This window comes from Sinorhizobium terangae (assembly GCF_029714365.1).
Classification (GTDB): Bacteria; Pseudomonadota; Alphaproteobacteria; order Rhizobiales; family Rhizobiaceae; genus Sinorhizobium; species Sinorhizobium terangae.
Genome location: NZ_CP121660.1, coordinates 915,918 through 1,029,697, shown reverse-complemented (window position 1 = coordinate 1,029,697; position 113,780 = coordinate 915,918). Strand labels below are relative to the sequence as shown.

Genomic DNA, 113,780 nt, shown 5'->3' with positions numbered 1-113,780 from the left:
CACTGGTTCGTGTCGAAGAAGGTGCGGATGTCGAAGGATGTCTTCAGCCGATCCGTGCCCGGATAGCTGAGCTCGCCGAGCATCGAACCGGAGGCGGAGTCATAGACGCGCCCGTCGCCATTTTCCTCCACGTTCATGTCGAAGTGCAGGAACTCGTCCTGGATCACGTACTGGGGGCGCGAGTCTTCGGGCGCCAGAGCATGGGCATCGACAATCGTATCGTGATTGGCGCCGAGATAGCCGGAGAAAATCGTCCGCGCCTTGCCGACCTTCACATGCGGCAGCTTCTTCAGCGACGCGCGCATGTTGTGCGGCATGAAATAGACGGAGGGGCAGCCCGTCGGCTGGACGTAGGTAAAGCCCTGGTCCTTGAGGAAGCCTGCCGTCTCGAATCCGCGCGTGAGGAAATAGTGCTCCCGCTCTTTCAGAACGTTCAGGAGCCGCTTCGTGCCCTCGGGCAGGCTGTTCTCGAGATCCCTGCGGTTCTGTAGACCGATGCCGAGCATAACGATCGGCATCTTGAGCTTGCTCAGCACCTCGGCTTCCGCGTCGGCGGAGAGGCCCTTGCGCAGAAGGTTCGCGCAGGTGAACACGCATATGTCGAAATTGGCGTTGAACTCCTCCAGACCAACACCGTTCTTGCTGTAATTGTAGAGATGCCAGAACGGCACCTGCTTCGCATGCGGCGCGATCGCGCGGAGCGCCCCTTCGCCGATCAGGTAGTTTCCGGTGTTGCTGATGTTGCGAAGCTCCTGAAGAAACTCCTCCTTCGTCTCCGGCTGTTTCTGCCGCTCCGAATAGGACACCGACAGGCCGTGAGCGCCGTTGGCAAGGCGCGTGTAGTGGCCAGGAATTCCCGTCACGAGGATTCTTGGACGCATGCAATAGACCCTTCTTCTTGAAACCGGCGCGGGCTTGTCAGCCCACCGCCGCAACCTCGGGATTAGATGTCTCGCGCTGACGTATGACCGTCGAGCGCGAAAGCGATGAATTGTTCACTGAGCGGTCGCACCAGCCGAGGAACTCGGAAAAGGAGGATGCCCATGAGCGGCGTGCAGCGGTTCTCAGGCACCCCTCCATGAGAGGCGCGAGTTTCTCGCGATTGTGGGCCACTTCCGCGATGACCTTCGCCATGTCGCGCACCACCTGTGGATCGGCGGCAGCGTCGATCAGGATGCCGTCCTCGCCATCGATTATGAGCTCGTCGACGGCGCCGACGGCGGTCGCGATCGGGACGCAACCGAGTTGCTGCGCCTCGGCGATCATCAATGGCGCCCCTTCCCAACGCGATGGCATCAGAAGAACATCCGCCCACCCCAGTGCTTTGACGAGATCCTTGCTCGCAAACACCGGCGGGCGCACGTCAACGCCAAGATCCTTCAGTCGATCCGTCCACGATATGGTGGCGTCCGCGAGGATCTCGCCGCCAATCGCCCGGGCGTCGAAAGGTACGCGCGAGGCCCTGAGCTCCGCGATCGCAGCAGCCAGGCGGTCGATCCCTTTCTGTTGGTCGAGCCGGCCCATGTAGAGGACCCGGAGCCGATCGTCCTTGCGCTCGATCCGCCTGACCGACAGAACCTCTGCCAGGACCTTGGGCGGCACGGAGAAGCTCGCGCCGTTGGGGACAGCAAAGGTCTTCTCGTGCGGGACGCCGAAGCTGTGCAGATAAATTTTGAGCTGCTCCGAGCAGGTCAGGAACGCGTCATAGCAATGCTCATGCGCAATTGCCGCGAACGGCTGTCCGGCGGGCCTCTTGAAGCCCGTATTGTCGACGACGTGAAGATAGCAGGCGGTGCGGGTACCTTCGGAGCGCAGGCGCGCGATGAGCGGGTGCACCGCCATGACATGATTGTTGATTAGGAGGTCGAATCCGGAAAGCTGACCCTTGAGTGCCGACCAATCGACCTCATGCCCCTCGGCTATGAAGTCCTGCCCCAGAAAAGAGCCCGAGCCGCCCCAGGCGGGAATGCCCTGGTCCCAGAAGTGTATGTAATCAAAGCTCGCGTCGAACTCGTCGATTACGTCCATCCTGGACGTGCCCAACACAAACAGATGGGTCTCGTAGCCATTCGCCTTCAATTCACGCGCCGCAGCATAGACGACCTTCTCGGCGCCACCGAATGACGCGTTCGGAACGAGCAGTGCCGCGGTTCGTTTGCCTCCTTCGCTATGCCCGAGTGGCAGCACCGGCGAGCCGCCGAGCTCGTGGCGAAGTGCCTTGTGGAGTTCTGCGTAGGGCACGAGCCGCGCCGGGCGCCAGGTCCAGCGCCGGCCGGCCGTCCGACGTAGCGGACTGGTCGCGATGGCGTTGACACAATTGATCATCACCTGCTGCGGCGTGATCAGCGAGCGGCGCGGCAGGGTTCTCGGGAAGGGAAAGCGCACCTTCAGCACCGCCGATGTGGGCCATACCTGCTGGTTGCCGATCGACGCGAACCAGTCGAGCGCATTGTTCTGGATCACGTCGCGCACGAGCGAGGTCGGCAAGAAGATGAGATCGGCATGCCCTACATGCGCCCCGGCCTCATGGAAGACCGGCTCGATCTTGCGTTGCGCGGCATCGTTGCCGAGTTGGACGAAGACGACATTGGCCTTCTCGCCCAAGCGCTCCAGATGCGAAAGCACGTTCGGCAGCATGCGCGAGCGGAGGAGAAGATCGAGGGTGGCGCCGCTTCCGGCAATCAGGAACGGCGGGAAATGGACGTTGTCCGGCTCGCCGATACTTGCCCAAAAGGACGGGATGATATCGTCGAGACGAAGCTTCTGCGGCGGCTTGGTTGGATCAGTGAAGAAGGAGATCGCCGCGTCTTCCGTCCGCGCAAAGAGATAGCGCGGGCATTCCTCATGTTCGAAATCAACGAGCATCGGACGCTGGAAAAGTGCCCTGTGGCGTTTTCTCAGGAAGCTCACCGAGGCGGCACGATCCCGGTTGGCTTCCTTGAAGCGGCTTTCCGCGCGGAGCCGGTATTCGAACGTCGTATCGTGGCACGGCGTGCCGACGAAGCCGTGTTCGATACAGGACAGCCAGAACTCCCAGTCTTCGAAACCGTTCTGCCTGTCATCATTGAAGCGCACGCCGGCACGGAACACGTCGATCGAGATCATCGAGCCCGTGTCGCAGATGTTGTCGGTGATGCAGTGGACAAGCCGCGAGTAGCGGTTGCCGTAGTGCGCCCGCCAGCTCACTGAGAAGGTGTCAATATTGGTGTAGACCCAGCCGCAGCCGCTTGAGGCAAGCTGGCGGTAGAGGGTTTCGATCGTGCCCGGCAGGACGCGGTTGTCGGCATCGAGGAAGTAGACGGCTCGCGCTTCCGGCAGGTTTTCGAGCACATAATCGATCGCGCGGTTGCGCGCTCCGCCCGGCCCGGCATTCGCTCCGAAAAGCACATGGACCGTCGGATGGGCAGCCGCATAGAGGAGCAACTGGTCGAAGGTCTCCTGCCGCGGGTCGCCGTCGACCGACACGACCACCGCAATCCTGCATTCGGAGACGGCCGATGCGAGCACCGATTCGATCGCCTCCAGCACAAGGGCCGCGTGACCGTAGAGCGGCATGGCGACCGCGATCAGGTCCGAAACGTCCTTATTGCCGGACATGTGACGCCCCTGCGGATTGCTTGACCAACCGGAAGCCGGACACCTTGAGCCACGAAAAATCGACCGTGTCCGTTATAGCGCGGCTGAGAATCATCAGATCCATGGGCTCGCGCACGGGTTTATCCAGTTGAAAGTTGATGTTGATCGCCTGCTGGGCCGTGACTTCGCGCCAGCCGCTGAAGAATGCCGAAGGCTTGGCCGCTCCCTTGCGCGCGAGCTCCGCCACCTCGGATCGCGCATTGGAATTGGCGGGCGCGAGCAGAAAGCTCACGGCCGCGGGCGCGCCCTGCGGATGGTCGATAACGGCGCTTGCCGAGAAGGAAATCGTGCCAGGCTCGACGGCGCGACCGATGGTGCCGGCCGAAATTCCGCTCGGCAGCGGGTGACAAACCACGGCGTGCTCGTGCTCAAGAAAGCGGACGGTTTGGAACTCAGGAACCACAGGCGTGACGGACACGTCGACAATCTGGCTCAAGAGCTCGACCGCCAGACGATAGTCTTCGATGAAATGCCCTTCGAGCAAGGCGGTCGGCGCGATCATGTTGGGCATGCGCGCCGGTCGGACGCCGGCAAGGCCCGTAAACACTCGGAATGCAAGCGGCCGGAGGTCGAGATCGGCATGAGCGGCGTCTGACCGGGCCGTATAACGCTCGCTTGCGATCGGATAGCCGAGCGAGAGCCCCACCATCTCCGTACCGGTTGTGGAGACCCTGAGCCGCAGCGTCCTTGCTCCGCCTCCGCAAGCCCGCGGCAGTGCGAAGAAATTCCAGCCGGCGGTGACTTGTGCGTAGGGCACGGTCCACTCGGCCACGCCCTCCCCGCTCTCGACATAGCCGAGCATCACGACCAGCTCGCCACCATCCTTCGGGACGGAGTGGAGATGTAGCGCGACGCCCGCCACGCCAAGACTGGAGACCGGCAGGAGTTGTTCGACATACCCGGTCGCGAGAAGCTGCCCGATGCCCTCGTCCTTCGGATCGACATAAGGATCGTGCGCGAAGATCTCGGTGACCGGCTCCCAGTTGCGAGCCTGGAACGCGTCCTCGAGCGCGCGGTAGTTCTCAAGCAGCGCCTCGCGCTCGCGCCGGAGGATGGCGAGCTCGGACGTTACCGAGGCGGCGAAGCCGGCAAGCCGCCCCACCCCGCCTTCGACCAGCGCACGAACGAGCGCCAGGCTCTCCGTCTTTCTCCTCGCATCGAGCCGCTGAAGCGGTATCTCGGGGATCGTTCCCAGGGCGCGCAGGGACGCGAGTCCCTCGGTCAGGTCCGCCTCCGCCTCGTCAGAAAAAGCGAGCGCAATCAGCGGGAACGCGTTCTGTAGGGGAATGCGGGAGTCTGTTTCCGGCTTGAGAAAGTGGACCAGATGCTCGATGTCGCTTCCTTCGACATCTGCCCGATCCCGATCGGATGCTACAACCAGCCTACGCTTCGCCGGCGATTGCCTCACGCTAGAAGACGACAATTCTTGCACGCAGCGGCCCCAGAATAAATCGATTGTGTCGAGGATGAAGCTCGCCCGGCGAATGAATAAATTCGCCCCCGAAACTCATCGCTCAACACCTATCGAGGCATGCCGCACTGCACAATAGTAAAATCTTGGGGTTTCTCTTCGATTTTATACTTCAAAACTTGAAGCAATATTCACGCAAATTGCGTCTCTGCCGAAAAAACCGTTGTCTTTCCGGTAGTATTACCGATCAACGTCAACTGCCGCGCGAGGCAAGCCTCCAGCCTGAACCTTTGTTCGACCGTCCTGCGTGCGGCAGCGCGCAGCGCACGGAAATCGTCCGGACGTTCGAGCACTCCGAGTATCGCTTCGGCGAGTGCATCCGTGTCGAAGAATGGGACAAGAAGGCCGTTGCGGCCCGACCGAATGACCTCCTGAACCGGGGCCGTGTCCGATCCGATAACGAGCGCGCCGCACGCCATCGCCTCGAGCACCGACCAGGACAGGACAAAGGGATAGGTCAGGTAAAGGTGGGCCGCGGAAATTTGAAAAAGCTGACGAAGCACGGAATGTGTCACGACGCCCGGGAAAATGACCCTCTCGCGCGGGAGATCCGGTGACGCAAGGAGGTGGTCCTTCCACGATCCTCCACCGGGAGGCGGCGCTCCATAGCTCACGCCGTCGCCGCCGACGAAAACAAACAGCGCATCCGGATGCCGCCGGACGACCTTTGCGGCCGCCTCTAGTGCCTGTGGGAAACCCCGATAAGGCTCGAGGTCGCGCGCGACGAAGGTGATAACGGGGTCGCCGGCCTTGAGCACGCGCCCATCGGGAAGTCTCAGCGAAGCCGCGGGATCCGGTCGGAAGCGTCGTGTGTCGATGCCTTCATGGCACACCGCAATGCGCTGTTGCGCGTCGGCCGGATAGAGGCTTCTCTGCCAATTGGTCGGGCTGATACCCCCCTCGATCGCCTCTAGCGACAGGAGCTGTGCGATGTTGCGCAGACGCAATCTCTTGCGGGTCTCCGAATCGGGCTCGTCATCCGGCGCGAAGCCGACATCCGCCCCTTCGGCACGATAAAAGAACTCGCAATATCCAAGTGCGGGTACGTGCGGCAGCACATCCTTCACAAACATCATGCTGCCCCATCCTATGTGGCCGACGATGACATCGGGGACCTGGCCGAGGCGTGCCATCGCGTCGAAGGTCTCTGCGACCCGATGGCCAATCCTCACATGGTGGTCGGGCGCGCCGAGATGTCGCGCCATTTGCGGATGGGCCCGCGGACCCGGTTCCGCCCGGTGCCGGACCACCCGGACCGAAGGGATCCGTTGATCCACAGTCTCGGTCACGAGGGTCACCTCGTTGCCCGCCTCTGTCAGATGGCGAGCGAGGGCCGCGAACTGGCCGAAACCGCGCCGGTGCACAAATGCTACATGCATGTTCTCAAACCCGCCGGAAAACAGGAACCGTTGCTCGAAGACGCATCAAATGCCGTAACGAGCGGCATTGCCCCAGACCAGTTCGAGACGGTGCAGTGTTTGGAAGGCGGTCTCGAGATTTCGCCTGTCCTGCTCCCCATGGGTAAGGGCGCGCTCATAGGACTTCGCCGCTTCGCGCAGGCTGGCGCAAAGCTTTCTGCCTTTCTCCGAAAGCCGGATGCGGGCTGATCGCTTGTCGCGCTGCGAAGCGATTCGGTCGATGTAATCGCCGTCGCCGAGCTGCTTCAGGTAATAGGAGATGTTGGATCCCATGTAGTAGCCGCGGTCCAGGAGCTCGCCCACCGAGAGCTCCGCCTCTCCAATCGCCAGAAGTACCATCGCCTGCGCCGGCCCGATGTCGTCGACGCCGATCTTGGAAAGTTCCGTGCGCAGCAGGCCGGAAAAGCGTCGGCTGGCGCGCTCCATGACCCGAGCCAACTCGAAATAGCTGATCAGCGGACCGTCTGCGTCGCGATCGCTTTCAGGGTTGTCGGGTATCTTCCTCTTCGTGTCACTGGCAGGCAGGACTGCCACCGTGTCTGCGAAGTTTGCGAACGGATAGTGAATCCTATGATTCATCCCTCTCTCCATTGGGAACTTACTTCAAAAATTCGGAAATTTACTTCAAAACTTGAAGCAAATTCATGATGCCCCTGCCCCCCGAATTTCCTGAACTTGAGCAAGCGATCTTTATTGTGCCACACTGATCGCAGCAATACTGTGATTTGAGTGAATCTGACCCAGATCGCGCCCTCGCTTACACCCCTTATCCGGAAAAATCGCCAATGCGTAATACTGTTCCGAATCAAATGATTAGCAAGGGCCAAATCGGGCCAAAGCCGTCGCAAAACGGGACGATCAACCCAAGGATGTTAGTCTTGCGTGCCCGTCGCGTCTTTGTTGTGACACTTCTTTATGCAGCTTTGCTCAGCGCCTGTATCAACCTCCTGCAACTCACCATGCCGCTCTACATGATGCAGGTACATGACAGGGTGTTGAATAGCCAGAGCATGGACTCGCTCGTGATGCTGACGATCCTGGCACTCGGCGCGCTTGTCGTTCTCGGCATACTCGATTTCATCCGCGCCCTTACCTTTCAGGCGATGGGCAGTGCCGTGGTGCGCTGGTTGAACCTGCCGGTTCTCACCGCTGCAGTGCAAGCCTCGGCCGATCAAGGGCTTGCCCGCGCGACGCAGTCGTTGAGGGACCTGACCGAGCTGCGCGGTTTTCTGACCTCATCGGCGGTCAGCGCTCCGCTGGACGCTGCCTGGTCACCTATTTTTCTGGGCGTGCTTTTTCTGCTGCACCCACTCTTCGGGATGATTGGGGCGATTTCCGTGGCGGTGCTTGTCTGCTGCGGCCTCCTCAACGACCTTTTGACCCGACAGCTCATGAAAGAGGCAAGCCAGGCTAATATTGAGGCAGTCTCGAAAATAGGTGCGACATTACGCCACGCCGAGGCAATAGAGGCGATGGGAATGCTGCCGGCTCTCGCGAATAAGTGGCGCGCCGCGCAGTTGCACGCCCTCAGCGTGCTGGAGGCCAGCGGAATCAGAAGCAGGGCGATGGCCTCGATTACCCGCAGCCTGCGCTTTGCCATTCAGATGATATCGCTCGGCGCGGGCGCCCTGCTCGTGATGAAACAGGAGATCTCCCCCGGCGCGATGATGGCGACGACCATTCTCGTCGGGCGCCTGCTGCTGCCCTTCGATTCCGTCATCGAGAATTGGCGGCAATGGATACTGGCTATAGCCGGCTGGCGCCGGATCCAGACAGCGCTCGGCGAAGACCTTGCGGTCCGCCAGACCATGCCGACTCCGCGCTCCGAGGGCGACCTGGTCGTGGACAAGCTGGTCTACGCCGCTCCCGGCGTCGACGTGCCGATCATTAAGGGCATCTCCTTCTCGCTGTCACCCGGGGAGGTCCTGGGTATCGTCGGCCCCTCGGCCGCCGGCAAGTCCACCCTGGCGCGGCTGCTTGTCGGCATCCTCAAGCCCAGGGCTGGTGGCGTCTTCCTTGACGGCAACAATGTCTATCTCTGGGAGCGCAGTTCATTCGGAAAGGTGGCAGGCTACCTCCCCCAGTCTGTTTCCCTCCTCGAGGGAACGATCCGCGAAAACATCTCCCGCATGGAAGAAAGCGATCCCCACATGGTGCTCGAAGCGGCACGGCTCGCCGACGTCCACGACATGATCGGGCGCCTGCCGCTCGGCTACGATACGCCGGTGGGCGAAGGGCAGCTGACGCTTTCCGGCGGGCAGAGGCAGCGCATCGCGCTCGCCCGCTGCCTTTACGGCCGCCCGCGTCTCATTGTCCTCGATGAACCCAACGCCAATCTTGATGCGATCGGCGAGCGAGCCCTCATCCGCGCGGTCGAAGACGCACGCCGCGACGGAGCCATTGTCATCCTCATCGCCCACAGGCCGGCCATCATGCAGGTCGCCGACAAATTGCTCGTGCTCGAAGGCGGCCGCGTCACCCAGTTCGGCCCGCGCACGGACGTTGTCGCATCCATGATCCCGGGTGAAACACGTCGCGAAGGTACCGCCTCATGATGAAAGAACCGATCCTGCCCGTTCGCGTGGATGCTCAGCCCCTCGTCAAGGCCGACAATCCGGAACGCCGCCTGCCGGTCCGTGCAGGTGCGCCGCTTTCCGCGGCCGCGCCTGAACACGACCTCCCGGAGGACCATACCCGTTCACCCATCCGGCGCCTCGTCATTGCGGGGCTGACGACGATCCTGGTTGCTTTCGGAGGATTCTTCGGCTGGGCCTTCTCGACGGAGCTCAGCAGCGCCTCGGTCAGCAGCGGCACCGTCGTCGTCGACTCCAAGCGCAAGACGATCAGCCATTTCGAAGGCGGTGTCCTGAGCCGCGTCCTGGTTCAGGAGGGCGATCACGTCGTGGCCGGGCAGCCGGTCATCAAGCTCGAGGACACGCGTGCCCGCTCCGACCTCCAGGCACTGCAAAGCCGGCGTGTCGGTCTGATCGCAAAGCTTGCGCGTCTCAGGTCCGAGCAGGCAGGAGCGGCGGAGATAGACTTTCCCGTCGATCTCGCCGGCACGGACGACACGGCCGCTCACGATGCCGTCATGGCTGAGACAGCGTTCTTCGAGAAACGCCGCGAAGCCAAGAGGGGCAAGGTAGAGATCCAGCGCAAGACCATCGAGGAATATTCCGAGAAGGCCAAGTCTCTCGCCGCGCAGCTTCAGGCGACCGAGCGCCAGATCGAGCTCATGAACGAGCAGCGGAGCGCAATCGCAACCTTGGTCGACAAGGCATTTGCCCAGCGCTCGAAGCTCATCGAGATCGATGGCAGGCTCAGCGAACTTGCCGCAACGCGCGGTGAAGTCGCCGGTGACAAGGCCCAGGCGGAAAAAGCCATGGCCGGCGCCGAGCTCGCGCTGACCGGAATAGAAAGCGACTTCCAGTCGGAGATCGCCGGAGAGATCACCACCGCGCGGCTCGAGCTCGCGGATGTCGAGGAGCGAATGATCGCCGCGGAGGACGTCCTGCGCCGCCTCGAGATCCGCTCTCCCCAGGCCGGCGTCATTGCCAACATACAGCTGCGGACGCCCGGCAGCGCGGTCACCCCCGGCCAGCCTCTGCTCGACATCGTCCCCGAGGACGAGCCGCTGCTTGTCGAAATGCATGTCAGCACGCGCGACATCGACAGCATAACAATCGGCTCCAAGACGCAGATCCGCCTGACCGCCTATAATCAGCGCACCCATCTGCCACTCGACGGCAAGATCACCTATATCGCGGCCGACCAATCGGTGGATGAGAAATCCAACGTCTCCTACTTCGTGGCACGTGCCGAGGTCGCCCCGGAATCCCTCGCCGCCAATCCCGATATCCGCCTCTATCCCGGCATGCCCGCCGAGGTGCTGATCGTGCACAAGGCCCGTTCGGCAATCGATTATCTCGTTTCCCCGGTCACCGACAGCTTCAACCGGGCATTCCGGGAAGATTGACGGAAAATGCCACTGCAGCGCCGCGCGTCCAATCGGACGCGCAAAGGCCGCTGTAGCACTTTGAATCGCTGCATGTTCTTATTCTTAAATCGGGATCCGATTTAAGGAAGCATGCGGTAGACGACGATCGCATCGCACAAATTACTTTGAATTTTGAAGCGATTTACGGGCATTGCGATAATAATAACTCCTAAAAATATATTGTACCAATATTGGCACATGTTCACACTCTTCGTGAAAATACGAAAATAATGTCGAAACTACACGAGTTTATTCCTGTTCTGGATGTTGCCTTCCCATTTTTTGCGATGCACACTCCGGCACGCAATCTCGGCTCCCTGCCGATGATGCATGCATCAAACGACGAAGAGGAGTAAGCAGATGGCCACTTTGGAAGGCGGCGCATACGACGACGCCCTGTTTGGCTCTCGCTTTGACGATTTCATTCGCGCCCACGGAGGTGATGATTTCGTCAACGGAGGCAAGGGGCACGACATCATCTTCGGAGACGGAGGTGACGACTTACTGTTCGGCGGCGACGGAAACGACACAGTTTTCGGCGGCGAAGGCACAGATCTTCTCTATGGTGAAAAGGGTAACGACAACCTGGTCGGCGGAGCGGGCGACGACCTGCTCGACGGCGACAAGGGTAACGACATCCTTCTTGGCGGCGAAGGCAACGACTTCCTCGTCGGCGGCAAGGGCAGCGACCTGCTCTACGGTGGCGCCGGTAACGACATCATCAATGGCGGCGAAGGCAACGATCTCCTGGTCGGCGGCCACGGCAGCGATGTCTTCGTGTTCGATGGCGGTGGCGGCAACGACGTTATCCTCGACTTCACCCCCGGCGAGGACGTTCTGCAGATCGCAAAGGGCATCAACGGCCTGGACGTCACGGCGCCCGAGGATCTCGCTTCACGCATCACCCAGGTCGGCGGCAATGTCGTGATCGACCTCGGCCATGGCGACACCCTGACGCTGGTGAACGCGGACGCCGAAGATATTCAGGCTCATCCCGAGAACTATTTCACCGTCCACTAAGTTTGAACGGGCGCGCCCTGCCTCCTCCCGTGGGGCGTGCCATCTCTTGCAAACCGTCCAGAGGAGTGGCGTGTGACGTTCGACGACCGTACGAGGGGCGCCAGCGTTGTTTTCGGCGATGCGAAGGCCTTTCGGCTCGGCTCCGATGTAGCCGTATTGATCCTTGATGTTCCCGCCAGGCTGCCCTCCGCAGCCAAGTGTACACTCGTCATGCAAGACCAACCGGTCCCGCTTGTCAGCACCACGCTTTCACTCACCACCGGCAGCCAGCGCATCCTCTGGGCCATGCGTCCCGGCGAGCAACCGGCCTGCGGGCAGATTTCGACCGAGAGCGGCAACCTTCAAACGGTTACCCTTCGGCCCGTCGGTGAACTGCCCCCCTTCGATGTCGAGGCCCTGTTTGCCAACCTTGCGCCGGAGGGCTGCATCAAATTTCTCAGCAATCTGCTGACCGCCTGGCGAAGCGCGTTCCGAATGTCCAGGGATCCGCTTTTTGTCGGCGTTGTCGAGGACGCGCTTCACGCACTCACCTCGCGGTCGAGGCCCGCCAAGGTCGCCTGCCCCGTCGCTGAAGGACGATACCTTGTCGAGACCGCCATCAGTGCTGATTTCGGCGAGATCAGCGCCGTCTACGCCCTCAGCGCGAACGTCCTTATGCCGCTCGCTTCACAGTCTCGCATTGGCATCCACGGGGAGAAGAACCTGAGGCCGTGCCATTTGATCGTCGAATGTTCGAGGCTGCCTCAGTCCTTGGTGCTGCAGGGGAAAAGGGGCATTGCGGTCCGGGAGTTGGTTCCCGGCAATCCGCGTTACCCGAGCCTTCAAGCCTGGTGGACCGAACGTGGCCGCGCACCGGAACTGCGCGAGTTTGTCGTGCGCTCACTGTCGGGTGTGCCGGGAGGCGGCGCGGCAATGGCCGCCGACCTGCAGCTTCGCACCCCGCTTCCTGCACGCCAGATCGGCAAATCGCCGATGCATCCCGCCGCCGAGGTCGACCTTGCTCTCGCCCTTTCGGGCGGTCTGCTCGCCGGCGGCTGGTCGCACGACCCCACGGGCATTCTCGCCGGGATCGACTACCTGAAAGAGGATGGCACGGCGGTGCCACTCGATGGCAACTGGTATGAGTTTCCCGCCTGGGCGCGCGGAGCAAAAGAGGACTCCAGAACGGACGTTACCGGCTTTGTTGCCTGGCTGCCGCTCAATGAGCCATTGGGCACCCTCCTCCAGCCGCGCTTCCAGATGCGGCTCGCCTCCGGCGCAGTGAAGCCCCTCGTGCCGAAGCCGCAGCCCTTCGAGCCCACGGCACAGCGCAACCGCATCCTGCGTGCAGTCCCGCCGCAGCACGCCATCGACCAGGCCTTCCGCACGATACTTGCCCCGGCGCTGCAGGATGTGGAACGGCGCCTGGGCAGGACGATAGAGGTCGACTACACGAAGGACTACGGCCTGCCGCAGGAGGCGCCGATCGTCTCTATCGTCGTGCCGTTGTACCGGGTTCTCGATTTCCTGCGCTTCCAGCTCTCCGGCATGGCGACGGACCCTTGGCTCGCGAAGAACGCGGAGATCATCTATGTGCTGGATTCTCCCGAAATCCAGGACGAGACGGAACACCTGCTTGGCGGCTTCCATCTGCTCCACGGCCTGCCGATGAAGCTCGTGGTCATGAACCGCAATGGCGGCTATGCCCGGGCCTGCAACGCCGGTGCGCGCTTTGCAAGAGGCACCGTGCTGGTGATGCTCAATTCCGACGTCGTGCCCACATCAACCGGTTGGTTGCAGGCGCTCATGCGGCCGCTCATGGAACAGAAAGGGCTCGGCGCCATTGGTCCGAAGCTCATCTTCGAGGACGGTTCACTGCAGCATGCCGGGCTTTACTTCGCGCGCGACCGGCACGGCGTGTGGCTCAACCACCACTTCCACAAGGGCATGCCGGGTGACTATGCGCCAGCGCAGGTCGCTCGCTCCGTTCCGGGCGTTACCGGCGCATGCCTGGTCACGCGGCGGGATATCTACGAACGCGTTGGCGGATACACCGAGGACTATGTCATCGGCGATTACGAGGACAGTGATTTGTGCCTCAAGATCCGCAGGTGCGGCTACGACATTGGCTATGAGCCATCGGCCTGCCTTTATCATTTCGAGCGCCGGTCGATCCGCCGCAGCCAGGACTACATGCGCGGTGTCGCCAGCCAATACAATTCCTGGCTGCACTCCGAGCGCTGGAACGACGACATCGCCGACCTGATGGCTGCCGGCAGCGGCAGTGAAGGAATCGCCTCCTTCGGCGGCGAAGCAGAAGCAAGGAGTGCCGCATGAGCGAGATCGCGCTGCGTCAAGAGAGCACGCCGGCCTCGGCGCCTGCCCGTGAGGATCGGGTTCAGTGGTTACAGGACGCCGTCCTGCGCAACCGCTTTCTGCCGCAACCGGCCCCCGATAGCGTTTTCGTCGGCGATGGCGACTTCAAGGCGGTCGGTGCCGAATTCCTCGGCCATTTCATACGGATGGGCGGATTGCTGCCGGAAAGCCGCGTGCTCGACATCGGTTGCGGTATCGGCCGGATGGCGGTTCCGCTCACCCAGTATCTGGACTTCGAGAAGGGGCGCTACAGTGGCATCGACCCCGTCGAAGGCGGCATCGCCTGGTGCCGGCGCTTTGTCACCCCCGCCTACCCGAACTTCGCGTTCCAGCGGGTCGACATCGCGCACGACCTCTACAATCCGCAGGGCAAGATCAGCGGCAAGGCATTGAAACTGCCCTATGCCGACCGTCACTTCGATTTCGTCATCATGACATCGATCGTGACTCACCTGCCGCCGGACGAGGTCCTCGTCTATCTGAGCGAGATCGGCCGGCTCCTTCGTCCGGGCGGACGCCTGTTCATGACCGCCTTCGTTGTCGACTCCGTTGCAGCAGCAAATGAAACGGGCAGGCGCGATCCGCGCCTGGCGTTCCAGCGCGATGGCGACGGGCCCTGCTGGTTCGTCCCCGAGCTGCCCCGGCTTGCCGCGGTTGGCTTCGACGACGGTTTCCTCGACGGTGCTCTTGGCCGGGCCGGTCTCACAGCGATCACAAAGTCGCTCGGCTCCTGGCGCGGGCAGGCCGCGGATCACTATCAGGATGTCTTTGTTGCCGAGCAGCGGGGGAGCGGCGCTTGAGCATGCGCATTCTCGTTGCCGCCCACAACCATCCGGCACTCCATCCCGGAGGCACCGAGATCTTCGCGCACGACCTGTTCCGAGCCTACCGGCGGGCCGGCTGCGAAACGCTCTTCCTCGGCGCCGTAAACCAGATCCATCGCCAGGCGCGGCCTGGCACGAGCTTTCAGGGGATCGGCCCCGCAGGCGATGAAGTTTTGTTGTGGTCCGGTCACTTCGACCGCTTCTTCATGAGCCAGATCGATCTCTACGGCGTCGTTGCGGACCTCGCGGAACTGTTGCGCGAGTTCCGGCCAGACGTGGTGCACATCCACCATCTGCTCCTGCTCGGCGCGGAGTTCCCGCATATCGTCCGCCGCACATTACCGGAGTGCCGGATCGTCATGACGCTGCATGACTACTATCTTATCTGCCATCACGACGGGCTGATGGTGCGCACAACCGGCAAGGAACTTTGCCACAAAGCAAGCCCCGACCGCTGCCACGCCTGCTTCAAGGACATAGCCCTCGACCGCTTCGTATTGCGCGAAAGTCATCTGAAGGCCCTGCTTCGCGACGTGGACCGTTTCGTTGCACCGAGCCGATTCCTCCGGCAGCGCTTCATAGAATGGGGGCTAGAGGAAGATGCAATCAGCGTCATTCCGAACGGACTGCCACGGAAAGACGCCCCCGCCGCCCCGCCTCGGATCAATGCAGACCGACCCGTATTCGGCTATTTCGGCAATCTCAATCCGTGGAAGGGCGTACCGGTGCTGCTGGAGGCGGCGAGACAGCTCATTGCCGACGGCGTACCGTTCGAGCTGCGCGTCCATGGCGGTGCCCCTTTCCAGAGCGAAAGTTTCAGGGAAGAGATCACGCGGCTGTTTGGCGAAACGGCTCCCGTGGTGCAACAGCGCGGCCCGTATCGCCGCGAGGATGTCGCCGACCTCATCGCCGCGGTCGACTGCACGATCGTTCCCTCGATCTGGTGGGAGAACGCGCCACTGGTCATCCAGGAGGCGCAGGCCCTCGGCCGGCCAGTCATCGTCAGCAACATCGGCGGCATGGCCGAGATGATCGCCGACGGTGTCAATGGACTTACCGTCGCGCCCAACGATCCGCGTGCGCTGGCATCCGCCATGCGCCGCTTCGTGGAAGATCCGGCTTTGGGCCAGCGCCTTTCCACAAACGCCCGCGAGCCCGACGACATTGATACGACCGCACGACGCTATCTCGACCTGATCGATGCGATCGAGCCGGCACGTATCGAAGCGGCATAGAGGAAAAACGATGTCTGTTGTTGCCGAAAAATCAACCGCCGCCCCGGAACAGGACAATGCGAGGCCCATGAACGGCCGGGTGGACGCGATCGATCAGGGCCGCGTCTTCGGTTGGGCATTCGATCCGGCCACGCCCGACAAGCGGCTCACCATCCGCGTGATCCTCGATGGCAGCGTGATCGCCGAGGCCGTCGCCGACCGCAATCGTCCCGACCTCAAGCGTAACGGCATCGGCGATGGCAGCCACGCCTTCGAGATCGCTCTGCCGGAGGCGGCAGCCACGCGCACGTCCGAACTCATCGTGACGGCCCTGGATGGACGAGGCACGGAGCGGAGGCTTCGTGTCCCCCGCCCCGACGAGCAGGCGGCCGAAGCCCTCATTGCCGCGCCGCTGACGAAGGTTCTCGACAAGCTCGATGTCCTGATGGCAGCGCAGCGACAATTGCAGGTGTCGCAGCGCTCTCTCCTGCGCACGCAGAACGACGAGAGCGGCGAAACAGAGACACAAGGTTTGACCGCGATCGGCGATGCCGTTGCAAGCCTCCGCTCCGAAGTCGCGCAACGGCTGGACGATCTCGATGTCCACCTCATGCGGCTCGATGGCGTCGTGGCGGCAATGGAGAAGAACCTTGGCGGCTTGCAGAAGCGCTCGAACGCGGAGTTGAAGCCCTTGCTGCTCTTGCTTTTCGTTCTCGTGGGCTTTGCCGCCGGCGCCGGCCTCGCGCTTTTCACGGGCGCGTGAGGGGCTCGACATGGTCGCTGTAGAACAAGCCCTTCCTTTTCCCTCCCAGCTTGCCGCCAGGATCATGAGGGGTGGGCGAGTGCTCGCCTCCCCCATCGACGAAGGACTTCTACTCGTCATCGGCACCGGCGAACCGATGGCCGGAACCTTTTCGGCGGAGATCAACGACGACGTAGCCACCCGGGTGACGGCCTCCATCACCGGCTGGCGCTTGGCCTTGCCTTCTACTGCGGCCACACATGGGTTCGCGGCGTTGCTGCCGATAAAGGAAACCGATCGCCCGCTCGCGACCCTTCGCTTCGGCGAGGAGGAGTCCGGCAAGCGATTGATCTTTACGCCGCGGTCAGTCCCGGTGAGTGATGCCTCCGCGATCCTGGCCGAACTTGCCGGGGATCAACTCGGCAGTGTGCTGGATTCGCTGGTCGACGGGCTGATGCAAGAGTCCATCGGCCCGCGAAGGCTCTCGGCGATAATCGTTCTGCTGCAGTCCCGAAAGGGAAGCGACGGCTTCGTAGAACTCCTTGGCGAAACTCACGATGGAGTAATCTTCGTCAAGGGATGGGGCCACAACATCGAACCCGGCGTTTGCCGCGTGTTGGTGAACAGCGGCAAGCCCGTGGTTTGCGACTGTGGGATTGCCGCCTTTCTCCGTCCGGACGTTCCGGCGGGAGGCTCGGGTTTCGTCGGGCTGCTTTCAACAAAAGAGCCGCTCCGTGTTCGTGACATCGAGGGGCTCGTCTATCGCGGGCGCGGAGGTTGGCGATATGCGCCGGTCCATGAACACCGGCAGATTGCCGGCCCTTCGGAGACCCCCGGCCATCTTCGCTCCGTGCTGCTTCAGACCCGCAGCTCGCCGCAGGTTCTTTTGGAACTGCGCGCCGCCGCAAACAGCTTCGAGGGCCGCGAGACCGTCTCCACGCTCCCCGTTCCCGTGCGGATGGGAATCGACCTCGCCTTTCAGGCAAACGGCGGCGCTCTCCTGATCTCGGGCTGGCTGCTCGACCCCGAAGCCCACGTCAAGAGCGTCAAGCTCTGTGCCGAGCGGACAGCAGCGCGGATCGACGATCGTTGGACCCGGATCGAGCGCTCCGACGTGACGGAAGCATTCACCGACGAGCCGGCGTTCCGGAGCGCATTCGGCCATGGAAACCATTCTCACGGTTTCATCGCCTTTGCGAGCGGCCTCGGTTGGGATTCGGCTGCACCCCTCCATCTGGAGCTGACGCTCACGGATTCCCGTCGCGCCTTCATACCCCTCATACCGGTGCGCGTTCCGCCTCGCATGGCCGCCCTTCGCCAGATCAGTTCCATCGATCCGGAACACTGGGGGCTCGCGGAAATCGTCGATCGCCAGATCGTTCCCTTCCTGTGCGCATCGGAGAGGAATTCTCCATGGATTGGGGCCACCGTCGACGCTGGTCCTTTCGAGCAGGCAGGCGGTCCGCCGATCATCATCGCAGCTGAGGACTCCGAAGACGGAGATATTGCCCCCCTCCTAGGACTCTTGGCGCTCGATCCAGAGACCCGCGTGGCGCCTATCGTGCTCGTCATGCCCGCGGAACGCTTTCGGCGGCAGGCCGGCCGCATCAAGGAACTCGCGCAATTCTACCGGCTGTCGCTCAAGCTCATGGCCGCTGAGGAGACCGGTGATCTCTACGACCTTCTGGAAGCGGGGGTACGGGCACTGTCACAAGAGACAGTGATTCTGCTTGCCGGCACGCTGTTGCCGCTCCGAGGCGGCTGGTACGGCAAGCTCGTGGCCGCCCATGAAGCACAAGGGGGAGTCATTTCCCCCACGCTTGCCTATGAGGACCATTCGGTCCGTTGGGCCGGAAGCTGGCCGGCCGGCCAATCGGAGTATCCGGCATCGAGTCGGTATGCGGGCTATCCGCTGAGCGCCGTAACCGGCCTCAAATTGACCCAGGTCGCGGCAGCGTCGTTGGAGTGCTGCATCATGCCGCGCGAAGCCTTCCTCGCCGCCGGAGGTTTTTCCGGCGGCTATCTCGGCTCCCAGCAAAAAGGGCTGGACCTTGGCCTCAGGTTCAACCGCGCGGGAATACCCTCCTACTGGCTACCATCGGTGCAGATGCTGGGGGCCGATGAAACGTCCAGCGCAGCGACGGCGACACTCGCTCCCCTCGTTGAGCGGATCGACCGAAGAATATTCGCTGCGCGTTGGGCTTCGGCCTCGGAAAGTGCAGGCAATTGGCTCGAAGAGGTCTCCGCATGAGCGACCGGCTCCGCGTTCTCGTTGTTTCACATGGCCACCCGGCGATGTCGCTCGGGGGCGCGGAGATAGCGTCCCATAGCCTTCACAAGGGCCTGAACGCCTTGCCGGGTGTCGAATCGATCTATCTGGCCCGCGTAGGCCATCCCGTCCCACGCCATGGTGCGTCGGCGCTCATGAGCCACCGTCTCGCACCTGACGAAGTCCTCTTCCACCTCGACGACTACGATCACTTCTTCCTCTCTAACGGTGATACCGAAGCGATCCGTCGCGACCTCCTGCGCTTTGTCGGCGACGTCACACCTCATGTGGTCCACTTCCATCACCTGATCGGCATGGGGGTGGAGGCACTCTACGCCCTTCGCGAGGCACTACCGGAAGCGATTATCCTGGTGACCTTCCACGAATATCTGTCCATCTGCCATAATCACGGGCAAATGGTGAAGCGACCGTCAGGTCAACTCTGCAGCAAGGCTTCTCCAATCAGTTGCCACGGATGTTTTCCCGAAATCCCCGTCCCCCGTTTCCTGAAGCGCGAACAGTTCTTGCGCGGCATGCTCGGCCTTGCCGACGCCTTCGTCTCTCCAAGCATGTTCCTCGCCACGCGGTATGTCGAATGGGGAATCGACGCGGAGAAACTCTCTGTGATCGACAATGGAATAGTGCCTGGCGAGATCGCGCCGCTGCGAGACCTGCCGGCTCAGACCGGCCGGCGAAACCGCTTCGCCTATTTCGGGCAGATGACGCCGTTTAAAGGCATTGATGTGTTGATCGATGCTGTTTCACGCGTGCCGCAGGAGATATGGGGCGAGGACTCCTGCCTGATGATCTTCGGCGGCAACCTTGAACGCCAGCCAACGGAATTCCAGGACAGGATCAAGAAGCTTATCGATGAAGCCGGCCGCAGGGTGCGCTTCTACGGTGCCTATCAAAATGGGGACATGCCGCGGTTGATGCGTTCCGTCGACTGGGTGGTCCTGCCGTCCATCTGGTGGGAAAACTCGCCCGTCGTTATCCAGGAGGCCTTGCATCACCGTCGGCCGATCATCTGCTCCGACATCGGCGGCATGGCCGAGCAGGTTCGGGACGGAAGGGACGGGCTGCATTTTCGTGCCGGCAGCGCCCAGGACCTGGCCGATCGGCTCATCGAAGTGCTTGGCGAGCCGAAGGTTTGGGATCGGCTGCATGCAATCCTGCGGCCGCCGATCAGCCATGTCGATGCCGCTCGCGCCCATGCAGACCTCTATCGCCGGCTGCTCGAGGAAAAGCGGAGCGCGATGGCTGGTGGACATTACGATCCGGTCCCGCTGCCCGCCTGAACCGCATTGGGAGGAAACGCGTCATATTTCCCGAAGAGTGAAGTGATATCGAGGCCCGGAGTTCCACATGCTCATCTATTCCGACGAAAACCTCGAGGTGATACATCGCCCCGGATCGTCGGCGTACCTTCTCGTCACCTTCAATGAAATGGAAATGCAGGCGAACGGCCACCGCTTCTGGGGTCAGCGGCTCTGCGAGAAAGCGGACATTGCCGCGCTCGGTTTCATCAGCAGGCGGCCGAACTGGTTTCCCGCAGCAAGCGTCGTGAAGGCGGTGAGCGCGGCGGTGCCGATACTTCGCGCAGCGTCGGAGCGCATCCTCTACGGCCATTCGCAAGGCGGCTACGCGGCGCTGCGCTACCGGCGCCGCTTCGACGCCACCGTCGCCATCGCCTTTTGCCCGCAACTCTCGATAGACCCCAAGGCCGTGCCTTTCGACGGCCGCTTCACGCGTCATTTCGTGCCCGATCTCCATGCCAATATGGGGATTGCAGCCGACCACGCTGCCGGCAGCGCCTATATTTTCTACGACCCCTTCCATGCCGTCGATCGTCGCCACGCCGAGAGGATTGCGACGCTACAATCGGATACGCGCCTCATCCCGGTGCACATGACGGGGCACGGCACGGTCCGGGCATTCACCGGAACCGCGCGCGCCCTTTCGCTTATCGAGGCCTGCCGAGCAGACGACGGCCGGAGCCTGCACACCCTGGCCCACGCAGCCCGGGTCGACGCACCCATGCGTCCCTATCAGATCGCGATCGCGGCAATCGCCCGCCATCCCGCCTGGGCCGACCGGGTTCATCGGCGCTTTGGCGGCGGCTTTTCGGCCATCGAACGGGTCAACTTCCTCTATCACCGCGCCAACCGCCATATCCGCGACGGGGAACTTGCGGTTGCTCGCGACAAGCTAGCCGAGGTCGTGGCGCTGCGACCGGGCGATCCAGGCTTCGCGCGCCGGCTACAAGAGCTTGATAGCCGCATGGCTTCGCACAATCTAGAGCGCCGCGCGTTCAAATGAATGCGCAAAGGACGCTCTCGAACTTTGAATCTAGAGCATCTTTTCTGCTTTCAGTGATTCCACTTGAAAGCAGGATGCTCTAGGCACGGGACCCTCAAGTCACCTTGGGGGAGCTCCGTAGCGGCGAAAGAGAACTTCAGGTCCTGCGGACTGCAAGCCCCCTCCACTATCCGACGTCCTTCGAACAACTCGCGCTTGCAGGGCATGCAACGCTCCAGCCGCGGCGCAGCGCGGCGCCGGCACGGCGGCCAGATCGCATGTAGCCGTGTGGCGATCCTTTATGGCAGCGTGTTTTGCGCCACATCGTTGCGACTATGCGAAGAGGAGACGTGAGCAATCTCGCCTGTCGCCGGCGAATCCGGGAGCCCTGCGGCACGCGCTCGATCAACGAGGCTCGCGGTTATCGCTGCATCCTCGAAAAGCTCCTGCATGCGCAAATACTCGACCGAGAGCGTCGGGTCGAGCGCAATAGCCTGCGAGACAAGCTGCCTGGCGCGGTCGAGGTCGGAACAGGCCATGCGCGCTGCGATCCGATAAATGTAAGTGCGTCGCGTCTGGAATGGCAGTTTGTGCGAGACATCGAACATCTCCTGGTAACGTCCGAGCGTGTACAGCGACGCGACGCGCTCCTCTGTTATCCAAACCGGTAGGAACGGATCGAGCGTTTCCGCGCGGTCAAGAAGCTGGAGCGCTCGTTCGGGCTCGCCTGCAAAGAGATAAAACGCGGCGCATCGCCCGATCGTGTAAGCGTCGTTCGGCGCCATCTCGATGGCTTTCTCATGATGGAAGCGCGAGGCGGCGAAATCGCCCCTTTTCATCTTGAGCGAGCCCATGACACGGTGCGCCTCCGGGTCTGTCGGGTCGAGTTCCAGCGCATGCGCTGTCTGCAGCTCGCCGAGACGGAGATCGAAACTCGGCAGCGAACTCCAGGAGCAGATATGCATGGCGAAGGGCCGGCCGAAGCTCGGATCTGCCTTCATCGCCTTCTCGAACCAGTGCATCGCCTCGTGAAGGTGAAAGTCGGCCACCCCAGCCAGCCGATGATGGTCGAGGCCGCGGAGATAATGTTCGTAGGCGGACATGCTTTCTGGCCGCTTCAGACGCGCTGCGGCGAGTTCGGACTGTTCGATCCGACCGGAAACGGTTGCCGCGACGCGGGCGGTGATCTCGTCCATGACGTCGAGAATTTCCTCGAAGGGACGTTGAATGCGATCCGACCACACCAGGTGCCCCCGCTCCGTCCCTGCGAGCGAGATGTTCAGCCGGACATAGCTGCCGGCCTTGCGGATGGAGCCTGCAACGACATAGTGCACGCCGAGCGACTTACCGATCTCAACCGGATCGGTCGTTCGCAACACCATCGAGGCTGAGCGCGAGGTGACGAAAAGGCTCTTCAGGCGGCTGAGTTCGAGCGTCAGGTCGTCGGTCATCCCCTCTGCAAGAAACGTTTGGTCCTGATCCGCGACCGACGCCGTCGTGAACGGAGCGACAGCCACGGAGTTCGGCCTGATTGATGAAGGCGGTGGCGCCCGCGTCGGCGCGACCTGGAAGCGGTGGCGGTCCATGGCGGCGCCGACGCGGTAGATTTTGACCGGCTCCGACACGCCCTTCAGGTGCCGTTCGCCGATCGCTTCAAAGGCGCAGGGCGATACGCGCCGGACCTGATCGTAGAGCGCCTCCGAGACCTCGATCTCCCCCGGTTCGGCGGAGGCTTCGATACGTGAGGCAATGTTCACGCCATCGCCGCGCAGGTCGTCGCCGACGACCGCGACGTCGGCGAGATGCAGGCCAAAGCGCATGTCATGCGTGCACGTGCGCGGCACGGATCCGATGGCCAGTCGCGCCTCCATCGCCGCCCTCAGCGCATTCACCGGGCTCGAGAATTCGGCAAGGATCGCGTCTCCTGCCGTGTTGAACACCCTACCGCCAAAACTCGCCACGACCTCGCCGATGAGGCTCATGCAATCGACGACGCGCGCGATCGTCTGCTCCTCGTCGAGCTCCATCGCCGACGTCGAAGCCACGAAGTCCCCAACCAGAATTGCAGCCAGCTTCCGATGCATGCGCCGCCCAGCTCGATGAAACGCCGAATGGTATCACACGGTCTCGCCGAAGGCATTATCGACCGCAAACAGGCGTAGCGCGCGTCGAGCCGGAACGGCGAGGCCGGCGTGGGCTCGCCGAGCGATAGCCTCAACCGATGCGCAGTGTTGAACAAGGCGGTGCCAAGCGCGTATAAATATCATGGACATCGGTTGGACGAGCGCCTCGTTTCGCGAAGGCCTGTGTTTCGGGAACGTCCATGCGCCCGGAACGTTTCGGATATGCAGTATCCGCCGAGGCGCCGCCGAGTCGAACACCCCGGAACAGCCTGGAGTGAGGGCCATGGAACGAACAAACGCTTGCAAATTGGCAGAAGAATACCTGCGCCTCGGCGGTCATCGCCGGGTGGTGATCGACGATAACCAGACCTCGGTCAGAAACTGGGAGCCGGAGCCTGTGGCGGCCGAGGCGTTCTGGAGGAAAAACGTCGAGATACTGGGACCGGAAAGACAGCGCGAGGTACAACTCCTGCTGCCTACGATCAATCGCGCATGAGGCGGAAGCCCGACTGATTTCGCATGAGGGCCAGACTGTGCCGCGCGACGCGGCTCATCTTTTGCGCCCATGCGCGGAACCGAAAAGTTCATTTCTGAATTGTAGCTGTGTCACCGATACGCGGAATACGGCTGCGAAAGCGTTGAGATGAATAGACCGGATTGCCCGAGCAAGGTGTTGACGGAGTGTCTCGACGACGAATGGTGGACACAGCATCGTGGTGACTCTCCGATCCTCGCCACGGCCATTCACAATGGCCACGCAGTGCGCGGCGCGGTCGAACGTCTCATTACTCTATCGGCCGCGGAGCGGCTGCGCGAGGAAGATCCCTTCACCGAGTTCATCATCCGCGATTTCCCGAACCGGATTGTTGTTCATCGGTCGAGATTTGAGGTCGATATCAATCGCCCCCGCGACGGTGCGATATATGTGAGGCCGGAGCAGGCCTGGGGTCTCAAAGTCTGGACCCGTCAGCCCCCGCACGATTTGGTCGAGGCATCGCTGGCGATGCATGACGAATATTATGCGATGCTCGAAGCGATGCTGGCGGGCATCGAGCGGCGCCATGGGCGTTTCGTCGTTCTCGACGTCCACAGCTACAACCACCGGCGCAGCGGCCCCGAAGCGGAAGCGACGCGAGCGGAAGCCGCACCGGAGGTCAATATCGGCACGTTTTCGATGGATCGCGTCAAATGGGCAAGAGTGGTGGATGCTTTCGTCAAGGCCTTGCGCTCCACCGACTTCCACGGGCGGCGGCTCGACGTCCGCGAAAACATCGCATTTCAGGGCAGAGGTGAACAGACGCGATTTATCCATGAGCGCTTCCCCGACACGGGCTGCGCCATTGCCGTCGAATTCAAGAAATTCTTCATGGACGAGTGGACGGGCGAGCCGAACATGGAGGCGCTTGTAGCGCTGAGGAAGCTCGTCTCGTCGACGCTGCCGTCGCTTGTCAACGCTTTGGGAGCGGACCAATGAAACGTTCCGCCGCGCCCGCCCCTCGGGACACTCCAGATACGCCCGAGTGGCTCGCCGAGATCCTGGTATGCCTCAAGGCCGGCAAGGCCGTGCGAAAGGACCTTCCTGACGGCGGAAGGCTGCATATCGACCGCGCGCTTCCCTTTCTTTGCCTGCACATCTCCGGCGACGAAGACGGTCCGGTCGCCCGCGAGATCGCCCAAGCGAATGCATCCTACCTCATTGCGCCCGATGCCAAGGTTGCCGCCTCGGTCGTCGAAGCCGTCGGCGCGCTGCTCAAGAGGCGTCTCGGTGCCTTCATGGTTCTGGAAATGGGCGAACTCGCCCGCGACGAACTGTTGACCGACGACGCGCCATACCTTCCGCCATTCAAGATCGAGGTTACGGCAAGCCCGGAAGGGCCCGCCCGGATTGCCGCCAAAGCATTCGCCAATGCGGCCGAGGCAACCGAAGCGAAGTTCCGGACGCCGCGTGTGGAACTTCGTGAAGCCGACGGAGTGGACCTGCCGTTTCCCTGTCTTCGGGTGCGGTTTGCACCGATCTATCGGCAACGTGAGTCCGGCAACATCTATCCGCAGCTTCGTGAACGGTTGATCGCCAGTATCTTCGATGCGGGCCTGCAAGCCTTCGCGGCTTTCGTCAGGGCCACCAAAAGCATGAACATCTCGACGCATCGGGCGCTCGGCAGGAAGGCCTTCATCGACGCCGTGGTACGCGCCGACCGGCATATCGACGAGGTCGCCTCGACGTTCGATTTCCTACTCGCGGTGACCCCGATCAATGCCGACGCGGCATGGAGCGACTTTGCCGCGAGCGAGTACCGGCGAGCCCCGCGCTTTCTCTATCGTCCGCTGACGCTGGAGGTCGAGGCGGCAAAGAGGAAACTCTTCTCTATCGCCTTCGACCACCTCGAAGACCCGGTGCTGTACCAGCTCTACCGCGAAAAACAGCAGGAACTGGATCTTCAGCTTTCGTTGCTTTCCGTTCGGGAAACCGCAAAGTTCGTTGAATTCGGGCGGGCGCTCTATGGCCCCGTCGAACCGGAGCTCCTGCGGGCTGCGCGGGATATTCTTGCCCGGGCCGGCGATGGAAACGCCAATGCTGGGGGCCAGGCGCGAATCGCGGAGCGCCACGCCGATTGCTATTTCGTCGAGCAACAGGCGCGCGCGATGATCGCCGAGTATCGGCGGCGTTATGCCGGCTTTGACGCCACCGTTGAAGTGCGTGATGACCTTCCCTCGGGCCTCATGGTTTCCGGCCACCGCCTGCTCATTGCACGCAGCACGGCGATGGAAGTCGAACGTGTCGAGCCGATCTTGAGCCACGAGATCGGCGTCCACCTGCTGACCTATTTCAACGGCTCGGCGCAGGGCTTGCGCCTTTTCCGCTCAGGCCTCGCCGGATACGAAGGCATGCAGGAGGGGCTGGCGGTCTTCGCGGAGTTTCTGACGGGTGGCTTGAGCAGCGAGCGGCTGCGCCTTATCGCCGCCCGTGTCATCGCCTGCGCCGCGATGCTTGATGGCGCATCGCTGCCGGAAGCTTATCGACTGCTTATAGAGGACCACGGGTTCTTGAAAGCCGATGCCTTCAACATCGTCCTGCGCGTTTATCGCAGCGGGGGTCTCGCCAAGGATGCGATCTATCTGCGCGGCCTTCTGCAACTCCTCGCCCATCTGGCGGCCGACGGCGCCTTGGAGCCCTTCTGGATGGGAAAGATCGCCGCTTCGCATTTTGGCGTCATGCAGGAACTGAGTGCCCGTGGGCTGCTTGGTGTGCCGGCCGTGCACCCTATATTTCTTGATAATCCGGAAGCACCTTCGCGCCTGGCCAGAGCACGCGCCGGTATGTCGCCGCTCGACATGGTCGAACATTAGGAGCCGGACATGCGCATCGCCTTTTTCGTCAATTCCATCGAAGGCGAGGCCACCTATTACGCCACGACCTGGCTTGCGCTCGCTGCGCTCGCCCGTGGCCACGATGTTTGCTACGTCATGCCGGGGGATTTCGTGCTGCGTTCCGACGACAGCCTGATAGTCCGCGCCACGACCCTGCATGGCCCGAAACCGAAAAAGCCGGAGACGTTGCTCAATGCGCTCAAGGACGAGCGGGCAAAGATCAAGACGATCGACGCCAATGACATCGACGTGCTTTTTCTGCGCAACGATCCTTCGGAAGATGCCGAAAAGCGTTCTTGGGCGGCCTATGCCGGCGTGAATTTCGGACATCTGGCAGCCGATCGCGGCGTGATCGTCGTCAACGATCCGGCTGGCTTGGCGAGTGCCCAGAACAAGCTCTATTTGCAAGGTTTTCCGGAAGTTGTTCGCCCCGTCTCAATGATCTCCCGGAGCATCGAGGAAATCCGCGACTTCATCGATGCGCATCCTGATGGCGTGATCCTGAAGCCACTGCAGGGATCAGGCGGCAAGAACGTTTTCAAGATCAGTTCCAGGGAAGAAGCCAACCTCAATCAGATATTCGAGGTTGCCAGCGGCGAAGGGTACCTGATCGCCCAGACCTACCTGCCCGAAGCGACTGCCGGTGACGTCCGCCTTTTTCTCATGAACGGACGGCCATTGGAGCGCGATGGCGTTCATGCCGCGCTCCGCCGGGTGCCGGCCAAGGGTGATGTGCGCTCGAATATGCACGCCAGCGGAACGCCCGAAGCGGCAACGGTCACGCCGGAAATCCTCGCCCTGGCGGAAAAGCTCCGACCAAAACTCGTGGAAGACGGAATGTTCCTGGTCGGCCTCGACATCGTCGGCGACAAGATACTGGAGATCAATGTCTACAGTCCCGGAGCCCTCCCGGAGATCGCCGCGCTTTACGGCGTGGACTTCAGCGAGGACATCATCATCGCGCTGGAAAACAAGCTGAGCATCCGACAACTCTATTCGGGGACATTATCGAACCGCACGCTGGCGACGCTTTGACTCGTCAAGTGGCCGCCCGATTTCTGGCGCGAATATGCGGGATGATTTCAAACGTGAGTTTACAAAAGTAATATTATATGATTTTTTCTCGGCAGCTGCATGGAGAGCAGCTTTCATTGGGAGGAAATCATGAAATTTGCGAAGGCACTCGCGAGTGCAACGATTCTTGCTGCCTGCACTTTTGGCAGCGCATCGGCCGCGGAACTCGTCGTCGGCTTTTCCCAGATCGGATCGGAGTCCGGCTGGCGCGCCGCTGAAACGACGCTGACGAAGCAGCAGGCCGAGCAGCGCGGAATCGATCTCAAATTCGCCGATGCGCAGCAGAAGCAGGAAAACCAGATCAAGGCCATTCGTTCCTTCATCGCGCAAGGCGTGAACGCTATCCTTGTCGCTCCCGTGGTCGCGACCGGCTGGGACGAAGTCCTGCAAGAGGCGAAGGATGCGGAAATTCCTGTCATCCTGCTCGACCGCACGGTCGACGCATCCGACGATCTTTATTTGACCGCTGTGACCTCCGATCTCGTCCACGAAGGCAACGTCGCCGGCAAGTGGCTTGCCGATACCGTTGCCGGCAAGCCCTGCAACGTCGTCGAGCTTCAGGGCACGACTGGTTCGTCGCCGGCGATCGACCGCAAGAAGGGCTTCGAACAGGCCCTCTCTGGCCACGACAACCTGAAGATCATCCGCAGCCAGACCGGCGACTTCACCCGCACCAAGGGCAAGGAAGTCATGGAAAGCTTCCTGAAGGCGGAAGGCGGCGGCAAGAACATCTGCGCGCTCTACGCCCATAACGACGACATGGCCGTCGGCGCGATCCAGGCCATCAAGGAAGCCGGCCTGAAGCCGGGCAAGGACATTCTCGTCGTCTCAATCGATGCCGTTCCGGATATCTTCCAGGCCATGGCCGCGGGCGAAGCCAACGCGACGGTCGAACTGACCCCGAACATGGCCGGTCCCGCCTTCGACGCCCTCGCCGCCTACCTCAAGGATGGCAAGGCGCCGGCAAAATGGATCCAGACGGAATCGAAGCTTTATACACAAGCCGATGATCCGATGAAGGTCTACGAGGAGAAGAAGGGCCTCGGCTACTGATCTCGTTTGCGACCCGCCCGGCAGATCCGGTGCGGGTCGCTTCTGCCCTTCTGCAAAGAGAGTCCGACCAGAAACGAGCAGACGTCGCCGCGATGCGGCACTGTTGTCTCCATCCGGTCTCGACTTTCCTGAGACGGTATCCATGCAAGCCAGCAGCGACAACATTCTTACGGCGGTCCGGATCGACAAGGGCTTTCCCGGAACCAAGGCCTTGGACAAGGTCGACTTCCATCTCCAGCGAGGCGAAGTTCACGCGCTTCTCGGCGAAAACGGCGCCGGCAAATCGACGCTCATCAAATGCCTGACCGGCGCCTACCGCCGGGATGGCGGCAGCATCCTGCTCGACGGGGTCGAAGTCGACCCGCGCGACACCTTCGATGCCCAGCGGCTGGGGATAGGAACAGTCTATCAGGAGGTGAACCTGTTGCCGAACCTCAGCGTCGCCGAGAACCTGTTTCTTGGACGGCAGCCGCGCCGCTTCGGCATGGTCGACATCCGGGCGATGAACCGCATGGCACGCGAGCTTCTGTCCGAATACGAGCTCGAGCTCGACGTCACCCGCGCGCTCGCGAGCTATTCGGTCGCCATCCAGCAGGTCGTCGCCATCGCCCGCGCCGTCGACCTTTCGGGCAAGGTGCTGATCCTCGACGAGCCGACGGCGAGTCTCGATGCGCATGAGGTCGCGATGCTCTTTCGCATCGTCCGGCGCCTCAAGGCACGCGGCCTCGGCATCATATTCATCACCCACTTCCTCGAGCAGGTCTACGAAATTTCGGACCGCATTACGGTGCTCAGGAATGGGCGGCTTGTCGGAACGCGCAACACCGCCGACCTCGACCGCCGCGATCTGATCGCAATGATGATCGGCCGCGAACTCGCAGCGGAGATTCACGCAGCCGAGGCTCACGCAGCGCAAGGCGAGCCGCGCTACCGGTTCAGGAATTACGGCCGGCGAGGACGCATCGATCCTTTCGATCTCGACGTCAGGGCGGGTGAGGTCGTCGGCATAGCCGGTCTGCTCGGTTCGGGCCGTACCGAAACGGCAGAGGTACTCTTCGGTGCCCATCGAGCCGACAGCGGCACAGCGGAAATCGACGGCCGCCGCGTCGAGCTGTCGTCGCCTCGGGCCGCCATTCGCCGAAAATTCGGCTTTTGCCCGGAGGACCGCAAGACCGACGGCATCGTCGGCGATCTCTCGGTGCGCGAGAACATCGTTCTTGCTCTGCAGGCGAGACGGGGCTGGACGCGGCCGATCTCGCGCGCGGAGCAGAACCGGCTGGCCGACCTCTATATCCGGGCACTGGATATCCGAACGGCCGACAGGGAAAAGCCGATCAAGCTGCTTTCCGGCGGCAACCAGCAGAAAGCCATCCTCGCCCGCTGGCTGGCCACCGAACCCGAATTCCTGATTCTCGACGAACCGACGCGCGGCATCGATGTTGGCGCACATGCCGAGATCGTCAGGCTGATCGAATCGCTGCGTGAGAAGGGGATGTCACTGATCGTCATTTCATCGGAACTCGAAGAGCTGGTCGCCTACAGCACTCGGATCATTGTTCTTCGCGACCGCGCCCACGTCGCCGAACTCGACGGAGAGCGCATTACTGCGCATCAGATCGTCGAGGCGATTGCCGCGGCCAACGAGCGGAGGGCATCGTGATACCGATCCTCCGGACCTATCTCGCCCGATTGCTGCCGCAACTGATTGCCCTTTCGGCTATTCTCATCGCGATTTCAATGACATTTCCCGGTTTTCTCAACCTGGAAATTCAAAACGGCCGCCTCTACGGCAGTCTGATCGACATCCTCAACCGGGGCGCTCCTGTCGTGCTGCTGGCGATCGGCATGACCGTAGTCATCGCAACCAAGGGCATCGACCTTTCCGTTGGCGCGGTCATGGCGATTTGCGGTGCCGTAGCCGCGTCCTTTATCACGGCCGGCCATTCGCTCTTTGAAACGCTCCTCATCACGATTGCGGTCGGCATCCTCTGCGGTATGTGGAATGGCGTTCTCGTCGCCGTCCTCGACATTCAGCCGATCATTGCGACGCTTGTGCTGATGGTCGCCGGGCGAGGCATCGCCCAGTTGGTGACCGAAGGCGCGATTCTGACTTTCAATGATCCCGGCCTCATCTTCATCGGCAGCGGTTCCTTCGCCGGGCTACCGATGCCGGTCGTGGTCTGGCTGGTTTTCGGAGTTCTCGTCGCACTGCTCGTCAGGCAAAGCGCGCTCGGCATGCTGATCGAGGCGATCGGCGTCAATCGCCGGGCGAGCACGCTGTCGGGGGTTCTCACACCGGTGCTTCTGATTGCCGCCTATATGCTTTCCGGCCTCAGCGCCGCGATCGCCGGGATCATCGCCGCTGCCGATATCAGGGGGGCCGACGCCAACAATGCGGGCCTCTGGCTGGAGCTCGACGCCATTCTGGCGGTCGTCGTCGGCGGCACGTCCCTTCTCGGCGGCCGCTTCAGCATCGCCGCGTCAGTGCTCGGGGCGATTATCATCCAGGCGATCAATACCGGCATCCTGCTTTCCGGTTTCCCGCCGGAGTTCAACCTCATCATCAAGGCGGCAATCATCGTCTTCATCCTGGTGCTTCAGTCGCCGCGCTTCCGCACCGCCTTTGCCTTCCTCGCTGTCCCACGGCGAGCGGCCAAAACGACCGAGCAGGAGGCGAAATGAAGCAGAAATATCTGCCGCTTACGGCAACGATCTTAATCTTCGTCTTAAGCTATGCGCTCTGCGCCGCCCAATATCCGAACATTCTCTCCACCCGCGTCATCGGCAATCTGTTAACCGACAGTGCCTTCCTCGGCATCGCGGCCGTCGGCATGACATTCGTCATTCTTTCGGGAGGCATCGACCTCTCGGTCGGATCGGTCATCGCCTTCACCGGGGTCTTTCTGGCGGTCGTGCTGGAACATACGAGCATGCACCCGCTCATGGCCTTCGCGCTGGTCCTCGCGATAACCACGCTTTTCGGCGCGCTGATGGGAATGATCATCCATTATCTCGAAATGCCGGCCTTCATCGTGACGCTGGCCGGAATGTTCCTCGCTCGCGGCATGGCCTTCGTGCTGTCGATCGATTCCATTCCGATCAAGCATCCGTTCTACGCAATATTGAAAGGGCTCTATTACAAACTGCCAGGCGGCGGGCGCATCACCGTCATCGGCGGGCTGATGCTGCTCGTCTTCGCCGTCGGCATCCTCATCGCTCACAGGACCCGGTTCGGCACGAACGTCTATGCGCTTGGCGGCGGCACCGCGACGGCGAAGCTCATGGGCGTCCCGGTCGCAAGCACAACGGTCAAGATCTATGCCCTCTCGGGGCTGCTCGCGGGCCTCTCCGGCATTGTTTTTTCGCTTTACACGTCGGCTGGCTATTCGCTTGCCGCGGTCGGCGTCGAGCTTGATGCGATCACCGCCGTCGTCATCGGAGGCACGCTCTTGACCGGTGGATCGGGCTTTGTTGCCGGAACGCTTGTCGGCATCTTCATCCAGGGCCTCATTCAGACCTACATAACCTTCGACGGATCGCTCTCCAGCTGGTGGACAAAGATCCTGATCGGCGCGCTTCTCTTTGCCTTTATCCTTCTGCAGAAGGGGATCATCCACCTGTCGCGCGATGCCCGACAACGCGCCTGAGCGAGCGGAGAACCGTGTGAATGCCGCCGGAAACCTTCGCCAAACGACCGGGGAAGCGCACAAGTCACCAGCTCGTCGTCGATGAGTTGGGCCAGGCAGTGGTCGGCGGCGAATTTGCCGTTGGCGACATACTGCCTGGCGACGCGGAGCTTGCGGCGCGCTTCAGAGTCTCGCGCACGGTCCTGCGCGAAGCGATGAAGACGCTCGCGGCCAAGGGGCTCGTTTTTCCGCGTGCGCGCATCGGGACGCGCGTCATGCCGCGGACGAATTGGAACCTGTTCGACGGCGATGTCCTCTCCTGGCATTTCAATGCAGGCGTCGACCGGGATTTCCTGCATCACCTGAGCGAGGTGAGACTGGCCCTCGAACCCTATGCCGCGGGGCTGGCGGCACGGCGGGCATCCGAAGCGGACATCAGCCAGATGATGCGGCTTGCCGTTGCCATGGGCGACGCCGGGCACAGCGCCCAGACGCTGGCGCACGCCGACCTCGAATTCCATCTCCACTTGCTCGAAGCCTCCCTCAATCCCTTCATGCGGACGGTGGGCAGCCTTATCGAAGCGGCGCTGATCGGCGTTTTCAAACTTACGAGTCCAAGCCCCGAGGAGGCGGACATCGACCGTGTCGCGATGGCGCACATCCGCATCGTCGAGGAGATCCAACGCCGCGATGAGGACGGTGCCCGAAGTGCTATGGAGAACGTGATCCGGGTGGGCCAGGAACGACTTATGCTTGACCTAAGGGTAGGCACGATCCCTCTTCAGGGTGGATCGTGAAACGCCGAACGCCTGGACGCACAAAAACAAAGCGTTATGGCGATTTTCTCAGATGAGGCAACCGCCTGAATTGGCGATTGCCTAGCTCGCATGACCCGCAACGTGGAGGTGCCGAGGCGGCTCGATTCCGACGCGGCCACTTTGCAGTTCGATCCGCCGGCCCGTTGCGATGTCGAAGAGATGCAGCTGCGCCAAGTCTATCCCAAGGCCGATGATGTCGCCGCTTTTCGCGTCGCCGCGCCCGGTCTCGACGATCGTCAACTCTGGCGTGGTCGCCGACGTGATGAACGTGGCCGAGCCGGTCGACTCGACGATGCCGACCGGGACGTCGAAAGCACCCTGTCCTTCAGCAACGATCTTGATGTGCTCCGGGCGGATCCCCGCAGTAAGGGACGTGCCCGGTGAAAGGCGGCTTCCAATCGCGAGTTTCGCCTGCGTCTTGCCGAAGTCGAGAACGATGTGCGCACCATCTTCCCCGACGATCGCCTGTATGAAGTTCATTGCGGGCGAGCCTATGAAGCCGGCCACGAATTTGTTAGCGGGGCGATCATAGAGATCGAGCGGTCGACCCTGCTGCTCGATGATGCCGTCGCGCATGACGACGACATGGTCTGCCATGGTCATCGCCTCAATCTGGTCGTGCGTTACATAAACCGAGGTTGCCTTGAGCCGGTCGTGCAGGGCGCGGATTTCCTTGCGCATATGCACGCGAAGCGCCGCGTCGAGATTCGAAAGCGGTTCGTCGAACAAGAAAGCCTTGGGATGGCGGATGATGGCGCGGCTCATCGCGACGCGCTGGCGCTGGCCGCCCGAGAGCTCGCGGGGATAACGCTGCATCAGATGCGACAGGCCCGTGGTCAACGCCACCTCTTCCGCCGCCTTGCGGGCTTCCGCCTTCTTCACGCCGCGAATGCGCAGGCTGTAGGTCAGGTTCTCCTCGACGGTCATATGCGGATAGAGCGCATAGGACTGGAAGACCATCGCAACGTCGCGCTTGCGCGGCGGTACATCGTTCATCAGTTGACCGGCGATCTTCATCTCGCCGGTCGAAATCTTCTCAAGCCCGGCGAGCGAGCGCAGCAGTGTGGACTTGCCGCAGCCGGACGGACCGACGAGGGCGACGAAGGTCCCCTCCTCTATCGCGAGATTGATGTCCTTCAGCGCGTGGAAGGCACCGTAATACTTGTTGACGCCGTTGAGCTCGATCTGAAGAGTCATTTGAGGGCTCCCGAGGTGAGGCCGGAAACGATACGGCGCTGCAAGAGGATGAAGGCGGCAAGGATGGGGGTCACATAGATCGTGGCATAAGCCATGATGTTGTTCCATTCATTGGTGTTCGGTCCCATGAAGGAATTGAGCCCGACGCTCGCAGGCTGCAGTTCGACGGCCTGGATCATCGACTTCGAATAGACGAACTCACCGAAGGCCTGCATGAAGATCAGGACGGCGCTGACGAGGATGCCGTTCCTGGCAAGCGACAACACGATGTTGAAGAAGGCGCCGAAACGCGAATTGCCGTCGACGAGAGCCGCCTCCTCAAGCTCCATCGGCACGCTCATGAAGGTTGCCCGGACGAGGACTACGAAGAACGGCATGCTCTTGGCCGCTATCGCCAGGATGACGGCAAGCCGCGGCGTTTCGAGCAGGCCGATCTGCGAGAAACCGACGAAGATCGGCGTCACCATCAGCGAGGCCGGCAACACTTGCAGCATCAGGATGAGGAACAGCCCGATATCCACCCAGACATTGCGGTAGCGCGCCAGCACATAGGCGCAACCGACGCCGAGCACCGAGATGATCGACACGGCCCCTACTGCGATGACCAGCGAGTTCCAGAGGTAGCGGCCCATGTTGCGGCTTTCCCAGACATAGGAGTAGATGCTCCATTGCGGCTCGCTGGGCAGAAATTTGGGTGGGGTCGCGAACATCGCCGAGCCGGTCTTCAGCGCCGTGATATACATCCAGTAAAGCGGGAAGAGGTAGATGGCCGCGAGCAACAATGCGACGGCGAGCATTACCCGATTGCGCAATTGATCACTCATCCTCGGACCTCATGGCGGGTGGAGCGCACATAGACGACGGAAGCGAGCATCACGAAGACGATCATGATCACCGAGATCGTCGCACCCTTGGCGAAGTCGTATTGCCGGAACGAAAGGTCCCAGGCCCAATATTGCGTCACGTTGGACGAGTTGTTCGGTCCGCCCGAGGTGATGCCGGCGAAGAGGTCGAACTGCTGCAGGGTGAAGATCAGGCCGAGCGCGACGATCGCCCCAATCGTCGAACGCATCATCGGTAGGGTGATCGTGAAGAACCGCTGGAGCGCGTTGGCTCCATCGAGTTCGGCTGCCTCATAGAGGTCCTTCGGTATGCCCGATAACCCGACCGAAAGCAGGATCATGTTGAAGGACGTGCCTAGCCAGATGTTGGCGATGATGACGGCCCAGAGGGAATAGTTCGGATCGGAGCGCCAGAAGATGTTGCCTTCGATGACACCCGTCTCCCGCAGGAAGAAGTTGAGCACGCCGAAATCGCCAGAGAGAATCCAGTTCCAGATGGCGCCGACGACCAGGCCGGGCATGACCCAGGAAACCAGAAAGAGCCCGCGCAGCCACGACGCTCCCGGAAAATTCATCCAGAAGAACAGAGCGAGGCCGAAGCCGATGAGGAACTGACCGGCGATCGAGGCGCTGACGAAGAGCGCGGTGTTGAGGAGAATGGGCCGGGTTTCGGGCTGCGCGAACAGGTCGACATAGTTCTTGAGGCCGACGAAAGGCCGGACGATGCTGCCGAGGCTGAACATGTCGACCTCCTGAAAACTCATCACGACGTTATAGACGAGCGGCAGCCCGGACATCGCGAACAGGAAGGCGAGCGGTAACAGGACGAGGCCGATGTCGAAGCCTTTTCCGTCCGTCACGCTGGCTAGGATTCTCTTCATTGGCTACCTCTGCCCCTTACATCGCCGCGCGTCTGTTCAGACGCGCAAAGGCCGCTGTAACGCTTTGAGATTTCCTGCATAGTCCCTTAAATCTGAGCCGATTTAAGGGACTATGCAGTGGCGATCCCGGCCGAAGCCGGAGATCGCCTCTCTCGGGAGGAAACTCGTGCGGACCTCATGATCCGCCGGTGACTGCCGCCGCTACCGAAGCGGCGGCTCTTCTCAGCCCAGAACCGCCTTGATTTTTTCGGCTGCCTGGTCAAGCGCTTCCTTGGAGCTCATCTGACCCGTCAGCGCCGCCTGAATCGCGTCCTGGATGGCCTTGGAAATTTTCGGCCATTCCGGGTGCGGGCCACGCGGCTTGGCATATTTCAACTGTTCGAGGAAAACCTTGAGCGCCGCATCTTTCAGCGGCTGGCCGGTCGGCGGGATAGCGACATCTGAGCGGGCCGGCAGTTGGCCGAAATCCTTGAACATCCTGTCGTCCTGCGAAACGAAGTATTCGAGCACCTTGAAGGCTTCTTCGGGATGGTCGGTGCTGGAAAAAATCGCCCAGTTGAAGTCACCCATCGCCGAGGAGCGTTCGGCGCCGATGTCGGGCACCGGCAGCAGCGCTACGCCCCAGTCGAATTTCGCCTCCTGGATCATCCGGTCGAGTTCCCACGGGCCGGAAATCGCCATCGCCGCATTGCCGGAATTGAACGTTCCGGTCGAATCCCATTGGCCGCGTGTCAGACTATCCGGAGAGGCGAGTTTCTCGTCGATAATCGTCTTCCAGGTGTCGAGCGCCTTGACCGCGCCTTCCGTATTGATGTTGTCATAGCCGCCGCCGGCCATCTGCGCCCAGGGAAGGAACTGGAATGTCCCCTCCTCGTTCGCCTTGGCGGAGAATGCGAGGCCGTAGACATTCGCGGCCGGGTCCGTCAGCTTGCGCGCGGCCTCCACCAGTTCGTCCCAGGTCTGCGGCGGTTTGTTCGGGTCAAGGCCTTTCGCCTTGAACATGTCCTTGTTGTAGTAGAGCGCGATCGTGTTGGTCGCCTTGGGAATCCCGTAATATTTCCCTTCCCAGGTCACCGACGCGAGCGGTCCCGGAAAGTAATTCTCGGCCTTAACGACCGACGATTTTGCAATCATGTCGGTGAGATCGAGGAACGCGCCGCGCGACGAAAAGAGCGCGTGCTCCGGATTGTCGACCGCTATGATGTCCGGTGCCTGTCCCGTCGAATAGGCGCGCATGGCCTCGCTGACGACGTCGTCGAACTGGATCTGGCGATATTCGACTTTAATTCCGGTGTTCAGCTTGTTGAAATCTTTGATCAAGTTCGGCGCCGGCTGAATGTCCCGATCCAGCGACCAAACACTGATCGTCACATCTTCTGCATTGGCGGCGAATGCCGCCAACGAGGTGCCGAGGGCGACGGTGCCCAGGATTGCAAATCTGCGAATACCCATAGTCTCCTCCTCTCATGGTTCTCCCCGACCGGCATCCTCCATGCCGGTCGTCGGGCATGTCTCAGACCGGATCGACGACGAAATCGCCGCCCCGGCAGGTCTTCAGGTAATTGAGCGCGTGGACCTGGCCGGTCATTTCAAGCGCATCGCGATAGACCGGATCGTGCCAGCCTTCGATGTCGATCGAGCCGGACCAACCGGCGAGCCTCAGTTCCGAGATGATGTCGGTCCAGTTGCTGTCGCCGAAACCCGGCGTACGCATGAAGACGAATTTTTCCTTGCCGAAGATGCCGTGCTCGCGGATGACGTCCCAGCGGATCGTCGCGTCCTTGCCGTGCACGTGAAAAATCTTCGACGCCCATTTGCGGATCTGCGGCAGGGGATCGATCAGGTAGACCATCTGGTGGCAGGGCTCCCATTCGAGACCGATATGCTCGTCCGGGGTCTCGTTGAAGATGAGTTCCCAGGCATCCGGGTTGTGGGCGATGTTCCAGTCGCCGGTCGCCCAGTTGCCGTCCATGGCGCAATTCTCGAAGGCGATCTTCACGCCCTTGTCGGCAGCGCGAGCGGCGAGCTCCCGCCAGATCTTCCGATAGCGCGGCAGGCTGTCGGTAAGCGGACGATTGCGGATGCGGCCGGTGAACCCCGCGACGCAGGTCGCGCCGAAGTGATGCGCATTGTCGATGCAATCCTTCCAGCCTTGCAGCGTCTGCAGGTCGATGTCGGTCTCCTCGAGCGGATTGCCGAACATGCCGAGTGTCGAGATCGTGATGTCGCGATCGCCGATAGTGTCCTTGCAATGCTTGCCGAGTTCAGCGAGGTCCTGGCCGTTCGTGGTCTGCCAGAAGAACGGCTCGAAGCTTTCGAAGCCCATGTCGGCGATCTGGCCGATGCGTCTGGCCGCGTCGCCTTTGGTGGCGCTGACCATCGTGCCGATGCGGATGGATTTGGCTGGATTGCTCATCAGATACCTCAAATTGTCACGCGTTGCCGGGTGCGGGCGCTTTCGATCGCCGCAAACACCATGGCAAGGCTGTTGATGTTGTCGTCGCTCGCCGTTTCCGGCTTCTTGCCGGAGCGGATGGCCGCAACGAAATCTGCGATCACGCTGGCGTGGCCATGCGTCTCTGCCTGATCTGCAGGTTCCGGGACCTCGATCGGGAGCAGTTCACGCAGAAAGCCTTCGCTACCGGCCACCCTGTTGGCCTGAAAGCTCTCGGCTCCGTCCCAGAGCAGCGTGCCCTCGGTGCCGATGATCCGCCACTGGCTCTCCCAGCTCGTATTGGCGCCCTCGGCGCACCACGAGCCGCGATAGGTGAAGGTGACGTCGTCCGACAACTCGAAGATGGCGTTCGCGGCTGCACCGTGCGCGTACCAGGAGCCGCGCGGATTGCTTTCGTGGCAATAGACCGCGAGCGGCGTCTTGTCGGCGATAAAGCGCGCCGCATCGAAAGTGTGGATTGCCATGTCCAAGAGCAGCACGTTGTCCATCTCTTCCCGGAACCCGCCGAAATGCGCGCCGATGAAGAAGTCGCAATGGAGACCGGTCAGTTTGCCGATCGCGCCGCTTTCCACGAAGCGGCGGATACGGCGCACGCCGGAGATAAAGCGGCGATTCTGAACGACGGCGTGGATCTTTCCTGCCTCGCCCGCAAGGCGGATGAGTTCCCGGCCGGCGGCAAGCGAGGTCGCCATCGGTTTCTCGCTCAGCACGTGGCAGCCGTGCCTGAAGCCTGCAGCAACCACCTCATGACGGGCAGTGGGCACGACGATGTCGAAAAGCAGGTCCGGTTTGGTTTCGCTCAACACGGCATCGAGATCGGAGGCGATGATCGCGTCCGCGATATCGAACTCCCTGGCAAGCGCCCAGGCCGCATCGATATTCACGTCGACGAATCCGACAATGCGGATCGATGATTGAAGTTCGCGGTTTGCGGCGATCGCCTTGAGCCAACCTTTGGCCATAGCTCCGCACCCGCACAGAACTGCGCGCAAAATCCCGTTTCTCCTCCCGCAAGCCTCCGAAATCGCCTTGTTTTGGCGTCCGTAAACGTTTACGGAACTATGCGGAGTTTCCGAAACATGTCAATAGGGATTCGGAGACGAGTGGACGAACGGCGGAGGAAGATGGTCGGGATGAAGGGAATTCGGCGCCTTGCGCAACATCTCGATATTTCCATAGGAACCGTCTCGCGGGCGCTCAACGGCAAGCCTGACGTCAATGAAGAGACCCGTAAGCGCGTGCTGCAGGCTGCCGCGGACCTGGGTTACGTCCCGAACCAATCGGGCCGCAGCCTCCGGCAGGGCACGACCAATATCATTGGCTTCATGATGCAGACCGGCACTGAGATCACCGGCCAGGGCGACATATTCTTCATGAGCGTTTTCGACGGCGTTCAGGCGGTCTTTGCCAGACACAAACTCGATCTCGTCGCCCTGCTCTGCTCGTCGCAGGAGGATCCGAACGATTATCTGCGCCGCGTCGTGGCCCGCGGCTTCGCCGACGGGCTGATCCTCTCGGCAACCCAGCGGGACGATCCCCGTATCGAATTCCTGGCCGAACGCAACATCCCCTTCGTCACGCTCGGCCGAAGCCTGACGAATGCCGGCCAGCCCTGGCTCGATCTCGATTTCGAGGGCATGGCGCAGGCATCGATCGACCGGCTGGTTGCGCGCGGGCATCGGCGCATCGCCGTCACGCGGCCGCACGACGACGTCAACCTCGGCTACATCTTCGTCGACCGCTGCCGCCAGGCGCTGGCGGCGCACGGACTACCCCTGGAGGAGGATCTGATCTTCCGCTCGACGCCGAACGAAGCGGGCGGCTACCAGATCGCTCGTGACCTTCTCGCGCTCGACAAACCGCCGACGGCGATCGTGCTGATCAACGAGACGATCGCGATCGGATTCTACCAGGCGCTTTCCGAGGCTGGCATGAAGCCAGGGCGCGACATCGCCGTGATCGGGCGCTACAGCCCCCACGCGCATTTCCTCTCGCCGCCACTCACCTGCTTCCGCCTGTCGCTACGCGACCTCGGCATCGCGCTGGCGGAAACCCTGCTTTCCGCCATGCCGGCGTTCAAAGATCATTACCCGGACGCGCCGGCAAACGAGGTCTGGCCCATGGAACTTGTCGAGGGCGAGAGCGATGCGTTCCTCATCCCGCAGCGCTGAGTGACCGCATCCTCCCCGCGGGTGGCGTCGTTGTAGCCGCCCCCCGAATTGATCATGTGCCGACCGCCGCAACGGATCATTTCCGCGATTCCGGCGTTTGAAGACTTAGGTCTATTGTCGACTTCGATCCAACTCCCCGTCGGAGCCGTCCTGAAAGGAGATCGCGATGCGCGGAATTTTCCTCGTCCCTGCCCTTCTCGGCTTGTCAACGACCGCCTTTGCCCATGACGCCCCTAGCGGATGGAAATACCCGAATTCCTGCTGCTCAAACTTGGATTGCCGGCAGGTCACCCAGACAGCAATAAGCGAACGTCCGCAAGGCTATATCATCAGGGCCACCGGCGAAGTGTTGCCCTACACCGACGGGAGGGTGCGGATCTCGCCGGACGGCTTTTACCATTGGTGCTCCGCCGCGGGTGAGGAACACAGCAAGACAATTTGTCTGTTCGTGCCGCCGCGGGCCTATTGAACGTTTTTGACGCAACTCGACCGTCGCAATTGGAAATCTTCGCCATAGCGAAGCCGAGGTGATCGACTATCATAGCGTTGTCGCGTCGGCCGAAGTCATCGAAGAGGACGCCTGCCTGCCGGCAACTGGACGCGGGAGCGGACGCACATGGGTTGGTCTCTCAGGATTGGAACGATTGGCGGCACGGCGATACGGCTGCATGTCACCTTCGCGCTCCTGCTTGTCTGGATATGGCTGATGCATTACCGCATCGGCGGCGCGCCTGCCGCATGGGAAGGCATCGTTTTCATCATCGCCGTCTTTGTCTGCGTCGTGCTGCATGAATTCGGGCACATCGCTGCCGCGCGCTATTTCGGAATCAGGACGCCGGATATCACGCTGCTGCCGATCGGCGGCGTGGCCCGCCTCGAACGCATGCCCGAGGAACCGCGCGAGGAGTTTGTGATCGCCATTGCCGGTCCCCTCGTCAATGTCGTGATCGCGGGACTCATCTTTCTTGCGCTCGGCGGAACGGTCGGCATGGAGCAGATGGCCGGTGTCGAAGATCCCGGAAGGAGCTTTCTCGCAAGACTTGCCGGGGTCAATGTGTTTCTCGTGCTTTTCAACATGATCCCGGCCTTTCCGATGGATGGGGGCCGCGTGCTGCGCGCAGCGCTTGCCTCGCGCCTCACCTGGGCACGGGCAACCGAAATCGCCGCGGCAATCGGCCAGGGTCTCGCTTTTGTTTTTGGTTTCATCGGCCTGTTCTACAATCCGCTGCTGATCTTCATCGCCATCTTCGTCTATCTGGCTGCGACGGCCGAAGCACAGAACGCGCATATCCGCGCTGTGTCGGGCAGTGTACTCATCGCCGATGTCATGATCACCGAATTCGCAAGGCTCGACCGCTCGGCGAGCATCGATGAGGCGATCGAGATGCTGCTTGCAACGACGCAACGCGAGTTTCCCGTCGTCGACGCCACCGGGCGTTTCGAGGGCCTGCTGACACGCGACGACATGATCCGCACTCTGAAGGAAAGAGGAGCCGAGACGCCGGTCGTCACCGCGATGCGCAACGACATACCGCGGATCCACTATCGCAAACGTCTCGAAGAGAGCCTGAAGCTGATGCAGCAGACAAGTTCTCCCGCTGTTGCGGTGGTCGACAGTTCGGACCATCTCGTCGGTCTCATGACCCATGAGACGATCGGCGAAATGATGATGGTGCGCGCGGCCGCATCCGGCAGTTTCCGTTTCGGCCACCTGCGCCGGGGCAAGGGTAAATACACCCATTTTTGAATCTTTCAGCGGCGAATGCATGGGAACCGAACATGGGATGAAGCGTTCGACCCCTGAAGCGGAAACGGGTTCGACCATGTTCCTTGCCTTGCAGGTTCTGACGATCACCATCGTGGCTGTCGCCATGGCGCTGGCGCTGGCGCATGCGCTCGAATTGCCGGGCAAGCTCAGATTGGCCAGGGAACAGTATTTCGCCATTCAACCATCTACTATCCCGGCTTCACCATCGGAGGCGCGGCCGAACCGCTCGGCCTGTTGTTCAGCGCCATTCTCCTGTTCTTGACGCCTCCCGGCACGTTGGCGTTCTGGCTGATAGCCTCAGCCTTCATCGGACTATTGGCCATGCAGGCGATCTACTGGGCCCTGACGCATCCGGTGAACAATTTCTGGCTTAAGGATGTCGAATTGAGAGGCGTGAGCGCCGGTTTCTTTTCGCTCGCCGCTTCGCGCGATCCTGCTCAATCCGGTGATCCGGATTGGACCAATCTGCGTGATCAGTGGGAATTTTCCCATGTCGCACGGGCGGTGTTTGGCTTGATCAGCTTCATCCTCCTTGCGATGGCTGTCGCGCTCTGAGCCATTCACGGCAGCCGCGGCCCCAGCACTGCTATGCCTATCGACGCGAAGGCCACGAATTTTGCCGCCGCGACCACCATATGTCCGGTTTCCCATTGCAACCGAATCGACGCGAAATCGCTCGGGATGGGACCAGGCGTCCAGCTATCCAACACGGCGTTCACCGGTGCAACGAGTGTAAACCACGCTCCGAGGCCCAGTACCAACAGACAGGTGCCCGCCAAGGCAAACCAGACGGCAGGGCGCTCACCCGCGAGCAGATAAGTGAGCAACGCCGCCGCCAATATTGCCGCGACGTCCAGCAGGCCACCGATCCGGGCAAAGAGTTCGAATTGACCGTTGAAGACTGTCGCCTCTCGCCAGAGTTCAGGCGACCACACGATGAGCCGCGGCGGCGCCTCGAGCACATGGGCAAATGACGGGCCGAGACTGAGCGCCGTCAGCAAGAGCGTGGCAAGTGCAGTCAGGTATAGGGGGATTGTTCGTCTTCCAGCCATGACAAATCACCGAACATTGCTCGCCTGGGCGTTGTTCCCCGCTGCGCTCACAAACCACCGGAAGCGCCGCGACATCACGGAATGTTGTTTGCCAACGTCGCAATCCAGCCGCGGTTTCGCCGATACTACAGCGCCGCGCGTCTCATTGGGCGCGCAAAGGACGCTGTAGCACGTTGAATTACTGCAGGTTTTTATCCCTAAATCGGCGACGTTCTAGGGAAACATGCAGCAGCCGAAACAGAAACGGAAAATCGGCCCATGCGCGCAAGGACGGTCGGCTCCCTCCCCTTCATTTTTTTGCTATTTCTCACAACCGGGCACGCCTTCGCCCTTGAGCCGCCGCGATCGGGACATCCGGTCTTCGACCGAGCGGTGCAGCTCGTGGTCGACAACTTTCATGACACATCGGCGCTCGACCGGTTTGCCGCGACGGTGCGTCACGAGATCGAAGATGTGCCGCTAACCGCCAAGAGTTCGCAGCCCGAGGTCGACAGGGCAATCGACACGATCCTCGCCAGTCTCGGTGCGTCCCATACCGCCCGCTTCAAACGCGATACGATCGACTACTTCGAGCTCATTGATATATTCCGCTTTGCCATACGCAACGACATGCGGCGATTGTTTCCGCCTGACGGCGAAGTGAACTATGCCGGCATCGGCATGGTCACACAAAGCACTGGCCCGCGGTTCGTCACCGATGTCTATGACGGGTCACCTGCCGACCGCGCGGGAATTCTCGTTGGCGACGAGATTCTCTCGGTGGATGGCGCCCCCTACCGCGAAATCGAGTCCTTTCGGGACAAGGCCGGGCGAAACGTCGAGGTGCGGTTGCGGCGTCAGGCGGGTGCCGAACCCATCGCCGTTAAGGTTGCCGTCGAGCGGCTGAGGCCGCTGCGGACATTCGAGAGGGCGATCGAGAACAGCGTCAAAGTGACGGAGCATGATGGGCGGCGGATCGGTTATCTTCGACTGTGGACGCTCTCGACCGCAGATGGGCTGGACATTGTCGCACGCGAGCTTGCAACCGGGCGCCTCAAGGATGCAGAGGGCGTGATCGTCGATCTGCGCGGCCGGTGGGGCGGCGGGCCGGCCGATGCGGCCGAGCTTTTCGTTGGCGACACGCCGACTTTCCGGCTGATCAATCGGAATGGCAAGGAGACGCTTGCCAATGTGCGCTGGCGCCGTCCGGTGGTCGCGATCATCGACGAAGGCGCCAGAAGCGGGTTGGAACTCTTCGCCTATGCCTTGAAGGTGAACGGAATTCCGCTCGTCGGCACGCGAACGGCCGGGGCTCTGCTCGCCGGCCGCGCCTATCTGCTGCCTGACGACAGCCTGCTGGAACTGGCAGTCTCGGATGCCGTCATCGACGAGGGGCTGCGGCTCGAAGGGCGAGGCGTTGAGCCCGACATTCCGGCGCCGTTCAGCCTGCCCTACGCGGCGGGAAAAGATCCGCAGTTCGACGCCGCGATCGAGGAGATGCGGCGCGTTCTGGCGAAGGGCTGAGCGGCAGTTCCGGCGAGGCTGGTGCCTATTCGCTCTGCCGGAAATTGCGGATCCGGTCGAACAGGACGGCGAGCACCGTGGCGCCGCCGATGAAGGTGCCCTGCCAGAAGGCGTTGATGCCGAGCAGGCCAAGACTGTTGCGGATTACCTCGATGAGCGCCGCTCCGATCAATGCTCCGGAGGCCGTGCCGACACCGCCGGCGAGATTGGCACCGCCGATCACCGCCGCGGCAATCACCTGAAGCTCCATTCCAGCGCCGATGTTGGTGGTGACGGCACCGAGCCAGCCGGTCTGAATGATGCCAGCGATCCCGGCCGCGAGCGCAGAGATCATATAAACGGCAACCTTGATCCTTCTGACCGGGACGCCCGTGAGGGTGGCCGCGTGCTCGTTGCCGCCGATGGCAAAGACGTAGCGGCCGAACTTGGTCCAGCGCAGCACGAAACCGGTGAGGAGCGCCAGCGCGACCATGTAGAGCACCGGGTTGGCGATGCCGAGGAACCATGCGCCGCCGCCGAGCGCCAGCAACTTGTCATGGTCCGGTCCGAACTGAAAGACGACGGTATTGTTGGACGCTACCATCGCCAGGCTGCGTGCGATCGACAGCATACCGAGCGTGATCACAAAAGGCGGAAACCCCAGATAGGCGATCATGACCCCGTTGAAGGCACCGATCAGAAGCGCGGTGCCGATCGAGGCGGCGATGCCGACCTCGATGCTATAGCCGGCGTGCATGACGACCGCGAGGATCATGCTGCACAGGCAAAGCACGGATCCGACGGAAAGATCGATGCCGCCGGTAATGATGACGAGGGTCATGCCGAGAGCGATGATCGCGACGAAAGTCACGTTGCGGGTGATATTGTAGAGATTCTTCGCCGTGGCGAAGGAGTCGGTGGCGAAAGACAAGAATATGCAGGCGAAGATCACCGCGATCAGCACCCAGAAAGTCTGGCTCGCGAGCAACGCCGCCGGCCAGGTTTGTTGTCTGTGTTCTATGGTCCGTTCCAGCGTTGTTGCCATCGTCGACCTTCGTCTCTCTCCGCGGCCACTGCATGTTTCCTTAAATCGTGGCCGATTTAAAGATAAAAACATGCAGCAATTCAAAGTGCTACAGCGTCCTTTGCGCGTCTGATAGGACGCGCGGCGCTGTAGTCCGATCATACTTGCTCGATCGCGCCGGTAATGAGTCCGGTAACTTCTTCCGGTGAGCTTGAGGCAATCGGCTTGTCTGCAACCTTTCGGCCTCGCCTCATCACGATGACGCGGTCGGCGACATCGAAGACATCGGGCATGCGGTGGCTGATCAGGATAACGCCGATGCCTCGGTCGCGCAGTTCCCGGATCAGGTTCAAGACTTCCGCCACCTGGCGAACCGAGATCGCCGCTGTGGGCTCGTCCATGAGCACGATCTTTGCCTCGGAGAGCATCGTGCGGGCGATTGCCACCGCTTGTCGTTGACCGCCCGACATCTGTTTGACGAGATCACGCGGCCGCGTTTCCGATTTCAGCTCCCTGAAAATCTCGCCGGCACGCTTGTACATCCTCTTGTGGTCGAGAATGCGCAGCGGACCGAGACCGCGCCGCAATTCTCGTCCGAGAAACACATTCGCCGCAGCCGTCAGGTTGTTGCAGAGCGCCAGGTCCTGGTAGACGATCTCGATCCCGTACTGGCGCGCCTCCACGGGTCGGTGAAGCACGAGTTCCTCGCCATTGAGGCGCATCGTCCCGTGGCTTGGACGAAAGTTGCCGGCGATCATCTTGACCAATGTGGACTTGCCGGCGCCGTTGTCGCCCATCAGGCCGACCACCTGCCCGGCTTCCAGCGAAAGCGAAACGTCGCTGACCGCCTGGATGGCGCCGAAATGTTTGGAAATGTTGGCGAGTTCGAGAACCGCCACGGCCCTCTATCCTCCCGATAGCTCCAGGCTTGCGGCCGCTCCAAACCCCTCCACCTCGGATGCGGAGCCGTCGCGATCTCGCTTCTCCGATTTCCTCCCCGAAAGAGCGATTAAGCGAATTTACGCAAAACCTTCGGACAGCGTCAATCGATTGTCGTGCGAATCAAGTCGCTTCGCGCGGACAAGAATTCATTTTGTATTACAAATACTCGTTGACGAGTGAAGCGCGCGGATATTAGCTGTGAAAAGGGGAGCAAGAGCATGCTTATCCTTGTCACCGGTGCAACGGGCAAGGTCGGGCGGCACTTCATTGCTGGGCTGCTTGACGATCCGCGATTTGCCGAGGCGCGCGTCCGCGCGCTTTGTCATAATCGCTTGTGCCCGGAAACCGACCGGGTCGAGGTGGCGCGGGGATCGATCGCCGACCGGCGCATCGTGTCCGAAGCGCTCGCCGACGTCACCCACGTGGTGCACCTCGCCACCTGCAAGGAGACTCCCGACGACGTCATGGATGTTACGGTCAAGGGACTTTTCTGGCTGCTGGACGAGTTCCGGGCAAGCGCGACCGCGTCCCAGTTCATCCTCATCGGCGGCGACGCCGGCATCGGTCATTTCTACTACCGCCATGATGGGCCAATTACCGAGAAGGTGCCGCATCAGGCCTATCCCGGGTGCTACGCGCTGTCGAAGGTGCTGGAAGAGGTGATGCTGGAGCAGTTCGGCATCCAGTACGGCCTCAACGGCTGCTGTCTGCGCGCGCCGTGGATCATGGAGAAGGACGACTTCAAGTACACGTTGTCTTTCGGCGACGACGTCTTCGGCGGCCCAGTGTGGAAGAATTTCGTTCCGGAGGCCGACGCGAAGCGCTACGCCAGAGACGGCACGGTGCCGCTGCTGCGCGATGCCGACGGGCGGCCGCTGAAACGCAATTTCGTGCATGTCGATGATCTGGTCTCCGCCATATTGGCGGCGATCGACAATCCACGCGCGACGCGGCAGCTCTTCAACATCTCAATGGACAGGCCCGTCGACTATGGCGAGGTTGCCGCTTATCTCGCCCGCACCCGCGGCCTCGGTTCAGTCGATATAGCAAGCCAGTTTCACTCGAACTGGATGGACAACAGCAAGGCGAAGTACCTGCTGAACTGGCGACCTGACTACGACATGGAAAAGCTTATCGACTCGGCTTGGCAGTACGAGCGTTCGCAGGATGATCCGCGCATCGTCTGGTACCCGGGTTGATTTGTGGGGCGGGCACGTGGGTGCCCGTTTGTTTCAAGGGAGGAAGGAATGAGGAAGGCACTATTGCTTGCCGTTGCCGTCTTGGCACTCAGCGCCGGAACGGCCATGGCCCAGAAGAAACAGCTCGTCATCGTGGTGAAGGGCCTCGACAACCCCTTCTTCGAAGCGATCAACCAGGGTTGCCAGAAGTGGAACAAGGAAAACCCGGATTCGGAATATGAGTGCTTCTACACTGGCCCGGCATCAACCTCGGACGAGGCCGGCGAGGCACAGATCGTCCAGGATATGCTGGGCAAGGCGGAAACGGCGGCCATTGCCATCTCGCCGTCCAACGCAAAACTCATCGCCCAAACGCTGAAGACGGCCAATCCGTCGATTCCGGTGATGACGCTGGATGCGGATCTTGCTGCAGAAGATTCGGCACTGCGCAAAACCTATCTTGGCACCGACAACTACCTGATGGGCGCGCGGATCGCCGAATACATCAAGAAGGCCAAGCCGAACGGCGGCAAGATCTGCACGATCGAAGGCAATCCCGGTGCCGACAATATCCTGCGCCGGGCGCAGGGGATGCGGGACACACTGACCGGTCAAAAGGGTCTCGCAGAACTGAAGGGCGAAGGCGGCTGGACAGAAGTCGCCGGTTGCCCGGTCTTCACCAATGACGACGGCGCCAAGGGTGTCCAGGCCATGACCGATATCCTCGCGGCCAACCCGGACCTTGATGCCTTCGGCATCATGGGGGGCTGGCCGTTGTTCGGTGCGCCGCAACCCTACCGTGACCTGTTCAAGCCGATGGCCGACAAGATCGCGAGCAACGATTTTGTCATCGGCGCCGCCGACACCATCGGCGACGAAGTCGCGATCGCGCGCGAGGGCCTCGTAACAGCGCTCGTCGGCCAGCGGCCATTCGAGATGGGTTACAAGGCGCCATCGGTAATGCTGGACCTGATTGCCGGAAAGCCCGTGGAAGACCCGGTGTTCACCGGTCTCGACGAGTGCACGAAGGATACCGTCGACACCTGCATTCAAAAGTAACGCCATATGGTGGAGGCCGGCCACTTGTCGTGCCGGCCCCCATCAAAGACTACATCTTAGATGTGCCAGCCGGCGTCGAGCGAATAGGCCTTGATGTAGTCGATCTTCATTTCAGCCCCGTCGACTAGACCATCAGCCGGCGTGCCCGCGATACCTCCGACAGCGAGATTCACCAGCATATACATCGGATCGTGCATGTCCGAGGGTGTGTCGGCGTGTGCGACCGCGACGTCATCGAAATACCAGACAATCTCGTCTTCCGTCCAAAGCACCCCGTATTTGTGGAAGCCGCTTGTGTCGGCGACCTTGACGGCGCTGGCAATGCTGGTCTGCGAGCCGGTTTCGTTGGAGTGGACGGTGGCGATGACGGTGTTCGGGTCCTGCCCGCGCATTTCCACGACATCCAGTTCCGGCGGCCAGGAGCCGTCGGCCGGGAGCAGCCAGAAGGCCGGCCAGACGCCTTGGTCGTCCGGCATGTCGGCGCGAATCTCGAAATAGCCGTAGGTCTGGGCAAAGGACGAATGAGTCGTGAGCAGGCCCGAGGTATAGTCGTAACCGTTGATCTCAGCCTGAATGGCGTCGGATGCCGGCGCCGCGGTGATCGTCAGGACACCGTTGTTGATGGAAAACGGATTAGCGGAAGCCGTCGGCTGATAGGCCGGGTTGATATACCATTGCAGTTCGCCGTTACCCGTGAGCGTGCTTCCCTTTTCCGGTGCCCACCAGAATTTTGCATCCCAGATACCGCTCGCGCCGTCACGGAGCTGCAGGGCATTGAAATCGTCGGAAAAGGTCTGGGTCAGAACAGACCGGTCGAGGCTCAATTGGAACTGGCTTGCCTGCAGTTCGTCGACCGTCGTATCGGCGAAGACCAGGCTCTCGCCGTTGGCGAAGCTAAGCCGGAGATTGCCACCTTCCTGCACCATATTGTCGAGGAGTTGGTCGAACGAAGTCACGCCATAGCCGTTAAGCCGCACGATGTCATTCGAGCTGAAATCGGTGATCAGATCGCTGCCATTGCCCTTCGAGAAGACGAAGATGTCGGCGCCGCCCGCCCCGATCAGGACGTCATTACCGCCGTCGCCGTCGATCGTCTGGCTTCCGGAGCCACCGGTGATGATGTTGTCGCCGTCATTGCCGAAGGCAAAACGTCCGTTGCCGGTGACGGTCAGGTTCTCGAAATTGTCCGGCAGCGTGTAGCTCATCCAGGTGTTGATTGTGTCGACACCCTCGCCGGCCGCCTCATGGGCGCGGTTAATTCCTGAATAGAGATAATAAATGTCGTCGCCCTTGCCGCCGATCATGGTGACATTGACGGAACTGTCGCCCCAGATGGAATCGTTACCGGACGTCCCGTAGAGTGTCGGGCCCGATCCGCTGGCGGAAAACCATGCCGTCGAACTTCCGCTGTAATACAGCGGCTTGCCCACGGCGTTCAGCACAGTTTTGCTCATAAAAACATCTCCGAATTGTCTACTCGGTCTCCTCCACTGGGCCGGGCAGCCCCTCCTCCTCCCGCGGGGAACCTACCATCGCGTCGGCCGAGGATCTACCCGTGTGACGTTGGGGGGTTCGAATACGAGTGACATGCCTGCTTATCCGGAACAAACCTCCCCGTGCCGCGTTTCCCGGGGTCAGCGAGCGCTTGCGGAGGGACCTATGTGCAGCGCAGAGGCTCTGCCGAAAGAACTGGAGAGCAAGATCGGTACTTCGGATTTGCCGGATTTTCGGGCGGCGCTGGATGCATTGCCTATGGCGGTCTACGTCACCGACCGAGAGGGGATCATCACCTACTTTAACCAGGCGGCCGTGGATCTCGCCGGCCATGAGCCCAGGCTCGGCAAGGATCGTTGGTGCATCAGTTGGGAGTTGCGCCGGACGGACGGGTCAATTCTGCCCCATGACGAGTGCCCGATGGCCCAGACGCTCAAGGAGGGGCGAGCGATCACTGGGCACGAGATTGTGGCTGTACGGCCGGATGGAACGATGGTTCCTGTCCTTCCCTACCCGACACCGATCTTTGACAAATCGGGGATCATGACGGGGGCTATCAATCTCCTTGTCGATATCAGTGAACGAAACGGCTCGGAAACTGTTCTGAGGGCGAAGCCAGAGCGAATAGACGTTCTAGACCCGGTCGTTTCCCGCTCCGGCGAAGTACACACAGCAACAGCGATCGACGACGCGAATTTACTGCTCGCCAGTCAGCTTGAGGCTGAACGCCGCCAGCGGGCCGAACAGGATTCCCGGTTTCTCGCAGCGATCGTCGAGTCCTCCGACGACGCCATCGTTAGCAAGGACTTGAATGGCATCATCACCAGTTGGAACAAGGGAGCCGAGCGTCTGTTTGGGTATGCCGCCGACGAAGTGATCGGGAGGCCGATCACCATTCTCATTCCGCCCGGCCATGAGAATGAGGAGCCCCATATCCTCGATCGCATCCGCAATGGATTGCGTATCGATCACTACGAAACGAAGCGTCAGCGCAAGGACGGACGCCTTGTGGATATCTCGCTCACGGTGTCCCCCGTTCGTGACGCCACAGGTCAAATAATCGGCGCCTCGAAAATCGCCCGCAATATCACGGAATGGAGGCAAGCCGAAGAGACTATGAAAGCGCGGCTGCGCGAACAGGCTGCGCTCTACCACCTCACTGAAAAGCTTCATCGCGCCAATGGCCTTGAAGAGGTCTACGACGCGGCGCTGGATGCCATCAGAGCGGCGCTCAATTGCAGCCGCGCGTCGATTCTGTTGTTCGACCAGTCCGACACAATGCGCTTCGTGGCGTCGAGCGGATTATCGGAACATTACCGTCATGCCGTCGACGGCCATTCTCCATGGACCCGGGGGGCGCACGATCCGGATCCGATCTTCGTCGAAGACGTGGCCGGAGCCGACCTCTCCGACGATCTCAGAGCGACAATTGCATCGGAAGGCATTGCCGCGCTCGGGTTTATTCCCTTGGTCTCCGGGGGAAGGCTGATCGGCAAGTTCATGGCCTATTACGACGAGGCCCATGTGTTTACCGAGACGGAGATCAGCCTTGCGCTGACAATCGCCCGACAGCTCGGATTCAGCATACAGCGCATCCGGGCCGAACAGGCGAGGCAACTCGCGGAAGAGCAACTGCGACGCAACGAGGCCAGCGAACGGGCACGCGCGGCCGAAATGCAGGCCATTATGGAGGCCGTCCCGACGCCCATCTGGATAACACGAACGCCTGACTGCCGTGTCATCGAGGGTAACCGAAGCGCCTACGAGTTGCTTCGGCTACCGCCAGGTTCGAACCTCTCGCTTTCGGCGCCCCCTGATGAGCGGCCGTCCGGGTTTCAGATTTTCTCGGCGGGAAGGATGTTGTCGGTCGATGAACTGCCGGTGCAGCGCGCGGCACGCGGGGAAGAGGTCGAGAACTTCGAACAGGAAGTCCGGTTCGATGATGGTAATTCGCGCCATTTCCTCGGCAACGCGACTCCGCTGCGAAACTCTCTTGGAGAAATAGTGGGCGCCGTGGCCGCCTTCATCGACATCACGGAGCGCAAGCAGACAGAAGAAGCCCTTCGAGAAAGCGAGCGCCGGCTCAAAATGGCTCTGGATGCCGGGCGGATGGGCGCCTGGGAGTGGAACCTGCAGAGCGGCAGAGTGATCTGGTCACCCGGACTTGAGGTGCTTCATCATCTCGAGCCGGGAACATTCGAAGGGACACTTGCAGATTTCAAGCGTGATATTCATCCCGCCGATCTTCCGGCCGTCGAACAGGCGATCGAGAGGGCCCTCGCGACCCGCGACGACTATCATGTCGTCTACCGCATGCGCCTGTTCGACGGAACGATACGCTGGATGGAAGCCTTTGGCCGGTTCTCGCCCTCAGACAGCGCGGCGGGTGAGCGTCTGGCCGGAATTTGCATGGACATCACCGAGCGAAAGGAGACCGAGGCGCAGAGGGATCTGCTTGTCGCTGAACTCAGCCACCGCGTGAAGAATACGCTGGCCACGGTCAACTCGATCGCACGACAGTCTTTTTCGATGAACCCGGACGCACGCGATGCGCAGCGATCGTTCGATGCCCGCATCCGGGCGTTGGCACAAGCACATACCCGTCTTGCGGAGACCAGGTGGTCAGGAGTTTCTCTTGAGACGATATTTTCCGATGAGCTGGCTCCCTATCGAAACGAGAACGTAGACAACATCTCTCTCTACGGCCCACCAACGACGCTGCCGCCAAAACATGCCTTGACCCTTGGTATGGCCGCGCATGAACTTGCCACCAATGCCGCCAAGCACGGCGCGCTCTCCGTAAAAGCTGGTCGCGTAAGCGTCGATTGGACTGTCGACCCGACCGACCACCGGCTTTGCATCCGCTGGAGGGAGACGGGAGGCCCTTCCGTCTCGCCGCCAAGCCGAAACGGTTTCGGGCGCTTGCTTCTCGAACGGGTCCTCGCTTCCGACCTGAGCGGTGATGTCCGCCTGGAGTTTGCGTCCAAAGGACTGAACTGCACGATCGACGTGCCCTATCTCAGGGGTGCCGAATGACCGAGTCCGAAGGATGCCGGGTCTTCGTCGTCGAAGACGAGTTCCTGGTGGCATTGCAGATCGAAGACGACCTCGTCGCAGCCGGCTACGTCGTGGTGGGCCCCTTCACGACCTTGCAGGGGTCAATCATCGCGTCGCGCGAACAGCAGTTCGAAGTCGCCACGCTGGACCTGAATCTACGTGGCGAATTTGTCTATCCACTCGTCGATGAACTGCTCGAGCGCGGCGTGCCCGTCCTGCTGCTGACGGGCTATACGGCGGCGGACTTGCCGGAGCGGTTCCGTGCGTTGCCTCGCCTGGCCAAACCCTTCGACGGCCCCGAACTGATCCGGCAGGTCGAAAGCCTTCTGCCCGCGACGTGATGGCCGCCCCGGTTTCCGTGCGATTCCGGGTCCGAGACGACAGATTGCTCCTGTTTGAATGACCTGCCGCAGGGTTGTCGGTGAGTTGGGCTCTTTCCTACTCCGCGGGTTGGGGCAGTGTCTCCTCCGCAGCCTCCGTTCTGCCTCCGGCCAGGATCCGCTGACCCGAAGCGATGATTGCCACGGACGCCACTCCGGCGATCACGGATACGAAGAAGCCGTGTTGCGCGCCGAAATTATCGACCACCCAACCCGCGACGAAGGCCCCAAGTGCCATGCCAATTCCAATGCCGGTCATCACCCACGTGACGCCCTCGGTCAGCATTGACTCCGGAACCCGACGCTCGATCAAGCCAAAGGCCGTGATGAAGGTCGGCGATATTGCGATGCCGCTCACGAAGACCGCGAGAGCCAGAAGCGGCACCGTATCGGCAACAGTGAGCGGCAGGGCCGTCACCGCAAGGACACTGACAGCGATCAACAGCTGCCTCTGCAGCGGCATGCGTGGGTTCAGGGCCCCGATGATCAGCCCGACGACGAACGACCCGATCGCGTAGACGCCGATGACAAGGCTTGCGGCATTTGGTTGCCCGAGCTCCTTGGTGATTGCAACGGCGCTGACTTCGGCCGTAGCGAACATCGAGCCGACGAATACCAGGGCGAGCGTTATGATCTGCACCGGTCGCAGCCGAATTGCCGATCCGTGGGAAACGCCGTGCTCCAGGTGACGCACTTTCGGTTCAGTCGACCGCTGCAGGACAAAAGCCGCAGTTCCGACCACAAGGAAGACGGTGCTGACCAGCATTCCCGCTTCCGGAAACAGCGCGACCGCCAGCCCGACCGAGAGCGATGCGCCGGCGATGTAAACCAGTTCGTCCGCTGCCGACTCAAAGGCGAAGGCCGTGTTCAATTCGGGACGGTCGCGGAAGAGCTCTGTCCAGCGCGCGCGCAACATCGCGGGAATGCTTGGCATTGCCGCCGCGAAAAAGGCGGACACGAACAACGCCCACGCTGGCCAATCCTGGTTCGCTCCCACTATGAGAGCAATGAAAGCCAGGACCGAGATCGCTGTCGTCGGCACCATGATGGCCGACTGGCCGAGCCGATCGACCAGTCGCGAGATTTGAGGAGAGACGAGCGCATTCGTAAGGGCGAATATTGCTGAAACCGCGCCCGCGATCCAATACTCCCCGCGTGTCTGCGACAGCATGGCGACAATGCCGATCGGTGCCATGGCAATAGGCAAGCGAGCAAAAAAGCCCGCGGCGGAGAAGCCTTTCGCGCCCCGCACACTGAATATTTCTCTGTAAGGATTAGACATGAGGTGTTCCTTCGTCATCAGGACGCCCTACTTACATACGTGGCGTATGTAGACGCTAGTTGCATACGTCACGTATGTCAAATAAAATACGCAGCGTATGTGTAGAAGGAGAACGCATGAGCAAGCCGCGCCCGGTCATGATCGCCGAGACACGCGCGAAGTTGCTTGCCGCTGCCAGGCAGGCCTTCGGGACGGTAGGCTATGCGCAATCCTCGATGGATGATTTCACGGCAGATGCCGGGTTGACACGTGGGGCGCTCTATCACCACTTCGGAGACAAGAAAGGGCTGCTGCAGGCCGTGATTGAAGAGCTGGATGCGGAGATGACGGCGCGGTTGCACAGCGCCGCCTCACGAGCACCAACGCGCTGGGAGGCATTCGTCGACGAGTGCGTGGCCTATATTCAGATGGCGCTCGAGCCCGAAATTCAACGAATCATGTTTCGCGACGGCCCCGCGGTCCTCGGAGACATATCCCAATGGCCGAGCACCAACGGCTGCATCGCAGCCCTCAGTCGAAGCCTGAGCCACCTCAAGGCGGACGGAGCGATTGTCGACGTCGACGAAGAAGCGACCGCGCGCCTGATCAATGGTGCCAGCAGCCATGCCGCCTTGTGGATCGCCAACTCGGAGGAGCCGCAGGAAACATCGAAAAGGGCAGTGGAGGCCTTCCGTGCATTGCTCGAGCGACTAAAGAAGCCTGACGGAGATGCGGCCGAAGCTCGCGCGACGATTTCAACAGGCTCTTGAATGCTCAGCCGACAGACGCATTTTATCGCCAGTTACTGAGCCAGGCGGCCCTCTAACCAGCGTGTCATGATCGCCGCGAGTTCCTCGGGCGCCTCCATGGGGATCATATGCCCGGCGTCGACCAACACCATGACTGCGCCAGCAATACGATCGCGTAGTTCTTCGGCCTCCTCGAGACTGCGGAGGCGGTCGTGTGTTCCCGCTATGATCAGGGTGGCGCCGCGGATCTCGACAAGGCGTTCAAGATCGCCATCGCGTCGAAACATCGTCTGCTGCTGAAAGACCCTTCCTCCAAGACGAACGCTCATCGCCTGGATACGATCGATCAATTCAACATCGTTCGCTCGATCCGGATGAACAGAGGTGCGCAGCGAGGCATGGCTAAGCCCCCGGAAGGCGGCGGGGTCGAAAGCGGAGGCTGCCGACCTGCGCCGGGCTTGAACTTCCCCGTCTCCCCGCGCAGAAGTAGCAATCAGCACAAGCGACGATATCCTCTGTGGTGCAAGCCGTACCATCTCACGCGCGACGTAACCTCCCATGGAGAAACCGACGAGCATGAACTGGTCTGGAGCGTCGAGCAGTGCCTGGCTGGCCATTTCCTCAATCGACTTCGCCCGCGTCGGATCGACATGGACGATTTGGCTGCCGGTCGGCAACCGGCGAAGCATGTCTGACCACAGCTCGCGGTCGGTCATGAAACCCGGGACGAGGACGATGTTCATCCGGTCGGTTCTCTCAAATGGTTACTGCTCGACCTGCCAAGCCCGCGGTCTTTCACCGACATGCAGTAGTGGATACACATTGAAAAGTCAGCGGACGGCTGGGAAAAGAGCGTCGGTGCTTGAACCACCGGCGCGGCGCTTCAGCCTCGACGAAAGACCGGAATTTCCTGAATAAAAAGAGCCGCGTGCAGTGAACCGCGAGACCTTCCGACCGGCCCGCGCGGCGGGACCGGCCGGCTCGTCCGTCAAATTTCCACGGTCAAGAAGTCCGATAGCTGCAGTTGTAATGCGGCAGCGATACGTTTCAACTTTGCCGGATCAGTATCCAGGCCACTTTCAATTTCGCTGATTTCGACGTTGGCGAGGCCACAAGTGACAGCAAGGTCTTCGATGCTGTAGCCGACAGCCTCACGAGCGGCCCGAACGCGGGCGGCGACGTCGTTGCTGACGACGGCAGCGGCTTGATTGTTGCTGAAACTTTCGAGTGAAATGGACATAAATGTCTCCTTCTCTTGGCATTGAATTTTTTTAAATTCGATGTTGAGGGGGGTGACACGCGCCTTGGCGACGGCGGTAACGTTTTATGTCATCGATGTAACATAGACAAGCTACCATACCGCGAAACGCGCTGCACCGGGCTCGCCTTGCGTCATCAAAATCAAGTGCAATCACGATTTGGACTGGGTTGCCGGCGCTCACGGAGTTTCCAGGATCCGGGGGCGAGATCCTGCTCCTATCCTTAAAACTGGTTTCCAGCGGGCGCCATTGGCCATAGACTGGGACTCATGAGGGTTTTCAGTTTCACTGCATTTCAGCACCTCCAGATCTTCAGTGGCATATTTGCTTTGCACAGGCTGCTGCTCGACACGGACACGCGACATCGCGACGGCGGCAATGAGGCCGGATATCTCGGTTCTCCACAAAACAGACGGTTGCCGCCGATCCCTGTAACCGGCTCTGCCGGTTGGACATGGCACCTCGCGGAATTGTTTCCGTCGCCGAGCCAGGTGCGGCCGCAAGGTCCCCCAATCCGATGGCGGTGCCTCGCTCTGGACGACAGCCCGACCTGCGGCACCCGAACGACTTTGGTGGATTGCCCCTTCTGAAGGGAAGGAACTGAAGATGACGAATCAAGCCGGAGCGAACCGAGCCCAAAGACCCGCGGGCGTCGAGAGCACGACCCTCCGAGACCAGTTCGATATGATGCGCCACGCCTTCATGGCGTCCCCGCTGCTGAAAACAATCCTGTGGCTCAGCACCGGCAGCTTCGCGATCATCATCGCGACAGCGATCGGACAGATCATCCTCAACCGCTGGAACCGGCCCTTTTTTGACGCGATCGAGCGGCGCGATCTCAACGCCTTTTTCTATCAACTCCTGCTGTTTGTTGCTATCGCCGGTGGCCTGCTGGTGCTCAACGTCACGCAGCAATGGCTTAATCAGATGGTCCGATTGAAGCTGCGCGAGGGGCTGACGATCGACCTGATCAACGAATGGATGCGGCCGCTGCGCGCCTTCAGGCTCGCCAACTCCGGGGCAATGGGCATCAATCCGGACCAGAGAATGCAGGAAGACGCCGGCCATCTTGCCGACCTCACCACCGATCTCGGTTTCGGCCTTCTGCAGTCGTCCATCCTGCTCGCATCTTTCGTCAGCGTCCTCTGGGCGCTGTCGGCAGGCTTTGTTTTCCACATCGGCGGCTACGCGCTCGAGATTCCGGGCTACATGGTCTGGGCAGCGATCCTTTACGCCGGCTCGGCATCATGGCTGAGCTGGCTTGTCGGGCGGCGGCTGATCGTCTTGAACGGCGACCGCTACGCACGTGAAGCCGAACTGCGGTTCTCACTGATGCATGTCAGCGAACATATCGACGCCATATCGCTTGCCGGGGGCGAGACCGGCGAGCGGCGGCGTCTGGAGCTCGATCTCGAGACCGTGCTCGGCGCCATGCGCAACATCTACCGTGCCCAGATCAACCTCGCCTGGGTTCAGGACGGCTACGGCTGGGTCACGGTCGTCGCGCCGATCTTGGTCGCGGCACCCGTCTATTTCGCCGGCGAAATCAGCTTCGGCGGCCTGATGATGGCGGTCGGCGCCTTCAACCAGGTTCACACGTCGCTCAAATGGTTCGTCGCCAATATCAGCGCCATCGCCGACTGGCGGGCGACGCTTCTGCGCGTCGCCGCATTCCGCCGCGCGCTGATCATGACCGACGTGCTGCACGACGCGGAAAAACGGATCGAATTCGCCGAGAACGACACGAACAAGCTGACCTTCGACAATCTCGAGGTCGCATCGTCGAGCGGACGGACCAGGCTTGCCGAACCGCACATCGAGATCGGCGCGGGCCAGCGCGTGGTCATCAGCGGCGACCCCCGCGCAGGAAAAACACTGCTCTTCCGAGCGCTCGCAAGGCTTTGGCCCTGGGGAAGCGGGCGCGTCGGGTTGCCGGCTGGCGAGATGGTCGCGTTCATCCCGCGCTCCCCCTATTTCCCGCGCGGCAAACTGCGCGACGCGCTTTCCTATCCGCGCGCCGGTGACTTCTCGGATGCGAGCCTTGTTGCAGCACTGTCGAAAGTCGGGCTTGATCAGCTGACCACGTTGCTCGACCGTGAAGCGCGCTGGGAGCGCGAACTTAGCGATGACGAGCAACGTTCACTCGCCTTCGCACGGCTTGTTCTCCATCGGCCGCGCTGGGTGATCATCGACGAGGCGCTCGAGACGATGGATGGGGAAGCGATGAAGCTAGCCTTATCCATCTTCGAAGACGACCTCCGCGATACCGCGGTCGTCAAGATTGGCCGCACGCCGCGAAATGGACCATTGTTCTCCCGTGTCATCCATCTCGTGAAGGACGCCGAAGGCCCAGTCCTAAAACCCATTCACCTCAAGGGTGCTGTGCACGAGAAGGAACTCGCGGCGAGCGCGACTTGACGGCGTACCGCTGCGGCATTGCATTCGCACTCGGGAACACCTGTAGCACCGCACGGATTTTCGTTCGTATCCTAAAGCGTGTCGCGTTCAATCAGACTCATGCGACGCGCTTTAGGTCATTGCTTTTATGCATTTCATTGTCCCAAAACCGCTGCACACTTTTTGGCGACATGCATTAAGGTCCTGTCATAACGCTTTGAAATAAGGCGATTTCCGGACTTAGACGCCGCGCTTGTTGCCCCAGAGCAGGACATGTAGTTGCGGCAGCACGCGCGCCTCGAACCAGCGGTCCTCGGCAACCTTGTCGATCAGCCAGCGCATACGCTCCATTATGCCATCGATGTCGATCGCCGCATCGTCCTGATCGGGGGGCGGCGGTGTGTGGTTGCCGGGTTGCAGATAGACGGGCAGTTGCGGATAGCGCGCTGCCGCCGCCCGGGCATAGGCGTAGTCCGCTTCGTCGAAGATGACTATCTTCAGCACGGTTTGCGGCCTGCCCTCAGACATCCGCAGACACGCGTCGAAGGCCTGCCAATCCGTTTCCATCGCGCTCGACGGCGGCTTCGGACTCAGCACCAATACGTCGAGATCGGCAAACCAGTCCCTGGCAACCGAACCCTGCGTTTCGAGGGCAAAACGATAGCCTTGGTGGTGACCGCGATCGATGAGTTGGCCAAGCGGCTGGATGGCCGGATTGCCGCCGGAGAGCGAAACCATAAGCGGTTTCCCGTCGGAAAGCCGCGTGACCTCCCGCCAGACATCTTCCGTGGACATCGCCCGCCATTCGTCGCGATAGCGGCTGTCGACCGCGTGCAGGCTGTCACACCAGGAACAGCGATAATCGCACCCGCCGGTCCTGACAAAGACCGTTGGCAGGCCGATCAGCACGCCCTCGCCCTGTATCGTCGGCCCGAAAATCTCGCTGACGCGGATCTCGGCGGATCGTTCGGAGGTCATGGCCGGTATTCCGCCCAGGTCTTCGCCGTTTCGCTGACGCGCACCGCGGTCGTCTCCGGCAGCCGCGCCCTGCACCAGTCGTAGAAGTGTCGCGCCAGACATTCCGCCGTCACCCGGTTGTGGCCGAGAACGTCGTTGAGATGCCGGTGATCGAAGGTCTCGTCGATGTAGCGCTTCAAGGGCGCGAGCTCATGATAGTCACGAACGAAACCGTGTTCGTTCAATGTTTCGGCCGAAAGCTCGACCTCGACGACATAGTTATGCCCGTGCAGCCGGGCGCATTGATGCTCAGGCGGCAGGCTCGTCAGTTGATGCGAGGCGGAGAAATGGAATTCCTTGGTAATGCGGAACATTATTTCACCTCCTCGGCGGAGAAGGCGCCTGTAGCTGCGACCCAGAAATCGGGATCCTCGTATTGCGTCGGATCCTCGACGCCGGCCAGATGAAAGGCTTCGCGTCGTTCGACGCAGGTGCCGCAACGGCCACAATGATGCGCACCGCCCTTGTAGCAGGACCAGGTCTCGGCGAATGGCGTTCCGTTCCTCGCCCCGTCCGCAACGATCTCAGCCTTGGAGACATTGACGTAGGGCGCATAGAGCGTGACGTCGGCATAGCCTTCCAGCGCATGGTTCTGCATCGTCTGGAACGCGTCGATGAATCCCGGCCGACAGTCGGGATAGATGAAGTGGTCGCCGCCGTGTACAGCGGTCGCCACCGCATCAGCCTTGCGCGCCGCGGCAACGCCGAAAGCGATCGAAAGCATGATGGCGTTGCGGTTCGGCACAACCGTTACCTTCATGGTTTCCTCGGCGTAATGTCCGTCCGGAACGTCGACATCGTCGGTCAATGCCGAGCCGCTCAAGTGGCGGCCGATCTCGCGGATATCGATGATCTGGTGAGGCACGCCAAGACGTTCGGCGCAGGCGGCGGCGAAATCGAGTTCCTTGCGATGCCGTTGGCCATAGTCGAACGACAACAGGCCGACAAGTTCGTGTTCCGCCGCTATCTTGTGGGCAAGCGAAACGGAATCCAATCCGCCGGAGCAGATCACAATGATTTTCATGACAGGTGTCCTTGTTTTGACCGGGTAGGCTGCGACCGGAGTTTTACCTGCGCGTTCTTTAGGCCAAACGGCGAGCCTTGTGAATACCAGACAGGTTGTAGATCACCGTCGTGAAGTCTTGTTGCCTGCGGCGACCCATGTGGGGCGGAACCCGCGGAGCAGAGGTCCGGCGTTGCGGGAGCGGCGAAGACCGGACCTCAGCCGGTCGCGCGTCAGTCGCCGCTACGCCGCCCCACACTCAGAAGCTGTTGCGTTCATGATAGGTGCGCAGAAAGAACTGAATGCGCGCGTCCTCAGGATGATGCAGGATGCGGTCAGGGCTGTCCACGCCGACCAGCTCACCTTTCTCCATGAACACGACCTGATCGGCGAGATGGGCGGCAAAACCCATCTCGTGCGTCACCACCACCATGGTCATCCCCTCGGAGGCGAGCGCCTTCATGACGTTCAGCACCTCGCCCACCAGCTCCGGGTCCAGCGCAGAGGTCGGCTCGTCGAACAGCATCAGCTTAGGCTCCATGGCGATCGCGCGGGCAATCGCAACGCGCTGCTGCTGGCCGCCGGAAAGCCGCGAGGGGTGGTTTGCCATCTTGTCCGCCAGCCCGACCTTGGTCAGCGCCTCGGCGGCACGGCTCTCCGCCTCGGATTTCGACATGCCGCGCACGCGGATCAGCCCTTCGGCGACATTCTCCTCCTTGGCGGTCATGTGCGGCCAGAGGTTGAATTGCTGAAACACCATGCCGATCGAGCGGCGCATCTCGCGCAGCTTGCGGCCCGACATCTTCTTGCCCGGCGCTTCATAGCCGATCAGCTGACCGTCGATGCGAACTTCACCAGAATCATAACCTCAAGGAAATTTATGCACCGCAGGAGGGTCGACTTTCCCGAGCCTGAAGGTCCGATCAGGCAAGTGACCTTGCCCGGCAGGATCGACAGGTCGACATTCTTCAAAGCATGAAAGTTGCCGAAGTATTTGTTGACCTTGCGGATTTCGACGGATGACGCAGCAAGCATCTTACGTCCTTTCGATCACATGTTTCGTGATGCGCGTTTCCAGTCTGTGGCCGACACGCGAGATCGCCTCGACCCCCCAGAAGAACAGCGCCAATACCAGGTTTGCTTCCAAATAGCGGAAGGTTTCTGCCGACATGCGCTGCACCTGATACAGCAGCTCGGGAACCGTTATGATCGACAGGATCAATCCGCGCGCCGCGCCGGGCCTGCAGCAAGCCGGCTTCAGGGACCTGAACGCCAACGAATGGCTGGTGCGCAACGCCCCCTATCTTCGGGCCGAGTTTTCCTTTTCAGCCGAAAACGCCGACCGGCGCGACGCGCGATTGCTGCAGACAAGGCAAGGTCAGGCGCTGCTGATCCTGCATCGCATGGCCTGGAACGATCTCGGCCCGATCACCACCGTCCGGGTGGCGTTCCAGCCCGGCCACTGTTTCGGCACCGGCGAGGGCCGCGATCACGGCGCCAACACCTAATGCAAATCTTAGGGAAGCGAATGCGCAATTCGCTTCCCTAAGCTCGCGCCGAACAGCCGAAAACCGCTCGAACCGACGCTAAAGGCCGCGCGCCCTGTCAGACGCGCGGCCTTTGAATTCCTGCTTGAACGCGGGCGATCTCAGCCGTCGTTGAGGACAAGCCCCTTGGTGAGCTCCAACGCCTGCCGTTCGAAGAGTCCGCGGTAAATGCCGCCTTTCACACGAATGAGCGTGTCGTGATCGCCCTCTTCCGCGATGCGCCCGCGGTTGAAGACCAGCAACCGGTCGAGCGCGCGCACCGTCGACAGCCGATGCGCGATCACCAGGGTCGTGCGTCCCATCATCAGCCGCTCCATAGCCTGCTGGATCAGCACCTCGGATTCGGAATCGAGGCTCGATGTCGCTTCGTCGAGGATCAGGATCGGCGCGTCCGCGAGGAACGCCCGGGCGATGGCGACGCGCTGGCGTTCCCCGCCGGAGAGCTTGACCCCGCGCTCGCCGACCAGCGTCCCGTAGCCTTTCGGGAGAGCCGCGATGAAATCATGCGCGCTCGCAAGCCTTGCTGCCTCCTCGACCTCCCGCTGGGTCGCTCCCGGGCGCCCATAGGCGATGTTTTCCGCAAGCGAACGATGGAACAGGATCGGCTCCTGCTGCACGATGGCGATCTGCTGACGGAGCGACGCCTGCGTCACGCCGGCGATATCCTGCCCATCGATCCTGATCTCGCCAGCCTTCAGGTCGTGGAGGCGCTGGATCAGCTTGACGAAAGTTGTCTTGCCGGAACCGGAATGCCCGACGAGGCCGACCCGCTCGCCGGCACGGATGGACACCGAGAAGCGGTCATAAAGCGGTGCCTGGTGCGCGCCGTAGTGGAAGGTCACGTCCTTGAACTCGATCTTGCCGTCTGTGATGCGGATCGGCTTCGCACCGGCCCGGTCTTCGATGCCAAGCGGCTGGGCATGGATGTCGACAAGCTCCTCCATGTCATTGATCGACCGTTGAAGGTTGCGGATGTGCATGCCCACTTCGCGCAGATATCCTTGCAGGATGAAGAAGGATGTCAGCACGAAGGTGATATCGCCGGCGCTCGCCTGCCCCCTCGCCCACAGCACCAAGGCAAAACCGATCACCGCCGCGCGCAGAAGGAGCAACATAGTGCCTTGAGCGGTGCCGTTGACTGTTCCGCGAGTCCAGGTGCGCCGCGTCCGGTTCTGCCACTTGGCGAGCACCTTTGCGAGGCGTTGATCCTCGCGACGCTCGGCGCCGAAACCCTTGACGACGATGTTGCAGCTGATCGCGTCGGCAAGCGCACCGCCGAGCCTTGTATCCCAACTGTTGGCAAGGCTTGCCATCGGCGCCACATAGCCGAGCGAAAGGGCGACGGTGACCGCAATGAAGGCGATCGAGCCAAGCCCGATGATCACGCCCATCATCGGCCAGTACCAGGCCATCAGCGCCGTCGACCCGATCAGCATGATCACCGACGGGAACAGCGCGACCAGCAGCGTGTCGTTCAAGAGATCCAGCGCCCACATTCCGCGAGTCACCTTGCGCACGGTCGAGCCGGCGAAGCTATTGGCATGCCAGTCGCTGGAAAACCGCTGGATGTGATGGAAGGCGGCCGAGGCGATATCGGACATCATCTTCAGCGTCAGGCTGACAATGCCCATGAACGTCACGTGCCTGAGCACAATGGCGCCGAGCGACAGCGCCATCAGCATGAGAAAAGCCGAGACAGCCGCGTTCCAGGCAACTTCGTCGGTAGCTGCACCAGAGACGACGGCGTCGACGAGCCGGCCGGAATAAAGCGGCGTCAACACGTCGGCAAGCGTGGAAAGAAGCACGGCGCCGAGGATAACCGAGAGCCGCGCCGGCTGCCTCTGCCAATGGGCCCAGCAAAAGCGGAAGACACTACGGAACGCGCGGTCGCGCGCCACAAAACGGGTAAAAGCCATATGATTTGCCCGGTGACGCGTGCACCGGCCTCAAAATCAGGTCACGAAAGGAATGCCGACAGGGAAAGCAACTGGTGCGGCATCAATGAATCGGCGCAGCCTCCAAGACGGAGAGCACCGGACGAAGCCAATCCCCTAAAATGCGATCAGAAGCGCAGGCGCCTTGTCACACGGAGAATATTGGATCGCCCGATAGGGAGAAGGAAAAAACTGTCATCTTAGCCTCCCTGATTCTGATTGCCGGAAGACCCTTTATAGTTGAATGCGGCCGAAGCGCCAAGCGCGGATATTGTATTTTCATCTCGCCGCGGGCAAGGTGCAGCCCGTTTGCAACAGTTGCCCGTTACCCTTCGGCGCGAAACAGCCGCGTTCGATGAAAATGCCGCCCGCTTCGCAGAACTTTTACAATCTGCTGGGAATTTCGCCGCTATTCGTTGCGAACGGTGCAACGGTTCCTATTGAAACTAGATGTGAATCTCGAGGTTGCCTGTGCAGAACAACAACATTCTTGTCGTCGGCGGCGCCGGCTATATCGGCTCCCATACGTGCCTCCAACTGGCCGCCAAAGGCTACCAGCCCATCGTCTACGACAACCTCTCGAACGGCCATGAAGAATTCGTCAAATGGGGCGTTCTCGAAAAAGGTGATATTCGAGACCGCAAGCGTCTCGATGACGTTCTCGCACGACATCGACCGCGCGCGATTCTGCATTTTGCGGCCATGATCGAAGTCGGTGAGTCGGTAAAGGATCCGGCCGCATTCTACGACAACAATGTCATCGGCACGCTCACCTTGCTGTCGGCAGCGCTTGCTGCCGGGATCGACGCCTTCGTATTCTCGTCCACCTGCGCCACTTACGGGCTGCCCGACAGCGTGCCGATGGACGAAGCGCACAAGCAAGCGCCGATCAACCCCTATGGGCGCACGAAATGGGTCTGCGAGCAGGCACTGAAGGACTATGACCTCTACAAGGGCTTGCGCTCCGTGATCCTGCGCTACTTCAACGCTGCCGGCGCCGACTTTGAAGGACGGATCGGCGAATGGCATGAGCCGGAAACCCACGCGATACCGCTCGCGATCGACGCGGCACTTGGCCGGCGGGAAAGTTTCAGCGTGTTCGGCACCGACTACGATACCCGCGACGGCACCTGCGTGCGCGACTATATCCATGTGCTCGACCTTGCGGATGCGCATGTGCGGGCGGTCGACTACCTGCTGGAAGGCGGCAAGAGCGTCGAGCTCAACCTTGGCACGGGCACGGGCACGACCGTCAAGGAGCTCCTGAGCGCAATCGAAAAGGTTGCGAAGCGGCCGTTCAATATCCGCTATACCGACAGGCGCGAAGGCGATTCGACCACGCTGGTCGCCAATAACGACAAGGCGCGCGCGGTGCTTGGCTGGGAGCCGCAATACGACCTTGCGGCGATCACCGAGTCCGCCTGGAATTGGCATTCACGCAGAAATCAGGGCGTCTGATTTCGGCGAGTCTGCGGAAACAATTCGAAGCGCTCCGGCGCCGTGCCTGTGAAGAGGCGCGGCGCTGCTAGCCAGCGAGACTCTGGGCCGCCGGTTGCATGCGCTTTCGATAAAGCAACGGACGCTCCAGCATCGCATAGCCGGCAATGCCGATCATCGTGCCGCAAAGCACCGAAGCCACCATCGCTATCCAGGCATCGACCCCGACCATCGAAGCGGCCCTGGCGGCCACGGAAATCGCGAAAGTGTGCCAGATGTAGATCGAATAGGAAGCATTGCCGAGAAGGTTCGGCACCTGCAGCGAACGGATATATCCGCGAGCCTCGACGGAGAGGACGCCGACGACGAGCATCACCGCAAGCGGGCCGGTTGTGAATTCGTCGAATGGCAGGCGAAGAAGGCCGACAAGCGCGAAACCGCCGAACGAGCAAACGATCAGCGCCACGCCGGGAGCGAGCGAGGGCACCCTGCCCTTCAGCCACAACTCGCCAATCACCATGCCCGCCACGAATTCAAGGATGACGGGTCGCGTGTACGTCAGCATCAAAGCATTGTCGAAGCTGATCACCGATCCGGCCAGGACCAGGAGCAAGAACAGACCGGCGATCGCAGGCAGGCGCCAGTTTCGCGGCAGAAACAGCGAGAGTGCGAACACGGCGTAAAAGAGCATCTCGAAATTGAGCGTCCAGCCCTGCACTAGGACAGGCCATATCTCGCCATTGCTCGGAGAGCGCATTGGAATGAAGAACAGCGAAGCAAGCGCATGCTTGACAGACAGGACCATGTTCGGGAAGAGCCCAGCGATCCCTCCGGCGACCATGACCATGATCGCCAGCCAATAGATGGGCACGATACGGCGAATGCGATCGACCATGAACCGCACCGGTGTGACGGGACGGCGATCGCTGATCACCCACATGATGAAGCCGCTGATGACGAAGAAGACGTCAACGCCGGCCGCACCGATCGCAAAATAATGGCCGGTCTTTTCAGCGGCATGGAATATCACGACCGCCAGCGCCGCCGCAGCACGCAGGTATTGGATCCCGTGGATCGTTTTCATTCAAGCGCCCCCAAGACGCAAGCTACTATGCGCTGAAATGAACTCTGTAGGCTGTAGAACGCCCGTGTTCCGGCCAGAGCCAGTTCATGGTCGGTCGCGTGCGCTTGATCGTCAGTTTGCCCGCCGCAAAATACAGCAAGAACGAACCGACGTGATACGGGTTGAGAATGTCGACCTCGACGAAAGATCGGATGAGAAGCAGTATTGCTATGCCGAAAAGCACCATCGAATCCGGATCGCGTTCTTCCGAAAGCAACCGCTTCAGGTGGCCGAAGACCGTTGTGACCAATACCATGGTCAACAACATGAGGCCGATCGCCCCCGTTTCCACGATTGCCTCGATATAGGTATTATGAAAATGGAAGCCGGTGCGCGCGGTGATAAAAAACTCTTCCCAGAGCCGCTCCGCCTCCGAAAATCCCTGGATCCAATAGGCCTGGTAGCCCATCCCGACGATCGGGGACGCCATTGCCGCCTCGATGCCCTGCTGCCACAGATAGGTGCGGCCGGTGAGGGTCGAATTCTTGCCGAAGGCGCCCAATACCACATCGATACCGCCGCTATAGGCGATCGCGACGGCTGCGACGACGCTGAACATTGCCGCGGCGAGGAAGAGACCCTTGCGGTTCGACGGCCGCAAGGCTGATATCACCCGCATTCCGAGCGAGAGGCCGATGATTGCCACGGTCGTCAGAACCGAGGTCGCCGACTGCGAAGCCAGCAGCGAATAGGCAGAGATCAATCCGGAGACACCCGCCGCGGCCATCCAGATGCCGCGCTCGCCCAGGGTGAAGACGGCAACGAAGGCAAAATATATGCCCAGCGAAGCGTAGAAGCCCAACTGGTTCTTCGATGAGAAGGCGCCGACAAAGCTGAAGGTACCGTCCAGCATATCATAGTGATACGCGCCGAAAAGCAGCGAATAGACAAGGACAAGGGCAACGCCGGCGATCCCTCCGCGCGTGAACGTCGGGATATCGATCGTCCGCATGGCAATAAGCGCACAGACGACGTGGCTGAGATATTGCACGCCGGTGCGCATCGTCATCCCCGGCGCCGCCGACCAGAAGAAGGAAAGGCAGGCAAAGATAGTAAAGGCGAAGATCCAGAGATACTTGCCGTAATTACCTAAAACCTTGCGGTAGTCGATGAGGACGAGAGGCAGCCACAAGGCGTAATAGAGCAGGATCGAGACCTGGCCGAAGCGCGGCGAATAGGCGAAGACGAACAACGACAGCGCCACGGCGAACGTGCCGTAAAGCTGATTCGTCCCGGGGCTGACGAGGCTCGCCTTCGAAATCCGCATGCTGAAACTCACCGCATCGCCATCGCAGCGCTTACCTTGATGACGTCGCCAGGCAGCACCTCGGTGTTTTCGTTCGCCGCGATCTCGGTCGGCTTGCCATCCTTGTCACGGATGATCGAATAGGTGATGTTCGCCTCGGATTTTTGATCTTCCAGTCGCGCCGCTTCGGCCGATTGCAGCAGCGCCTCGGCCATGAGGTCGCGGTTGGTGCCGACCTTCAGCGAAAGCGTGTCGAGCTCGGACTCTGTATTTTGCAGCTCCTGAGCGAGCTGTTCGTCCCAATCATTGCGGAGATTGGTCTCGTCCTGGGTCGCCTTGTTGTAATCCTGCTTGGCCTTGAGCGCATTGGTGTCGATGTCGAGCAGCGACGTCTGCACGTCCGCAACCCTTTGTTCGAGCGCGAGCTTGCGCTGGCTCAACGCCAGCCCCTTTTCGGCGAGGCTGTCGACCTTCTCGCGATCTTCCTTGACGAGTTCAAGCTGGCGCGCCTGCGTCTCTGATTTTTTCCCGAGCGACTCGATCTCGCTTTGAAGAAGAGATTTGAGATCGGCAAGGGCGGCCAGTTGTCGCTCCTGCCGCGTGCCGCGCGACTCCATCAAAGCCACCTCATCGGCGAGCAGCTTGTCGACACCCTCGACGTTTTTGAGTTCGCGGGGCAATTCGATCTTGTTGCGTTTGCCGATTTCAGCCTGGAGCCGGGCGCGGCGAATGAGCAGCCTGTTGCGCTCCGCGACCTGCACGGCGGATTCTCCGCTCGCCACAATGTAGTCCCGGACAAACCGCCCGCCGCTTTCGGCTCGGCGCAATCCGCCGCCGAGGCTGACGGCCTTGAGTACGGTCATCTTCGGCACATAGGGATACTCGCCCGGGGTCTCCACTTCGCCGGTAAGATAGACGGGACGGTATTGCGCCATTTCGACCGACGCCGAGGGCCGGTCGCGCAGACCGAAAAGCTTCTGCATCTGGATACCGATTTCGGCCGCGACTTCCGTCGTCGTCTTGCCCGAAGCAGGCAGGTCGCCGACAAAAGGCAGCGAGATACTACCCGATGCGCCGATCGTGTACTCGCCGCTGACGGCCGACCAGTCGCGCACGGCACCCTGGGCCGTCTGCCACTCGGCAACGCGGACGCGCAGCTTGTCCATCACGCCAAGTCGATATTCGTCGGCCCCCGCCGCAGTCGCTCCTGACGCGACAACGACCGCGATCAGAGCGACGCGGGCGAAACGGGAAAACTTTTTGGAGACGTCAAGCGTCCCCGAAGTTCTGATAGGTTGCATTTTCGTGATTTCCTGATGCCTGACACTGTATCGACCCCGGGGGTCATCAGCGCCAGGGTTTCAATAGCTGCCGCGGGAGAAGCAGACGGCAGGGATCGTCTTGACGACGATGGCAAGGTCGACAAGGAGCGACCAGTTCTGGACGTATTGCGTGTCGAAGGCCACTCTGGCGGCGTAAGATACGTCGTTACGGCCGCTGATCTGCCAAAGACCGGTCAGACCAGGCCGGGAGCGCAGGTAGTAGACGGCAGCCGAATCATAAAGCTCGAGTTCGTCCTCTACGACCGGGCGCGGTCCGACAACGCTCATTTCGCCACGAATAATGTTGAGGAGCTGTGGCAGCTCGTCGAGGCTGAGCTTGCGCAACACGGCTCCTACCGTGGTTACCCGGGGATCATCCTGTAGCTTGCGAGTTGTGCGCCACTCTTCGTAGGCGTGAGGATTCTCCTTGAAATAGTCCTGCAGCACGCGATCGCCATTCTCCATCATCGTCCGGAATTTCAGGCATTTGAAGGCCTGCCCGTTGTGACCGATGCGGCGGTGACCATAAAAAACACTCCCTCCATCAGAGAACTTCACGAGTGCCATGATGAGCAGGAAGAGCGGGCTGAAGAACACGAGAGCCAAGGACGCGGCGGCAATGTCAAAACTTCGTTTCGATATGCCTCCTATTGGCCGGAATACTCCGGTCTCTTTGGCGATGAAAAACGGCGAACTTGCCGAGCGAGTCGCGGACTTCATAGAGGTGACTCCATTTACGTTTTGCGATTGTCGGTCCCGCAGGACGCGGGTCATCTAGCGCGAGTGTATGGTGAGAATTTGTTTTTTGAAGGCGAAATCAAGGCCACGTCGGGGCGCCCCGTCACCGACCCGTTTTGGCCGGCCGGACGCAGGCACTATTACTAAAATTTAATTATAACGATCCGAAATTTATAACTAAGATAGTTTGTCGCATGCCTGCCACGTTGAAACATCGGCCGGACTTAATGCTTTCGGATCGCGAAGTATTACACGAAACGAATCATTGTTTCACTCAGACGGCCAGAGGCAGCGCCGGTGCGAAATTGGCAAGGGGTAATTCCGGCTCAGCTTTTTGCATCGCACCATTATTTTGCGCCGCACATTTTTCTCGGTCTTTTTGCAATAAACTTGTAACAAAAGTTGATCGGAGAAACGCGTTTCGCAAAGCGGAAAGATGCAGCAATCAGAATGAGTTCGCATTTACCCCTCTAATCATAGGGGCCGGCAAAACAAGCCGTTCAGAATCCGATTTTCCTCGGTTGTATTGTATTTCTCTTTACACACTATCTTTAATTGCATGCATGCACACGATCACTCCGAAGTGATTTGTCCACAGTCGCAGGTGAAGATGGCGGAAAGAATTGCGCGGTAGAAACTGCAGAAACAAAGTTGCGGCTTGCATGTTGAAGAGAAAAGCGACCACTAATATAGTGGGAATGGGAGGAGAGGGCTAAGTGTCGCATGACGGTACCAGTCGAAAATCCGAAGGGCGGTAACGCGATGTTCGCGCCGCGCGTTCTCGCCAGCATGATTGGCGCGTTGGTGGCTTTTGCCATCGCAACCTATCTCCTGAACGGCTCACTGCTTTCGACCGCGATACAGACCCTGGTCTGTGCCGTGCTGTTGCAGGTCGGATATTTCATCGCCGTCCTGTTCCTGGTCTGGAAGGAAGCCCGCGACCGACGCAAATTGTCTTCCGGCAAGGCGTCGATCGAATCTGCGTCCGACGACAAGCAATCGGGCAAGATCTCCATTCGCCGTTTAAACCGCCCGGGCCACTCCAACACCTGAAATCATTTCTCCCCGCGCAGTTTCTCCAGTCAAGGCAGGCACCTGACCACGGCCTTGGCGGCGGCGTCCTTCTGCCGCACCGCAAAAAAATTTGCGCTTGACGCGTTTGCGACATGATCGCCGGCCATGTTTTGCAAAGCCGTTGGAAACCAAGATTACACCGACGCATCTCGATCAACTGCTGGAGTCCAGTATGACCGTAGCCGCGCCGACGAATGTCTGCATCATCATTGCCGCAAAGAACGCCGCCGACACGATCACCAGAGCGATCGCCTCCGCCCTTGCGGAACCCGAGGCTGCCGAAGTCATCGTCATTGACGATGGTTCGACCGATGACACTGCCCGCACGGCACGCGCCGCGGATGACGGAAGTGGCCGTTTGAACGTGGTCCGCTTCGACGAAAACCGCGGTCCCGCCGCCGCACGCAATCATGCGATCGCGATCTCGCAGTCCCCTCTTCTTGGCGTACTGGACGCCGATGACTTCTTTCTTCCGGGTCGGCTTCGTCAACTCCTTTCCGAGGGTGGCTGGGACTTCATTGCAGACAATATCGCGTTCATCGACGCCAGCGAGGCGGAAACCGCCCATGGTCGGATTGGCCGTTTCACGGCCAGTCCCCGTCTGCTCGATCTCGTCGGTTTCATCGAAGGCAATATCTCCCGGCGCGGCGTTCGCCGCGGCGAGATCGGCTTCCTCAAGCCGCTGATGCGGCGCTCGTTCCTCGACAGCCATCGGCTGCGCTACAAGGAAGACCTGCGCCTCGGTGAAGACTACGACCTCTACGCCCGGGCGCTTGCGAAGGGCGCCCGTTACAAGATCATCCACAGCTGCGGCTATGCCGCTGTCGTGCGAGGCAATTCACTCAGCGGCAGCCACCGCACGGCAGACCTGAGGCGCCTCTACGAGGCGGACCGGGCGATCCTCACCGAAGGCGCATTGAGCGCCGATGCCGCCACCGCCATCCGCCGCCATGAGCGCCACATCCGAGACCGCTACGAACTGCGGCACTTTCTCGACCTAAAGAACCATGCGGGCTACATGAGCGCGATAGGTTACGGACTCACAAATCCCGGTGCGCTGCCGGCGATCGTCGGCGGAATCCTTGCCGACAAGACAGAACGTTTTCGGCCCCGTGAATCCGTCGCGCCGGTCGCGCTCGGCGGCTCGGGCGCCATCCGCTATCTGCTTGACGCACCCATGACCGAACCGGGGAAATAGCCGAAGCTCACAGGTCTGCAGTGACTTGCGCGACGGCCTCCCCCGCTCCGCTCCAGGCGGCGGCGCCGGACGGATATCAGGATCGCGGCTTCCGTCGAGTAGTGTGCGAAAAGATTGGGCGCGACCGCTCTTGTAATCGTTCTGTGGAATTCCGACATCCGCGTCGACAGATTGCCTGTTCAGATGTCGGCGAGATCGCCTGACCTGCAGGCAGGCTTCGCGCTCGGAACGCTGACCACGGATGTACTGGCAGATAGAGCAGCGAAGGGGAAAAGGTCGGGGCGCCCCGGCCTTTTTTGTTGCCTGCAGGCCAAAAAAGGAACGCTTCTTGAGCCTTCGCGTTTATCGCGTAATGATATGGAGGTAAGTGGCATGAAAGGCATCATTCTCTGGCTAATGGGTGTTCCCCTGATCGTTATCGTTCTTCTTTACATGTTTGTCTTCTGAGAGCCTCGCCGACCGCTCGTACTGCGCATCTCGGCTCGCTGCCGCGGGCTTAATCAGCGGAAATGCGCCTCACACGACCATTCACCCCAAGTTTTGCAGGATGCGAACGGCAGGCTACCTGCGTTAGGCTGATAGCGACTGAGGCTGGATGGGACCTGGGCATGATCGGCATGGCCGCAACGGCGTTGGGCGACAGCCGTCCTTCGTCTCGCCCCCGAATGAAATCGAATTGCAACGTCGCCTCGTCTCCAGTAACGAAGGGGAAAATTAAGCTTTTCCTGGTTCTGCTGATGACGGCGAACAGTGCGCAAGCGGACGAGCCGATCATTGGTCAAGCGTCGGTTGTGGATGGCGACACCATTGAAGTCGCTGGCGAGCGGATCCAGTTGAGTGGCGTCGACGCACCGGAAGGCTGGCAAGTCTGCTTGGACGAGAAGGGCCTGGACTACCGATGCGGCGACGAAGCGGCTTCCGCGTTGGACGCGTTTCTGGCGGCTTCCCGCCCGACGCGTTGCGAACTCGTCAAGCGCGATCGTTATGGCCGCTTTGTCGGCACGTGCTTTCGCGCCGACGGCAAAGACGTGAACCGCTGGCTGGTCGAGACCGGTAATGCAATCGACCGGGCAGAGCACAGTAAGGGCGTCTATGCCGATGCGCAGGCGACCGCCCGTTCAGCCGGCGCCGGCATTTGGCGCAGTCAGTTCGGCCAGTTGTGTCCGGCACCGCCCGGGCGCGTGAACGGAAGGCCGACGTGTTGAAGGCAGCAAGCGAAATCGATGATCGTTGAAATCTGGATCTTATGCAGCATCGTGACCGCGGTCGTGGCCGCGCTCAGGGGCGGACACAGTCTCCGCTGGCTGCTGATTGGTTGTGTACTTGGCCCGATCGGCATCATCGTCGCGCTCTTGATGCCCACGCTGAAATCAAGAGACAGGGGAGTGGCCGAGAGCCGCGAAGACGACGCGGAGGAGGTCGCCGGCTCCCTGCTGGAGAACGAGACGCGAACCGTTTCTGCGAAGCACGACGACGAGTGACGCCGCAGATACTGTGTGGCGCCGTTTGTCCTTAAATCGGTTCGTGAAGAATCACGCCGCGGCCCCCCACCGAATATCCGAGCATGTTCAACGGCTTTGCCACTCGCCGATTCGCTCTTCCTGCGAACGCCAAAAACTGCCCAAACCTTGCCGCAATTCATCATGTCGCCGCTCCAGCGCCCGATTGGTCGTCCAAAAGCTCAATCGTTTGAAAAAATCATATTTCTGTAACTCAACTTTTGCTTGTCCCAAAGTTTTGCGGGGCACAATTTCTGCAACATGCGACGAAACCGAGCTTTTTCGTAGAACGGCGGCATGAGGCAGCTACCGCCGGTTTTCAACGGGTTCGCCGCTTAGGTGCAGTGCAGCACGGTCCGTTGCATTTTCCTTTTGCACCGCCATATTTTTTCTTCGCCGATGCCCTAGTTTATCTCCCGTGGGCTCAAGACTGCTCTGTTGAAACGGCTGCCGCCGAGGCGCTGCCAGATAGGGAGTGACTGACATCGTGGGTATGGACGCGAGTGTGTCGTCGCGGATCGATCTGATGCGCATCGTGCCGGTTTCCGGCATCGTGCGCGTCCCGTTTGATCAGCAGACGAACCTGTTCCGGGGCGCTTTCGGCTTGAGCGTCTGGACTCTCTGCGCCCATTCTCCGTTGCTCGTCCTGTTCTGGATGCTCTGGAACCGCAGCGGGCTGACCTACTACCCCCTCTTCTACTTCACGATGCCAGTCCTGGTGATCGTAATCCTGTTCGCTTCCCACAATCTCATGGGACGACTGGCACCCGACCTGCTCGGCGCCCTCTCGGGCAGCCGAGGAGGTACAGAGCGAATGGCCCTTCCGGCACAAGTTGGCGGACATGCGAGCTATTCGCCGCAACAAAGGTAATGACAATGATATCCGACTGTTATGCGCGCCTGCGCCACCTCACACTCGTCACGCTCCCGCTTGCGGGCCTCGCCGGAACGGCAGTCGCCCAGCCGGGCGCCAATGGCGCGTCCTTCATGGACGATTTCGACGGTTTGAACACCGGCTTCTGGTTTGTCTCGGACGGATGGAACAATGGCGCCCACCAGAACTGCACCTGGTCCAAGAAGCAGGTGAAGATAAACAACGGCATTCTGGAACTTACCTTCGAGCATCGAAAGGAAGGCGAGCGCAATTTCGCCTGCGGTGAAATTCAGAGCCGCAAGCGCTTCGGCTATGGCACATACGAGGCGCGGATCAAGACGGCCGACGGGTCTGGGCTGAATTCCGCCTTTTTCACTTACATCGGCCCGGCCGACAAGAAACCGCACGACGAAATCGACTTCGAAGTGCTCGGCAAGAATCCGGCGAAAGTCCAGGTCAATCAATATGTCTCGGCCAAGGGCGGCAACGAGTATCTTGCCGATGTTCCCGGCGGCGCCAACCAAGGTTTCAACGACTACGCTTTTATCTGGGAGAAGGATCGGATCCGCTACTTCGTCAACGGCGAACTGGTCCATGAGGTGACCGATCCGGCGAAGATCCCGTCGAACGCGCAGAAGATCTTCTTCAGCCTCTGGGGCACGGACACTCTTAGCGACTGGATGGGCACATTTTCCTACACGGAGCCCACGACCCTTCAGGTCGATCGCGTCGCCTTCACGGCCCTTGGCGAGGAGTGCCAGTTCGCCGAATCAGTCGCTTGCCGCATGGATTGAGCGGATCCTGAGCATTTGACCATCAATTGAGCATATCTCGCATTTTGTTGCGTTGCACAAAAAACTGAACTAAGCTCGGCTGGGGCTGAGCAGGGAAACGGATGTTTTCATGCTGCAGATACTTTATTTGGCGCAGGACCTTGCCGATCCTGCTGTACGCCGTCGGATTCTGACGCTTGTCGCGGGCGGGGCGAACGTGACGCTTGCCGGCTTTCGCCGGGACGCCAATTCGCTCGCCGCCATGCCTGGCATAGAACCTGTCGAACTGGGGATCACAGCCGACGGTCGCTTTGCGCAGCGTATCGGCGCGGTTGCCGCCGCCTGCCTTTCGCTGAAGAGCAAGCTGGCGAATGTCGGCAAACCCGACCTGATCATCGCACGCAATCTCGAGATGCTGGCCGTTGCCAAACGGGCCGTCACGATTTTCGGCGGCCAGGTGCCGATTGTCTACGAGTGCCTCGACATACACCGCCTGCTGCTGCGCAAGGATGTCGTCGGACGTGCGCTGCGTGCCACCGAGGCTCGTCTCGGACGCGATGCGCGCTGGCTGATAACCAGTTCGCCAGCCTTCATCGAACATTATTTCCGGCCGCTCTCGGGGGTCGATGCACCGGCACTGCTTCTCGAAAACAAAGTTCTCGAAATCGATGGTCCCGCGGATCGGATTGCTGATTCCGCGCAATGCCCGGTGCCTGGTCCTCCATGGAAGATCGGTTGGTTCGGGGCGTTACGCTGCGCCAAGTCTCTCGCGCTGCTTTCCGAGTTCTCCCGCAGGATGGAGGGCCGCTTCGAAATCGTTTTGCGGGGTAGACCCGCCTATTCCGAATTCGAGGATTTTGATGCGTTCGTCCGCAATGAGCCTTTCGTGAGCTTCGAGGGCGCCTATCGCAATCCGGAAGACCTCGCCGACATTTATGGCGACGTCCACTTCACATGGGCGATCGATTTCTTCGAGGAGGGCCAGAATTCCGCATGGCTGCTGCCGAACCGCCTCTATGAGGGATGCCGTTATGGACGGGTGCCGATCGCCATGAAGGGCACGGAGACGGCACGTTTCCTCTCGGTGCGCGGCATCGGAATGGTGCTGGAAGAGGTCACCGCAGAGAGCCTTGCGACGCTGATCGGATCGATGACACCAGATCGATACATCGAAGCGGCTAACGGCGTCGCCCAATGCAACCCGGGAACCTGGGTCTTCGACCGCACGGACTGCGAGGCATTGGTGCGGAGCCTCGCGGCGCTCGCAGTCGAAACGCCCCAAACAATACCGACCCCGGCCGTACCGGAGCCCCGCCACAATGAGGGGGGATTGCTATGAACCCGAAACGTTTGACCTCCAGCCTGATCGTCATCCCTTGCCTCAATGAGGCCGATCATATCGAAGGGCTGGTCGCAAAGTTGCGTCCGTCGCTGGAGCCGCTGAACGCAAAGATCGCGATCGTCGACGGCGGCAGCACCGACGGGACGCGCAAGATCGCGAGCCGTCTTGCCGCCGACGACGAGCGTGTCCTTTTCCTCGACAACCCGAAGCGCATACAGAGCGCCGCGATCAACCGCGCCGTTTCGGAACTTGGGTCCTCCTTCGACTACCTGATCCGCGTCGACGCGCACGGGAGCTACCCGGACGACTATTGCCAGCGTCTCGTCGAAGAGGCCGTGGCGACCGATGCCGATTCCGTGGTCGTGGCGATGCAGACCGTCGGCTTCAGCACCTTTCAGAAGGCAACCGCCTTTGCCCAGAATTCGAAGCTTGGCAACGGCGGCTCCAAACATCGGGCCGGCGCGGCTGGCCACTGGGTCGAACACGGGCACCACGCGCTCATGCGTATCGCGGCTTTCCAGGCGGTCGGAGGTTACGACGAGACCTTCAGCCACAATGAAGATGCCGAGCTGGATTACCGCTTGGCGAAAGCCGGGTACCGCATCTGGATGACCGACAAGACAAACATGGTCTACTACCCGCGCGCAAAGGTCGGTCCGCTCTTCCGGCAATATTTCGGTTACGGCCGCGGCCGTGCAAAGAACTTCCTCAAGCATCGCGCCATGCCCGGCTTGCGGCAGATACTGCCGCTGGCGGTCGCGCCGGTGGCGGTCGGGGCACTGCTTGCGGTCGTCAACTGGGTCGCCGCCATTCCGTTCGGCGTCTGGGCTCTCGCGTGCCTTGGTTATGGCGCATGGATGGCGCTCGGCCAGAGAAATCCCTATGGGCCGCTGGCTGCTGTCTCGGCAATGGTCATGCACCTCGCCTGGTCGGCCGGTTTCTGGCGCGAAGTTCTCGATTTGCGACGGTTTCGGGTGCACCCATGACCGCCGCAATCAACGAAACATCCGCGAAACCGATGCGGATCGATATCGCTGTTTGCACCTTTCGGCGGCCGGAGGTCGCCCAGACGCTCCGTTCACTCGCGGCAATCACGGTGCCCGATAGGGCTGTGATCCGTATCATCGTCGCAGACAATGACGTCGAACCGACCGCGAAGCCTCAGGTCGAGGCTCTCCGCCCGGAGATGCCCTTCGAGATTACCTATGTCCATTGCCCGGCGTCGAATATCTCGGTCGCGCGCAACGCCTGCCTGGACAGTAGCACGGGCGATTTTCTCGCCTTCATCGACGACGATGAGACCGCTTCGAAAGAGTGGTTGGCAGCCCTCGTGGAAGCGGCGCGGACCAGCGGTGCCGAGGCGGTCCTGGGCCCGGTCCGCGCGGCCTACGGCACGTCGGCGCCCGCCTGGATGCGTCGCGGCGACTTTCATTCGACGAAGCCGGTCTGGGTCGGCGGCGAAATTCGCACCGGCTACACCTGCAATGTTCTGCTGAACCTCGGGGCCCCGGCGGTGGCTGGCCGTCGCTTCAAGCTCGCACTCGGCAAGAGCGGCGGCGAGGACACCGACTTCTTCGCCGCGATGCATGACGCTGGAGGAGCGATCGCTTTCGCCCCGGGGGCCTGGGTTCACGAACCGGTGCCGGAAAAGCGGGCCTCGTTTTCGTGGCTTGCGAAGCGTCGCTTTCGCTCCGGCCAGACGCATGGCCGCCTGCTGTCGGAGAAATCGAACCGTTCACGGCAGCCCTGGAACCTCGCCCTGGCGTCGGCCAAATCGGCCTATTGCTCGCTGGCGACCCTGCTTTTCCTGCCCTCGCCGGTACATCGCTATCGTTTTGCGTTGCGCGCAATCATGCACGCCGGCGTCGTGAGCGGACTCCTGGGGCACAAGGAACTTGAACAATACGGAGCAACGGGGGTGACATCGCAATGAGCGGGTTCGTTCCGGACGTCACCTTCGTCGTGGCCGCCTACAACGCCGCCGACACCATCGTGCGCGCCGTCGAGAGTGCCCTTCTTCAGGAAGGCGTTACCGTCGAGGTGGTCGTCGTCGACGACCGTTCATCGGACGGGACGGTGGAGATCGTTTCGACAATCGCCGACCCGAGGGTGCGCCTGATCGCCCTCGAGCAAAATCGCGGCCCGGGCGGTGCCCGCAACGCAGGCTTGGCGGCAGCACGCGGCAAGTGGATCGCCGTGCTCGATTCGGACGACACCGTCAGGCCGGATCGGCTGGCGCGCATGATTGAGCGCGCCGAGAAGACGGCAGCACAGGTCGTCGTTGACAATCTCGATGTAGTCTCGCTCGACGGGCGGAGCGTCAGGATGTTTGCGGAGGCCGAACTCGCCCGGCAGCCGCTTTTGACGCTCCCCGCCTTCATCGAGTCGAATGTGATCTTCCGCTCGCAACACAACTTCGGCTACATGAAGCCCGTCTTCGAACGGCGCTTCCTCGAGGAGCATGATCTTCGTTTCGACGAGGCGCTTCGGATCGGCGAGGACTATATCCTGCTTGCCTCGGCGCTTGCCTCCGGCGGTCGTTGCGCCATCGAACCCTCGGCCGGCTACATCTATCACATCCGCGAGGGTTCCATCTCGCGGGTGCTCAAGCTCGACCATATCGATGCCATGATGTCCGCCGATGAAGCGTTCCTGCGTCGCTACCCTCTTGATATCCTGTCGGAGAGAATGCAGCGCAAGCGAACCCGCGGCTTCCACCAGGCGCGCTCGTTTCTCCTCCTCGTTGAGCAGTTGAAAAGCAGATCGTTGGCCGGCGCGCTGAAGGCTGCGCTCGCCGACCCGTTAGCGCTTCGGCATCTGCACATGCCGATCGTCGTACGACTGCGCCGCCTTGCGGCGCGCTCGGCAAACACCGCCCCCATGACGGCGGCGGCCGAACCACCCCCGCTGGGCGAGAGCCCTTACACAAGCAAAGGACGATAGAATGGACCGCATCAGGACCGTCAGGAAAGCAGTGATTCCCGTTGCCGGAAACGGAACCCGATTCCTTCCCGCGACGAAGGCCGTGCCGAAGGAAATGTTGACGATCGTCGATCGGCCCGTAGTTCAATACGCCGTGGACGAGGCCCGTCAGGCCGGCATCGAACACATCGTTTTCGTCACCAGCCGCAACAAGCAGGCGATCGAGGACCACTTCGACGATGCGCCGGAACTCATCTCGTCCCTGTCGCGCTCGGGCAAGAATGCGCAGATTTCCGAGCTTGAAAGCATGCTGCCGAAAGCCGGCTCCGTCAGTTTCACGCGCCAGCAGGCTCCGCTCGGCCTTGGCCACGCAGTGTGGTGCGCACGCGACCTTATCGGCGACGAGCCTTTCGCACTGCTACTTCCCGACATGGTCTCCTTCGGGGCGCGCGGCTGCATGGCCGGCCTGATGGATCTCTACCAGGAGGTCGGAGGCAATGTCGTCGCCGTCGAGCAATGCGCCCCCGAAGACGCCTCCAAATACGGCATCGTCGGCAAGGGCGGCACGGTGCGGCACGGCTTTGCGGTAACCGAGATGGTGGAAAAGCCCGCCACAGGCCAGGCTCCGTCGAACTACTATCTCAACGGGCGTTATATCCTCCAGCCCGAAATCTTTTCCATCCTCGCGCACCAGCAACGCGGCGCAGGCAACGAAATCCAGCTGACCGACGGGATGCTGAAGCTTTCGGCAAACCAGCCCTTCCACGCCCATCCCTACGAGGGCAGGACCTTCGATTGCGGTTCGAAGCAAGGCTTCATCGAGGCGAATGTCGCCTTCGCGCTGAACCGAACGGATATCGGCGACATGGTCTTCGAATCCGTTCGCGAGATCGTTTTGTCTCACGAAAGCCGCATCCGAGCGGCATAAGCAAATGTTTCCCGGCGGCTCCATGAGCCGCCGGCTCACGGACCGGAGAAAAAAATGAACAGAGCGGCCCCCATGAAACAGAGAAGTGTCCCCTTGAGCATCGTGCCCCGCGAGGAAGAATCCGACGGCTTCATCGATCTTGATCGGCTTCTGGCTATTGCCGTCCGCAGGGCCAAGCTGGTTGCGGCCTTTGTTGTCCTCTTCATCATGCTGGGTGTTGCCTACCTGTTGTTTGCGACGCCGACCTACACGTCCATGACGCAGATTCTGCTCGACGAAAATCTGTCGAAATTTGCCGAGGAAGAGCCGACTCCGGTAAACAGCCAGATGCTGGACACCCAGATCGCGAGCGCCGTGGAGATCCTGAAGTCCGGCGAGCTTGCCTTGCGGGTCGTCGACAAACTCAATCTCTCCGAGAACGCCACGATCATGAATCCGCCGCGTTCGCCGATGGCGTACGTCAAGGACTGGGTAAAGACAGCGACCGGCCTCTTTTCGTCCGGCCCCACGGTTTCGGAGGAGGCATTACGCAAGAATCGGCGACTGGCGGCAGCGGCGTTGATCCAGCAGGCCCTGACGGTCGAGCGCGTATCGCGAAGCTCCGTGGTGGCTCTCTCCTATAAGTCGAACGACCCCCAGCTTGCCGCAACGGTCGTGCGCGGTTATGCGCAAGCCTATCTTACCGATCAGTTGAACGCCAATTTCGAAGCGACGGAACGTGCTTCCGTCTGGCTGCAGGAACGCCTCACGGACTTGCGGCAGCGCTCTCTGGCGGCGGCACTCGAGGTTGAGCAGTTCAGAAGCGAAAACGGCCTGACGGCCGCACGCGGCGAGCTGATGTCCGAACAGCAATTGTCGGACCTCAACAGCCAGCTCATCGTCGCCCAGGCCGACACGGCCAGCGCCTCGGCGCGCTACAACCAGTTCAAGTCGATTGTCGACCAGGGGCCGGAGACCGCCGTCAACAACGCGACGATTTCTCCCAAAGAGGGAGACAACATGGTTATCCGCGATCTCAGGGCCCGCTATCTCGCTGTCGTGAAGCGCGAGCAGGAGGTCTCTCAGAACTTTGGCAAGGACCATCCGCAGGCTGTATCACTGAGGGCCGAGCAGGCCGACATGGGGCGGCAGATCTACCAGGAACTGCAGCAACTGACGGCAAGCTACAAGAACGAATACGAAGTCGCCCGCTCGCGCGAGCAGTCGTTGCGTGAAAGCATCGAAGGAGTCGTGGGGAAAAACACGAACGCCAACAAGTCACTGGTTCAGTTGAGGGATCTGGAGCAGAAAGCGGCGGCGCTGAAGACGCTTTACGAGTCCTATCTCGGCCGCTATGAGCAGGCAGCACAGCAACGCTCGTTCCCGATCGCCAAGGCTCGGGTCATCTCCGAAGCCGGCGTTCCCACAGCCCCCTCGAGCCCGAAGAAGACCCTGACGCTTGCTCTTTCCGCCGTGCTCGGCTTGATGGCCGGCGGCGCCTTCGCCGCCTTCCAGGAGTTCCGCGAGAGGACCTTCCGGCTCGAAGACGATGTGCGGGCAATCCTCGGTCACAAGTCGCTCGGTTATGTGCCGTTGATCGGCACACGGACGAAGAAGAGTGCGGAACTCGTACGCACGCGCTTTGCGTCCGACAGGCAACCGGACGTGATCGGCGAAGACTCAGTGGCCTTCCAGCGCTTGGCTCGCATGGTCCTCGAAGCGCCACAATCCTCTTTTGCCGAGACTTTCCGGAACGCCAAGCTTGCCTGCGATCACATGTTGCACGGCAACGATAGCCGCGTGATCGGGATCGTGTCCGCGGTTCCCGACGAGGGCAAGTCAGTCATCGCCGCAAACTTCGCGGCGCAGTTGGCCGCGAGCGGAAAGCGGACGCTCTTGATTGATGGCGATATCCGCAAGCCCGGCCTCACCCAGATGATCACGCCCGCCCCTCGCACCGGGCTCGTCGAGACGCTGATGGGTGAAGCCACCTGGCCCGCCGGCATCAAAGTCGACCAGCGCACCAAGCTTGCGATCTTCCCTGTCGGCGGCGGCGCATCCAACCATCAGCCCCATCAAAGTCACGAGCTACTCGCCTCGGCTGCCATGGCAAATCTGATCGAGAATGCGCGCAATGCGTTCGACTACGTGGTCGTCGACCTTGCGCCGATGGCGCCTGTCGTGGACGCAAAGGCCTTTGCTCCACTTGCAGATGGTTTCATCTTCGTCGTCGAATGGGGAAAAACGCCGTCTCGCCTGGTGCGCGACGTTCTGCATTCCGAGCCCCAGATCAATTCCAAGGTGCTCGGGGTCATCCTCAACAAGACCGACATGGATGAGCTTTCCAAGTACAGCGACTTCGGCGGCGTCGAGAAGTATCGACATCGTTACGGCAAATACTACGTCGAGCATTCGGTCAGCGGCGACCGGCCCGCGGCCTGAGCCGAGGCTGGCGTCCGCATCTGCCATCTAGCGCCGCGTGTCTCTCAGACACGCGGCGCTGCGCTTCATCGGTTGGAAGCAGCAAAATGATCTAACTCTTTGAAATTTTGCAATTCTGGACGAAAGCCCTTACGACGGCTTTCGATCGATCCTGAAGATCCACGCCAGCACCATCAGTGCAACCACGCCCGCCAAAATGGCGAGCGTCAGGAGATAGAACAGGAAATATTCGAAAAGACTCGGAACGAGCCGCAGTGCGCGACCCAACACCGTCGGTGACCGACGCCAATCCGGCAGTTCGTCCCGGTTGAAAGCTTCCAAACGACGAGCAAGGAACTGCATAAATCGCTGCCTTCGTGGAACCCGTCCATTAACCATGGACGAATACATGTTGCGTCGCAACAGTGGCGACACCGAGGCGGCGGCATTCGACCTTAGCTATGGTGTGCAGGATGCGGCTCGACTACGTCCCCGCGGATCCCCCCATCACCACCAGCGGTGGAAGTGGTGCACAGGCCCCCGCCCTTCGCCCACCGACAAGGCATTCGCTGCGGAAAGCGCCGCGTGCAGGTAGGCCTTCGCGTCGCGCACCGCGTCCACCAATGGCCGTCCGAGGGCGAGACCGGCAGCGATGGCCGCCGAAAGCGTGCAGCCCGTGCCGTGATCGTTGATCGTCTCGATCCTGTGGGCCGGGAGGCGGACAATCCTGTTGCCGTCAAAGAAGAGGTCGGTTGCCTCGCTGCCCTGCCGGTGGCCACCCTTGACCAGAACGGAACGGGCACCGGTCTTGAGAATGGCTTCGGCCTGCCGCGCCATCTCCGTCTCATCCTCGGCGATGGAACGGCCGGTCAGCAATGCGGCTTCCGGCAGGTTTGGCGTGGCGACCAGCGCCAGCGGCAAGAGTTCATCGACCAGCGCCGCCACGGCGTCCGGGCGCAGCAACTGGTCGCCGGAAGTCGCCACCATGACCGGATCGACAACGGCCTGCTTGTCGAAGCGGCGCAACCCGCCGGCAATGGCGGCGATTGTCTCCTGACGAGAGACCATGCCGATCTTGACGGCGGCGACGTCGAGATCGGAAAGGACCGCGTCGATCTGTGCCGTGACTATTTCCGATGAAAGGTCGGCAACGGCGGTGACGCCCTTCGTATTTTGCGCCGTCACGGCGGTGATGACGCTCGCGCCATAGACACCGAGAGCGGAGAAAGTCTTGAGGTCAGCCTGTATGCCGGCCCCACCGCCGGAATCGGAGCCGGCTATGGTCAGCGCGATTGCAGTCATCGGAGTTGCACCACGACAACAGATGGAAACGGAGGAAAGCGCATCTTGGTCGGTCTCCAGATTGGAAAATCACGGAGATCCAGGAAATCGCGAAGAAGTGGCTAGAGCGCCGCAAAGGCCCTGTTCCCGTTCCTACGCCGGCATGACCCGGATCAGGTTCAAAGGGTCCGGCTCACCGCCGTCTCAGCACCGCTCGGTGCTCCCCTCGGTATATTGGCATTGTATCGGACAGCGGCGCCTATCTGTCAACAAAGCCGCTTCACGCCAAGACCGACTGGTCGCGCACGACTGACGGTATCTCACTATGCCTTCTGGTGCGTGAAGGCTAACGATGCGCTGCGCCCGATCCGACGCAGGCGGTCGACGTCGAGACCGTCCCTCGCACTTGCCGACATGCCCGCCAACACCGCCGTCACATAGTCGGCGATCTCGTCCGCGCGGTCGGTCTCCCGGCGGGCGATGGCATCGCGCACCACCTGCCGGCTCTGACGCCAGAGCGCCTTTGCCATGTCGCAGGCGGCGGCATCGGTACCGCCACGCGCACCTTCGATGACCAGACAACCGGTTGCGCCTGGATCTGCGGTATAGGCAACCGCCGCCGCCTCGAACAAAGCCGCGAGCGCCTCGTCCAACGATTTTTCCGGCGCGAGCAGCCGCTCAAAGTCCAGCCCCTCCGTCTTCGCGTAGCGCTCCAGCGCACGCCCATAGAGATCGGCCTTGCTGCCGAACGCGGCATAGAAGCTCGGCGGATTGATCCCGAGGGCCCCCGTCAGGTCCGTGAGACTGACCGCGTCATACCCCCGCTGATGGAACATCGCCTGCGCCTTGCCAACGGCTTCGTCGACGTCAAAGGCACGGGGCCGACCGCGCGGTTTCGTCTTTTTTTTTGTATCAATCACTACAAAATTCCTTGCACTCACCTCCGATTACATTTATGTAGCGCTTACTACACTTTTTCTCAAGGAGAGAACCATGGCAAATTTCAATGGCAAGAAAGTCTTGGTCATCGGCGGCAGCCGGGGCATCGGTGCGGCAATCGTCCGGCGCTTCGCCGGTGATGGCGCGACCGTTGCCTTCACCTATGCTGGAGCGACTGAGGCGGCAAAGGCGCTGGCTTCGGAAACCGGCGCGGCTGCGATCCGGTCCGATGCCGCGGACCGGGACGCTGTCATCAACGTCGTCAAGGATCAAGGCGCGCTCGATGTACTTGTGGTGAACGCGGGAACCCTGGTGCTTGGCGATCCGCTTGAGGTGGATGCGGATGCGGTCGACCGGATGATCGACGTGAATGTGCGAGCGCCCTACCACGCGGCGGTCGAAGCCGCACGACAGATGCCCGAAGGCGGTCGCATCATCATCGTCGGCTCGGTAAACGGCGACCGAATGCCCTTCGCCGGCGGAGCGGCCTATGCACTGACAAAGTCAGCCGTGCAGGGCATGGCCCGCGGTCTCGCCCGAGATTTCGGCGCCAGGGGCATAACTGTCAATGTCATCCAGCCCGGACCGACGTCGACGGACATGAATCCGGAAGACGGCCCGATGAGCGACTTCATGCACAGCTTCATGGCGATCAAGCGCCACGGCCGCCCGGAGGAAGTCGCCGGCCTTGCGGCCTATCTCGCCGGCCCCGAAGCCGGTTTCACGACGGGAGCGCTCCATACCATCGACGGCGGCTTTGGCGCCTAACTCGCCGTCATGATCCGACCCCGTGCGGCGGTGGTAGCCGGCACGGGGTTGTGGCCTTTCGGCAATACATCCGGACACGCGCAAAACGGGCCCGCAATGCGGCCACGCCGTTGCGAAAGCTGCACATTTTGACGAATCCGGCCCTCCACGACAGATCGTGATTGGACTTCGGCACGCGCAAGAGTCACCTTTATAGCGGGCTGAATTCGGAACTGGGGCGGAGCAACTATCGTCTGAATGGAGGCCAAAATGAAGCACCATGCACTCGAGCAACTGCAGATCGTCGCAGAGGTCAAACAGGACTTCCCGCGCCGGCTTACAACGCGCGCAGAGCGTCTGGAACGCTGGGCGGAACTCCTGGAACAAATTCCGCACAGACACCTCTCGACGCTGCACGAGACCGAGTACCAACCGGCCAGAGTGCGTGCGACCATGCGCGGCGACGACTCGCCGATCTCGGTCGCATTCAAGGATCCCGTCCTGCGGGCGGCCGGAATGGAAAATGACACTTATGGCGAAGCAAAGCGATTCTTCGAACTGAGCGACGAGCAATTGCACAGGGTTATCTGCTACTGCCACTTCGGTGCAACGGTGAGCGCTGCGACGGCAGCCCGTCACATCCGCTCGGCGATCGCCGGGAAGCAGACAGGCCTGTTCGCGCGTCTGCGCGCCATATTTGTCGGTTGAGGCCAGCCGGCCACGCTTTGCGGGCACTGGTTGAAGCGGTTGGCCGCTTGGCGTGACCGCAAAGCAGATGCTCATGGCTGGCACGCTTGTATTACAACCCGGCCGCTTCGGCCGGGATGAGAGCGTTTGGTCTCCTGGGCTACTGTCGGGGCCCGCCTGTGGCCCCGTCTCTTCATGCGCGCGGAGATTCGCCACTCGCGGCAGCCGCCGTTACATCGGTTTTCCGCGTGGTGTACGAGATAAGCCAATCATTTCGCGGCAGAAGAACGCTCGTGCGGCGATCTAGTCTCCTGCCCCCTCCACATCGCGACCAGTTTGCGCAACCGCCTCCAGTCGGGTGGCAAACTCGCGTCTCAACGTCCGGCGTAACTCGGCCGCGCGGTGTCGGCGCTGGTCAGTTGCCGTCTCGGGATACCACTGCGGCACTTCAACCGGGCGGCCGCTGCTGTCCACGGCCACCATGGTGAAATAGCAGGAATTCGTATGCCGCCGGGTCCCGGCACGAATATCCTCCGCCTCCACGCGAATGCCGACCTCCATGGACGTCCGGCCGGCATAATTGATCGAGGCGCGGAAGGTCACCAGTTCGCCCACGTGGATGGGTTCCTTGAAAATCACCTGGTCGACGGACAACGTCACTGCATATTGCTTGGAAAAGCGCGAGGCACAGGAGAAGGCCACGCGATCGAGCAGGTTGAGGAGCGCACCGCCGTGTACCTTGCCACTGAAGTTGGCCATGTCTGGCGTCATCAGAACCGTCATTTCAAGGCGTCGCGCATCCAGTTCATTCGATGTCATGGATCCCTGTCCTCTCGTTTTCACCACTATGGCCGAAACATCATGCCGCGCATAGGCAGCAGCATCAGCCTTTGTACCCCAAAACCATCGCGGCCCGCCGACTTGTTGCCCGGCGGTGAAAGTGCTTCACCGAATGCGGGCATTCTCACTTTCGCTTGTCATTGTAGGGTCCTACTGCACGAATCCCTAAATCGGAACCGATTTAGGGAATCACGCAGCAATTCAAAGTGTTACAGCGCGTCTGACAACACGCGCGACGCTGTAGCGAGAAGGGAGAGCACGATGGCAAATTATAAAGAGACGATCAGTCTTGCCCACGAAGGCGCAATTACTGCCCTGGCGGCCGCGGTGCGCCACGCGGAGAGTATCGGCGTTCCGCAATGCGTCTTCATCGTCGACGCAAGCGGAGAGACGATCGCCAGCATCCGCATGGATGGTGCGAAATATCTCAGCATGCATACCGCCCGCGCCAAGGCCCGCACTGCAGCTTCGATCAACGGACCGACCGGTGCAATGGCGGTTGAGTTCGGGGTTGCTGCGGGCATAGCATCGCAGGGCGGCGTGACGCATCTTGCAGGCGGCCTGCCCATTCGCTTCGGGGGCAAACTCGCCGGTGCCATCGGCGTCGGTTCCGGCACCGGTGAGCAGGATTTCGAAGTGGCCCGCGCGGCCTTGAAGGCAATCGGCGCCGATCCGGTCTGAGAGGTCAAGTAAGCACCGCACTCGCGGGCCTAACCTTTAACTGCACCCGCGGTCAAAGATGCCGAGATCTGCCGGTACATCAACAGGCCCAGCAAGGCGGGAGGCAGCGCACCGAGCACCATGACGGCGGAGGCGGTGCCCCATTGCACGCCTCCGCCGCTCGCGGCGAAGAAGAACGACGCTCCGACGGTCATCGGAACGGCCCGGCTCGTCGTCAGCATCAGGCCGAAAAGGAACTCGTTCCAGGCGGTGATGAACCCGAAGATGAAGGTCGTGACCAGGGCCGGACGCACCACCGGACGGATGATCTTCAGCATGACCTGCCAGGAACTGGCGCCATCCATTTTTGCCGCCTCATCGAGCTCCGACGGCACATCGGAGATCGCGTTGACGAGGATGACGAGCGCCAGCGGCGTGTTGACGATCGTCAGGATCAGGCCGAGGCCGAGCTGTGTGTCGAGCAGCCCCAGCCACTGGTACATCATATAGAGCGGGATCGCGAAGATGATCAGCGGCACGGCGCGCAGGTTGATGATGAGAGGCAGCAATGTGCGCTTTCCCGCCTCGCTCCGGGCGATGGCATAGGCGGCCGGAAAGGCGAGCGCGATCGCCAGTCCCGTACCGATCAGCGAGGCGACGGTGCTGTTGATGAGATAGCCGTAGATGTTGAAACGGTCGGTCTCGCCCAGCACCCGCGTGTAGTTTTCGAGCGTCGGTTCGCCGATCCAGAACCCGGGATTGAACGACAGTTCGCGCGCGCTCTTGAACGACGTTATCACCGTGACGATGACGGGAAAGTTCATCGCAAGCACGGCGATCGAGAAGACAAGCCAGCGCAGCAGGTTGAGCATCGATCAGCGCCTCCCTCGGCCGGTTATCCAGTTGAGGCCGTAAAGCACGGCGAGCGACGCGAGGAAAAGCACGACGGATGCCGCAACGGCCTTGCCGATCGCCCCGCCCTTGAAGAAGGCCTGGTAGATGTAGATCGAGAGCGAGGTCGTCGATCCACCCGCCCCGCTGCCTGTGAGCGCGTAGACGTTGTCAAACACGCGGAAGCCGTCGATGAAGCGGATGAAGAAGGCAATCACCAGCGTCGGCAACATCAGAGGGAGTTCGATCCACCAGAGGGCCTTCAGAGCCGACGCCCCATCGAGCGATGCGGCCTCGCGAACCTCGAGTGGTATCGCGGCATAGGCCATGTAAAAGAGCAGGAAGGCGAATGGCGTCCACTGCAGGATTTCGACCACGAGCAGCGTGCGGAAGGCGTTGTTAACGTCGAGGAAGGCCGGGCTGTCGCCGAACCATTCGAAGAGATAATAGGGCACCGGGCCGGCGAACTCGTGCAGGACAAGCCGATACATGAGGCCGATCATCGCCGGAGCGACCATCAGCGGCAGCATCAGCGGCGCCATCAGGTACGACCGCTTCGCCAGCAGCGGCGTCAGGAAAACTGCCAGAAAAAGTCCGATCAGGCATTCGGCGAGTGCCGTCAACACGCCGAACCGCATGGAAAAGGAGACGGCGCCCCAGAATTCGCGGTCGGCAAGCACCGCCGCGTAATTGCCGAAACCGCTGAGGCTCGGACGGCGCAATGTCTCGAAGGAGACGGTCGAGATCGAATAGATAAGATTGACCGCCGCGGGAAAACCCAGAAAAAACAGCAGGAATCCCACGAGCGGCGTGAGATAGGCTCTGCCTTCGGCGCGGTTTACAATAGCCATTTCCATCCGCCAGATGCGCCGGACGACAGGCTCTTGCCCGGCGTCCGGCTCAAAATCACTTCTTCAGCAGGTCCTGCATGCCGGCCTTTGTATGCGCCAGGGCATCTTCGAGACTTTGCTGGCCAGCCCAATAACCGGTGAATTCCTTTGCCTGCAGCTCGTAGACCGAAAGCGCGTTTGCCGAGGTGGCGCCATTCATCACGTAACCGTATTGGCTGGCGAATTCCCCAAGCTTGACGAGGTCCGGCCGCTCCTTTGCAACCTTGGCCGCGACGTCGGGAGCAAGCGCCGGCGAACCGCCGCTCTGGGCATAGAGCAAGGCGGCCTCTTCGGTGGCCAGCCATTTCAGGAACTTGACAGCGCCTTCTTTGTTCTTGGCATTCTTGTTGAGGCCGAGACCGAGGCCGTGGATATGGTCGGCGCGGCCATTCGGGCCGGCCGGAGGCGCGACGATCCCGGTGACAGCAGCAACCGCAGGGGTCTTTTCCGTATTCGTCAAATCAGCGGCCGCGGCATTCCATTGCAGCGCCGTCGCCGCCTGCCCGGAACCAAAGGCAGCGTTCGTCTCCGCATATTCGTAGCTTAGCGAATCCTTCGGCGAGGCACCGGCGTCATAGAGCTTCTTGTAAAGCTCCAGGCCGGTCTTGTACGCGTCGGAATCGACCGCGACGTTGCCGTCCTTGTCCGTCCAATCCGCACCGTAGGAACGCGGCAGCGACTGGAAGACCATCATGTTGAAAAGCAGGTTCTTCATTTGCAGCACCGTGCCGTAGCGGACCGGGCTTTCGGAATTCACCTGCTTGCTGAAATAAAGCGTCGTCGCCGCCCAATCGTCCCAGGTCCAGCTGTCCGGATCCTTCGGCTGCAGATCCTTGCCGAGATGCTCCTTGGCGATTTCCGCATATTTCTTCTTGGCGGCATCGTCCTGCATCAGCGCGTCAACCAGGTCCTTGCGGTAGTACATGAAGTGCAGGGACAGGTCTGTTGGAACGCCATACTGCTTGCCATCGAACTGCATCGTCTTCAGCACGGACTCGCCGAACACCTTGCTGGCATCGGCGCCGAGATCTACCGGCTCCATGTAGGGCGCGTAACGGCCGATCGAATAGGTCGCGACGAGATTGACATCGAAGGCGTCGGAGCCAGCCGCCATGTCCGCCTGCAATTTGTCGAAGAAACCGTCGCGGTTGAAGAAGAGCAGTTCGACCTTGTCGGCATCGGCAATGCCGGACTGGGCGTTGTAGGCTTCGACGGTTGCGCGCAGCGCGGTCTCCTCCGAACCGCCGGGCCAACCGAGAACTGTCACCGTTGCGTGGGATATGCCCGGCAGGGCAACGCTTGCGAGAAGAACGGCCGCGGCCGAAAAAGACGTCCTGTTCAGTTTCATAGTTGTTCCCTTTCTTATCTTTTGACGTTCGAATGCATGCGAGACAGCGTCGCTACCCGCCCTCTCCCGCGAGATCGGCGACGCCGACAATGCCCGCGCGGCTGCCGAGCTTGGCCGCGACGAGACGAGGGGCGAGACGCGGCGCGACGTACTGCAGATGATCTCGCATCTCATCGATGTAGCCGGCGGCAAGCCCGATGCCGCCGCCGATGACGATCTGGTCCGGATCGAACATCAGCTGGATATCGCGACAGAGCGTTGCCACGCGAAGAGCCGATTGCGAAACGATCGCCCGCGCCCATGGCGCGCCCTGTCTCGCTCTTTGGAAAACCTCGGCGGCCTCCACTTCATGGCCGGCCTTCAGCGCTTCGGCGGCAATCCAACGGCCGGACGTCTCATCCTCCAACGGCGCACGCCCCTGCGACGGGCCGCGAATGAGACCGAAATGACCCGCCAGCCCCGAAAGCGGCCGGCCGTTGATGACGATGCCGCCTCCAATGCCGGTCGAGATGGTCAGAAAAACGAGGTTTCCGCCGGATCCGGCACCGAACTTATATTCGCCCCAGGCGGCTGCCTGCGCGTCGTTCATGGCGAAGACCGGCTTGCCGAAGAGGCGTGTCGCCCTGTCAACCAGATGATAGCCGTCGGGAATGCCGAGTGTCGCCGGATTGAGCGCCGACCAGTGCCCATCGCGAACGAGACCGGTGACTGCAAAACCGATGCGAGCATAACGGCCGCGCCATTGGGCCGTGCTCTCGGCGATGGCTTCGAGCCACCCATCGGGCCCCGCTTCGCGCGCGGTCGGGATGACGATCTCGTCGATGATCGCGGCGCCCTTGACCAGTGCAGCCATTGTTTTCGTGCCGCCAATGTCGACAGCGAGCACCGTTTCCGCCGACCTTCCCTCCTGCCTGGTGTAGGCCTTCGCCACGGCCTCATGAAACCACGAGGTGACGTGCTCCGTGCGGGTGATGGCCGAGCCCACGACGACCGCATAGGCGCCGGCCTTGACGGCGGCGGCCGCCTGCTCCGGCGAGCGGATGCGTCCCTCAGCAATGACATAAGGCGTGAGCCTCCGCATGGCCGCAATGAGCTCTATGTCCGGATCGACCGGTTCGGGGCCGCCTACATATCCGGAGAGCGTCGTGCCGACGAAGTCAACACCGGCAGCGAGCGCACGTTCGGCATCCGCCAGCGAGGAACAATCGGCCATCGTCAGCTTGCCCTTCGCCTTCACGGCCCGGACCAGCGCCTCGATCTCCGCCGGGCGCACCCGGTCCGTTGCATCGAAGGCAACGATGTCCGCGCCAGCGTCCGCCAGGGCCTCAGCGTCGGAGACGTAGGGCGTGATGCGCACGGGGCTGTCGGAAAGGTCGCGCTTGACGATGCCGATGATTGGCACTGTGACCGCGGAGCGCACGGCCTGTACATAGGCGACGGATTCAATACGCAGCGCGCAGGCGCCTGCATCGAGCGCCGCCTTGGCGAAGCCGGTCACGAACTCGGCATAGTCCATCGGACCTGCCGGAACCGGCTGGCATGAGACGATCAGGCCGTTCTTGATCTTTTCGCGATGCAATCGTGACACTCCCCTTCGGCATCACGATAGATAGAAAATACCAGATTACAACCAGTTTATGACTGGTATTATCGCTGCAGTTCAAACACGAAGTCGTAGACGTCGCCCTTGTAGCGTGTCTCGCAAAACTCGACGATCTGCCCGTCCGCGAGGAAGCAGCGTCGCTCGGTCATCAGCAGCGGCGCGCCGACATCGCAATTGAGGTGCTGCGCATCCTGCTCGCTGGCTGCTCTCGACCGCATCCTCTGGATCGCGCGCTGAGGTAGAAAACCCCGCGCCTCCAACGTCTCATAAAGGGAATCGCCGACGAGCGCCGGCGACGGCAAGAAGCGAACCGGGACTGCGGAAATCTCTACTGCGATCGGCACGGAATCCGCGGTTCGAACCCGTTTCATGCGAACGACATTGGCGTTGCCGGCAATCCCCAATGCCATCATCTCGGCCGGCGAGGGGCGGCTTATCTGCCTGGAAAGCCAGATGCATCCCGGCGTCAGGCCACGTGCGCGTATGTCCTCGGAAAAGCTCGTCAGCGTCGACAGGGATTTTTCGACGCGCGAACCGACTTCCGTGCGGAAGCCATGTCGGCGATTGAGCAGCCCCTCCTCTTCAAGCAGAGCGAGCGCTTTTCGCACGGTGACACGGGATAGCGAAAATGCATCGGCGATGACGCGCTCGCCCGGCAGGGCCGCACCAGCCCTCAAAGCGTTGGAGCGGATCGCGGCCTCGATCGCCGACTTCAATCGCTTGTAGAGCGGTGACCCGGGCGCTGCATCGGCGAGTTCCTTGCCTATCAGGTCGATGAAAAGATCGGTTTCCATTGCCACTCCACGCAAATTCTGCCGCCTGTGGATTTCGTCCACAAACGCTAGCTGGAGCTATACTGGTATTATCGTCTAAGCGCAAACCCGCCGAAGTGCCGGCGGGTTCATCTCGCCGGTTTCGCCGTTAGGCGCTTTCCGTAAGCGTGATCATCGATCCGCAAAAAGCGCACGACCCGTCATCGCCTCTGGCTGCCGGATCCCCATGAGCGCCAGAATGGTGGGGGCAACGTCGGCGAGAATGCCGTCGCGCAGGCGCACGTCACGTGACGCGGCTGAAAGCAGGACGGGCACCGGATTGGTCGTATGAGCCGTGTGCGGCTCGCCATTTTCGGGATCGATCATCGTCTCGCAGTTGCCGTGATCGGCGATGACCAGCATCGACCCGCCCGCGCGAGCAACGGTCGCCTCGATTTCACCGAGCGCGCCGTCGACTGTTTCCACCGCGAGAATGGCCGCATCCAGCTTACCGGTATGACCGACCATGTCCGGATTGGCGAAGTTCACGACCACCAGGTCGTAATGTCCGCTCTCGATCGCGGCAACGACCTTCGTCGTCAGTTCCGGGGCCGACATGGCGGGCTGCAGGTCATAGGTGGCGACTTTGGGCGAAGGAACGAGGATACGATCCTCGTGTTCATATGCGGCCTCGCGCCCGCCGTTCAGAAAATACGTCACATGCGGGTATTTTTCCGTTTCCGCCAGGTGGATTTGGGTCTTCCCTGCCTTTGCGACCGTCTCGCTCAATCCGTCATCGAGACGCTGAGGTGGAAACAAGGTGCGCATATACGGGTCGAGCTCTGATCCGTAGGAGACCATTCCAACGGCGATCGACAGTTCTGGGCGCCGCCCGCGCTCGAAGCCATCAAAGTCCGGAAACGTCAGGGCTGCCAGGATCTCGCGCACACGGTCCGACCGGAAGTTCGCACAGAGAATCGCGTCCCCATCGCGAATGCCCGCATAGTCGGCGATGACGCTCGGGGGAATGAATTCATCCGTCTTGCCCTGGGCGGCCGCGGCATTGATTGCTTCGTCCGCAGTAGCAAAACGGTCCCCCTTGCCCAGGGCGATCGCCTGATAGGCGAGGCTGACCCGATCCCAGCGGTTGTCCCTGTCCATCGCATAGAACCGGCCGCTGACGGTGGCGACAATAGCATTGCCCGGAAGCTTCTGAGCGAGTTGGCGAAGATATGGCGCCGCCTGCCCCGGCTGCGTATCACGGCCGTCGGTGAACGCGTGAACGATCGGCCGCAGGCCCAGGCTCGCAAGGTCCCGGGCGACCGCCGCGACATGGTCCATGTGCGAATGCACGCCACCCGGCGAAATGAGACCGAGGATATGGCACGCGCCCCCCGTCCGCTTGAGCTTGTCCGGCAGCCGGCTTTCCGCAAGCAGATTGCGTAGCGTGCCGTCCGCGATTGCGGCATCGATGCGCGGCAGCTCCTGCATCACGATGCGCCCTGCCCCGATGTTCAGATGTCCCACTTCGGAATTGCCCATCTGCCCCTGGGGCAAGCCGACCGCCGGGCCATGGGTCGTCAGGAACGCGTGCGGACACGTTGCCCATAAACGATCGAAGTTCGGCGTCTTGGCGAGCAGGACGGCATTGCCCTCCGTCTCTTCCCGCCAACCCCATCCGTCCATGATCATCAGGACAGTCGGTTTCTTCTTGTCCAAGGTCATTCCCTCCGATCCAGTCCCGAGCTCATTCGGTGCCCGGGCGCATTGCATCCTTCAGCCGCGCTTCCAGGATAGCCAGGAAGGCCCGAAGCTTCTTTGGCACGAAACGGCTGCGCGGATAAAACGCCTTGATCACGCGGTGCGAGACGATTTCGCCGTCGAATACCGAAAGCAGCCTGCCGGCACGGATTTCTTCAACGACGCTATAAAGGGGAAGACGGGCGATGCCGGCGCCCTGAAGGGCCGCAAGAAGGATCGCGCTCTCGAAATTCGAATGAAACGTGCCGTCCACTTGCACGGTGATCTCTTCGTTGTCGAAGCGTGCACTCCAGATCCGCGGATCTGGCTTCTGCGTCGTGTGGATCAGGCAGTTGTGTTCCCGAAGATCGGCCGGCTTCATCGGTCTCGGCCGCCCGGCGAAATAGGATGGCGCGGCGCAAATGACATACGGCGCCGGCCCGAGCTTGCGTTCGAAGAGACCGGTGTGAAAGGACTCGTCGTCATCGAAATCGCGGCTGCCGATAACAACATCCACGCCGCGTTCCATCAGATTGACCGAGTAGGCGCTGACGGTGAGCTCAACCTTTATCGAAGGATATCGCGCGTTGAAATCGACGATTGCCGGCGCGACAAGCGCCTGGCCGACGCCGGGGGTGCTGTGAACCCGCAGAGTGCCGATCAATTCGCTGCTGAGCCCGCTCGCATCCGCCTTCGCGGCGTCGATTTCGGCGAGGATACGCGTGCAATGATCGAAGAAGACACTCCCCGCATCGGTCAAAAAGACGGCATGTGTCGAGCGGTTGAGCAGTGTCAGCTTCAGCGCCTCCTCAAGCTGGGAGACGTGCTTGCTCATATAGGACGGCGACTTCCCAAAGATCTTTGCGGCGGTCGTGAAGCTGCCATGCTGCACCACGCGCGTGAAGATCACGATGTCGTTGAGATCGAGCCCGTCGAAGCTCGATCTCGGCATGTCGGAAGTCTTGACCATCTCCGGCGTCTTGGCACAACTCTGCGCCGGGGACAATTCAAGAAAAGAGCAGCGACTTGATAACAACGGGAATAACCCCCGGCGGGTTCATAAACTCGCCGAGATCGACGAAATCCAGATCCTTGAGCCGCACGCCGTCGATGGAAATCAGGTGAGACTGGATGCCGAGCTCCCGATCGAGGATGCGGCCGATCGTCTGGCCGACGTCGCCGTCGATCATCAGCACCAGTAACTCCTTGCGCTCGCCTTCTGGCGCGGCAACCATCTTGATCGCCTTGGCCATGGCGAGCAAGCGTTGGTAGTCCGGTGTCCCGGTCCACGAGAAAGCGAGCGCCGTCACCGCGGAAACATCGTGATCCTGCCTGCCGGCACTCTCACGGAATGCAGCGGCGATTTCCTCCGGATCGATATCTTCGGAAAGCGCCTTCCCGAGATGAACCACCGGGATGTTGTGCTTCGGCAAGGCTTCGGCACCATTCATGTAGAGCGTCTTGCCGCTCACCTGGACGGTAAATTGCGAGGCGCCGATGACGGTCGCGCGAATGCGTTGCCCGGCATCGACGATCGGTATCTCGATCAGCGGCTTGAGCTGCGCCACGATCTCGCTGGCGAGATCGCGCGCTATATCGCCATGGTCATTCTGCTCGTAGTCGAAAATGTATTCGGAGACGCCACCGGAAAAGGTGATGTAGGTGGGCTGGACCGGCCGTTCGAGAGGCTCTGTCAGGAGAAGGCGCTCGCCAAGCGCGTCGAGCGGCTCCCCGAGAATCTCATCAACCGCGGCCGCAGCCAGGCGCTTTGCAACAGCGCGGCGGTTCTCGGCGCTGGCAATCGTCGCGGGATCCGTACCAAGCCCAAGTTCCTCGGCAACGATCCGGGCAGAATCGTCAACGCGCGACCAGGTACCCTGGCTATCCTGTGCCAGCAATCGCCCGCCGACGGCGAAGGCCGCGACGCTTATGATTTCTCCCTTGTCGATCAGGGCAAGCTTTGTCGTGCCGCCGCCGATATCGACGTGCAGGCCACAGGCATCCCTTTTCTTCGAGAGCGCCGTGGCACCCGAACCATGGGCCGCGAGCATGCATTCGAGCTTGTGGCCGGCGGTCGCACAGACGAAGCGGCCGGACTCGTTTGCAAAGATCTCGTCGATCGCGCGCGCGTTCTTTCGCTTGATCGCCTCGCCGGTCAGGATGACGGCGCCGGTGTCGATGTGGCTGCGCTTGTAACCGGCATCGTGATAGCAGTGCTGGAAAAAGTGCCGCAATTCGTGCGCGTCGATCGTCCCGTCCGGCAGAAATGGCGTGAGCAGGATCGGCGAGCGCCAGACCACCCGCCGGTCGACGACCACGAACCGGCTGGAAAGATCGTCCGTCTCTCGCCGCAGGACGACATTTGCAAACAAGAGGTGAGAGGTGGAACTGCCGATATCGATGCCGACCGTCAACAGGTCGACGGTTTCCTGCTTCCACAGCCAATCCGCGATCTGCTGACGTTCGCTGTCAGACAGATTGTCATGCTCGTGGTCGAAATCGAGATCGTGCACGCAACTCCTCCTTCTCTACAGCGCCGCGCGTATCAACCCGCAAAGACGCTGTAACACCATGAACTGCCGCATGATTTTGTCCTTAGAGCGGCTCCTGTTTAAGGAATCATGGAGTGAAGCCGACCCCCGACCCGGCTTCACTCCCTGCCCCCGTCTTACGTCGCCGGACCGGCAAGGATCGGCGTCTGGATAACGCCCGTCAGGCTCTCCTTCGGCAGGGCCATGATGGCCGCTTCGTCGAAGATGTCGCCCATGGCCGACGGAACACCGGTCTTCTGCAGTTCCTCGAGGAACTTGCGATGCACGCGCGGATCCTGATCCTCGTATTCGATCTGCCGTCCGCCGTCCTTGACCGAAGTCGCTCCGCCGCCTTCCGCACTCTTGCGCCGCAGCGAGATGAACGGGTAACGCCGGCTGCCGAGACTGCAGGCGACATAACGCGCCGGCTGGTCGCAGGTGTTGAAATGCTGATGGTACATCCAGAACGGCGGCGTATACATGAAGCCGTGGCGCCACGGGATCTCCTTGAACTCGGAGTCTCCCTCGTACCACATCAGCGAGTAGCCCTCGCCGTCGACGGCGTGCACGTGCGTTCCGGCGGCGTGGCGGTGGGCCTTCTTGTAGCGACCGACCGGCATTTGCGAAACGTGGGAATGCATCGTTCCGTCAGCCAGCACGAAATTGACGTTGAGCGAGCCCTTGCCGCGCCCCTCGAATTCATAGAGCTTGAAGCTTGTCAGATCGTGGACGAAGTTGGTTTCCCAGATGTTCTGCACCTTTCGCGCCGATTCCAGGCCGTAGGAATAAAGCGCGCCCTCGCCTTCGAAATGCTTGGTTTGGCCGATGCGGTCCTTGAAGGCGAAATCGTTGTCAAAGACGAAATCGAGGTTGTGGTAGAGGTTGATCGTCAGCGGCGCATTGTTGGTGCAGGAGAGGCGCACCGTATCGACACCCGAACCGTTGTTGAACTGGTAGAGGCAGTTCAACGGGATGGCAAACAGCGCCTTCGGCCCCCACTCGAAGGTGCGGACCTCGCCGTTCGGAAGCCATACAGTCGTCGAACCATAGCCTGAGAGGACATAGAAGAAGGCTTCGTAAAGATGCTTGACCGGGCGTGTCTTGCGGCCGGGCAACACTTCGATGACGTAGTTCGCCATGAAGTCGCCCATGCCATGGGTATGCGCGAAGCAGCCGCGCGCATCGTAGCGATCCCACGGGCCGGTTTCGAGCGCGAGCAGGTCATGTCCGAGATCAAAATGGATCGGGATACCTTCGCCCTTGGACCAATCCTTATAAGGATCTACGAGGAACTTGGTATTGCCGGGATCAGGAACCGCAACCGGTTCACCACTGAGCGGCTTTGTATCAACAGTACTGGCCATCTGGTTCACTTTCATTTGGCTTTGTCGTTCCGCAGTCGGCGCGAACTATGAGTCTTTTGGGGCGGTATCGGTAGCGTGTTTTCGGAAAAGGCGTTTTCCCGACACCACTGCCGAGCGCCGCACCCCCTCTCGGGCGGGAAAGAAGCCTACGTAACGCGTTGAATTGGCGGATAGTTTACCCTTAAATCGGTTCCGATTTAAGGGAGGGCGGCGGCATATCGCGCAAGGCATCGATCGCGCCCAAGTTCTGGCATCGCCAGGGGAACGGGCGGCGGCAAACCGCCGCCCGTCAAGCCGCAAGGCTCAGTTGCGCGACAGAAGGGTCTCTTTCAGAAACTCGACGACTTCGGGTTTCTGATCCAGTGCCGTCTTGACCGTTTCCGCAACCTCTTCGCCGACCTTTGGGTCCACCGGCAGGCTGAGCGACTTCGCCTTCTCCAGGAACTCCGGATCGGTTGTCGCGGCAGCGTAGGCGTCACGCAACGCCTTCAGCCGGTCTTCAGGAATACCGGCAGGACCTGCCGTCAGGCGAGAAATGTTGCTTTGCGATGCCACCAGCGCAATCACCTTCTGAGCATCCTGATCGTCGACCAGCGAGGAGAGCTGCGGCACGTCCGTCTGCGAACCGCCGATCTGGGCGATGAAGCGGCCATTGCCCTCGTCCACGAACTGCTGGAAGGAGGAACGCGAGGCGATGATCCCCTGCACTTCGCCGCGGCGCAAGGCGAGTTGGTCGTCGCTGCCGTTGTAGCCGGAAACGATCTGGATCGGCAGGTGGAGCGCGTTGACCAGCATCGTGGTCTCGATCGTCGAGGCGCTGCCGACACCGGCGGAAGCAAACCGGATCGGCTCCTTCAGAGCCTTGAGCTGTTCGTAGCTCTCGATGCCGGAATCCTTGCTCACGACGATCACGCGCGGGTCGGAAGAGACCTTTCCGATCCAGGACATTTCCGCGAGGTCGAACTTGATACCAGGGTCACCGCCGAGCTGCCCGTAGATGAGGCCGGTGTTGAAGGTACCGAAAGTCAGGCCATCCGGCTCGGAAGCGTAAATATAGTTCGCTCCGATCAGGTGACCGGCACCGGGCATGTTCTGGACGACGAAGGTCGAGCCCGGCAGATATTTCTGCATGAACTGCGCCACGAGACGGCCATTGGTGTCGTAACCGCCGCCCGGTCCGGTCGCGACGATGTAATTGACCGTCTTGCCGTTGAAGAACTCCTTACCTTCCTGCGCCCAAGCGCCGGTCGTCGAGATCGTAAGCAAAGCCGCGGTCGCGCAAGCAGCCATGCGAATTGAATGCCATTTCATTGTATTTTCCTCCCAGTTGAAGCTTGAGATTGCGCGCATCAGCCTTCGCTCAGCGCCTCTTTCAGTACGTTGATGACCTCCGGCGCCTGGTCCAACGCCTTGTTAACCCGCGTCCCGACCTCGTCGCCAACCGCGGGATCAACCGGGAGACCGAGTGCACGCGCTTTCTCGATGAATTCCGGATCAGACGTGGCGGCCTTATAGGCGTCCCGGAGAGCCTTCAGGCGATCCTCCGGAATTCCGGCCGGGCCAGCCGAAAGGCGCGAGATTCCGCTTTGCGACTCGATCAGGGCGACGACCTGCTTTGCTGTCACGTCGTCGACCATCGAGGAGAGCTGCGGTACATCCGTCTCGGTACCGCCGACCTGCGCGATGAAGCGGCCCTTGCCCTCATCGACGAACTGCTGAAATTCCGACCGGGATCCGATGACACCCTGGACCTCACCCCGCATCATCGCGAGCTGGTCCTCGTTGCCGTTATAGCCGGAGACCACCTGGATCGGCAGCTTGAGCGCATTGACGAACATGGTCGCCTCGATCATCGAGGCGCTTCCCTTTCCGGCCGTCGCGAACTTGATCGGCTCCTTCAGGGCCTTCAGCTGTTCGTAGCTCTCGATCCCCGACTCCTTGGTGACGAGAATGATCCGCGGGTCGGATGCGACCTTGCCGATCCAGGACATCTTCGTCAGGTCGAACTTGATGTTCTGGTCGCCGCTGAGCTGACCGTAGAGCAGCCCGGTATTGAAGGTGCCGAAGGTCAGGCCATCCGGTTCGGAGGCATAGATGTAGTTCGTGCCCAGCAGGTGCCCGGCACCCGGCATGTTCTGCACGACGAAGGTCGAACCCGGCAGGTATTTCTGCATGTATTGTGCAACGAGACGTCCGTTGGTGTCGTACACACCGCCCGGCGCCGTCGCGACTATGTAGTTGACGGTCTTGCCGTTGAAGAACTCAACGCCATCCTCGGCCAGGGCGAGACCGGGCCATAATGCCGACAGGATCGCAGCGCCCGATACCGCGATGCGAAGTGTTTGAATTCCCATTAATTCCTCCCTTTGCCTTTCGGCGTAAGCTGCCGCTCTTGCGGACACCTGATTTCCGACAACATCTGCAAGCGACAAACCAAACCCGCTCACGGAGGCGCTGCCAACGTGAAACCATCCTTGCAGTGCACTTGGTGTTTCTTTTTGCGCGCGCCCGAAGGCGCGCTTTCTTTTCGAACCGCCTCCTCGCGGATCCTGGTCAGGCTGCTCCGATCCCGATCGTTTGCACCAGCCACGGCGTTACGACGCCCGGATGAAGCTGGATCTGCAGCAGCGCGCCGAACATCAGGTAGAGCACCAGCGTCGCGACTGCCGCCAACGAGAACGCGAACCGCCACGACGCTTCGGCTTCCCGGCGAAGGAACGTCAGCAGCAACACAGGCACGCTCACATAGAACCCGAAGGTGAGGATTCCGGCGACAAAGGCCACGAAATAGACCCACATCAGGATTTCCTGCGAGACCGTGTGCGGTCCGAATTCCGGCAGTTCCGGCTCCAGACCGGCCTGCTGTGCCAGACCGGCCTGCGGCGCACCGTGGAATGCACTCTTCGACGTCGGCATCAAATCGATGCCGAGTTGGACGAGGCAGAGCGCGATGGCCGGCAGACCGACGATCAGGGGCATGAAGCGCGCCTTGGCCGGAAATTCCATCGACAGCCCCACCATGACGATGAAGAAGGCGAGCATGACGACGGTGAGCCATGTGCTGAAGGAAAGGTTCTTCACGTGTTTATCTCCACGCTAGGCTGGCGATTGCCGGGCCGGAAATTGCGGTAGAAGGCGTAGACCATCAGCGCGACGATCATGCTGATGAGGACCAGCGACAGCGGGCGCAGGAAGAAGGAGTAACCCCACAGCTGCAGCGCCTGATGCAGCGACGCTTCCGCCTGGCCGCCGAGAACAAGGCCGATGACGAAGGGCGAGCGCGGCCAGCCGGCCCGCTGGAAGCCATAGCCGATCGCGCTGAAGAGCACGAGCACCACGAGGTTCTGCCACTGCACATCGCTGACGAAGCACCCGATCGTCACGAAGACGAGGATGAATGGGGCCAGCATGCGGCCATTGACGAAGGTCAGAACCGCGAGCCACCGACAGACGACAAGCAGCATGGCAACAGCAATGAGGTTGCCCACGACCAGCGCCCAGATCAGCGTCCAGACCAGATCGAGATGCTTGGTGACCATCATCGCGCCCGGCTGGATGCCGAGGATGAGGAAGGCACCGAGCAGCACGGCCATGCCGGAGCTGCCGGGAATGCCGAAGAAGAGGGTCGGAAGCAGAGAGCCGCCTTCCTTGCCGTTGCTGGCGGTTTCCGGCGCGATGACGCCCTCGATCGCACCCTTGCCGAAGCGCTCCGGTGTCTTCGAACTCTGCACCGCATGGCCATAGCAGAGCCATGCCGCAGTCGAGCCGCCGAGACCGGGGATCATCCCGATGACGGAGCCGATGACAGAGGTGCGGACCACGAGCCACCAGTGACGCGGGACTTCCATGACGCCGGAAAACAGCTGACGATAGGAGAAGGCCTTGTCCATCGGCACGGCCGAGATCGAACCGCCCTTGGTGGCCAGCGAAAGCATTTCCGGCACGGCGAACATGGCAAGCACAGCGGTCACGAGGCTGACGCCGTCCCACAGGAAAAGCATGTCGCCCGCATAGCGCGGCGTACCGGTGATCGGATCCATGCCGACAGTCGACAGCATGAGACCGTAAAAGCCGACGATCAGGCCTTTGACGATCTTGCTGCCGCTCGCGAGAAACGCGATGAAACTGATGCCGAGAAGGGCAATCAGGAAGAACTCGGCGGGGCTGAACATCAGGATGACCGGTTCCAGCACCGGAATCATGATCGCGAAAACGACCGCGCCGATGATGCCGCCGACACCTGAGGCGGTAATACTGGCGCCGAGTGCGCGGGCCGCCTGCCCCTGCTTGGCGAGGGGATAGCCGTCAAGCGTGGTTGCCGCATCGTCACCGTCACCGGGGATGCCGAACATGATACTCGATATCTGGCCGCTGGTGCCGTTGACGGCGTGCATGGTCAGCAGGAAAACGGCGCCCGCCACCATGTCCATGCCATAGACGAAGGGAATCGCCATGGCGATGGAGAGCTTGCCTCCGATCCCAGGCGTCACGCCGACGAGCAGTCCGAAGACGACCGCGATCAGCATGAGACCCATGGTGTGGGGGGTGCTCACAAGATTGAAGAGCGCCCCGAACATAGTCTCGATCATTTCTGGTTCCAATCCTCCCGTAGAATGGAGTTCCCGCCGATCAAATCGCGGCTCCATCGGGCAATCACTTGCGAACTCCTCCTGTAGACAAGGGCGATTGCCATCACTCGCGCTGCCCCCTGCCTATTGCGTGGTTTCATTAGTGTCATCACCGGGACCTTTGTCCAAAGCAAAAAATTATGATTAGTCCAGTAGTTTTCGCGCGGACAGAAATTTGCGCGCTGATCAAGCGCGCCGCTGCAGCCATGCGCAACCACACGTTTATCGATTTGATATCACCGTGATTTTGTTTCTTTAGGAGATGATAATCTGCATCGGGACGACCATTCCGACCCATTCTGGTTGGGACCTCGTCAGGCGGGACAGGCTTCAGCTGGCACGCCCGTTGGACGTGCTCTGCACAGAGGGGAACGCGTCGATAAATTTTTCTTAGTGCGCAGCTAAGGCGAAATGGCATGGACTTTCCGTGGCTTACGCCACTAGCATTCCAATGCTCACATGCGCGCAGGGCAAGCGCGCCGCGCCAATCGCATCTCTATTCATTGCTCTCCCGCGGCTTCGGGCAGCCGAGGGGAGATTGCGGCTATCGGAGTACCAATGGACAAACCCGTCGGCGACATCGGTATGGAGAGGGAAGAGAATGTGACCTCTCTTGCCCTTCTCGCTTCGTTTCTGCGGCTCGGCGCCTCCTCTTTCGGTGGGGGAATGGCGGGCTGGACCCATCGCGAGATCGTCGAACGCCGCGGCTGGCTGACCGACGACGAGTTCCTCAAGACGCTGACCGTCGCCCAGATCATGCCGGGCGCCAATCCGGTCAACCTAGCCGTCTATATCGGCCTTAAACTGCGCGGCGTCGCCGGCGCCTGCATCGCACTTTTCGGCATGGTGCTTCCCGCCTTTGGGGTGATCCTGACCATGAGCGTCGTCTACCAGCAGCTCAGGTCCCATCCCGAGGCGCAGGCGGTGTTGCGTGGACTTGCCTGCGTTGGCATCGCCTCGTCATTGACGATGGGTATCAAGACCGCCCGCCGGCTGAAAGGACATGCGCTGCCTATTGCGATGGCGGTGGCCGTCTTCCTGATGGTCGGCGTTATGCGCTGGTCGCTGGTCGCCGTCGTCGCGGGCGCCATACCCGTCAGCGTTGCTGCCACATTCTGGATTGAACGGGAGAAAGCACGTGGGTGACGACAAGCTGCTCAATCTGATTCTCCTCTGTATCCCGCTGTCCCTGGTTTCCTTCGGCGGGGGCCAGACGATCGTGGCGAGCCTCCAGCATCAGACCGTCGATATCCTGCATCTGCTGAGCGGCCCGCAGTTTACCGATCTCTACGCCATTTCGCGTGCAGCCCCCGGCCCCGGCACCTTGATCGTGGCGCTGATCGGATGGGAGGTCAGCGGACTGTGGGGGGCAGTGCTCGCAACGCTGGCGATATTCATTCCCTCGTCCATCCTGCTCTGCATTCTGGGCAGCTATTGGCAGCGCCATCGCCACTCGGCCTGGGCGATTGCCGCGGAGAAGGGCCTCGCGCCCGTTGCCGTCGGCCTGATTTTCGCCGGCGTTTTCGCCGTCGGCCAGTCGGCCAGGTTCACGCCGCTCGAACTGGCTACATCGCTTGGCGCGATTGCCGTCTTGCTGACGACGAAGACCGGCCCCTATCCGCTCCTTGGAGTTGTGGGTGTCAGCTATTTTCTGCTGAGTCTGGCCGGAATGGCCTGACCCTATCGCAAGCCCATGCGTGTCGAGTCGCGGCCTCACCGGCCGCGGCGGAGGCTGTCCGTCTCCGGATTGGCTGCGGCTGCATCCCCGAACCTGACGAAAGATAAAATTCTGCCGGGCGCGATTGACCCGAGGGTGATTCACAGTATGATACTTAAATCAGAACGTCGTTCCGCATAAAGGAACACAGGTTGGGAGGTAAGCACGCAAGTGGCCGAAACATTGGTTTTGCGGACAGCGGTCGGGAAACACGACCACGTCAAGCCCCTGAAGGATGGCAGGGTGCGATCCAGCCGGGTAACGCTCGAGTTCCAGGAATTCGACCCGCTGCCCAAGGCGTTCCGCACGATGGTGCGCGGCGGCGACCTCGATCTTTCGGAAATGGCGATCGTCACGCATCTCTTGGCACACCACTATGGGAAGCCGATCACCGGCCTTGCGGTGCCACTCTGGAGCCGGCTGCCGCATACCAATCTCGTCTGTCCCGACGAATCAAAGGTCGATGGGCCGCGTGATCTCGAAAACACGAAGGTCGGCGTGCGTGCCTATGCGCAGACGTCCGGCGTCTGGGTCCGTGGCATCCTGCAGCACGAATATGGCGTCGACCTCAACAGCATCACCTGGGTCACCATGGAGGATGCGCATCTTGAAGAATACGACGACCCGGCCATCGCGGTACGCAATCAATCGACGATGGCTCTGCGGCCACTGATGCTCGCAGGCGAGCTTTCCGCGATCATGGGCGAACGCGAAGTCGATCCGGCGGGGATCCGCAGCGTCGTTCCCGATGCCGAGAAGGCTGCGAAGGACTGGATTGCCGCGAGCGGCATCGTTCCGATCAACCACGTCCTGACGGTCAAGACTGCTCTGATGGAAGAGCACCCGTGGCTCGCCGGGGAGCTGATGGAATTGTTCGACGAGGCGCGTCGTGTGGCCGAGGCCGACGGCGCGGCACCGCCTCCGCCTTACGGGCTTGAGGAAAACCGCCGGTCGCTGCAGCTCGCCTTTAACTATTCGGCCGAGCAGCAGATCACGCCCCGCGTCTATGACGTGGATGAACTTTTCCCTTCGATTTGAGGCTTGAGGAAGTGACGGACGAGGTCCGCCCTCGCGATTGCAGCACAAGGATGCCGCCATGATCATCGACATTCACGGACACTACACGACAGAGCCGCAGGCGCTCCACCAGTTCAGGGACAAGCAGCTCGCCGGTCTCGCGGACCCGATGCGCCGGCCGCTCTCGTCGGATCTCGGCATCACCGACGAAGTGCTCATGAAATCGGTCGAACCGCAGCTCAAGCTCCAGAAGGAGCGCGGAAGCGACGTGACGATCTTCTCGCCGCGCGCCGCCGGTATGGCCCATCACGTTGGAACCGAAGCCATCAGCATGCAATGGTCGGCGATGTCGAACGACCTGATCCATCGAATCTGCAGCCTGCTGCCCGACAATTTCGCCGCGGTCGGACAATTGCCGCAACATCCGGGCGCGCCGCCGAAGAACTGCATTCCCGAGCTTGAGCGTATCGTCCACGAGCTCGGTTTCGTCGGCGTCAATCTCAATCCCGATCCATCGGGCGGCTATTGGACCGATCCGCCGCTCACCGACCGACAGTGGTACCCGCTCTATGAGAAGCTCTGCGAGCTCGAGGTGCCGGCGATGATCCACGTGACATCCTCGTGCAATCCGTGTTTCCACCATACCGGCGCGCACTACATCAACGGCGACACGACCGCCTTCATGCAGCTGATCCAGGGGGACCTCTTCAAGGATTTCCCGACGCTGAAGTTCGTCATTCCACACGGCGGTGGGGCGGTGCCGTTCCATTGGGGCCGCTATCGCGGGCTTGCCCAGGAGATGAAGAAGCCGCTGCTTTCGGAGCACCTTCTGAACAACGTCTTCTTCGACACCTGCGTCTATCACTATCCCGGCATCGAGCTGATGGCCAAGGTCATCCCGGTCGACAACATTCTCTTCGCCTCCGAGATGCTCGGCGCGGTCAAGGGCATCGATCCCGAGACCGGGCACCACTACGACGACACGAAGCGCTACATCGACCAGCTTCAAACGCTCGACGAGGAAAGCCGCTACAAGATCTTCGAAGGCAATGCCCGCCGCGTCTATCCGAGGCTCGATGCCCAGCTCGCAAAGCGCGGGCGGCCGGCGCGGGCGGCGTGACACGTCATGGGAGGCGTTTCACCGATCATCCGCCGCTGCCCGCCGGCCCCCAGTTGGGCCGCATCAGCAGCAGGACGCGTCTTCGTCCGAGATGATCGCGTTCTTCATCCAGGACGGCGGCAGATCGTCCTCCCGAACTTCGACGGCGCGTTTGAAGACCTTGAACTGGTGACGCCGGTCTGGCGCCGTCCAGAAGGCGACCACCGTTTCGAGCGGCGGGCACCCCGGCAGACCGCACGCGATCTCCGACACCATGATCGCGACATCGTCGGCAAGCGCGAAGCGTTCGCGCGTCCAGGCCTTCACCTGGCGGATGGCGGCGAGATGTTCGGGTTTCGAAGCGGCGGTCTTCAGCATGATTTTGAACCAGTCGTGCCGGCACCTAGCCTGGGGCGATCGCTCTCTACATTAGGGCGCCGCGGTCGCGCCTGTCAAAAACGAATTCGGAAAAACCCGCCGGACCGGAACACCATGCCGTGCATGAGGCCGGACCGGCAGCAATCGAAAGGAAAAAAGAGATGACGGAACAGGTCCTCGCGGCGGTCCGCACCGGTCCGGGCAAGATGGAAATGCGGGAATTTCCCATGCCGGACATCCCGGAGGATGCCGCACTTCTGAAAATGGAAGTTGCCGGTATCTGCGGCACGGACGTGAAGCTCTTCAAGAGCCCACCCAACAATGCCCCCACCATCATGGGCCATGAGAACATCGGCTATATCGCCAAGGCCGGCCGCGAGTTCACACGTCGCAAAGGCTTCAGGGAAGGCGACCTCGTCTTCGTCGAGCACTATGTCATGTGCGGCAAGTGCCAATGGTGTCACCAGGGTCAATACCGCCATTGCGAGAACACCGACTGGCGCAACAATCCGGATGGCATCCGTTACGGCTACACCTCGGCGGAACGCGCGCCGCATCTCTGGGGCGGTTTCGCACAATATGTCTACCTGCCTTGGAACGCGGTCGTGCACCGGGTGCCGAAGGGCGTGACGCCGGAGCTTGCCGGTCTCGTCACGCCTATGGCGAATGGCGTGGAATGGTCGCTCTTCGACGCAGGCGTTGGCTACAACTCCACCGTTCTGATCCAGGGACCGGGTCAGCAAGGCCTGTCGCAGACGGTTGTGTGCAAGCAGGCGGGCGCATCGCTGATCATCGTCACCGGAACCTCGAAGGACGCGGCCCGCCTGGAGGTCGCGAAAACGCTTGGCGCCGACTACGTTATCGATGTGCAGAAGGAAGATCCGCTTCAACGCATCATGGAGATCACCGGCGGCAAGGGCGTCGACATCTCGCTCGACTGCACGGCCGGCGCCGGCACGATCCCGATCCTCCTCGGCGTGGAGGCGTTGAAGCGAAAGGCGGGCACCATTCTCGTCCAGGGCGAGATGAAGGAGTTCCCGAACTTCCCGCTCGAGAAGGTGACGACCAAGGCGATCACCATCAAGAGTGCGCGCGGTCACAGCTATCTCGCCTGCGAGCTGGCGCTGGAGCAGATCGCATCTAACCGCTTCCCGCTCGAAAAAATCACCACGCACCGCTTCGGCCTCAAGGACGCTGACTTGGCAATCAAGTCCGTCGGAGGACAGGGCGTGCCCGATGTCATTCACGCATCGCTGATGCCGTGGATGTGAGCCGTAGCGAACGAGGGAGGAACAGGCAGATGACACTCGGATTCAGGATCCTCGAACGCCGACGTCGCGTCAGCGCGACGATGGTCGAAAAGTTTCTCGAACTGCCGGTGGCGAACGTCAGCGACGTCATGTCCCGCATGACGGCCGGCGGGGCAGCCCTCAGGCCGCTCCATGCCTCCGGCGTGCTTGCCGGCGCCGCCTTCACGGTCAAGACGCGACCGGGCGACAATCTGATGATTCACAAGGCGCTGCTGATGGCCGGCCCCGGCGACGTCATCGTCGTCGATGCCGGCGGGGATCTCACCAACGCTCTCGTCGGCGAGCTCATGCTGTCCCATGCAAGGGCGATCGGCGTCACCGGCGTCGTGATCAATGGCGCTGTCAGGGACTATGGCTGGATCAAGACCAATACCTTCCCGGTCTTCGCCGCCGGCATCACCCACCGCGGCCCCTACAAGGACGGACCGGGCGAGATCAACGTTCCGATCTCCCTTGGCGGAATGATCATCGAGCCGGGCGATCTGATGCTCGGCGACGACGATGGCCTCGTCTGCGTACCGTTCGACGCGGTGGAGGACGTCTATACCAAGGCGAAGGCCAAGAACGAGGCGGAGGCGAAAACGCTCGCCAACACGCTCGCTGGCAAACTCGACCCGAAGCTCTGGGTGGACGAAAGCCTGAAGAAGCTCGGCTGCGGGGGCGTTTGATGCGCCCTGCCGGGCGCTACACGTTCAGGAGCCACTTGGTCCGAGGCGTCACCGTGCCTTCCAAAGCACGGTCCGCAGGCGCGGTTATGCCAAGCGGCTTTGAAAAGAATGATGTGCCGTTTCGAGGAGGATTGAATATGGCAATGACAACGATCGACGGCATCGCAACGCGCTATGAATTAATTGGTTCGGGGCCACCGCTGCTGATGTATTCGCCCGGCGGCTTCGATGCGACCATCGAGAAATGGCGGACGCAGGGCATCTATGCCGAGATCCAGTTCCTGGAACAGCTGCCTCAGCACTTCACCTGCATCACCTTCGACCGGCGCGAAACCGGCCAGTCCGGCGGCCGCGTCGAGCGGGTGACCTGGTCGGATTATGTCAGGCAGGGTAGAGGCCTGCTCGACCATCTCGGCATCGACAAGGCCTATCTGATGGGCGGCTGCATGGGCTGCAGCGTCGTCGCCGCGTTTGCAGCCGAGCTTCCCGAATCCGTGCTCGGCATGGTGCTCTTCTGGCCGGTCGGTGGCGCCCGTTACCGCATCGCGGGCCATCAGCGCTTTGCCGAACACCTGGCCTTCGTCCGCCAGAACGGCCTGGAGGCGGTCGTCGCGCTGGCGAAAGAGAGCAACAAGGCCTTTGGCGCCGATCCTCGCGGCGGCCCCTGGGTCTCGGTTCTCAGGCACGATCCGGAGTTCGCGGAGCGCTATGTCCGGCAGAATGTCGATCACTACAAGGCGATCCTCGCGGGCATGCCGAGAACTCTGCTCGACAGGGATACCTCGCCCGGCGCCGAACCGGAGGACCTGCTGCGCCTGAACATTCCGACGCTGATTATCCCCGGAGCCGACGCCTCCCACGCGACATCGGCCGCGCGGTACCTCCAGGAATGCATCCCCGGATCGCAATACTGGGACGTTCCCGTCTCGGAGCAAACATCCGCCGCCACCAACGCGCGCGTGATCGATTTTCTCCGCCAGACGGAAAAGTCGCGCAACGGCCAATAAGAAGCTTCAAAGCGGTCCCGACGATCAGGGGGCCGCATCCTCCGCGGCCAAGAGGTCCGGCAGGAACTCCTTCCCCTGGGTCGCGAGAAACTCCTCGAACGCTGCAATGACCGGCGTCATCGCGCGATCGGTCCGGCTGACGGCGAACCATTGCCGGCGGATCGGCAGACCTACGACATCGAGGATTGTCAGTTCGCCTGCCTGAACCTCGGCAGCGACGCTGTGCGCGGCAAGAAAGGCCACGCTGGTATCCGCCATCACCGCCCGTTTGATATCCTCAATCGACTCCATCTCGGTATTGGGGCCATCGGCTCTTCCCGGAATTTCGCTCATGAACCGGTCGAAGAAATTGCGAGTCGCGGAATCCGGGCTGCGCAGGAAAAAATGCTCGCGCGCAATTTCCGCCTTCGAAATAGCCTGACGCTTGGCAAGCGGATGATTGGGTGCGCTGACGACGACCAGCGAATGCTCGCCGAAGACGGCCGCGCGCACCGAGAACTCCCGCGGCGGGCGCCCGAGCAGCGCGACGTCGATCGTTCTGTTCTTCAAACGCTCGACCGTTTCGGTGCGGCGGTCGATGAAGAGCTCGAGGTCGATGTCGGGATAGGCGCTCGAAAACGCGGCGACCATCGGCTTTGCGAAGTACTTGACCGTCGAAACCGCGCCAACGGCAATGTGCCCGCGCTTCACGCCCTTGAAGGCGTCAAGCTCCGTTCCCAGCAGTGAAAGGCGCTCTTCGATATCGCGCGCGGCAGCCAAAACCGCGTGTCCGGCTTCCGTCGGAAACATTCCATGGGCCATGCGCTCGAACAGCGGCACGCCGGCTTCCGCCTCGATCTGCTTCAACTGCAAGGTGACGGCCGGAGCGGTCAATCCGAGCGCTTTTGCAGCGCCGACGACCTTGCCGTGCGCCTCGATCGCTCGTATCGACCTCAACTGCCGAAACGTGATGTTTTTCATGCGGGGAGCATAAAAAAACTTAACGCACACGTAAAGAGATTAAAATTTACTTTCGTGCGTAGATGGTTGATTGTCAACGTAGCAGGTTCGCCCCCAATGAGATCCGCACAGGTACCGAGCGGTTGGCATCTGCAAAATCGTTCGCAACATCAAGGGAACTGAAAGATGAAAGCAGCAATCAAAAGCGGTCTGCTGGCATTGGCCGCAGCAGCCCTCCCGGCTGTAGCCCATGCCCACCCCGGCGTCGGCGCGGCAGGCAGCCTGGCACACGGCTTCATGCACCCGGTCGGCGGCCTGGACCACATCCTCGCCATGGTCGCCGCCGGCACATTCGCCTCCATCATCGGCGGACGCGCTCTCTGGCTCGTTCCGGCAAGCTTCGTGCTGATGA

At 61.2% G+C, this 113,780-nt stretch carries 104 protein-coding genes, 1 pseudogene and 1 riboswitch (2 of these 106 cut by a window edge); of the genes and pseudogenes, 57 read left to right on the top strand and 48 right to left on the bottom strand.

Annotated elements, in window-relative coordinates; genetic code table 11:
- The 5 genes from QA637_RS23490 to QA637_RS23470 all read right to left on the bottom strand — a co-directional run.
- Window positions 1–881, bottom strand: the 5' portion of a protein-coding gene (locus QA637_RS23490; RefSeq protein ID WP_283067260.1) for a polysaccharide pyruvyl transferase family protein. It extends 298 nt beyond the left edge of the window; only the first 881 of its 1,179 coding nucleotides appear in the window; it begins with the start codon at window positions 879–881; its stop codon lies off the left edge, out of view.
- A gap of 37 nt (window positions 882–918) precedes the next feature.
- Window positions 919–3,597 (bottom strand): glycosyltransferase, encoded by a 2,679-nt coding sequence (locus QA637_RS23485; RefSeq protein WP_283067259.1) that lies wholly within the window; start codon window positions 3,595–3,597, stop codon window positions 919–921.
- On the bottom strand, window positions 3,584–5,068 hold the full coding sequence (locus QA637_RS23480; protein ID WP_283067257.1) for a DUF6212 domain-containing protein: 1,485 nt from the start codon (window positions 5,066–5,068) through the stop codon (window positions 3,584–3,586). Before QA637_RS23480 ends, QA637_RS23485 begins: the two co-directional genes overlap by 14 nt.
- Window positions 5,069–5,238: 170 nt before the next feature.
- A complete protein-coding gene (locus QA637_RS23475) occupies window positions 5,239–6,486 on the bottom strand; it encodes a glycosyltransferase family 4 protein (protein ID WP_283067255.1) in 1,248 nt (415 codons plus the stop codon).
- A gap of 45 nt (window positions 6,487–6,531) precedes the next feature.
- On the bottom strand, window positions 6,532–7,104 hold the full coding sequence (locus QA637_RS23470) for a MarR family transcriptional regulator (RefSeq protein ID WP_283067253.1): 573 nt from the start codon (window positions 7,102–7,104) through the stop codon (window positions 6,532–6,534).
- A gap of 206 nt (window positions 7,105–7,310) precedes the next feature.
- On the opposite strand from QA637_RS23470, the gene QA637_RS23465 reads away from it, so the two are divergent.
- The 10 genes from QA637_RS23465 (at window position 7,311) to QA637_RS23420 (ending at window position 21,265) form a co-directional block, all read left to right on the top strand.
- Window positions 7,311–9,080, top strand: coding sequence for a type I secretion system permease/ATPase (locus tag QA637_RS23465; RefSeq protein WP_283067251.1), 1,770 nt, complete (start codon window positions 7,311–7,313; stop codon window positions 9,078–9,080).
- The gene (locus QA637_RS23460; RefSeq protein WP_283067249.1) at window positions 9,077–10,501 is read left to right on the top strand and encodes an HlyD family type I secretion periplasmic adaptor subunit; all 1,425 of its coding nucleotides are present in this window, start codon (window positions 9,077–9,079) and stop codon (window positions 10,499–10,501) included. Before QA637_RS23465 ends, QA637_RS23460 begins: the two co-directional genes overlap by 4 nt.
- A 381-nt stretch (window positions 10,502–10,882) precedes the next feature.
- Entirely contained in the window at window positions 10,883–11,542 is a 660-nt protein-coding gene (locus QA637_RS23455; protein ID WP_153439274.1) for a calcium-binding protein, read from the top strand.
- A gap of 72 nt (window positions 11,543–11,614) precedes the next feature.
- Entirely contained in the window at window positions 11,615–13,858 is a 2,244-nt protein-coding gene (locus tag QA637_RS23450) for a glycosyltransferase family 2 protein (RefSeq protein ID WP_283067247.1), read from the top strand.
- On the top strand, window positions 13,855–14,697 hold the full coding sequence (locus tag QA637_RS23445; RefSeq protein WP_283067245.1) for a class I SAM-dependent methyltransferase: 843 nt from the start codon (window positions 13,855–13,857) through the stop codon (window positions 14,695–14,697). The genes QA637_RS23450 and QA637_RS23445 overlap by 4 nt, the downstream gene beginning before the upstream one ends.
- Entirely contained in the window at window positions 14,694–15,956 is a 1,263-nt protein-coding gene (locus QA637_RS23440) for a glycosyltransferase family 4 protein (protein WP_167528220.1), read from the top strand. The genes QA637_RS23445 and QA637_RS23440 overlap by 4 nt, the downstream gene beginning before the upstream one ends.
- 10 nt (window positions 15,957–15,966) lie before the next feature.
- Window positions 15,967–16,698, top strand: a complete 732-nt coding sequence (locus tag QA637_RS23435; RefSeq protein ID WP_283067244.1) for a hypothetical protein — start codon at window positions 15,967–15,969, stop codon at window positions 16,696–16,698.
- A gap of 10 nt (window positions 16,699–16,708) precedes the next feature.
- The gene (locus QA637_RS23430; protein ID WP_283067243.1) at window positions 16,709–18,928 is read left to right on the top strand and encodes a hypothetical protein; all 2,220 of its coding nucleotides are present in this window, start codon (window positions 16,709–16,711) and stop codon (window positions 18,926–18,928) included.
- Complete coding sequence (locus QA637_RS23425) at window positions 18,925–20,244, top strand: glycosyltransferase family 4 protein (RefSeq protein ID WP_283067242.1); 1,320 nt, start codon at window positions 18,925–18,927, stop codon at window positions 20,242–20,244. Before QA637_RS23430 ends, QA637_RS23425 begins: the two co-directional genes overlap by 4 nt.
- A 67-nt stretch (window positions 20,245–20,311) precedes the next feature.
- On the top strand, window positions 20,312–21,265 hold the full coding sequence (locus QA637_RS23420; RefSeq protein ID WP_153439284.1) for an alpha/beta fold hydrolase domain-containing protein: 954 nt from the start codon (window positions 20,312–20,314) through the stop codon (window positions 21,263–21,265).
- 278 nt (window positions 21,266–21,543) lie between these two features.
- On the opposite strand, the gene QA637_RS23415 is transcribed toward QA637_RS23420, so the two are convergent.
- The gene (locus tag QA637_RS23415) at window positions 21,544–23,328 is read right to left on the bottom strand and encodes an adenylate/guanylate cyclase domain-containing protein (RefSeq protein WP_283067240.1); all 1,785 of its coding nucleotides are present in this window, start codon (window positions 23,326–23,328) and stop codon (window positions 21,544–21,546) included.
- Between the two features lie 322 nt (window positions 23,329–23,650).
- Between QA637_RS23415 and QA637_RS23410 the strand changes: the two genes are divergently transcribed.
- From QA637_RS23410 to QA637_RS23370, 9 genes are all read left to right on the top strand, one after another.
- Complete coding sequence (locus tag QA637_RS23410; protein WP_153439288.1) at window positions 23,651–23,863, top strand: hypothetical protein; 213 nt, start codon at window positions 23,651–23,653, stop codon at window positions 23,861–23,863.
- Window positions 23,864–24,010: 147 nt separating this feature from the next.
- Window positions 24,011–24,841, top strand: a complete 831-nt coding sequence (locus tag QA637_RS23405) for an N-formylglutamate amidohydrolase (RefSeq protein ID WP_283067238.1) — start codon at window positions 24,011–24,013, stop codon at window positions 24,839–24,841.
- Window positions 24,838–26,715 (top strand): flavohemoglobin expression-modulating QEGLA motif protein, encoded by a 1,878-nt coding sequence (locus QA637_RS23400; protein WP_283067236.1) that lies wholly within the window; start codon window positions 24,838–24,840, stop codon window positions 26,713–26,715. The genes QA637_RS23405 and QA637_RS23400 overlap by 4 nt, the downstream gene beginning before the upstream one ends.
- Before the next feature lie 9 nt (window positions 26,716–26,724).
- Complete coding sequence (locus QA637_RS23395) at window positions 26,725–27,771, top strand: glutathione synthase (protein ID WP_153439294.1); 1,047 nt, start codon at window positions 26,725–26,727, stop codon at window positions 27,769–27,771.
- Between the two features lie 129 nt (window positions 27,772–27,900).
- Window positions 27,901–28,863, top strand: coding sequence for a galactofuranose ABC transporter, galactofuranose-binding protein YtfQ (ytfQ, locus tag QA637_RS23390; protein WP_153439296.1), 963 nt, complete (start codon window positions 27,901–27,903; stop codon window positions 28,861–28,863).
- 142 nt (window positions 28,864–29,005) lie between these two features.
- The gene (gene ytfR / locus QA637_RS23385) at window positions 29,006–30,523 is read left to right on the top strand and encodes a galactofuranose ABC transporter, ATP-binding protein YtfR (protein ID WP_283067234.1); all 1,518 of its coding nucleotides are present in this window, start codon (window positions 29,006–29,008) and stop codon (window positions 30,521–30,523) included.
- Entirely contained in the window at window positions 30,520–31,545 is a 1,026-nt protein-coding gene (locus QA637_RS23380) for an ABC transporter permease (protein ID WP_283067233.1), read from the top strand. The genes ytfR and QA637_RS23380 overlap by 4 nt, the downstream gene beginning before the upstream one ends.
- Window positions 31,542–32,510 (top strand): galactofuranose ABC transporter, permease protein YjfF, encoded by a 969-nt coding sequence (yjfF, locus tag QA637_RS23375; protein WP_283067231.1) that lies wholly within the window; start codon window positions 31,542–31,544, stop codon window positions 32,508–32,510. The genes QA637_RS23380 and yjfF overlap by 4 nt, the downstream gene beginning before the upstream one ends.
- Before the next feature lie 20 nt (window positions 32,511–32,530).
- Window positions 32,531–33,286, top strand: coding sequence for a FadR/GntR family transcriptional regulator (locus QA637_RS23370; protein WP_283067229.1), 756 nt, complete (start codon window positions 32,531–32,533; stop codon window positions 33,284–33,286).
- Between the two features lie 81 nt (window positions 33,287–33,367).
- On the opposite strand, the gene QA637_RS23365 is transcribed toward QA637_RS23370, so the two are convergent.
- From QA637_RS23365 to QA637_RS23340, 6 genes are all read right to left on the bottom strand, one after another.
- On the bottom strand, window positions 33,368–34,504 hold the full coding sequence (locus tag QA637_RS23365) for an ABC transporter ATP-binding protein (RefSeq protein ID WP_283067227.1): 1,137 nt from the start codon (window positions 34,502–34,504) through the stop codon (window positions 33,368–33,370).
- Window positions 34,501–35,328, bottom strand: a complete 828-nt coding sequence (locus QA637_RS23360) for a carbohydrate ABC transporter permease (protein ID WP_283067225.1) — start codon at window positions 35,326–35,328, stop codon at window positions 34,501–34,503. Before QA637_RS23360 ends, QA637_RS23365 begins: the two co-directional genes overlap by 4 nt.
- Window positions 35,325–36,227: a carbohydrate ABC transporter permease gene (locus tag QA637_RS23355; RefSeq protein WP_283067224.1), complete on the bottom strand. Its 903-nt coding sequence runs from the start codon at window positions 36,225–36,227 to the stop codon at window positions 35,325–35,327. The genes QA637_RS23360 and QA637_RS23355 overlap by 4 nt, the downstream gene beginning before the upstream one ends.
- Window positions 36,228–36,449: 222 nt before the next feature.
- Window positions 36,450–37,679 carry an ABC transporter substrate-binding protein gene (locus tag QA637_RS23350; RefSeq protein WP_283067222.1) on the bottom strand — a complete coding sequence of 410 codons (1,230 nt, stop codon included), beginning with the start codon at window positions 37,677–37,679 and terminating at the stop codon, window positions 36,450–36,452.
- Window positions 37,680–37,740: 61 nt separating this feature from the next.
- Window positions 37,741–38,643, bottom strand: a complete 903-nt coding sequence (locus QA637_RS23345; RefSeq protein WP_283067220.1) for a sugar phosphate isomerase/epimerase family protein — start codon at window positions 38,641–38,643, stop codon at window positions 37,741–37,743.
- An 8-nt stretch (window positions 38,644–38,651) separates the two neighbouring features.
- Window positions 38,652–39,644, bottom strand: a complete 993-nt coding sequence (locus QA637_RS23340; protein WP_428843163.1) for a Gfo/Idh/MocA family protein — start codon at window positions 39,642–39,644, stop codon at window positions 38,652–38,654.
- A 171-nt stretch (window positions 39,645–39,815) separates the two neighbouring features.
- On the opposite strand from QA637_RS23340, the gene QA637_RS23335 reads away from it, so the two are divergent.
- The 5 genes from QA637_RS23335 to QA637_RS23315 all read left to right on the top strand — a co-directional run bounded on the left by QA637_RS23335 (window position 39,816) and on the right by QA637_RS23315 (window position 43,176).
- Window positions 39,816–40,853 carry a substrate-binding domain-containing protein gene (locus tag QA637_RS23335; protein WP_283067218.1) on the top strand — a complete coding sequence of 346 codons (1,038 nt, stop codon included), beginning with the start codon at window positions 39,816–39,818 and terminating at the stop codon, window positions 40,851–40,853.
- 166 nt (window positions 40,854–41,019) lie between these two features.
- Window positions 41,020–41,322: a hypothetical protein gene (locus QA637_RS23330; protein ID WP_153439317.1), complete on the top strand. Its 303-nt coding sequence runs from the start codon at window positions 41,020–41,022 to the stop codon at window positions 41,320–41,322.
- Between the two features lie 147 nt (window positions 41,323–41,469).
- On the top strand, window positions 41,470–42,600 hold the full coding sequence (locus QA637_RS23325) for a site-2 protease family protein (RefSeq protein ID WP_283067214.1): 1,131 nt from the start codon (window positions 41,470–41,472) through the stop codon (window positions 42,598–42,600).
- 37 nt (window positions 42,601–42,637) lie between these two features.
- A complete protein-coding gene (locus QA637_RS23320; RefSeq protein ID WP_283067212.1) occupies window positions 42,638–42,883 on the top strand; it encodes a hypothetical protein in 246 nt (81 codons plus the stop codon).
- Window positions 42,884–42,942: 59 nt separating this feature from the next.
- Window positions 42,943–43,176 (top strand): hypothetical protein, encoded by a 234-nt coding sequence (locus QA637_RS23315; RefSeq protein WP_346283784.1) that lies wholly within the window; start codon window positions 42,943–42,945, stop codon window positions 43,174–43,176.
- 5 nt (window positions 43,177–43,181) lie between these two features.
- Here the strand turns inward: QA637_RS23315 and QA637_RS23310 are convergent, their stop codons facing one another.
- Window positions 43,182–43,655 carry a DUF1772 domain-containing protein gene (locus QA637_RS23310; protein WP_283067311.1) on the bottom strand — a complete coding sequence of 158 codons (474 nt, stop codon included), beginning with the start codon at window positions 43,653–43,655 and terminating at the stop codon, window positions 43,182–43,184.
- Window positions 43,656–43,931: 276 nt separating this feature from the next.
- On the opposite strand from QA637_RS23310, the gene QA637_RS23305 reads away from it, so the two are divergent.
- Window positions 43,932–45,176, top strand: coding sequence for a S41 family peptidase (locus QA637_RS23305; RefSeq protein WP_283067210.1), 1,245 nt, complete (start codon window positions 43,932–43,934; stop codon window positions 45,174–45,176).
- Window positions 45,177–45,201: 25 nt separating this feature from the next.
- On the opposite strand, the gene QA637_RS23300 is transcribed toward QA637_RS23305, so the two are convergent.
- Together QA637_RS23300 and QA637_RS23295 are read right to left on the bottom strand one after the other, a co-directional pair.
- Window positions 45,202–46,200, bottom strand: a complete 999-nt coding sequence (locus QA637_RS23300) for an ABC transporter permease (RefSeq protein WP_283067208.1) — start codon at window positions 46,198–46,200, stop codon at window positions 45,202–45,204.
- Between the two features lie 137 nt (window positions 46,201–46,337).
- Window positions 46,338–47,078 carry an ATP-binding cassette domain-containing protein gene (locus QA637_RS23295; protein WP_184108779.1) on the bottom strand — a complete coding sequence of 247 codons (741 nt, stop codon included), beginning with the start codon at window positions 47,076–47,078 and terminating at the stop codon, window positions 46,338–46,340.
- 261 nt (window positions 47,079–47,339) lie between these two features.
- Between QA637_RS23295 and QA637_RS23290 the strand changes: the two genes are divergently transcribed.
- Window positions 47,340–48,320: an NAD-dependent epimerase/dehydratase family protein gene (locus QA637_RS23290; protein WP_283067205.1), complete on the top strand. Its 981-nt coding sequence runs from the start codon at window positions 47,340–47,342 to the stop codon at window positions 48,318–48,320.
- 48 nt (window positions 48,321–48,368) lie between these two features.
- Entirely contained in the window at window positions 48,369–49,358 is a 990-nt protein-coding gene (locus QA637_RS23285; protein ID WP_283067203.1) for a sugar-binding protein, read from the top strand.
- A gap of 56 nt (window positions 49,359–49,414) precedes the next feature.
- On the opposite strand, the gene eglC is transcribed toward QA637_RS23285, so the two are convergent.
- On the bottom strand, window positions 49,415–50,812 hold the full coding sequence (gene eglC / locus QA637_RS23280; protein WP_283067201.1) for an endo-1,3-1,4-beta-glycanase EglC: 1,398 nt from the start codon (window positions 50,810–50,812) through the stop codon (window positions 49,415–49,417).
- A 205-nt stretch (window positions 50,813–51,017) separates the two neighbouring features.
- Here eglC and QA637_RS23275 point away from each other — a divergent pair, with 205 nt between their 5' ends.
- Window positions 51,018–53,888, top strand: a complete 2,871-nt coding sequence (locus tag QA637_RS23275) for a PAS domain S-box protein (protein WP_283067199.1) — start codon at window positions 51,018–51,020, stop codon at window positions 53,886–53,888.
- The gene (locus QA637_RS23270) at window positions 53,885–54,250 is read left to right on the top strand and encodes a response regulator (RefSeq protein ID WP_153437196.1); all 366 of its coding nucleotides are present in this window, start codon (window positions 53,885–53,887) and stop codon (window positions 54,248–54,250) included. The genes QA637_RS23275 and QA637_RS23270 overlap by 4 nt, the downstream gene beginning before the upstream one ends.
- 97 nt (window positions 54,251–54,347) lie before the next feature.
- On the opposite strand, the gene QA637_RS23265 is transcribed toward QA637_RS23270, so the two are convergent.
- Complete coding sequence (locus tag QA637_RS23265; protein WP_153437197.1) at window positions 54,348–55,571, bottom strand: MFS transporter; 1,224 nt, start codon at window positions 55,569–55,571, stop codon at window positions 54,348–54,350.
- Between the two features lie 116 nt (window positions 55,572–55,687).
- On the opposite strand from QA637_RS23265, the gene QA637_RS23260 reads away from it, so the two are divergent.
- Window positions 55,688–56,320 (top strand): TetR/AcrR family transcriptional regulator, encoded by a 633-nt coding sequence (locus QA637_RS23260; protein ID WP_283067195.1) that lies wholly within the window; start codon window positions 55,688–55,690, stop codon window positions 56,318–56,320.
- 32 nt (window positions 56,321–56,352) lie between these two features.
- Here the strand turns inward: QA637_RS23260 and QA637_RS23255 are convergent, their stop codons facing one another.
- Complete coding sequence (locus QA637_RS23255; protein ID WP_283067193.1) at window positions 56,353–57,042, bottom strand: alpha/beta fold hydrolase; 690 nt, start codon at window positions 57,040–57,042, stop codon at window positions 56,353–56,355.
- Between the two features lie 245 nt (window positions 57,043–57,287).
- Entirely contained in the window at window positions 57,288–57,539 is a 252-nt protein-coding gene (locus tag QA637_RS23250; protein ID WP_153437199.1) for a helix-turn-helix domain-containing protein, read from the bottom strand.
- A 625-nt stretch (window positions 57,540–58,164) separates the two neighbouring features.
- On the opposite strand from QA637_RS23250, the gene QA637_RS23245 reads away from it, so the two are divergent.
- Window positions 58,165–59,976, top strand: coding sequence for an ABC transporter ATP-binding protein/permease (locus tag QA637_RS23245; protein WP_283067190.1), 1,812 nt, complete (start codon window positions 58,165–58,167; stop codon window positions 59,974–59,976).
- Between the two features lie 219 nt (window positions 59,977–60,195).
- On the opposite strand, the gene queE is transcribed toward QA637_RS23245, so the two are convergent.
- The 5 genes and pseudogenes from queE to QA637_RS23220 form a co-directional block, all read right to left on the bottom strand.
- Complete coding sequence (gene queE / locus QA637_RS23240; protein WP_153437201.1) at window positions 60,196–60,933, bottom strand: 7-carboxy-7-deazaguanine synthase QueE; 738 nt, start codon at window positions 60,931–60,933, stop codon at window positions 60,196–60,198.
- On the bottom strand, window positions 60,930–61,286 hold the full coding sequence (queD, locus tag QA637_RS23235; protein ID WP_283067187.1) for a 6-carboxytetrahydropterin synthase QueD: 357 nt from the start codon (window positions 61,284–61,286) through the stop codon (window positions 60,930–60,932). Before queD ends, queE begins: the two co-directional genes overlap by 4 nt.
- A complete protein-coding gene (gene queC / locus QA637_RS23230; protein WP_283067186.1) occupies window positions 61,286–61,996 on the bottom strand; it encodes a 7-cyano-7-deazaguanine synthase QueC in 711 nt (236 codons plus the stop codon). Before queC ends, queD begins: the two co-directional genes overlap by 1 nt.
- Window positions 61,997–62,234: 238 nt before the next feature.
- A pseudogene (locus QA637_RS23225) lies at window positions 62,235–63,010 on the bottom strand (amino acid ABC transporter ATP-binding protein).
- A 1-nt stretch (window position 63,011) separates the two neighbouring features.
- Window positions 63,012–63,146, bottom strand: a complete 135-nt coding sequence (locus tag QA637_RS23220; RefSeq protein ID WP_283067184.1) for a hypothetical protein — start codon at window positions 63,144–63,146, stop codon at window positions 63,012–63,014.
- A gap of 34 nt (window positions 63,147–63,180) precedes the next feature.
- On the opposite strand from QA637_RS23220, the gene QA637_RS23215 reads away from it, so the two are divergent.
- Window positions 63,181–63,483: a UTRA domain-containing protein gene (locus QA637_RS23215; protein ID WP_283067182.1), complete on the top strand. Its 303-nt coding sequence runs from the start codon at window positions 63,181–63,183 to the stop codon at window positions 63,481–63,483.
- Between the two features lie 140 nt (window positions 63,484–63,623).
- Here QA637_RS23215 and QA637_RS23210 read toward each other — a convergent pair whose 3' ends face one another.
- Window positions 63,624–65,438: an ABC transporter ATP-binding protein gene (locus tag QA637_RS23210; protein WP_283067180.1), complete on the bottom strand. Its 1,815-nt coding sequence runs from the start codon at window positions 65,436–65,438 to the stop codon at window positions 63,624–63,626.
- 489 nt (window positions 65,439–65,927) lie between these two features.
- Between QA637_RS23210 and galE the strand changes: the two genes are divergently transcribed.
- Window positions 65,928–66,914 carry a UDP-glucose 4-epimerase GalE gene (galE, locus tag QA637_RS23205; RefSeq protein ID WP_184108781.1) on the top strand — a complete coding sequence of 329 codons (987 nt, stop codon included), beginning with the start codon at window positions 65,928–65,930 and terminating at the stop codon, window positions 66,912–66,914.
- Window positions 66,915–66,981: 67 nt separating this feature from the next.
- Here the strand turns inward: galE and QA637_RS23200 are convergent, their stop codons facing one another.
- From QA637_RS23200 to QA637_RS23185, 4 genes are read right to left on the bottom strand one after another with little or no spacing between them, the layout of a single operon-like run.
- Window positions 66,982–67,977 (bottom strand): acyltransferase family protein, encoded by a 996-nt coding sequence (locus QA637_RS23200; RefSeq protein ID WP_283067178.1) that lies wholly within the window; start codon window positions 67,975–67,977, stop codon window positions 66,982–66,984.
- A gap of 25 nt (window positions 67,978–68,002) precedes the next feature.
- Window positions 68,003–69,283: an O-antigen ligase family protein gene (locus QA637_RS23195; RefSeq protein ID WP_283067176.1), complete on the bottom strand. Its 1,281-nt coding sequence runs from the start codon at window positions 69,281–69,283 to the stop codon at window positions 68,003–68,005.
- A gap of 8 nt (window positions 69,284–69,291) precedes the next feature.
- Window positions 69,292–70,563: a polysaccharide biosynthesis/export family protein gene (locus QA637_RS23190; protein ID WP_283067174.1), complete on the bottom strand. Its 1,272-nt coding sequence runs from the start codon at window positions 70,561–70,563 to the stop codon at window positions 69,292–69,294.
- A gap of 60 nt (window positions 70,564–70,623) precedes the next feature.
- A complete protein-coding gene (locus tag QA637_RS23185; RefSeq protein ID WP_153437209.1) occupies window positions 70,624–71,304 on the bottom strand; it encodes a sugar transferase in 681 nt (226 codons plus the stop codon).
- Between the two features lie 780 nt (window positions 71,305–72,084).
- Here QA637_RS23185 and exoX point away from each other — a divergent pair.
- The 13 genes from exoX to QA637_RS23120 all read left to right on the top strand — a co-directional run bounded on the left by exoX (window position 72,085) and on the right by QA637_RS23120 (window position 84,353).
- Entirely contained in the window at window positions 72,085–72,375 is a 291-nt protein-coding gene (exoX, locus tag QA637_RS23180; RefSeq protein ID WP_283067310.1) for an exopolysaccharide production repressor ExoX, read from the top strand.
- A gap of 193 nt (window positions 72,376–72,568) precedes the next feature.
- On the top strand, window positions 72,569–73,594 hold the full coding sequence (locus tag QA637_RS23175) for a glycosyltransferase family 2 protein (protein WP_283067171.1): 1,026 nt from the start codon (window positions 72,569–72,571) through the stop codon (window positions 73,592–73,594).
- Window positions 73,595–73,708: 114 nt separating this feature from the next.
- On the top strand, window positions 73,709–74,041 hold the full coding sequence (locus QA637_RS23170; RefSeq protein ID WP_153437211.1) for a hypothetical protein: 333 nt from the start codon (window positions 73,709–73,711) through the stop codon (window positions 74,039–74,041).
- A gap of 290 nt (window positions 74,042–74,331) precedes the next feature.
- The gene (locus tag QA637_RS23165) at window positions 74,332–74,799 is read left to right on the top strand and encodes a thermonuclease family protein (protein WP_283067309.1); all 468 of its coding nucleotides are present in this window, start codon (window positions 74,332–74,334) and stop codon (window positions 74,797–74,799) included.
- Window positions 74,800–74,817: 18 nt separating this feature from the next.
- On the top strand, window positions 74,818–75,075 hold the full coding sequence (locus QA637_RS23160) for a hypothetical protein (protein ID WP_283067168.1): 258 nt from the start codon (window positions 74,818–74,820) through the stop codon (window positions 75,073–75,075).
- Between the two features lie 493 nt (window positions 75,076–75,568).
- Window positions 75,569–75,964: a hypothetical protein gene (locus QA637_RS23155; RefSeq protein ID WP_283067166.1), complete on the top strand. Its 396-nt coding sequence runs from the start codon at window positions 75,569–75,571 to the stop codon at window positions 75,962–75,964.
- A 5-nt stretch (window positions 75,965–75,969) separates the two neighbouring features.
- Window positions 75,970–76,761 (top strand): endo-1,3-1,4-beta-glycanase ExoK, encoded by a 792-nt coding sequence (gene exoK / locus QA637_RS23150; RefSeq protein WP_283067164.1) that lies wholly within the window; start codon window positions 75,970–75,972, stop codon window positions 76,759–76,761.
- Between the two features lie 109 nt (window positions 76,762–76,870).
- Window positions 76,871–78,079 (top strand): glycosyltransferase family protein, encoded by a 1,209-nt coding sequence (locus QA637_RS23145; RefSeq protein WP_283067162.1) that lies wholly within the window; start codon window positions 76,871–76,873, stop codon window positions 78,077–78,079.
- Window positions 78,076–79,068: a glycosyltransferase family 2 protein gene (locus tag QA637_RS23140; RefSeq protein ID WP_153437216.1), complete on the top strand. Its 993-nt coding sequence runs from the start codon at window positions 78,076–78,078 to the stop codon at window positions 79,066–79,068. Before QA637_RS23145 ends, QA637_RS23140 begins: the two co-directional genes overlap by 4 nt.
- Entirely contained in the window at window positions 79,065–80,015 is a 951-nt protein-coding gene (locus QA637_RS23135; protein ID WP_283067160.1) for a glycosyltransferase family 2 protein, read from the top strand. Before QA637_RS23140 ends, QA637_RS23135 begins: the two co-directional genes overlap by 4 nt.
- Window positions 80,012–81,025 carry a glycosyltransferase family 2 protein gene (locus tag QA637_RS23130; protein WP_283067158.1) on the top strand — a complete coding sequence of 338 codons (1,014 nt, stop codon included), beginning with the start codon at window positions 80,012–80,014 and terminating at the stop codon, window positions 81,023–81,025. Before QA637_RS23135 ends, QA637_RS23130 begins: the two co-directional genes overlap by 4 nt.
- A gap of 1 nt (window position 81,026) precedes the next feature.
- Window positions 81,027–81,932, top strand: a complete 906-nt coding sequence (locus tag QA637_RS23125) for a UTP--glucose-1-phosphate uridylyltransferase (RefSeq protein ID WP_283067156.1) — start codon at window positions 81,027–81,029, stop codon at window positions 81,930–81,932.
- 54 nt (window positions 81,933–81,986) lie between these two features.
- Window positions 81,987–84,353, top strand: a complete 2,367-nt coding sequence (locus tag QA637_RS23120; RefSeq protein WP_283067154.1) for a polysaccharide biosynthesis tyrosine autokinase — start codon at window positions 81,987–81,989, stop codon at window positions 84,351–84,353.
- 129 nt (window positions 84,354–84,482) lie between these two features.
- On the opposite strand, the gene QA637_RS23115 is transcribed toward QA637_RS23120, so the two are convergent.
- The 3 genes from QA637_RS23115 to QA637_RS23105 form a co-directional block, all read right to left on the bottom strand.
- Complete coding sequence (locus tag QA637_RS23115) at window positions 84,483–84,695, bottom strand: hypothetical protein (RefSeq protein WP_283067152.1); 213 nt, start codon at window positions 84,693–84,695, stop codon at window positions 84,483–84,485.
- A 144-nt stretch (window positions 84,696–84,839) separates the two neighbouring features.
- Entirely contained in the window at window positions 84,840–85,634 is a 795-nt protein-coding gene (gene thiD / locus QA637_RS23110; RefSeq protein ID WP_283067150.1) for a bifunctional hydroxymethylpyrimidine kinase/phosphomethylpyrimidine kinase, read from the bottom strand.
- A gap of 112 nt (window positions 85,635–85,746) precedes the next feature.
- Window positions 85,747–85,850, bottom strand: a riboswitch (TPP riboswitch).
- A gap of 86 nt (window positions 85,851–85,936) precedes the next feature.
- Complete coding sequence (locus tag QA637_RS23105; RefSeq protein ID WP_428843168.1) at window positions 85,937–86,530, bottom strand: TetR/AcrR family transcriptional regulator; 594 nt, start codon at window positions 86,528–86,530, stop codon at window positions 85,937–85,939.
- A gap of 76 nt (window positions 86,531–86,606) precedes the next feature.
- On the opposite strand from QA637_RS23105, the gene bdcA reads away from it, so the two are divergent.
- A complete protein-coding gene (gene bdcA / locus QA637_RS23100; protein ID WP_283067145.1) occupies window positions 86,607–87,320 on the top strand; it encodes an SDR family oxidoreductase in 714 nt (237 codons plus the stop codon).
- 249 nt (window positions 87,321–87,569) lie between these two features.
- On the top strand, window positions 87,570–88,007 hold the full coding sequence (locus QA637_RS23095) for a hypothetical protein (protein WP_153437222.1): 438 nt from the start codon (window positions 87,570–87,572) through the stop codon (window positions 88,005–88,007).
- Window positions 88,008–88,289: 282 nt separating this feature from the next.
- On the opposite strand, the gene QA637_RS23090 is transcribed toward QA637_RS23095, so the two are convergent.
- The gene (locus QA637_RS23090; RefSeq protein WP_153437223.1) at window positions 88,290–88,805 is read right to left on the bottom strand and encodes an acyl-CoA thioesterase; all 516 of its coding nucleotides are present in this window, start codon (window positions 88,803–88,805) and stop codon (window positions 88,290–88,292) included.
- Between the two features lie 282 nt (window positions 88,806–89,087).
- Here QA637_RS23090 and QA637_RS23085 point away from each other — a divergent pair, with 282 nt between their 5' ends.
- Window positions 89,088–89,507 carry a GlcG/HbpS family heme-binding protein gene (locus tag QA637_RS23085; protein ID WP_283067142.1) on the top strand — a complete coding sequence of 140 codons (420 nt, stop codon included), beginning with the start codon at window positions 89,088–89,090 and terminating at the stop codon, window positions 89,505–89,507.
- A 29-nt stretch (window positions 89,508–89,536) separates the two neighbouring features.
- On the opposite strand, the gene QA637_RS23080 is transcribed toward QA637_RS23085, so the two are convergent.
- The 13 genes from QA637_RS23080 to QA637_RS23020 all read right to left on the bottom strand — a co-directional run bounded on the left by QA637_RS23080 (window position 89,537) and on the right by QA637_RS23020 (window position 105,194).
- Complete coding sequence (locus QA637_RS23080; RefSeq protein WP_283067140.1) at window positions 89,537–90,358, bottom strand: carbohydrate ABC transporter permease; 822 nt, start codon at window positions 90,356–90,358, stop codon at window positions 89,537–89,539.
- A 3-nt stretch (window positions 90,359–90,361) separates the two neighbouring features.
- Window positions 90,362–91,228 (bottom strand): carbohydrate ABC transporter permease, encoded by an 867-nt coding sequence (locus tag QA637_RS23075; protein WP_283067138.1) that lies wholly within the window; start codon window positions 91,226–91,228, stop codon window positions 90,362–90,364.
- Between the two features lie 55 nt (window positions 91,229–91,283).
- Window positions 91,284–92,615 (bottom strand): extracellular solute-binding protein, encoded by a 1,332-nt coding sequence (locus QA637_RS23070; protein WP_283067136.1) that lies wholly within the window; start codon window positions 92,613–92,615, stop codon window positions 91,284–91,286.
- Window positions 92,616–92,667: 52 nt separating this feature from the next.
- Window positions 92,668–94,131: a putative N-acetylmannosamine-6-phosphate 2-epimerase gene (locus QA637_RS23065; protein ID WP_428843167.1), complete on the bottom strand. Its 1,464-nt coding sequence runs from the start codon at window positions 94,129–94,131 to the stop codon at window positions 92,668–92,670.
- Between the two features lie 131 nt (window positions 94,132–94,262).
- Window positions 94,263–95,012 carry a GntR family transcriptional regulator gene (locus QA637_RS23060; RefSeq protein WP_153437229.1) on the bottom strand — a complete coding sequence of 250 codons (750 nt, stop codon included), beginning with the start codon at window positions 95,010–95,012 and terminating at the stop codon, window positions 94,263–94,265.
- A 150-nt stretch (window positions 95,013–95,162) separates the two neighbouring features.
- The gene (gene gpmI / locus QA637_RS23055) at window positions 95,163–96,695 is read right to left on the bottom strand and encodes a 2,3-bisphosphoglycerate-independent phosphoglycerate mutase (RefSeq protein ID WP_283067132.1); all 1,533 of its coding nucleotides are present in this window, start codon (window positions 96,693–96,695) and stop codon (window positions 95,163–95,165) included.
- A 22-nt stretch (window positions 96,696–96,717) separates the two neighbouring features.
- Window positions 96,718–97,680, bottom strand: coding sequence for a LysR family transcriptional regulator (locus tag QA637_RS23050; protein WP_283067130.1), 963 nt, complete (start codon window positions 97,678–97,680; stop codon window positions 96,718–96,720).
- Between the two features lie 37 nt (window positions 97,681–97,717).
- Entirely contained in the window at window positions 97,718–99,223 is a 1,506-nt protein-coding gene (locus QA637_RS23045; protein WP_283067128.1) for an ethanolamine ammonia-lyase reactivating factor EutA, read from the bottom strand.
- 155 nt (window positions 99,224–99,378) lie between these two features.
- The gene (locus QA637_RS23040) at window positions 99,379–100,605 is read right to left on the bottom strand and encodes a cupin domain-containing protein (protein WP_193571412.1); all 1,227 of its coding nucleotides are present in this window, start codon (window positions 100,603–100,605) and stop codon (window positions 99,379–99,381) included.
- A 303-nt stretch (window positions 100,606–100,908) separates the two neighbouring features.
- Window positions 100,909–101,916 (bottom strand): Bug family tripartite tricarboxylate transporter substrate binding protein, encoded by a 1,008-nt coding sequence (locus QA637_RS23035; protein ID WP_283067125.1) that lies wholly within the window; start codon window positions 101,914–101,916, stop codon window positions 100,909–100,911.
- Window positions 101,917–101,954: 38 nt separating this feature from the next.
- Window positions 101,955–102,959 (bottom strand): Bug family tripartite tricarboxylate transporter substrate binding protein, encoded by a 1,005-nt coding sequence (locus tag QA637_RS23030; RefSeq protein ID WP_153437233.1) that lies wholly within the window; start codon window positions 102,957–102,959, stop codon window positions 101,955–101,957.
- Window positions 102,960–103,158: 199 nt separating this feature from the next.
- Window positions 103,159–103,686 carry a tripartite tricarboxylate transporter TctB family protein gene (locus QA637_RS23025; RefSeq protein WP_283067123.1) on the bottom strand — a complete coding sequence of 176 codons (528 nt, stop codon included), beginning with the start codon at window positions 103,684–103,686 and terminating at the stop codon, window positions 103,159–103,161.
- Window positions 103,683–105,194 carry a tripartite tricarboxylate transporter permease gene (locus QA637_RS23020; protein WP_167528153.1) on the bottom strand — a complete coding sequence of 504 codons (1,512 nt, stop codon included), beginning with the start codon at window positions 105,192–105,194 and terminating at the stop codon, window positions 103,683–103,685. Before QA637_RS23020 ends, QA637_RS23025 begins: the two co-directional genes overlap by 4 nt.
- A 597-nt stretch (window positions 105,195–105,791) precedes the next feature.
- Between QA637_RS23020 and QA637_RS23015 the strand changes: the two genes are divergently transcribed.
- From QA637_RS23015 to QA637_RS23000, 4 genes are all read left to right on the top strand, one after another.
- Entirely contained in the window at window positions 105,792–106,379 is a 588-nt protein-coding gene (locus tag QA637_RS23015) for a chromate transporter (protein WP_283067121.1), read from the top strand.
- Entirely contained in the window at window positions 106,372–106,911 is a 540-nt protein-coding gene (locus QA637_RS23010; protein ID WP_283067120.1) for a chromate transporter, read from the top strand. Before QA637_RS23015 ends, QA637_RS23010 begins: the two co-directional genes overlap by 8 nt.
- Window positions 106,912–107,121: 210 nt before the next feature.
- Entirely contained in the window at window positions 107,122–107,988 is an 867-nt protein-coding gene (locus QA637_RS23005) for a substrate-binding domain-containing protein (RefSeq protein WP_283067119.1), read from the top strand.
- Window positions 107,989–108,046: 58 nt separating this feature from the next.
- Window positions 108,047–109,087, top strand: a complete 1,041-nt coding sequence (locus tag QA637_RS23000) for an amidohydrolase family protein (protein WP_283067117.1) — start codon at window positions 108,047–108,049, stop codon at window positions 109,085–109,087.
- 63 nt (window positions 109,088–109,150) lie between these two features.
- On the opposite strand, the gene QA637_RS22995 is transcribed toward QA637_RS23000, so the two are convergent.
- The gene (locus tag QA637_RS22995; RefSeq protein WP_283067115.1) at window positions 109,151–109,444 is read right to left on the bottom strand and encodes a hypothetical protein; all 294 of its coding nucleotides are present in this window, start codon (window positions 109,442–109,444) and stop codon (window positions 109,151–109,153) included.
- Window positions 109,445–109,605: 161 nt separating this feature from the next.
- Between QA637_RS22995 and QA637_RS22990 the strand changes: the two genes are divergently transcribed.
- The 3 genes from QA637_RS22990 (at window position 109,606) to QA637_RS22980 (ending at window position 112,429) form a co-directional block, all read left to right on the top strand.
- Entirely contained in the window at window positions 109,606–110,715 is a 1,110-nt protein-coding gene (locus QA637_RS22990) for a zinc-dependent alcohol dehydrogenase (protein ID WP_283067114.1), read from the top strand.
- Between the two features lie 29 nt (window positions 110,716–110,744).
- Window positions 110,745–111,422, top strand: coding sequence for an RraA family protein (locus QA637_RS22985; protein ID WP_283067113.1), 678 nt, complete (start codon window positions 110,745–110,747; stop codon window positions 111,420–111,422).
- A 137-nt stretch (window positions 111,423–111,559) separates the two neighbouring features.
- Window positions 111,560–112,429 carry an alpha/beta fold hydrolase gene (locus tag QA637_RS22980; RefSeq protein ID WP_283067111.1) on the top strand — a complete coding sequence of 290 codons (870 nt, stop codon included), beginning with the start codon at window positions 111,560–111,562 and terminating at the stop codon, window positions 112,427–112,429.
- 24 nt (window positions 112,430–112,453) lie between these two features.
- Here the strand turns inward: QA637_RS22980 and QA637_RS22975 are convergent, their stop codons facing one another.
- A complete protein-coding gene (locus QA637_RS22975) occupies window positions 112,454–113,389 on the bottom strand; it encodes a LysR family transcriptional regulator (protein WP_153437244.1) in 936 nt (311 codons plus the stop codon).
- A gap of 165 nt (window positions 113,390–113,554) precedes the next feature.
- Between QA637_RS22975 and QA637_RS22970 the strand changes: the two genes are divergently transcribed.
- Window positions 113,555–113,780 carry the beginning of a HupE/UreJ family protein gene (locus QA637_RS22970; protein ID WP_283067108.1) on the top strand. 371 nt of this gene lie beyond the right edge of the window, so the window shows 226 of its 597 coding nt (coding positions 1–226); the start codon lies at window positions 113,555–113,557; its stop codon lies off the right edge, out of view.

What these genes read in the sequence shown, in the direction of transcription:
- QA637_RS23290 (WP_283067205.1), top strand. Translation starts at nt 47,340, where the DNA reads ATGCTTATCCTTGTCACCGGTGCAACGGGCAAGGTCGGGCGGCACTTC.
- QA637_RS23265 (WP_153437197.1), bottom strand. Translation starts at nt 55,571, where the DNA reads ATGTCTAATCCTTACAGAGAAATATTCAGTGTGCGGGGCGCGAAAGGC.
- QA637_RS23325 (WP_283067214.1), top strand. Translation starts at nt 41,470, where the DNA reads ATGGGTTGGTCTCTCAGGATTGGAACGATTGGCGGCACGGCGATACGG.
- QA637_RS23090 (WP_153437223.1), bottom strand. Translation starts at nt 88,805, where the DNA reads ATGACATCGAATGAACTGGATGCGCGACGCCTTGAAATGACGGTTCTG.
- QA637_RS23330 (WP_153439317.1), top strand. Translation starts at nt 41,020, where the DNA reads ATGCGCGGAATTTTCCTCGTCCCTGCCCTTCTCGGCTTGTCAACGACC.
- QA637_RS23040 (WP_193571412.1), bottom strand. Translation starts at nt 100,605, where the DNA reads ATGGCCAGTACTGTTGATACAAAGCCGCTCAGTGGTGAACCGGTTGCG.
- QA637_RS23210 (WP_283067180.1), bottom strand. Translation starts at nt 65,438, where the DNA reads ATGGCTTTTACCCGTTTTGTGGCGCGCGACCGCGCGTTCCGTAGTGTC.
- gpmI (WP_283067132.1), bottom strand. Translation starts at nt 96,695, where the DNA reads ATGACCTTGGACAAGAAGAAACCGACTGTCCTGATGATCATGGACGGA.
- QA637_RS22985 (WP_283067113.1), top strand. Translation starts at nt 110,745, where the DNA reads ATGACACTCGGATTCAGGATCCTCGAACGCCGACGTCGCGTCAGCGCG.
- QA637_RS23465 (WP_283067251.1), top strand. Translation starts at nt 7,311, where the DNA reads ATGCGTAATACTGTTCCGAATCAAATGATTAGCAAGGGCCAAATCGGG.
- QA637_RS23220 (WP_283067184.1), bottom strand. Translation starts at nt 63,146, where the DNA reads ATGTCGGCAGAAACCTTCCGCTATTTGGAAGCAAACCTGGTATTGGCG.
- exoK (WP_283067164.1), top strand. Translation starts at nt 75,970, where the DNA reads ATGATATCCGACTGTTATGCGCGCCTGCGCCACCTCACACTCGTCACG.
- eglC (WP_283067201.1), bottom strand. Translation starts at nt 50,812, where the DNA reads ATGAGCAAAACTGTGCTGAACGCCGTGGGCAAGCCGCTGTATTACAGC.
- QA637_RS23470 (WP_283067253.1), bottom strand. Translation starts at nt 7,104, where the DNA reads ATGAATCATAGGATTCACTATCCGTTCGCAAACTTCGCAGACACGGTG.
- QA637_RS23160 (WP_283067168.1), top strand. Translation starts at nt 74,818, where the DNA reads ATGATCGTTGAAATCTGGATCTTATGCAGCATCGTGACCGCGGTCGTG.
- QA637_RS23305 (WP_283067210.1), top strand. Translation starts at nt 43,932, where the DNA reads ATGCGCGCAAGGACGGTCGGCTCCCTCCCCTTCATTTTTTTGCTATTT.
- QA637_RS23015 (WP_283067121.1), top strand. Translation starts at nt 105,792, where the DNA reads ATGGACAAACCCGTCGGCGACATCGGTATGGAGAGGGAAGAGAATGTG.
- QA637_RS23125 (WP_283067156.1), top strand. Translation starts at nt 81,027, where the DNA reads ATGGACCGCATCAGGACCGTCAGGAAAGCAGTGATTCCCGTTGCCGGA.
- QA637_RS23060 (WP_153437229.1), bottom strand. Translation starts at nt 95,012, where the DNA reads ATGGAAACCGATCTTTTCATCGACCTGATAGGCAAGGAACTCGCCGAT.
- QA637_RS23335 (WP_283067218.1), top strand. Translation starts at nt 39,816, where the DNA reads ATGAAGGGAATTCGGCGCCTTGCGCAACATCTCGATATTTCCATAGGA.
- QA637_RS23255 (WP_283067193.1), bottom strand. Translation starts at nt 57,042, where the DNA reads ATGAACATCGTCCTCGTCCCGGGTTTCATGACCGACCGCGAGCTGTGG.
- QA637_RS23050 (WP_283067130.1), bottom strand. Translation starts at nt 97,680, where the DNA reads ATGGTCAAGACTTCCGACATGCCGAGATCGAGCTTCGACGGGCTCGAT.
- QA637_RS23245 (WP_283067190.1), top strand. Translation starts at nt 58,165, where the DNA reads ATGACGAATCAAGCCGGAGCGAACCGAGCCCAAAGACCCGCGGGCGTC.
- QA637_RS23115 (WP_283067152.1), bottom strand. Translation starts at nt 84,695, where the DNA reads ATGCAGTTCCTTGCTCGTCGTTTGGAAGCTTTCAACCGGGACGAACTG.
- QA637_RS23475 (WP_283067255.1), bottom strand. Translation starts at nt 6,486, where the DNA reads ATGCATGTAGCATTTGTGCACCGGCGCGGTTTCGGCCAGTTCGCGGCC.
- ytfR (WP_283067234.1), top strand. Translation starts at nt 29,006, where the DNA reads ATGCAAGCCAGCAGCGACAACATTCTTACGGCGGTCCGGATCGACAAG.
- QA637_RS23460 (WP_283067249.1), top strand. Translation starts at nt 9,077, where the DNA reads ATGATGAAAGAACCGATCCTGCCCGTTCGCGTGGATGCTCAGCCCCTC.
- QA637_RS23190 (WP_283067174.1), bottom strand. Translation starts at nt 70,563, where the DNA reads ATGCAACCTATCAGAACTTCGGGGACGCTTGACGTCTCCAAAAAGTTT.
- QA637_RS23410 (WP_153439288.1), top strand. Translation starts at nt 23,651, where the DNA reads ATGGAACGAACAAACGCTTGCAAATTGGCAGAAGAATACCTGCGCCTC.
- QA637_RS23250 (WP_153437199.1), bottom strand. Translation starts at nt 57,539, where the DNA reads ATGTCCATTTCACTCGAAAGTTTCAGCAACAATCAAGCCGCTGCCGTC.
- QA637_RS23260 (WP_283067195.1), top strand. Translation starts at nt 55,688, where the DNA reads ATGAGCAAGCCGCGCCCGGTCATGATCGCCGAGACACGCGCGAAGTTG.
- QA637_RS23270 (WP_153437196.1), top strand. Translation starts at nt 53,885, where the DNA reads ATGACCGAGTCCGAAGGATGCCGGGTCTTCGTCGTCGAAGACGAGTTC.
- QA637_RS23175 (WP_283067171.1), top strand. Translation starts at nt 72,569, where the DNA reads ATGACCGTAGCCGCGCCGACGAATGTCTGCATCATCATTGCCGCAAAG.
- yjfF (WP_283067231.1), top strand. Translation starts at nt 31,542, where the DNA reads ATGAAGCAGAAATATCTGCCGCTTACGGCAACGATCTTAATCTTCGTC.
- QA637_RS23080 (WP_283067140.1), bottom strand. Translation starts at nt 90,358, where the DNA reads ATGCTCAACCTGCTGCGCTGGCTTGTCTTCTCGATCGCCGTGCTTGCG.
- QA637_RS23320 (WP_283067212.1), top strand. Translation starts at nt 42,638, where the DNA reads ATGAAGCGTTCGACCCCTGAAGCGGAAACGGGTTCGACCATGTTCCTT.
- QA637_RS22995 (WP_283067115.1), bottom strand. Translation starts at nt 109,444, where the DNA reads ATGCTGAAGACCGCCGCTTCGAAACCCGAACATCTCGCCGCCATCCGC.
- QA637_RS23345 (WP_283067220.1), bottom strand. Translation starts at nt 38,643, where the DNA reads ATGAGCAATCCAGCCAAATCCATCCGCATCGGCACGATGGTCAGCGCC.
- QA637_RS23120 (WP_283067154.1), top strand. Translation starts at nt 81,987, where the DNA reads ATGAACAGAGCGGCCCCCATGAAACAGAGAAGTGTCCCCTTGAGCATC.
- queC (WP_283067186.1), bottom strand. Translation starts at nt 61,996, where the DNA reads ATGAAAATCATTGTGATCTGCTCCGGCGGATTGGATTCCGTTTCGCTT.
- QA637_RS23405 (WP_283067238.1), top strand. Translation starts at nt 24,011, where the DNA reads ATGAATAGACCGGATTGCCCGAGCAAGGTGTTGACGGAGTGTCTCGAC.
- bdcA (WP_283067145.1), top strand. Translation starts at nt 86,607, where the DNA reads ATGGCAAATTTCAATGGCAAGAAAGTCTTGGTCATCGGCGGCAGCCGG.
- QA637_RS23070 (WP_283067136.1), bottom strand. Translation starts at nt 92,615, where the DNA reads ATGAAACTGAACAGGACGTCTTTTTCGGCCGCGGCCGTTCTTCTCGCA.
- QA637_RS23455 (WP_153439274.1), top strand. Translation starts at nt 10,883, where the DNA reads ATGGCCACTTTGGAAGGCGGCGCATACGACGACGCCCTGTTTGGCTCT.
- QA637_RS22990 (WP_283067114.1), top strand. Translation starts at nt 109,606, where the DNA reads ATGACGGAACAGGTCCTCGCGGCGGTCCGCACCGGTCCGGGCAAGATG.
- QA637_RS23095 (WP_153437222.1), top strand. Translation starts at nt 87,570, where the DNA reads ATGAAGCACCATGCACTCGAGCAACTGCAGATCGTCGCAGAGGTCAAA.
- QA637_RS23350 (WP_283067222.1), bottom strand. Translation starts at nt 37,679, where the DNA reads ATGGGTATTCGCAGATTTGCAATCCTGGGCACCGTCGCCCTCGGCACC.
- QA637_RS23425 (WP_283067242.1), top strand. Translation starts at nt 18,925, where the DNA reads ATGAGCGACCGGCTCCGCGTTCTCGTTGTTTCACATGGCCACCCGGCG.
- QA637_RS23020 (WP_167528153.1), bottom strand. Translation starts at nt 105,194, where the DNA reads ATGATCGAGACTATGTTCGGGGCGCTCTTCAATCTTGTGAGCACCCCC.
- QA637_RS23165 (WP_283067309.1), top strand. Translation starts at nt 74,332, where the DNA reads ATGACGGCGAACAGTGCGCAAGCGGACGAGCCGATCATTGGTCAAGCG.
- QA637_RS23485 (WP_283067259.1), bottom strand. Translation starts at nt 3,597, where the DNA reads ATGTCCGGCAATAAGGACGTTTCGGACCTGATCGCGGTCGCCATGCCG.
- exoX (WP_283067310.1), top strand. Translation starts at nt 72,085, where the DNA reads ATGTTCGCGCCGCGCGTTCTCGCCAGCATGATTGGCGCGTTGGTGGCT.
- QA637_RS23400 (WP_283067236.1), top strand. Translation starts at nt 24,838, where the DNA reads ATGAAACGTTCCGCCGCGCCCGCCCCTCGGGACACTCCAGATACGCCC.
- QA637_RS23445 (WP_283067245.1), top strand. Translation starts at nt 13,855, where the DNA reads ATGAGCGAGATCGCGCTGCGTCAAGAGAGCACGCCGGCCTCGGCGCCT.
- queE (WP_153437201.1), bottom strand. Translation starts at nt 60,933, where the DNA reads ATGACCTCCGAACGATCCGCCGAGATCCGCGTCAGCGAGATTTTCGGG.
- QA637_RS23355 (WP_283067224.1), bottom strand. Translation starts at nt 36,227, where the DNA reads ATGAAGAGAATCCTAGCCAGCGTGACGGACGGAAAAGGCTTCGACATC.
- QA637_RS23215 (WP_283067182.1), top strand. Translation starts at nt 63,181, where the DNA reads ATGATCGACAGGATCAATCCGCGCGCCGCGCCGGGCCTGCAGCAAGCC.
- QA637_RS23315 (WP_346283784.1), top strand. Translation starts at nt 42,943, where the DNA reads ATGCAGGCGATCTACTGGGCCCTGACGCATCCGGTGAACAATTTCTGG.
- QA637_RS23140 (WP_153437216.1), top strand. Translation starts at nt 78,076, where the DNA reads ATGAACCCGAAACGTTTGACCTCCAGCCTGATCGTCATCCCTTGCCTC.
- QA637_RS23000 (WP_283067117.1), top strand. Translation starts at nt 108,047, where the DNA reads ATGATCATCGACATTCACGGACACTACACGACAGAGCCGCAGGCGCTC.
- QA637_RS23135 (WP_283067160.1), top strand. Translation starts at nt 79,065, where the DNA reads ATGACCGCCGCAATCAACGAAACATCCGCGAAACCGATGCGGATCGAT.
- queD (WP_283067187.1), bottom strand. Translation starts at nt 61,286, where the DNA reads ATGTTCCGCATTACCAAGGAATTCCATTTCTCCGCCTCGCATCAACTG.
- QA637_RS23365 (WP_283067227.1), bottom strand. Translation starts at nt 34,504, where the DNA reads ATGACTCTTCAGATCGAGCTCAACGGCGTCAACAAGTATTACGGTGCC.
- thiD (WP_283067150.1), bottom strand. Translation starts at nt 85,634, where the DNA reads ATGACTGCAATCGCGCTGACCATAGCCGGCTCCGATTCCGGCGGTGGG.
- QA637_RS22975 (WP_153437244.1), bottom strand. Translation starts at nt 113,389, where the DNA reads ATGAAAAACATCACGTTTCGGCAGTTGAGGTCGATACGAGCGATCGAG.
- QA637_RS22980 (WP_283067111.1), top strand. Translation starts at nt 111,560, where the DNA reads ATGGCAATGACAACGATCGACGGCATCGCAACGCGCTATGAATTAATT.
- QA637_RS23430 (WP_283067243.1), top strand. Translation starts at nt 16,709, where the DNA reads ATGGTCGCTGTAGAACAAGCCCTTCCTTTTCCCTCCCAGCTTGCCGCC.
- QA637_RS23395 (WP_153439294.1), top strand. Translation starts at nt 26,725, where the DNA reads ATGCGCATCGCCTTTTTCGTCAATTCCATCGAAGGCGAGGCCACCTAT.
- QA637_RS23195 (WP_283067176.1), bottom strand. Translation starts at nt 69,283, where the DNA reads ATGCGGATTTCGAAGGCGAGCCTCGTCAGCCCCGGGACGAATCAGCTT.
- QA637_RS23370 (WP_283067229.1), top strand. Translation starts at nt 32,531, where the DNA reads ATGCCGCCGGAAACCTTCGCCAAACGACCGGGGAAGCGCACAAGTCAC.
- QA637_RS23340 (WP_428843163.1), bottom strand. Translation starts at nt 39,644, where the DNA reads ATGGCCAAAGGTTGGCTCAAGGCGATCGCCGCAAACCGCGAACTTCAA.
- QA637_RS23145 (WP_283067162.1), top strand. Translation starts at nt 76,871, where the DNA reads ATGCTGCAGATACTTTATTTGGCGCAGGACCTTGCCGATCCTGCTGTA.
- QA637_RS23030 (WP_153437233.1), bottom strand. Translation starts at nt 102,959, where the DNA reads ATGGGAATTCAAACACTTCGCATCGCGGTATCGGGCGCTGCGATCCTG.
- QA637_RS23360 (WP_283067225.1), bottom strand. Translation starts at nt 35,328, where the DNA reads ATGAGTGATCAATTGCGCAATCGGGTAATGCTCGCCGTCGCATTGTTG.
- ytfQ (WP_153439296.1), top strand. Translation starts at nt 27,901, where the DNA reads ATGAAATTTGCGAAGGCACTCGCGAGTGCAACGATTCTTGCTGCCTGC.
- QA637_RS23420 (WP_153439284.1), top strand. Translation starts at nt 20,312, where the DNA reads ATGCTCATCTATTCCGACGAAAACCTCGAGGTGATACATCGCCCCGGA.
- QA637_RS23035 (WP_283067125.1), bottom strand. Translation starts at nt 101,916, where the DNA reads ATGAAATGGCATTCAATTCGCATGGCTGCTTGCGCGACCGCGGCTTTG.
- QA637_RS23200 (WP_283067178.1), bottom strand. Translation starts at nt 67,977, where the DNA reads ATGAAAACGATCCACGGGATCCAATACCTGCGTGCTGCGGCGGCGCTG.
- QA637_RS23130 (WP_283067158.1), top strand. Translation starts at nt 80,012, where the DNA reads ATGAGCGGGTTCGTTCCGGACGTCACCTTCGTCGTGGCCGCCTACAAC.
- QA637_RS23085 (WP_283067142.1), top strand. Translation starts at nt 89,088, where the DNA reads ATGGCAAATTATAAAGAGACGATCAGTCTTGCCCACGAAGGCGCAATT.
- QA637_RS23185 (WP_153437209.1), bottom strand. Translation starts at nt 71,304, where the DNA reads ATGAAGTCCGCGACTCGCTCGGCAAGTTCGCCGTTTTTCATCGCCAAA.
- QA637_RS23415 (WP_283067240.1), bottom strand. Translation starts at nt 23,328, where the DNA reads ATGCATCGGAAGCTGGCTGCAATTCTGGTTGGGGACTTCGTGGCTTCG.
- QA637_RS23065 (WP_428843167.1), bottom strand. Translation starts at nt 94,131, where the DNA reads ATGGACTATGCCGAGTTCGTGACCGGCTTCGCCAAGGCGGCGCTCGAT.
- QA637_RS23300 (WP_283067208.1), bottom strand. Translation starts at nt 46,200, where the DNA reads ATGGCAACAACGCTGGAACGGACCATAGAACACAGACAACAAACCTGG.
- QA637_RS23285 (WP_283067203.1), top strand. Translation starts at nt 48,369, where the DNA reads ATGAGGAAGGCACTATTGCTTGCCGTTGCCGTCTTGGCACTCAGCGCC.
- QA637_RS23075 (WP_283067138.1), bottom strand. Translation starts at nt 91,228, where the DNA reads ATGGCTATTGTAAACCGCGCCGAAGGCAGAGCCTATCTCACGCCGCTC.
- QA637_RS23275 (WP_283067199.1), top strand. Translation starts at nt 51,018, where the DNA reads ATGTGCAGCGCAGAGGCTCTGCCGAAAGAACTGGAGAGCAAGATCGGT.
- QA637_RS23435 (WP_283067244.1), top strand. Translation starts at nt 15,967, where the DNA reads ATGTCTGTTGTTGCCGAAAAATCAACCGCCGCCCCGGAACAGGACAAT.